Below are 83,882 nucleotides of genomic sequence, written 5' to 3'. Positions count from 1 at the left end.
CTCGGGCGCCCTCGCCGGTTTCACTGTGCGCTTCGCGGAGTACGCCGTCAGCCCCTACTGCTTCGGCCAGCAGGAGGTCTTCATCCCGCTGGAGCTCCTTCGCCCCTGACTGGTGTGAGTTCCTGATCCGGCAATCCACTGTAGAGGCTCTTCCCGAGCTCACTGTCCGATCTATAGATGGATGATCAGAGCCGCTGTAGCCACTTACGACAGGTTCTGTCCCGTATGGTACCCCCGACGGGACTCGAATTCCGAAGCGGAATGACACTGTCAATCACTTCCAGGATTGAGTTCTTTATCGACCTCTGATCGCCTGGTCTTGCTGATCGAAGGCCGAGAGTTCATTCGGGAGATTAACCAGAGTCTCCTAGTTGGCTATTTACCCGATCATCGGATCAATGTTGAGGTTGTCGATCAAGGCTAGAGAGACTTGCGAAACCTCAGCATGGCGAGCGAGCCGAGGGCCGCGCCGATGGCGGCGAGGGCGGCGAACTGCGGCCAGAGCACGTCGAGCCCAACGCCCTTCAGGAAAATCCCGCGCACGATGACCAGCATGTGGCGCACGGGGTTCGCCAGGGTGGCCACCCGGAGGAATCCCGGCATGTTCTCAACCGGGAAGACGAAGCCCGAGAGAAGCACCGCGGGCATGATCACGAAGAAGACCGACAGCATGGCCTGCTGCTGGGTCCTGCTCATCGTGGAGATGAGCACACCGGCGCCGAGCGTGCTGACTATGTAGACGCACCCGCCGGCCAGCAGGAGGAGCACGCTGCCCCTCATCGGGATCCCGAACCAGGTGGCGGCGACGGCGGTGACCACGATTATGTCGGCAAGGCCGATCATTCCGAATGGCAGGGTCTTGCCGAGGATGAACTCCCACTTCCGCAGAGGCGTCACCAGAACCTGCTCCAGAGTGCCCGTCTCCTTCTCGCGCGAGATGGCCATGCTCGACAGCATCAGGGTGATGATCATCACTATCATCGCGATCACCCCGGGCACGAAGAAGAACCTGCTCTCGAGGCCCGGGTTGAACCACGCGACTGTCTGCAGGTCGACGGCTGGCGGGACGGGGACAAAGCCCGACGCGGCCGCTTCCTCCTCCAGCCTGCGCGAGGCGAACATGCCTGTCGCGACAGTCAGGTAACCGGCCACCACGCGGGAGGTCACCGCCTCCGAACCATCCGTGATTATCTGGATAGAGGTCCGCCTTCCCAGGACGAAGTCGCCGAACCCGTCGGGGATGACCAGGGCGGCGTCGACCTCCCCCCGGTCGAGAAGGTCGGCGAGGCCCTCTTCGCGGCCGGTGCCGACCAGGTCGAAAACGCCGCTGCCCTCGAGGGCCTCGGTCAGCATCCGGCTCTCGGCGGACATGTCCCTGTCCAGGACGGCCACAGTGGCGCCAGACACGTCCGTCGTCACCGCGTACCCGAACACGAGGGTCTGCAGTACCGGGACCACGAAGATCACCGTGCGCATCCGGGGGTCGCGGAAGGCCTGTATGAGCTCCTTCCGGACGATCGCGCGGAGCCGCGGGGACGCCATCAGTCGAGCCTCAGCCTGAGCCGGCGCCGTGCCACGGCCAGCATCAGGATGGTGAATGCGACGAGGGCGGCGGCATCCGCCGCCACCATGGCGAAGCCTCCGCCCTTGAGGAAGACGGCCTTCAGGCCTGCGACGATGTACCTGGAAGGCAGCAGCCTGCTGACGAGCCTGATGAACACGGGCATCCCGGAGATGTCGTAGACGAATCCCGACAGCAGGAATGACGGCAGGAACGATGTGACGATGGCGATCTGGCTCGCGAGGAGCTGGTTCCGTGCCGCGATGCTTATCGCGAGGCCCATGGCCTGAGCTCCCACGATGAACAGCAGCATGACGGCGGCCAGTGCCATGAGGTTGCCGCGCAGGGGCACGCCGAAGACGAGGGTCGCCATGCCCACGGTCATGGCAGCGTCGAGCATCCCCAGAGCGATATAGGGCAGCAGCTTGCCCAGGATCAGCTCCCCCGGCCTCAGGGGGCTCGCGGCAAGCTGCTCCATCGTCCCGTTCTCCCACTCGCGGGCGACGGTGAGGGACGTGAGCATCGCGGCCACGACCATCAGGATGACCGCCGAGAGGCCGGGGATGATGGCGTTGCGCGTCTCGCGCGAGGAGTTGTACCAGTTGCCCGTGCGCACCTCGACGATCGGCGGGGCCGGCGTGCGGCCGGGGACGGCGAACGAGGAGGCGATGCTCCGGGCATACATCATCGCCGCCATGGCCGTTCGGGAGTCACTCCCGTCGAGGATGAGCTGGACCCTTCCGGAACGCCCGGCCGCGATGCTGTCGGTGAATCCCGCATCGATCACGAGGGCGGACGAGATCTCGCGCCTGTCGATGGCATCGGAAAGGTCGTCGTAGTTCGCGAGTGGCCTGACCAGCCCGAAACCTGCCGATGCGTCGAAGGCCTGAACCAGAGCCCTGCTCTCCGGGGTGCGGCCCTGGTCCAGCACTCCCAGGGGCACCTCCTCGACGTCGAGCGACAGCGCCCAGCCGAACAGGATCATCAGCAGAAGCGGCATCGCCAGGCCCATGCCCATGCTGCGCGGGTCGCGGAGGATGTGGACGGCCTCCTTGCGGGCCACGGCGGCGACACGGCCCGGGTTCACTCCGCGTCCCCCGTTCTGCCGGATCATGCAGTACCCCGCACGAGCCTCACGAAGACATCCTCCAGGGTGGGTTCGATGACCCTCGCGGCACTCACGCCGGGGATGGCCGACAGGACAGCCGCCGAGGCGGCGGGACCGGCCGAATAGGCGTGGACTGCATCCCCGAAGAGGAAGGCCTCCTCGACGCCGGCCGCCTTCGACAGAGCGTCGAGCATGCCCGACGGGTCCGCGCAGCGGACTTCGACCACTCCCGGGCCGTATCCGCGCCGGAGGTCGCCCGGGGTCCCGGAGGCGACGAGCCTTCCTGCGTGGATCATCGCAAGCCTGCTGCAGAAGTCGGCCTCCTGCATGTAGTGCGTGGTGACGAACACCGTGACGCCGCTCCCGGCGAGGCCGTAGATGATGTCCCAGAACTCGCCTCGGGTGCGCGGATCGACCCCCGAGGTCGGCTCGTCGAGGAAGAGGATGCGCGGGTGGTGCATCAGCGAGCACCCGAGCGCCAGCCTCTGCCTCCTGCCGGGGTCGAGGGATGAGACCGCCAGCGGCTCGGACCCGGCCAGCCCCACTTCCGCGAGCACCTCTCCGATCCTCGCCGAAGCCTCCCTGCCGTCCAGGCCGTACACGCCCGCGAAGAACGCGGCGTTCTCGACCACCGTCAGGTCCCTGTAGAGCGAGAACCGCTGACTCATGTAGCCGATACCGGCCCTCACCTCCTCGGGCCGCCTGGCCACATCGATCCCGTCTATCACGGCCGTGCCGGAGGTGGGCCTCAGGAGCCCGCACATGATCCTGATGGTGGTCGACTTGCCTGCGCCGTTCGGGCCGAGGAAGCCGAAGACCTCTCCCCGCTCGACCGAGAGCGAGATCGAGTCGACCGCTGTGAACCGTCCGAAGCGCTTCACGAGCCTGTCGAGGAGCACGGCCGTCTCAGCCATGCGGATCCTCCCTCACCAGCCCGGCCAGGATGTCCTCCAGCGTGGGTTCGACGGCCTCGGGCGGGGAGAACGGGATGCCGGCCGCTTTCAGAGCACCGGAAGGATCATGGATTCCCTCGCTCTTCGCGATCAACCTCACCCTGTCGCCCCTGGGCTCGGCCCGGCATCCGGCACCGATCGTCTCCGAAAGGAGCTTCGCCGCCTTCCAGGGCTCGGGGGTGCGGATCTCGCTGACCGCGAGCCCGGAGGAGGAGCGCAGATCGGCCGGGCTGCCCCCGGCCTTCACCCTGCCGCGGTCGAGCAGGATCACCCTCGCGCACCTCTCTGCCTCGTCGAGGTAGCTGGTGGAGATGACCACGGTCACCCCGCCGCCGACGAGGTCGTGCAGGATGGCCCAGAAATCGCGCCTCGAAACCGGGTCGACGCCGTTCGTGGGCTCGTCCAGGAGCAGGACGCCGGGCGTGTGGATCAGCGCGCACATGAGTGCGAGCTTCTGCTTCATGCCGCCCGAGAGCCTTCCGGCCCTGCGCTTCATGAACGGGCCCATGCCGCTGAACTCGAGCAGCCGGACGGACCGCCTGCGCCGCTCGTCCGGCGCGACCCGGTAGATGCCGGCGAAGAAGGAGAGGTTCTCCTCGACGGTGAGGTCGTCGTAGAGGCCGAACTGCTGACTCATGTACCCGGTGCGGTCCTTGACCTCCCAGGGCGACTCGACCGTGTCGAATCCCATCACCCGCGCCCTGCCCGCGGAGGGCGTGAGAACCGTCGAAAGCAGCCGGAGGCATGTGGTCTTCCCCGAGCCGTCCGGACCCACGATACCGAAGATGGCGCCGGGATCGACCCTGAACGTGGCGCCCGCCAGGGCGTCGACATCACCGAATCTCCTGCCGAGGTCCTCCGCCTCGACGGCCGGAACGGTCATTCCGGCCGCTCCTCCAGCGGGATCGAGATGTCCACGGGCATGCCCGCCTTCAGGATGCCTTCGGGATTGGCCACCCTGAAGGTGAGCCTGTAGACGAGGCTCACCCTCTCCTCGCGCGTCTCCACAGTGGAGGGGGTGAACTCGGCCTCGTCGGAGATCGTTGCAAGGTGCGCCATGAGCGCACCTTCACCGAGGCCGTCGCAGGAGACGAAGGCCTCCTGCCCCAGCCTGAGTGACGCCATATCGGGCTCCGGCGCCCAGGCCACCACGTCCACCGTATCCATCAGGCCGAGGATGATCGAAGTGCCGCCGGCCGCTGCCATCTCGCCCGGCTCCACTGCGACAGTCAGCACGGAGGCGTTGCGCGGGCTCACCAGCACCGCGTCAGCGAGGCGCTCGAGGGCAAGGGCGTGGGCGGCCTCGGCGGCCTCGACCCGGGCTGCCGCGGCCTCGATGTCGCTCGTCCTGTAGCCTTCGGAGGCGAGGGAGTAGCCCTGGTCGGCAGCGGCCAGCGCCGCCTCGGCGAGCAGAAGGGCTGTGTGCGCGTTCTCCCATTCCCGCATCGACACCGCGTCGGCTTCGTAGAGAGCGTCGATGCGCGCATACTCGGAGCGGGCCAGGTCGACCGCGGCTTCGGCGCTCTCGCGCGAGGCGTACGCCTGTCCCACCTCCTGCGGGCGGAGGCCGCCCTCGAGACCGGCCTGGACTGCCCTGAGGGCTTCGAGCTCGGCAGCCCTCATGTCCGCCTCCAGGGCGAGCCGGACGGGGTCGAGCACGGCCAGCGTGTCGCCTGCGGCGACCCGGCCACCCTCCTCCGCCAGTACCGATTCGACCGTGCCGGAGACTCCGAACGCCAGACGGATGCTCGTGACCTCGACAGAGCCCGGGAGCTCGAGGTCTCCGGCACCTCGCCCGCAGCTGGCGGCCGCCGCGAGCATGACCGCAAGCGATGCTGATGCAATTTCCGCGTGCCTCATCTCATGCACCCTCCACAGAGAGGCCGTTCAACAGCAGATCGCAGAGCTTCTCGGTCATCTCGCCGGATTCCAGAGGCCCGGAGGGGTCTCCCCTCTCGGCGAGCCGCCGCCTGAACGGGATCCCGGCCGCGAGGAACATCACTGTCCCTGCCAGGAGGAACTGGGCGAATGCCGGGTCGACGGGCCTCAGCACGCCGGATTCGACGCCGCGCTCGACTATCGTGCGGACGAGAGAGAGAAGGTTCTCGAGCCTCTCCACCGATCCCTCGCCCATGTTCGCCCCGCCGCCGGCGACCTCGCGCAGGATGATCGCCGGAGCAACCGGATTGCTGAAGGTCATCGAGACGAAGCCCCCGACCGCTTTCCGGAGCATGTCGCGGGGATCGCCGCCTTCCTCGATGATCTTCTCGAGCATGGCCCTGCCCCGGGCCTGTATCGACCCTACGACGGAGTCGTACAGGGTCTTCTTGTCGCCGACGTGATAGTAGAGCATGGCCTTGTTGACGCGGGCCCTGCGGGCGATCTCCTCTACGCGGGCGCCGTCGAAGCCCTTTTCGGCGAAGACTTCGGCGGCGGCCTCGAGGATGGCCTCCCGGGAGGCAGTCTTCTGCATGGCTCTCCTCCGTTCAACCCTTTGGTTTAACCGAACATTTATATAACAGGTGTTCGTGACGGTCAATCCTCGTCCGGCAAGGATCCCGGCAGGTCAGTCGCCCAGGATGACCAGTTTCGAGGGCGGGCAGTCCAGTGTGGGGAGCCTGACGATGTAGACTCCGGCGGGGAGATGCCGCGCCGATCCCGGCGAGACGACTCCCGTAGCCCCCGGGGGGCCCTGCGGGGTGTCGACGGAGGCGACCAGGCGCCCGGCGGCGTCGTAGATCTCGAGAGGCAGCGGGCTCCCATCGTGTCCGGGGATGGAAATCGAGAACGACCCGTGCGCGGGATTGGGGGTCATCGCGAAGGCCTGCATCGAAGGCGAGCCTTCCTCGTCCCCGATGCCCGTCTCCGGGCAGAACCCGTCCGGATCGGTCTTGACCAGCCAGAAGTCCTCGTCCGTCGAGTCCGCCAACCCTCCGCAGAGGGCGAATCCGCCGTCGGGGGCCTGAACCACGCCCAGCCCGCGATTCATGAGACCCGGCGTCTCGTAGGTCCTCGTCCATAGGGTGTCGCCCGAGGCGTCGAGGTTCAGGAGCCAGGCCTCGTGGCCCCCCACGTTCCTCATCCCCGTGACGACGAGCCCGTCGCCGGCCGGCGAGCAGTTGTAGCACCAGTCGTCGTCCTTGTATCCGTAGGCCTCCGCCCACTGGAGGCCGAGGTCGGAACCGAGCCTCGTGATCCAGAAGTCGTAGGAACCGGCGCCGTATGACCTGCTGGTGCTGGAGACCGCGTATCCGCCAGAAGGCATCGCGATGATGCACCAGGGGTAGTCGAACGAGGCACCGCCGATGATCTCCGAGGCCAGGCTGTCGCCGTCCCAGTCGAAGCCGATCAGCCAGAGGTCGCCGTCTCCCGCCCCGTACGACAGCGTCTGGCCTGCCACGACGAAACCGTCGGGACCCGGTGCGATCCCGTATCCGCAGTCGTCGGCCGAGCCGCCGAGGATGGTCTGCCAGAGGAAACCGCCCGCGGAATCCACCCCAAGCACCCAGAGGTCGAATCCCGTGCCTGCCATGAGCCCCGTGCTGATGAAGCCCCCGTCCGGAGACTCGATGCTGCTGAAGAACGTCTGCGAGCCCGTCCCGCCATAGCTCCTCGACCACAGCGTGTCGCCCTGGGCGTCGATCCGGATGAGCCAGCCGTCGAGATCGCCCGAGGTCGTCGAACCGTAGCGGCCCGTGACGAGGTACCCGCCCGTCGAGACGGGGATGATCGAGTAGGCCCAGTCGGGACCGTACCCGCCGTATCTCCTCGACCAGAGCGTATCTCCGCCGGCGTCGACACTGACGAGCCAGGCGTCCGAACTGCTCCCGGCCCAGGAATCGGTTCTCCCCGCGAGGAGGAACCCTGTCGGAGTCGTCGTGAGATCGTAGGCGAAGTCGTTCTGTGATCCGCCCCATACACCCTGGAACGTGGATGAGGAGACCGCGAGGATGAGCAGGATGTGAGGCATCGCGTCCTTTCTTCGGGAAATACGGCGTGCGGGGACCGGGTCGAATCTAAGGCAGCACCGGCCGCCCGAGGAGATGCCCGGCGCCCTCGATCCAGCGTGTGAATGCCTCCCTGGCGCGTGCGGCGTAGGCGGCATTCCGCATCCTGGCAGGGGTACGGCCGGGGAGCGCGGGGAACAAGCCGTAATTTACGTTGCTGGGCTGGAAGTGTCTGAGCGGAGAGACCGTGGCATGCCTGAGGAGGCTCCCGAGCGCCGTCTCCGGCGGAGGCGGGGGGAGTTCCGACCCGAGGGCCTCGGATGCGGCGAAGAGGCCCGCCAGGATCCCGCACGCAGCCGATTCCACATAACCCTCGACTCCCGTGATCTGGCCCGCGAACGAGATCGACGGGTCGCGCACGAGGCGCAGGCTCCCGTCGAGCACGGCAGGGCTGTTGATGAAAGTATTCCGGTGCATCGACCCGAACCTCAGGAACTCGGCATCCCCCAGCCCCGGGACCATGCGGAGGACCCTGGCCTGCTCGGGATAGGTGAGCTTCGTCTGGCATCCCACGAGGTTCCAGGCTGTGCCGGAAGCGTTCTCGCGCCTGAGCTGGACGACGGCATACGGTCTTGCGCCGGTGGCCGGATCGGTGAGACCGACGGGCTTGAGCGGCCCGTGCGCGAGTGCTTCGGGGCCGGAGGCGGCGATGGCCTCGACGGGCATGCAGCCAGGGAAGTGCAGCTCCTTCTCGAAGGCCCTGGCCGGAACCTTTTCCGCTTCGAGCAGGGCATCCACGAAACGGTGGTAGGTGTCCGCGTCCATCGGGCAGTTGAGGTAGTCTCCGCCGTCGCCCTTGTCGTAGCGGGACTGGGGGAAGGCAACGGACCTGTCGATGGAGCAGTCGGAGATCACGGGCGCGATGGCGTCGTAGAAGTAGAGGTGTTCCGAGCCCGTCAGCTCGGCGATCCTGCGCGATAGGGCCGGACTCGTGAGAGGGCCGGTGGCAACGATCACCCTGCGGGAAGGCGGGAGATCGGTCACCTCGGCCCTCGTCACGGTGATCGCCCCGTGGTTCTCCACGAGGCTCTCGACCGCCTCCGAGAAGAGGGTGCGGTCGACCGCGAAGGCGTCTCCGGCGGGGACGCGGCAGCCCGATGCGGCTTGCATGACGACTGATCCAAGCTGGGACATCTCCCATTTCAGGAGGCCGACGGCGTTGTCGGGGTTCGATGACCGAAGGGAGTTGGAACAGACGAGTTCGGCGAGGGTTCCGGTGACATGGGCCTCGGTCTTGACCGCCGGGCGCATCTCGACGAGCACGCATGCGACTCCGGCGCGCGCCATCGCCCATGCCGCCTCGCACCCCGCCAGCCCTCCCCCTATGACAACCGGGGTCAGACTACTCACAAAACCGCCCTTCTATGTCGATGATGGTGAACTGATTACAGCCAGGGTCGATTTACAGGTTATCCTGTGAGATTTCGCGACAAGTGGGAGTTCCGTGCGAAAACGGCTCTGCCTGTCGACTCCTCGATTCTATGGCAAGTCTCCAGGGAGCAACAGGGCCGGCCGGTCTTCGTCTTTTCCCTGAGCATCGAGAAGTCGTCACAGTAGCCGTCGTTCAGGTAGTCGTGCCAGCTGCCGATGCACCCCGAAAGGGCCTCGTCGTCGCTCAGGGCGATTGGAGGCATCTTTCCGAGGAGATGGGCGCGCGCCGAGGACCACCTGTAGTTCGAGGCCCTCTCGACCATTCCGGCACGCACGGGGTTCAGCTCGACGTACCGGACGGCGTTGTAGAGATGCATCGCGTCGAGTGCGCAGGAGTAGAACCGCCCCTGCCAGAGATGACCGGTGTTCTGCCAGGCCTGGTTGGAGTAGAGGGCGTAGGCGGTGTGCATCCTGTGGATGGCCCTGGCGAGCGAATCGGCATCGTGAGGCACGAGTATGAAGTGGACATGGTTCGGCATGAGGCAGAAGGCCAGCACGTCGACTCCGGTCTGGGTCAGGTAGTGGTCGGCCATCGAGCAGTACTTCTGCAGGTCGAAGACGGTCCTGAACACCATCTGTCCACGGTTGCCCCGCTGAGTGACGTGATGGGGCAGATCCGGCACTACGAGCCTCGGATATCTTGCCATATCTTCAGTGTAGACCATCCGGACCGGGCATGTCAACAACCCTGCAGGGCGGTTTGTTAACGCAAAAGTAGCCTGACCCCATTGGCATTGGTCGAGCGGGCGGATATTATCGAATCCGTTGCATGCACCCCTGCCAGAGAGGTGAACGATACCGATGGCTTCACCGCGATCCGCCAGCCCCGCCAGGAAGAGGGTCATCCCAGGAGGTCCGCTGCACGAGGTCCCCGAGTACAGGAGCATCCCCGCGATGCTCCAGGCTTCGGCGTCCATCTACGGAGCCAAGAACTTCCTCTACGAGAAATCGCCCGATGGTGTATGGATCCCCACGACCTACGAAGCCTTCGCCCGCAACGTCGACATCCTGGCCCGCGCGCTGACCGACATCGAGAAGCGCCCCGTCGTGGGCCTCACCGGTGCCAACAGCGTCGCATGGGCCACCGTGATGCTCGCTACGATAAGGGCCGGCGGCGTCATAGTCCCCATCGACAAGGAGCTGCCGGCGCCCGAGATCCATACTATCCTGCACTACAGCGGCGCCACGATGCTCTTCCACGACGCCACGATGCCGCAGGACCTGCAGTCGTCCAGCCCCGGCAGGCAGATGCCCGTATTCCAGATGCGCTCGCCTGTCAGGACCGACACCAGCCTCGAGGCCCTCATGGAGGCGGGTGCCGCCTCGACGACAGCGCTGCCCATCGTCAACGGCGGCGACGACGTGGCGCTCATCTCCTACACCTCAGGCACGATGGGCGCAGCCAAGGGCGTGGTGCTCTCACACAGGAACATCCTCTCCGACCTCAGGCAGATGCTGCAGGCTGTCGGCCTCGTGCACGAAGAGGTCTTCCTGTCCGTCCTCCCGATGCACCATATGTACGAGTGCGTCTGCGGCTTCATGTGCCCACTCTGCCACGGCTGCACGGTCTACTTCTGCCGCGGCCTCCGCTACGTCGCGGAGGACCTGGCCGACGCCCACGCGACGCTCGTTCTCGGCGTCCCCCTGCTCTGGGAGAACATGTACCGCAAGATCCAGGACGGCATTGCAGCGAAGAAGGCGGGGCGCCTCAAGTTCCGTGTCGGCCTCTTCGCAGCGTCGATCGTCGAGAAGCTGGGCGACAGGGACATAAGGAAGAAGATCTTCTCGCCGGTTCACGAGAAGCTGGGCGGCCGCGCGCGGTTCCTGATCTCCGGAGGCGCCGGTATAGACGCCGCGGTCGTGGCCGGATTCAGGAAGATGGGCATGGAGATGCTCCAGGGCTACGGCCTCACGGAATGCTCGCCGATCGTGGCGGTCAATCGCGACACTGCCAACCGCACGGGCTCCGTGGGTCCACCGCTCCCCGAGATCGATGTAAGGATCGACGACCCCGACGAGCAGGGGATCGGCGAGATAGTCGTGAAGGGCCCGAACGTGATGATAGGCTACCACAACGCCCCCGAGATCACGGCCGAGGTCCTCTCGCGCGACGGCTGGTTCCGTACCGGCGACTACGGCTACCTCGACAGGGACGGGTTCCTGTTCGTCACCGGCCGCAAGAAGAACGTCATCGTTGCAAAGAACGGCAAGAACGTCTACCCCGAGGAGCTCGAGTCCAAGCTCTGCAGATCGGGGCTCGTGGCCGAGTGCATGGTCTTCGGCAAGGCTTCCGAACTCAAGGGCGAGGAGATCTGGGCGATCGTCTTCCCCAACCGCGACAGGCTGATCGCCATGGCCGAGGAGCAGGGCCAGCCGCTCACCGAGGAGTTCGCGGTCGATGTCGTCAGGCGTGAGATCAACGCGTTGAACGCCTCGCAGGCGATCTACAAGCGGATATCCAATTTCATACTCAGGGAATCCGAACTGCCCAAGACGACGACCAAGAAGATCAAGAGGGCCTCGACTCTCAGGGAGGCAGGACTCGGGCCTGTCAGGACCCACGGCGTGGCCGGCAGGTGATCTGCCGGGCGCATAGGGTGTTGACTTGACCGGGGGTGCCTCCTACCGTCTTTCAGTCTGGTTCAGATAGTCTTGTTCTGGGTCCGGCAGTACAGCCTCGTCAGAGTGCATGAGTCCTCCCAGCAGCAATGAGCCCTGAGTCCAGAACCACACGGTCCGGCGGAACGGTTCCGCCGTGCCGTGGAAGCGGGCGCGAGCCCGAAACCGGGGCGATGCCCTGGAAGGAGCCCAAGTGAGCAATAAGCTGTTTATCGGAGGACTCTCCTGGTCGACTACCGATGAATCTCTCGGCAAGGCCTTCTCCGCGCACGGAGAGGTCACCGAGGCCCGCGTCGTCATGGACAGGACGACCGGCAGGTCCCGCGGCTTCGGCTTCGTGACCTTCGCCTCGGAAGAGGCCGCCCGCGCCGCCAAGGCCGCCATGGACAACGCGACGATTGACGGCCGCAACGTCCGTGTCGACTTCGCGACCGAGAAGCCGGCCAGGTAGACCAGTCCATCCCTGTGGAGGGGGCGGTTCCGGCCGCCCCCTCTTCGTTACTCTTCCCGCCGCGGCTCCGCCGGAGTACATTCCACAGGAAGGTCACTTCATACGGAGGTCGCATCCTGGTCCCGGGCTCCAGAAGGCGCTTCGCGGTCATGTTCACCGACATCGTCGGCTTCACCACGATCATGGAGAGGTCGGAGACGGAGGCGCTCTCCGCCCTCGACCGCCATCGCCGCGCACTGGAAGGAGCGATCGCCAGGAACGGCGGGATCCTGATCAAGGAGATAGGCGACGGCACGCTCAGCATCTACGACTCCCCGGGCGGCGCCCTGAGAAGCGCCAGACACCTCCAGCAACGTCTCTCCGGCCTGCCGTTCAAGGTGAGGGTAGGGATCCACTGGGGAGAAGTCCTGGTCGGGGACGGCGACGTTCTCGGCGACACGGTAAACGTGGCCTCCCGCCTCGAAGCCCTTTCCCCGCCCGGCGGCGTCTGCGTCTCGGCCGAGCTCCTCGAGCGCTGCGCGGGCAGGAGGCCCTCCGCCCAGTCGCTCGGGATGAGGAAGCTCAGAGGACTCGGCAGGCTGATCGAGATCTACGCCCTCAGGGGCGACTCGAGACACTCGCTGCCGGTTTCGACGGACATCGACGGCGAGGTGGTCGGACCCGACATCTCCGAAGGCCATCCCTCGATCCTCATCACGACCCTCGACAATGCCGGTCCGAAGGAGGACGACTTCTACTGCTTCGGCCTCACGGCCGACCTCATCTCGGACATCGCCAGGGCGGGATCCATCAGGGTGGTCCCGATGACGACCATGCTCCAGAGCCTGGCCTCGGGAGGCTCGCCCGAGGCGGCCGCCGCCCGTACCGGGGTCCGATTCCTGCTCAAGGGCTCGCTCAGTAGCAGGGACGGCTCGTTCCATCTCTCGGTCGACCTCTTCGACACCGGATCGGGGGCCCTGGTCTGGATGGACTCCTGGGAGGACTCCCGCGAGGAGCTGAACTCCATCAAGGGGAAGCTTGCGGACGGGATCCTGAAGGTCCTGGGGGTGCAGCCGGGATCCTTCCCCGGCATCACATCCCCGGTCGGATCGACCTCGTCCGCCTACGAGAAATACCTCAGGGCGCGCTACATCTGGCGCACGCGCCACAGCACGGCGGACACCGCTGCTGCGAGAGATCTCCTGAAGGAGGTGCTCGCCGCCGACCCCGGCTTCACCCGCGCTCATCTCCTCCTCGGGGAGACCTACAGGGACAGCGGCTCGCCGGAGGAGGGGGTTCGCATCTTCGAGGAGGCCCTGGCTGTAGCGATCGAGGCCGGCGACGAGGCCGGCGAACTGCACTGCAGGAACGCACTCGCCATCTCGATGTGGCAGGCCTCGGAGACACCGGGGGCCAGGGAGGCATTCGCCCGTGTCGTCAGGATGGCGAGGCGCATCGGCGACAGGGAGGGCGAGGCCAAGGCCCTCAACAACCTCGGGCTCATGGACTGCGACATGGCGAGATACGGCAGCGCCATGGCGAACCTCGAGAGATCGCGCGCCATCTCCGTCGAGCTGGGCTACAGGGAGAACGAGGCCAACGCGACCTGCAACATCGGCCTCGTCCACCTGAAGAAGGGGCGCGACGCCCGGGCGATGGCCCGCTTCGAGGAGTCCTACGCGCTCATGGTGCAGCTCGAGAATGTCGCGGGGCAGTCGAACCTCCTGCGCAACATGGGGGTCATACTCGGCAGGACCGGCTCGTTCGACAGGGCCCTCGGGATCGCGGAGACGAGCATCGAGCTCTCGCGCAGCGTGGCCGACAGGATCGGCGAGGGCAGGGCCCTCGTCAGCGCAGGGAACTCGCTCTTCGAGATCGGCAGGTACGCGGAGGCCAGGGAACGCTACGTGCAGGCGCAGGAGATCCTCGCGGACCTCGGGGCCAGGGATGTGGAGGGAGTCGTCCTCACCAACCTGGCCGTGCTGGCGCTGGAGAGGAAGGACCGCGCCGGGGCCCTCCCGCTTCTCGAGAAGGCGCTGGACATCGCCAGGGAGTCGGGTGACGAGGAGGGGGAGACCGAGATACTCGGCCTGATCTGGAGCCCTCTCCTCCATCTCGGGAGGCTGGACGAGGCCATCGCATCCGCCCGGAGGGGCATCGAACTGTCGTCACGCATAGGCGTAGGCAGGTACAGGTCGGGAACCCGCCTCGGGATCGCCAGGGTGCTCCTTTCGAGCAATCCTTCCGCAGGTGTTCGCGCGGAGATAGAGGAACAGCTCTCGGCGGCGGTCCGCGAGATCCCGGGTTACGGGCGCGACAGGGCGAGGATATTCTGGAACCTCTCCCTGGCATATGACGATCTGGCTCACGCCACCCCTGACGAGGATGTCCGTGCCCGCATCGGCTCGATCGCGGCGGGTCTGCTCTCGAGGGCGGGCCGGAGCCTGGCCGATTCGGCAGGCAGGATCGCCGATCCCGAGGCCAGGTGCAGCTTCCTGGAGAACATCGGCGACCATTCGGATCTTGCCGATGCTAGACGGATGCTCCGCGGGCGCTCGCGCTCCCCCGAGGCCGTCCTGGAGGTGCTCCGGGGCTTCAGCTTCCGTTCAGGAACGCGATCTCGGTGAACCCGCCGGCGTACTCGTAGCCGATCCTCCGGTAGATGCTGTTCGAGACGGGGTTCGCGATGTCGGTGAAGAGGGTGCAGTAGGCGAGCCCCGAGTCCAGTTGCCGGCGGGACAGCGCGGAGACGATGCTCGAGGCGAATCCCCTCCCTCTCAGGGCAGGGGGCGTGTAGACGAGGTTCACAATCGCACCCCGTTTGGTGTTGCGGCCGGAGGCGGCCATGGAGACCCGATCGCCGTCGACCGTCCAGAAGTGCACCTCGCCCGATGCGAGAAGGCGCTCCGATGCCTCGCGGGTCACGTGCGGCTGCAGTTCGCCGAAGCAGTCGATGCAGAACGATCTCTCCCACTCCCAGAAGAAGTCGGAATCGCCGGGCAGGGCCTTCTCCAGGGAACCCGGGCCCGGTTCGAGCCTGACCTCGGTCAGGCCGTAGAGCCCCAGTTCCATCTTTATGGCCGGAGCGGTCTGCCTGCGGTCGCACCAGGCAGCCGCGAACGCCCTCGCAAGGCTGGCAGGACCCATCACACCCGGCAGGTCGACGCCCGACGAGATCAGCGCATCGCAGAGCATCAACAGATCGTCCCGGTCCCACCGCGGGCCCGAGAGCGGCACGATGTTCCGCCCCGGGGTCCTCACCGCTGCCCCCGCGAGGACATCGCCGTCCCGGGCCGCGTAGAGCAGGGTCTGCCTGTCGTCTCCGCCTGCATCCGCTAGCCGGCGGCAGATCGACAGGGGCAGGCAGTTCCGGATCTCCAGATCCATGTCCATCGGTCCGATGTCTGCGACGAGGGCCGCCGGATCATCGAAGAAGCGCCAGGCAGCCCGGGTCACTCAGTTCTCGATTCCTGCACGGAGCCGTCCAGGCCGATCCTGGTCAGCCTGACGGGGAAGGAGGCCCCTGCCTCGCCGCGCGCCGCGAGCACGAGCCTCGTGAGTGCCGAGCAGCAAGGAACCTGCATGTAGGCCACCTCGACCGACCTGATCCCGCGCGTGCGGAATATCTCCGTGAGCTTCTCGTAGTAGGGGCCGGTGTCGTCGAGTTTCGGGCATCCGACCAGCGTGACGCGGCCCTTCATGAAGCGCCTGTGGAAGTCGGGGAAGGCGAAGGGCGTGCAGTCGGCCGCTATGAGCAGGTCGGCCCCCTCGAGGAATGGTGCGGAAGGCGGGACCAGCGCGATCTGAACAGGCCACGCAGCAAGCTGGGAAGGGATCTCGACCCCGGAACCCAGCGGTGCGGAAGGAGCGAGGGCCCTGGCCGCGGCCGACGGGCATCCGCATGCCGGAGCCGCCTGTGCCTGGGCCTTCGCCCTGGCTGCAGCCTCGCGCTTCGCCATCTCCTCGGCCACGGCCTTCTCATCGAAGCCGTCGGCCTCGCGGGTCTCGATCGTGAGGGCTCCCCTGGGGCAGTCACCGATGCAGGCTCCGAGCCCGTCGCAGTACGACTCCTTCACGAGCCTGGCCTTGCCGTCGACTATCTCGATGGCGCCCTCGTGGCACGCCCTGGCACACTGCCCGCAGCCGTCGCACTTCTCCCGGTCGATCCTGATGATCTTGCGCGCCGCCCTGTCCATTCAACCCTCCCGCGTTGCCGAAGACCGATCTGCCGGAATATGGCGAGGGTCGGGCTCCCCCGCCCTTCTGGAACAGTCCGTGCCGCATCTCGACAGTTCCTGACAGAGGCAGACCGGCTGGCCCGTCTGCATAGCGCGTCTCATACCGCCATTGACATGCCGTCACAGCGCAAGAATGCTCGGGACGGAGTTCGAGCGCGGGGATGGGATCGTGCTTCCGGCGTATCGGACGGGTTTTGCAGCTGGAGGTTTGGCTTCGCACATGCTGATCCGGCAGTGCAGATCAGACCCGCAGGATGTGATCATCCTCACGGACGGAGGAGTACGATGAAGAGCACGCTCCTCGCTGCGACAGCCTTCATTGCATCGGGATGCATCGCGATCGGGTGCGTCGATTCGAGCGGTCCGGTTTCATTTCCGGTGCCGCCATCTGACATCGATCATCGTGGTGACAACGCATCCATCCCCATGATCACGAGCGACTCCTGCTTCCACAATGTGGCCATCCTGTGCGCACTGCAGTCCATGTACTACGGCACCTACAACTGCTATGCCGGCAGTATCCTGGATCTGTATGAGCTATATGGAGACACTCTCCGCTGCCCGTGGACTCTCGGTGTCTATGAGGTTGCATTCTGCTCGCCCGACAGTTACTTCGTACAGTGTCAGGAGTACCCAGTCCATCCCGGCGGCGGGCCTGGCACCTGCTGGAATCCCGACCAGAGAGCCGTCGTACACTGCAGGAGCCACATGATGTCCATCGCAACGATGGAAGCGATGTTTTATGGACAGTTCGACAGATATGGCACGATGGACGAAATGATAGAAGCTGGAATAGGCCCATATATGGCCTGCCCGGGATGCCACCTCGACTACATCATAGATCTCGGTCAGGAGACATATACACTGATCTGCCCGCTGCCTTCCTACCCCAACCACGGCAGCGTGGTAACCGGCGATCTCAGCTGGGACTGAATACTGATCACATATCATGACCATTGCGTCTTTGCGACTTCCATTTACCGGAGCTGCTATATGTGCGGATTCAATGATAGGCAGATGGCAAATGTCCGCAAACACAAGATTATTTGTGGTTCACAGTACGCATTCTTAGACATGTGATCGCATCAGCATTTTTGTTTGTTGGTTGTGTTGCAATGAGTTACTGCTGCATCTGAAGCATCTGAAACCAGGAATCGACCGAGGGGGATGCCCATCATGAGGAACGCGTTCTTGTCGCTTGCTGCATTGCTGATCCTGACTCTTTCCGCCTCCGCGGCTTCGCTCTATGCGGTCCAGGGCGACGTTCTCTACAGGGTCAGCACTGCGGACGGCTCCTGGCAGCCTCTGACAGAGAGCTGGAACGGCACCGGGCTGATGGTTTCGATGAACGGCATGCTCTACGCCATCCAGGGCGACGCACTGTACGAGGTGGATCCTGCGACCGGCTCCTGGCAAGCTCTCAGTGACAGCTGGAACGGGACTTTCGCGCTGGCGGCCGGCGGAGGGCACCTATTCGCGGCGCAGGGCTCCTCCGTCTACATGATCGATCCGGCCGACGGCTCGTGGACCTCGATCCCGGGTGACTATACCGGAGTCCAGCACCTCGCATGGGCGGGCAATGCCCTGATGGTAATCCAGAACGACGTCCTGTACAGGACTGATCCCTACTCGGGCGACTACGAAGCGCTTCCATCGACCTATGCAGGCACCACGGCGGCCACGGGCGATGGCGACTGCCTCTACGTCATACAGGAGGACGTGCTCTACTCGGTGAACGCATACAATGGCAGCTACTCGAGTCTCGGCGGAGGGTATTCCGGATCGACCGAGATCGCGGCCTGCGGCGGCTACGTCTACTGCGTATGGGAGGGCAGCCTGTGGAAGACGAGCACTGCTGACGGCTCCTATGAGCGGCTCGACAGCACATGGGAGGGGACCACGGCCCTCTGCATCCTCTGACGCGTCACACCGGGCTGCCGGCCTGCGAGGGGATCGCTCCCGGCCGGCTAGTCCACGAGGACAACCCGGGATGTCCGCTCCAGCGGGCCCGAACAGGCCCGGATCAGGGATGGGGCCCCAGTAGTCCCTCGCCCGTGCCCGTTAGTCGAACAGGTACGGGCTCAGGTGCAGCAGGGCTATGAAGCCGGTGAACCGGGCTTTTCGAGGATGCAGGGATCAGGTGGGACTCGAGGAGACCCGGTGGCTCTTCCGGCCAGAATGCCGGCAAGGATGAGCAGGCTCCCGGCTGCGAGCTTCCACAGCGACGGCCTCTCGTCGAAGAAGACCACCGACGCGGCCACCGACAGCGGGATCTTCGCGTTGTTGAACGCCGCGAGGACGCCGGGTGCCACCTTCGTTGCGGCCTGGTTCCAGACCATGAAGCAGATCCCGCTCGCCACGACCCCCAGATAGACGATCGATGCAAGCTGCGAACCGGACAGCGAAGGGACCGTGCCGGCCGCGGGGATGGCCCCGGGCAGCGTGGCCAGGAGCCCGCCCAGATACATCAGCCCGATCACCGAGACTGTCCGCGGGATAGGGAAGACCGAGGCGATCCTTCGGAACGCGACCTGCCCGGCCGCGAAGAAGACGTTCGAGAGCTGCACCAGGAGCAGACCGTCCAGGAATCCCGGGGATGACGGCCTGTTCCAGAGAAGGATGGCTCCGCCGGCTACTGCGGCAAGCGCTGCTGCCATCACGGGGATGCCGCCCCGGCGGCCGGCCAGCCGGTCGAACGCCACCACGAACAGGGGCGTGGTGACGGTGAGCATCGCGACCTCCCATGCCTCGAGGCTCCGGAAGGACTCGATGTAGACCGTGTACATGAGGCCGAACTGAACGGCCCCGGTGGCCAGGAGCAGCACGACGGCCCGGACGGGGAGCCTGCCGGTGCGGAGGAACGGCAGCATGACCAGACAAGCAAGCAGCATCCGCAGGCAGGCAACCAGCGACGGATCCACCCCTGCGAGCGATGACCGGATGATCCCGAAGGAGAAGGCCCAGACGAGCGAGACGGCGGACAGCTCGGTGATGCCCGAGCAGCCGCAGGTCACGCCGGATCCCCGCCCGGCGTCCCCGGTCATCTCCGCTCAGCCTCGGGTGCCGTTCGGGTCACGGCACGAAGCCTACCATCCGCCTGGCGGACGAGTACCTGCGCGCGTAGTTGGCCTGGGCGAGCTCGGTGACCACCACTCCCCTGTCCTGGTAGGACGACGAGTGGATGAAGAGCCCGTCGCCGAGATACATGCCGACATGCTTGGGGGATTCGAAGATCAGGAGGTCGCCCGGGAGAAGCGAATCGCGGGCCACCGTAACGCCCATCGATTCCATGGCGGTGACCGTCCTGGGGAGCTCGATGCCGTTCTCGGAGAAGACGCGGCAGATCAGGCCGCTGCAGTCGAACCCGTCGGGCCCGGTTCCTCCGTAGACGTACGGGGTGCCGACATACGACATCGCGTCGGCGATCAGGCTGTCGACCAGGACCGCGGCGGAATCAGCGGGCGCAGCGGCTGCAGGGCCGTCCAGTCCGCTGTCGGGGTCGAGGGTCATCGCGACGATCGTTCTCAGCGCGATCAGCGCGGCAACGAGCAATCCCGCCGTACCGTCTCCTTCGTGTCGATCATGCCGGGTACGAAAAAAGCCCCCGGGGCGCTATACCCCGGGGGCTCGATTTAGATCCGGCGACGTCCTACTCTCCCAGACGGTCTCCCGACTAGTACCATCGGCGCTGGAGGGCTTAACTTCCGTGTTCGGAATGGGAACGGGTGTGGCCCCTCCGCCATGGTCACCGGAAACTCCGGCGCAGTTCCTTCACAGCTATACAGGGCGGACGGACTTCACTGGAACCTGAGTATAAGTGATGAAGCCGCACGGCCGATTAGTACCGCTCGGCTGAACACATTACTGTGCTTACACCTGCGGCCTATCAAACTCGTAGTCTCCGAGTGGCCTTTAGGACCTTGCGGTCGGGAAGCCTATTCTTGGGGCCGGTTTCGCACTTAGATGCTTTCAGCGCTTATCCTGGTCCGCACATAGCTACCCAGCGGTGCCCCTGGCGGGACAACTGGTACACTAGAGGTGCGTCCGTCTCGGTCCTCTCGTACTAAAGACAGATCCCCTCAAGCTTCCTACGCCCGTGGAGGATAGGGACCGAACTGTCTCACGACGTTCTAAACCCAGCTCGCGTAACGCTTTAATCGGCGAACAGCCGAACCCTTGGGACCTTGTTCAGCCCCAGGATGCGTTGAGCCGACATCGAGGTGCCAAACCGCCACGTCGATGTGAACTCTCGGTGGCGATCAGCCTGTTATCCCCGGGGTACCTTTTATCCGTTGAGCCACGGCCCTTCCACTCGGGACCGCAGGATCACTAAGCCCTACTTTCGTACCTGCTCGACCTGTCCGTCTCGCAGTCAAGCTCCCTTGTGCCTTTGCACTCGACGCGCGATTACCGACCGCGCTGAGGGAACCTTTGGGCGCCTCCGTTACTTTTTGGGAGGCGACCACCCCAGTCAAACTGCCCACCAGACACTGTCCACGATCCGGATCACGGACCCGTGTTAGAGTTCCAACGAAACGAGGACGGTATTTCAACGTTGACTCCACCCGATCTGGCGACCGGGCTTCAAAGTCTCCCGCCTATCCTACACACGCCACGGCGGAACCCAATATCAAGCTGCAGTGAAGGTCCACGGGGTCTTTCTGTCCTTCCACGGGAAAACGGTATCTTCACCGCTACTGCAATTTCGCCGAGCCCCGGGTTGAGTCAGTGCCCAAATCGTTACACCATTCGTGCGGGTCGGAACTTACCCGACAAGGAATTTCGCTACCTTAGGACCGTTATAGTTACGGCCGCCGTTTACTGGGGCTTCGGTTCAAAGCTTCGAACGCACGGTTAGGCGCGTTCTGACCTCTCCCCTTAACGCTCCAGCACCGGGCAGGTGTCAGTCCCTATACGTCGTCTTACGACTTGGCAGAGACGTGTGTTTTTAGTAAACAGTCGCCCAGGCCTTTTCACTGCGGCCCAGCCCGGCTCAAGCTGTACAGCCATCACCAGACCAGGCGTCCCTTATCCCTAAGTTACGGGACCATTTTGCCTAGTTCCTTAACCCGGGTTAGCTCGAACACCTGAGGATCCTCTCCTCGCCCACCTGTGTCGGTTTACGGTACGGACATTATGTGTACTCGCTTAGAGGTTTTTCTCGGCGGCATGGACCCGGCCACTTTATGAGCCGAAGCTCTCGTCACACCCCTCAGGGTTGGAGCAGTGGATTTGCCTGCCGCTCCCCCCTACAGGTGCAAACCGGGACATCCATCACCCGGATGGCCCTACCTTCCGCGTCACCCCATCGCTCGAACGCACACACAATGGTGCAGGAATATTAACCTGCTTCCCATCGCTTACGCCTTTCGGCCTGTGCTTAGGACCCGACTTACCCTGGGAGGATCAGCCTTGCCCAGGAAACCTTAGGCTTTCGGTGTGCAGGTTTCTCACCCGCATTATCGCTACTCATGCCGGGATGATCACTTCCGTACGCTCCAGCATTCCTTGCAGAACACCTTCGACGCATACGGAACGCTCCTCTACCACTGTCGCTCGAGGCGACAGTCCGCGGCTTCGGTGATACGTTTGAGCCCCGATTATTATCGGCGCAGAATCGCTTGACTGGTGAGCTGTTACGCACTCTTTAAATGAATGGCTGCTTCTGAGCCAACATCCCAGTTGTCTGTGCGACTCCACTTCCTTAGATACACTTAACGTATGCTTTGGGACCTTAGCCGGCGGTCTGGGTTGTTTCCCTCTCGGCCGTGGAGCTTAGCCCCCGCGGCCTGACTGCCGTAGACCATGTTCCGGCATTCGGAGTTTGGTTGGGGTCAGTAAGCTTGTAGGCCCCTTAACCCATCCAGTGCTCTACCTCCGGAACACTGCATCGACGCTAGCCCTAGAGCTATTTCGAGGAGAACCAGCTATCTCCAGGTTTGTTTGGCCTTTCACCCCTATCCACAGCTCATCCCCTAACTTTTCAATGTTAGTGGGTTCGGCCCTCCGCTTGGTTTTACCCAAGTTTCAGCCTGGCCATGGATAGATCACCTGGCTTCGGGTCTGCCGTACGCAACTGAATCGCCCTGTTCAGACTCGGTTTCCCTGCGGCTCCGGCCTCGCGGCCTTAACCTTGCTACGTACGAGCAACTCCCCGGCTCATTATGCAAAAGGCACGCCGTCACAGAACAAGTCTGCTCCGACTGCTTGTAGGCACACGGTTTCAGGTACTATTTCACTCCCCGCCAGGGGTACTTTTCACCTTTCCCTCACGGTACTAGTTCACTATCGGTCACAGGCGAGTGTTTAGTCTTAGGCGGTGGTCCGCCCGGATTCACACGGGATTCCACGTGCCCCGTGCTACTTGGGAGAGTATCCCAGATCCAGTCCATGCTTTCGCGTACGGGCCTTTCACCCTCTTTGGGACAGCTTTCCAGAAGCTTCTGCTAGCATGGTTTTCGATCCGAGGTGACGCATCCTCCGGACACTTCCCTATCGCAACCCCGACGGTGCTACGCTTGCGCAGCAATCACGCACCGCTCGGTTTGGACTCTTCCCGTTTCGATCGCCTCTACTCAGGGAATCGCATTCGCTTTCTTTTCCACCGGGTACTAAGATGTTTCAGTTCCCCGGGTTAGCCTCTCCAAACCTATGTGTTCAGTAAGGAGATACCTGGGCTTTTAATCCAGGTGGGTTTCCCCATTCGGAGATCTCCGGGTCAAAGGTTGTTTGCACCTCACCGGAGCTTATCGCAGCTTACCACGTCCTTCATCGCCTGCCTGTGCCAAGGCATCCACCGTATGCCCTTAGTAGCTTCATCACAAATCCTCAGGTACTAGTGAAGAATCGTTCGCCCTGTATAGATGTCAAAGAACTGCGCGATTACCACGCTCTTCTGGTGGAGATGGCCGGGCTCGAACCGGCGACCTACGGCTTGCAAAGCCGTCGCTCTGCCAACTGAGCTACACCCCCTTCTACCGGCAAGCCGCCAGGCCCTGGTGGGCCTGACTAGACTCGAACTAGTGACCTCGCGCTTATCAGGCGCGCGCTCTAACCACCTGAGCTACAGGCCCGCACAGGGCGGGAGGTCACTTAGCCCCCCGGCAAAAGTATGGATCGAGAGAAAGCAGATACCGCTCGCACACTGTGCTCAACCTGGAGTGCCGGACAGCCTTTCGGCCATCCGGTTACACACCTTAGAAAGGAGGTGATCCAGCCACACCTTCCGGTACGGCTACCTTGTTACGACTTAGCCCCAGTCATCGGCTTCACTTTCGGCGCCTCCCTCCTTGCGGTTGGGCCAGCGACTTCGAGTGCTGCCGATTCCCATGGCTTGACGGGCGGTGTGTACAAGGCCCGGGAACGTATTCACCGCGGCATTCTGATCCGCGATTACTAGCGATTCCGGCTTCATGGAGTCGAGTTGCAGACTCCAATCCGTACTGAGGTCGGCTTTGGGGATTTGCTCCACCTCGCGGTATCGCAGCCCATTGTACCGACCATTGTAGCACGTGTGTAGCCCGGGGCGTAAGGGCCATGATGACTTGACATCATCCCCACCTTCCTCCGGTTTATCACCGGCAGTCCCGATAGAGTCCCCGGCTTGACCCGTTGGTAACTATCGGCGAGGGTTGCGCTCGTTGCGGGACTTAACCCAACATCTCACGACACGAGCTGACGACAGCCATGCAGCACCTGTGTGGACGCACCCTACTTTCATAGGGCTAACCTCACCCGAAGGCGAGGCTCCCATGTCAAACCCCGGTAAGGTTCTTCGCGTTGCATCGAATTAAACCACATGCTCCACCGCTTGTGCGGGCCCCCGTCAATTCCTTTGAGTTTCAGCCTTGCGACCGTACTCCCCAGGCGGGGCACTTAACGCGTTAGCTACGGCACTGAAGGGGTTGAGACCTCCAATACCTAGTGCCCAAAGTTTACAGCGTGGACTACCGGGGTATCTAATCCCGTTCGCTCCCCACGCTTTCGCGCCTCAGCGTCAGTGCTGGGCCAGTGTGCCGCCTTCGCCACCGGTGTTCTTCCTGATATCTACGCATTCCACCGCTACACCAGGAATTCCGCACACCTCTCCCGCACTCAAGCAAGGCAGTTTCGAACGCAGTTCCACGGTTGAGCCGTGGGATTTCACATTCGACTTGCCGAACCGCCTACACGCCCTTTACGCCCAATGATTCCGGACAACGCTTGCTCCCCCCGTATTACCGCGGCTGCTGGCACGGAGTTGGCCGGAGCTTTCTCTGGGGGTAACGTCAGGCAATGGACATATTGCTTCCACTGCTGTTCTTTCCCCCTAACAGAGGTTTACAACCCAAAGGGCCTTCATCCCTCACGCGGCGTCGCTCCCTCAGGCTTTCGCCCATTGGGGAAGATTCTCGACTGCTGCCTCCCGAAGGAGTCTGGGCCGTATCTCAATCCCAGTGTGGCCGGACACCCTCTCAGGCCGGCTACCCATCGTCGCCTTGGTGGGCCGTTACCCCGCCAACAAGCTAATGGGCCGCGGGCCAATCTCCCGGCGGCAGGTCCCGAAGGATCCCCACCTTTGATCAGTCTGCCATGAGCAGTCCGACCGTATGCGGTATTAGCCCAGGTTTCCCTGGGTTATCCCCCACCCGGAGGTATGTTACCCACGTGTTACTCACCCGTTCGCCACTCTCAGGGGACACAATTGCTTGAATCCCCATCCCGTTCGACTTGCATGCCTTATCCACGCCGCCAGCGTTCGTCCTGAGCCAGGATCAAACTCTCCGCAAAAAGCAAAAAGTCGATTCCTGTTGGAATCTGATTTCCGGTACCTAAAGCTTTCGCTTCGGGTCCCGCACAGTGCGTCTGCAGTATCTGCCTTCTCTGCGATTTCAAAGATCGGTCGCCAACCGGCGAGGCACTATTCTAGACAGGTCATCCCTGGGTGTCAAGCCCCCGGAAGGGAGCTATCTGCGTCCCGAAGGGGTGCCCGGTTTGCACCGGGCGGAGCGGTATATGCACGCCCGGAAAAGGGGTGTCAATGGCCCCGTGCAAGCTCCTTTTCCTCAATGGATTGGGCTTCCCGTGCGGCGGGGCTTCCCCGGGGCCCTGCCTATGGCTATCTTGCGCGGCGAAGGAGGCAAGGATGGAGATCGTTCCCGTGCTCCTCAGATCCGTTGTCCGCGACGGAGCGGTTTCCACGGTCTCGTCGGACCCGGTCTTCGAGCCGCCTCCCTTCTCCGAGCTCGAGCTCCGCGACCTTTCGAAGCGCATCCCCCAGAACGGCAGATACGCCCTCCTGCAGATCACCACGGCATCGGGCGTCGCCACCGCTGCCGCCAGGATACAGGGTGAGGAGTTCTTCTTCTTTCTACTAAAGGGCGAGGGAGCCGAGAGGCTGGCATCCATCCCGGCATTCTGCCTCTCCAGGGGCGACAGGCTCCCGCTGGCCACTCCGGCCGCCGTGGCGATGCTCGGCTACACGCCCTGGGAGCTGGCGGGCGGCGACTTCCTCAAGGGCTTCACCGGCTCGCCCACCGGGCAGTCCAGCCTCGTCCCCGTACTGGATCGGTGGGGCCGCAGGCACGAACTCATCCACATGCCGGTGAGGCAGTCCGACGGATCGGTCTGGATCACGGTCACGCCGGTTCCGGATACGCTCGCCTCTGGTTGGGAGAGCATCCTGGCATCCTGGGTGTCCAGGCCGGCGAGCAGCGCGGTATCGGAGCTCGAATCGGCCCTCGAGGCCATCGGCGCGAACGGCGGAGCCCTGTTCGAGCGGCAGGGCGACTCGTACGCCCTCGTCGCATCGCGCAACAGCCCCGTATCGCAGGAGGATCTCGCGCCCGGAGGGCTCCTGTCGTCCGCGGGAGCCGAGTCGTCCGAGTGGCTCGACACTGGCGGCGAGGGAGCGGGAGGGCATCTCTACATCAAGGCCTTCGGGAGGTCGGACGGCTTCCTGGGGGTGTTCGGAGGGGCGGCGAGCCCTGTCACGGTGGAGAGCAGGGCTTCCGTCGTCCTGCCCGTACTCGCCATGCGGCTCGATCTCTCCGCTGCGCTCCGCGCCGACATGGAGACGGAGAGCAGGAAGGCCGTCCTCGAATCCATAGAGAAGATGCTCCAGGAGAGAGGTACTTCGTCATGGCTCGAGCTCGGCGCCATGCTCGACGACATAGCCTCCCGCACCGGCGCCGCGAGGATGGATGTGATCTCCCAGCCTGCGGAGACATCCGGCCCCGTCCCTGTCGCCGCCCAGCCCGCGGAGTCTCAGGACTCGACGACGGTGGACGTGAGGATGCGCGGCGGCAGGATACTCAGAGTGGGCTTCGACTCCCCCTCTCATGCCGACATGAGGATGGCGAGAGCCGTTGCGCGCATCTTCGAGAGATTCTGCCACCGCGACGCCCCGGCCGCAGCGCGGGACGTCCACCCCGGAGGCTGGCGCACCGTCCAGATCGAGGGTTTCCGCGTGGTCTGGCAGCCGGAGGGCTCCTCGCTCCCGGCATGCTTCTCGTTCTACGGGCGCGAGGCCCCGTGCGACGACTGCCCGGTGACGAGGGGGAATGCCGGGCGGCAGGGCGTTCCGTCGAGCCACCTGAGGGACGGATGGATAGAGGAGATCATGCCAGTGGGAACCGGGCACTCCGTCAGATGGACGAGATGGATGGCGGACCCGTCCGACCCCGGCACGGAGAAGCTCCCCGGCGGTGCCGCGGTCTACGGCCGGAGCGGCGAGGTCGTCTCCTGGAACGGCTGGATGGAGACGGTTTCGGGGGTCGGCCCTTCGTCGGCCAGGGGGCAGGGCGCATCCCGTCTCCTCGACCGCATGGCCGGGCCCAGGGTGGTGAGGCAGCTCGAGCTCGCCATGGGCGGCGTGTTCCTGCCGGACAGCGTCGAGGTCACTCTTCCCGGGGGCAGGAGATGCTTCAGCAAGATGATCCCCGGCGCCGGGAAGGACATGATCGCCCACTTCGTCATCGACGCCAGATCGGCCGGCATCGAGGAGGTTCAGATCCTGGCCGGACCGGGCGCCGCAGGCGCCGAGGGGGAGCCTTCCTCCCTCAGGACCGCGATGGAGGGTGTGTGCGAGATCTACGGCTGGGAGCTGATCGCTTCCGACGACTCGTCTCCGGACTCGACGGAGGTCTGGCTGTCCGCCCCGGCGCTTTCGGAATACCTCCTCGACCTGCTGAAGCAGATGGCTCCCACGATGCCGGAGAGGAAGGCATCGCTGAGCACGGCCTTCGTGCCGGAAGGGCGGCCTCTCGCCGGGCGGCCGGTGCTGCCTGCCATCTACGGGATGGTCGGGTTCAGGACATATCCCGTGCTCCTGCCCGGACACCAGCAGATGCTCGCCGGCCTGGAGCGGGAGATCGCGGGGCTCGGGGGCTGGATGGCCAGGAGCGGGGAACAGGGCCGTGACGAGGTGGTCGTCGCACTGCCCATCGTGGGCAGGGACCTGGGCGAGCGGAGGCGGATCACCCTCTACTCCGCCGACGACTGGTTCACGGGCGAGATAGAGGCCGTGACATCAGGCCTGCCCGACCGTTTCTGCGTAGCCTCCAACCTCACCGATCTTGCCGAGATGCAGCTCTCGAGCCGGGCCCTCGTCCTGAGACCGAGACCCGGCGAGGCCGGGCTCGTCTCCTGCCTCGCGGCGCGCGTTCCCGGACAGCCGATGATACTCGCCACGGGCGTGAGGCCGCGCATCCCCGTCACAGTCAGCTCGGTGATGCACCTGCAGACCCCGGCTACGAGAGACGAGCTGCTCATGGCCCTGAGGAGGATGATTGTCGCCTAGCACTGCAATTCTGCTGATCGCATGGGTTTCTGCGGCCCCGCTCTCGCCGGAGGAGTTCCTCCAGACCCTGGCCGACAGCTCCTCGGGATACGATGGAGCGGCCTACTGGATCGAGAGCGCGTCGGACCGGGCGTCCCTCGAAGGCATCGGCGCCGACAGCCTGGCTTCCGTCCTCGACGGCATGTCGGGCATCTCGGTAGTGCCCGGCCCTCCCTCGCTCGTCGAGGTCGACGAAGCGGCGGGATCCTACGTCGTAGAATATCCGGACGCCGAGTGGAGCTGGATCGACGACCGGGGAAGGGTGATCAGGGCCTTCGGCGGGACCAGCGTGGAGATGTCGGGCGGAAGGTACGGCTGGGTCGACCTGCCGGTGTTCGAGGGCGGTGTGTACGTCAGCATGCGGCACAGGCTGCTCGCGGGCTTCCTGGGGACCGTTGCGGTCCTGGTGCTGGCCGTCTTCGTTCTGTGGTGGGTGCGCAGGAAGTACCTGGGGAAGTGACTGTCAGAAGCCTTCCCACTCCGACGAGAAGTCGAGGATCTGGAAGGGAGCCTCCTGCATCGTGGTCTCGAGGGCCATGGCCCTGTCGATGAAGTCGTCGAGTTCGCGCTGGAGGAGCACGAGCCTGGCCATCAGGGCCTGGTAGGCCTCGTAGTCCGAGTCGCTCGAGACCGGCAGATGGTCGGACTCGGCGAACTCGCTGTTCATGTCCCTGAGGACCGAGGCGAAGGCCATCGCCAGTTCGCCCGACTCCTTGAAGCCCTTCATCTCGCCTTCCCGCTTCTGGATATGCCCTTCCTTAGTCGCGGAACATTGCGGAAACTGCACTCTTCGTCAATGAAGAGGGTCCCCTCCACGGTCATGTTCCCGTCCATCCAGTCCATCGCCAGCCCGAGCGCCTTCTCGAGCTGCCACGAGTTCTGGAGTTCGGGATGCTCCCACCTGGGATGGCCCGCACCGCCGAGCGCCATGAAGAGCCCCCTGGCCGAGGCATCGGCCAGCGCGGAGCCCATCTCGGGCGGGCAGACCGAATCGCGCGTCCCGCTCAGGAACACCATGGGCGTCCGGCCGGGGCAGGCCCTGGCGTAGTCGGCCGGCCTGAAATCCTCGAGGCTCCTGCGGGGAGCGGAGGGTAGCAGGGTCTTCAGCATCCGGGTCCGGAACGGGCCCAGCTTCTGCCTGGCGGCTCCGAAGAAGTCCGTGTAGCAGGCATGCGCGATCACACCGCCCAGGGGGGTCTGCGAGAAGATGCAGGCGGTCTTCACGGCCACCGCGGCCCCCATCGAGGAACCGTAGACGAGGATGCCGCCCGGGGGGTACCCGGCTTCGATGGCGGCATCCACGACTGCCGCAGCGTCGAAGGCCTCCTCGGGCCCTCCGGTGGTCTTCTCGCAGGGATGCCCGTCATGACCCCGCACCGGGGCCAGGATGGCCGAGATGCCTTTCCTGGCGAACATCTCCGAGAGCGCGACCATCCTGGCGAGGTCGCCGTGCAGGCCGTGGATGAGGATCGCGACCCTGTCGCCCCTCCGGATGTGCGGAGCCGTGAATCTCCAGCCGTCCAGAGTCCTGCAGGAGAGCCTCTCCCAGGGTTCGCCGGGGTCTGCGCAGGTTCTCGCGGGCCTCTTCCTGAACCGCCGCGCATAGGCCGGCAGCCCGGCGACCGAGTATCTCCTCCGGATGTCTTCGAGGATCGCTGAAGGATCGATCACCATGCACCCCCGCCCGTCATGTCCGATTATGCCTTTCGTCGCGCCCTCCAGGAAGCCTGCGTTGTCCCGGCCGATCCCACGGCCTAGATTCCGGGGTCTGCGGGGTCGGGCGGGGAGGCGTGCACGGTTGCCGGCCTCGCGACTGATGCAGGAACGCTCACGGGAGCCTCGCCGGGAGGAGGATCCAGCCCCTCCCGGCCGGTTCCGATGTCGGAATGGAATATGAGCCGGAGTCCCCGACCCTGCGCTGACTACCTGGTGGTCTCACCCCCCGTGTGCTCCCCTTCGGAGCCGCCGTCGGGGGCCTTCCTCCTCGCGGCGGCGCTTCAGGCGAGGGGGCGCAGCGTCTTCCTCCTCGATCTCTCCCTCGAGTTCTACTTGCGGATCTTCGACAGGGCCGGGGACGGCCAGGTCCGCAGGGCGCTGGACTATCTCCGGGGAGGGAGTGGCCGCCTCACCCCGCAGGGGCACAGGACGGCATGCGGCTTCCTGCACTCGGAGCTCTCCAGGGAAAGCGAGAAGACGGGCTGGAAGACCACTCTCATGGATCTCGAGCCCCCCTGCGGCTGCCATTCGCCCTCGCGGATACTCGAACTGTGCGAGCAGGGCCCGACCCCCTTCGCCGGCCTGTTCGAGGAGGTGCTGGACCCCGTTCTGGACGATCTCCGGCCCGGGACCGTCCTCGTCTCGGCCTCCTACCTCTCGCAGCTCGCCGGAGCCGTATCCACTGTCAGACACGTAACCTCCCGCGGCTTCGGGACGATCACGGGAGGGTCCCTTCTGAACAGCCTGCGCGAGACTGGAGAGGGTTCGATCCACCTCGAGAGGGTTCTGGGGCGGGTGGAGTACGGTGACGGTTCGATCCTCACCGGGGCGGGAGGAGAGGAACCGTTCCTCGGGAGCCTCTCGTGGCCCGGGACCGCAGGGAGGACGGACTATGTCTCGCCGCTCCGGGTCATCCCCTTCGCCCTCAGTACGGGATGCTTCTGGAACCGGTGCCTCTTCTGCCCCGACCGGACCCAGCCCTTCCGCAGGATCGGGCCCGGGTCCCTGGCGTCTCTCCTCGAGAGCGCCCCCTCCGCCGAGGAGAGGACGATGGTCCACCTCCTCGATTCCGCCGTTCCCCCGCAATTCCTGTCGGAGGCTCTCCCCGTCCTGGAGGAGCGGAACGCTTCGTTCTACGGTTTCGCAAGACCCTCGGCCGATCTCCTCGGGGGCGATCTGCTCGAGAGAGCGGCGCAGTCCGGCTGCGCGATGCTGCAGTACGGGGTCGAGTCGGCCGACGGGCGCATCCTCGGGAGGTTCTGCAAGGGCATCGATCCCGACACCGCCGCGGCCGTCCTGGAGAGGACCGCCGGACTGGGGATCAGGACCTATGCGTACTTCCTCTTCGGACTGCCCGGAGAGGACCGGGAGTCGAGGGAGAAGACGGCGGCATTCGTGGAGAACAACCTGGACAGCATCGACTTCGCCAACTTCTCGGTCTTCAACCTTCCGGTCAGGTGCGAACTGGCGGACCGTGCGGCGGATTTCGGGATCGAGCCGGACGGCTCGCACGCGGATGAAGGCATCGTCAGATTCTACCTGCCGTTCTCCATGTCGGGCGGCTCGCCGAGGTTCGAGGTGAGGAGGTTCCTGTCCGGGGCCAGCACGGCGGGATCCGGGGTGAGAGCGGTGCTGAACCGCACTCCGAAATGGTTCAGGGCCTCACACATGGCCATGATGGACATGGATGGCAGGACTCCATGCCAGAATCGCGGGCTCTCCTCCGAAAATGCCCGGTGAATCGGCTTTCCAGTCTGGTACTTGTCGGAGATGCCAGTTATAGTCGTGCCGTTCACCCGGCGATACCCCATTCGAGTAAGGATCACCCGATGCTGGAGAAACCTCGCATCTCCTTCTTCTGCCCGGCCTACAACGACGAGGGTAACATCGCGAGAACCGTCTCCAACGTTGTTGCCGCCCTGGAGAGTTTCGCAGGAGCCTTCGACATCACGATCGTAGAGGACGGCTCCCCCGACGGGACCGCGGAGGTGGCCGACGGGCTCGCCGCGGCAGATCCGAGGATAAGGGTCATCCACCACGAGAGCAATCGCGGATATGGTGGCGCCCTCAGGACTGGATTCAGGGAGGCCTGCGCCGGTGACTTCGTGGCCTATACCGACGGCGACGGCCAGTACGACTTCGGAGAGATCGGGCGCCTGCTCGATGCGGCGGACGGGACGAACGTGGTCGCAGGGTTCCGGCTGAACAGGGCCGACAGCATCACACGCAGACTGCAGACCCTGGTCTACGGGTTCCTGCTCAGGATGCTCTTCGGGCTGTCCGTGAAGGACGTCAACTGCAGCATGAAGCTCTTTCCGAGGGCTTCGCTGGACAGGATCTCCATCGATTCCGACAGCGCGTTCATCGATGCGGAGATACTCATCAAGCTCTCCCGGCTCGGCGTGAGGATAGACCAGGTCGGGGTGCACCACTATCCGAGGCTCACGGGAAGGGCTTCCGGCGCCAGGTGGCGGGTCGTCAGGATGACCATAGCGGACATGCTGAGGATGAAGAGATCCCTTCGATCGGAGGCGGTCGGATGAAGACCGTCGTCTTCGGCGCGGGAGGGATGCTGGGTGCGGACCTTTGCGAGGAATGGAGGGGGAAGGCTGTCCTGACGCCTCTGTCCCGCAGTCAGTGCGACGTGTGCGAGAAGGGCAGGGTCCGCGACATCCTTGGCTCGGAGAGGCCTGACGTCGCCGTGCTCCTGGCGGGCGCGACCAACGTGGACAGGTGCGAGACCGATCCTCTCTACGCATTCAGAGCCAACTCACTCGGCCCGAGCGTGGTCTCACAGGTCTGCAGATCGCTGGGGATCCCCATCCTGTATGTTTCGACGATCGCCGTATTCGACGGGAACAAGACATCTCCCTACACCGAATTCGACGATCCCTCGCCCTGCAGCATCTACGGCCGGTCGAAACTCCAGGGGGAGGAGGCCGTCAGATCTTTCTCGCCTGAGCACTGGATCGTCAGGACAGGCTGGCTCTTCGGCGGCGGCGAGAAGGACAGCAAGTTCGTGCCCAACCTCCTCAGAAAGGCCGGACAGGGCGGCAGCATCCGCGTCGTCCGCGACTGCGTGGGCTCGCCGACCTATACCCTCGACCTGGCGGCGGCCATCCTGAAGCTGATCGAAACCTGCCCGTACGGCCTGTATCACGTCGTCGGATCGGGGCCTGCCGCAAGCAGGTACGAGCTCGCCAGAGAGGTCCTCGAAGCGGCAGGGCATGATCCCGAGAGCGCCATCCCCTGCCAGTCGGCGGAGTATCCCCTTCCTGCTCCCAGGCCCCGCATGGAGGCAGCCGAGTCGCTCGTCCTCGAGCTTCTGAATGTCGATCTCGGCATCCCCCTGTGGCGGGACAGCCTGGCCTCCTATGTCAGAACCCGGCTCCAGTCCCTTCTCCACTGACTCCGGCAATGCCCGGGACTGACGGTCTGTTCCGGTTCCTCCGCAGACTGCCGCCATGGCTTCCCGCCGTTGCGGCTGCAGCCGCTGCCCGTCTCCACGACCTCGGCGCCAGGAGCCTCTGGGTCGACGAGGCGTTCGCCGCGGGGCTCGTCGGAAGAAGCTTCGGGGACATAGCATCCATGTCGCTCTCGGGATCGCCCCATCCACCCCTTGCCTTCTTCTCCATAAAGCTCTCGTCGATGCTCTTCGGTACGACCGAGGCGGGCCTGAGAGCGGTACCCCTGATCCTGTCGGTCCTTGCGGTCATTCCGCTTTTCTCTCTCGTATCGAGATGGGTGGGCGGGAGAGGGGCCTTCTGGGCCGCGATGATCTGGGCGCTGGCCCCCTTCGCCGTCTCGCTGGGGCAGGAGGCATGGCTCTATTCCCAGATGGCCTTTCTCTGCTTCCTGCTCGTGGATCTCTGCGACAGGGCCTGGCGGGGCAGCCGCCGTGCGCTTGTCCCGGCGGTCCTGACCGCGGTCGCGGGCATGGCCACGAACGCGCTCTTCGCGATAGCCGTTCTCGTGGCTTGGCTCCTCCGGATCCCTGCTGCAGGCTTCCGAAAGCCGGCCGGGCCGCTCCTGGCGCTTCTCGCCGTAGTGGTGCTCACCCTTCCGGTCACGATCTCGACGGCCGGGCAGGCTTCCCTCAGGCGGCAGAGGATGGAGGCTGCCGGATTCTACGAGGAGACGCCCCGCAGGATCCTCATGGGCAGCATCGAGGTCCTCTCCTCGCTCATCCCGGACGGCATGGCTCCGCCCATCTCGCGGGACTCCCTCGAGCGCCCCCGGAATGCGGTGTTCGTCGCCGGGTTCCTGCTCCTCCAGGCCGGATGCCTGGCGGTCCTCCTCACCAGGAGGGAGATCCGTCCCGGATTCAGGATCTGGGCCCTGGCCTGCACGATCCTGCCCCTGTGCGCATTCATCTTCGAGTGGCCCACCGTGCGTCACCTGTCCATCCTCTGGGTTCCGCTGGCCCTTTCGCTCGGCGCGGCAGCGGCGCGGTGGAGGCCCGCCGGGCCCCTTCTCGCAGCGGCGGCGATGCTGACGCTCCTGTTCTACATGAGCACCACCACCTATCCCTACCACGGGAGCGACTGGAGAGAGGCCGTCCGCACGGTCGAGGAGGGACTGGAGGAGGGCGATGCAGTCCTGATCGCGGCAGGCCAGTCGGGAGGCCTTGCGTATGAGTTCTACCGGACGAACGATGCCCCCTACGTTTCCGCATGTGCTGCAGATCCGTACGATGTGCAGCCCATCCGGGCCACTGTAGACACAGCGGGCATGCTGGACAGCCTGCTTGCCGGGCATCCCCGGGTATGGATAATCGGCGATTTCTGGGGGGGGAGTACGGCGCTCGACATCGCCGCCGGGAGGACGATAGTGATGCATCGCTGGGTCAGCCCCGCTTCCGAGGTCGCTCTGGTCACGGCATCACGGTAGGCACATCCGGGCTGCGGCCGCTCACGGGAGGCGGGTGATGCCCCCGCTCCGTTCCGGATCAGCTGGTTCTACGCCTGATCGCCCTTCGTGGGGACTCCCCGGGGATCAGAGGATGTTGCTCGCCAGTTCGGCGAGAACGCTCCTTTCGCCCTTGAGGAGGTTCACCTGCCCGTAGATGTTCTGCCCGCGCATCCTGTCGACCAGATAGGTCAGCCCGTTCGACTGGCTGTCGAGATAGGGAGTGTCGATCTGGTAGATGTCGCCGGTGAAGACCATCCTCGAGCCCTCGCCCGCGCGCGTGATGATCGTCTTCACCTCGTGCGGGGTGAGGTTCTGCGCCTCGTCGACGATGAAGAACACCCTGTCGAGGCTGCGGCCCCTGATGTAGGCCAGCGGGGCTATGAAGAGCTTCTCGTGCTCCAGCATCTCGGCGATCTGCTTCTGCTCGTGCCCGTCGGCCGGGAACCTGTTCCTGATGACCGCCAGGTTGTCCCAGAGAGGCTGCATGTAGGGATCGAGCTTGCTCTTCACGTCTCCCGGCAGATAGCCGAGATCGCGGTTGCCCAGGGGCACCACCGGCCTTGCGAGATAGATCTGCCTGTAGTTGCGCCTCTGCTCCAGCGCGGCGGCCAGCGCCAGAAGGGTCTTGCCCGTGCCCGCCTTCCCGGTGAGAGTGACCAGCTGGAGATCCGGCCGCATCAGCGCGTCGATGGCGAATGCCTGCTCGGCGTTCCTGGGTTCGATCCCGAAGACGCGCTGCTTCGACACCCTCTCCAGACTGGACTCCTGCGGGTTGTACCTCACGAGCGCGCTGCTGCTGCCGTTGCGAAGGACGAAGTACTGGTTGGCCCTGGGGGTCTGATCCAGCCCGGCCTCGGCCAGCGGAACGCTGAAGGGCTCGGAATAGAACCTCGAGATGAGGGCGGGGTCGACCCCCTCCGAAATGCTGCTGCCGGTGTAGAGCTCGTCGATGTTCTCGATCTTGCCGGTCTCGTAGTCCTCTGCGTTGAGCCCGAGTGACTTGGCCTTCATGCGCAGGTTGATGTCCTTGCTGATGAGCACCACGGGGCGGTTGGGGATGGAGTGCCTGAGCTGCTCGGTGAGAGCGAGGATCCTGTGATCGGCCTTGTCGTGGATGAAGGCCTGGTCGACGACTGAGGAGCGAGGCTCGGCCGTCATCACGAACAGCCTTCCGCGCCCCTTCCCCAGAGGCAGCCCGTCACCGAACAGGCCGTCGCCGGAGAGCCTGTCCAGCTTCCTGATGAACTCCCTCGCGTGGAAGTTGATCAGGTCGCTGCCCTTCTTGAACTCGTCGAGCTCCTCGAGCACGGTGATGGGGATCACGACGTCGTGCTCCTCGAAGTTGTCGATGCAGTTGAAATCGTAGAGGAGCACGTTGGTGTCGAGGACGAAGACCTTGCCTCCTGCACGGGTCTTCCTTGACGTCGATCCCGCCTTCTGGACAGCCATGTGGTTCCTCCGTCGGTTCCGGGAGAGGGGCTCCCGGGGACTCACCTGCTCCGGACGGGCGAAAGCTCTCCGCTGTCCAGAAAAATCATCCCCTGGCCCGTCGAAAGCAACAGCCTGCCCTGCCCGTCGATCCCCTTCACTATCCCCGTGTCCAGCCTGTCGCCGCGGACAATCCGGACTTCGCGCCCCGACATCCACAGCCTCCCGGTGATCCCTTCCGCGCGGTCGGAGATTGGGTCTAGAGTCCTGTCGGGCCAGGCTTCGTCGAGTTCGAGGAGCAGCCTGTCGAGCAGGGCATCGGGATCGGGGGGGGGCGCGAAGCGGGCCCAGGCGACGGGAGGCGGCCCGCTCCGCCCGGGGATGGAGGGAGCCGCCGCGAGATTGACGCCCAGGCCCGTCACGAACCACGGGATGGGGAAGGTGCCGTATTCGGGAAGGATCCCGGCTATCTTGCCTTCACCTGCGATGACGTCGTTGGGCCATTTCACGCAGGCCCCGATCCCGGCCCGGAGGAGCTCGCCGCAGATGATGTCGGCAAGGAGGAGAGCCACTCGCGAGGCATATTCCGGAGATGGAGGCGGGACGAGCAGGAAGCTCGCGTAGAGGCCGCCCGGGGGCGACTCCCATGTCCTGCCCAGGCGTCCCTTCCCTGAGGTCTGTCTCACGGCCCTGACGACTGTCCTGTCGGAGAGGCCCCGGAGCCCCTCCTTCAGGAAGTCGTTCGTCGAACCGGTGCTTTCGAGCAGTATCCTCCGCCAGGTTCCCGGCACGTCAGGCAGCGGTATCCGGCTCGCACTTCCTCCTGCAGCCGAAGATCGCGTAGAGGCAGGGAAGCACGAACAGGGTCAGGAAGGTGGCCACCGTGAGTCCGCCCATGACGGCCCTGGCCATGGGGGCCCAGGTCTCGCCGCTGTCGCCGATGCCGAGCGCCAGGGGGATCATCCCGAAGATGGTGGTGAGGGCGGTCATCATGATGGGGCGCATCCTCACCCTGCCGGCTTCGGCGACCGCCTCGAGGACGCCCAGCCCCTTTCCGCGCAGCTGGTTGGCATAGTCGACCAGCACGATCCCGTTGTTCACGACGATCCCCGCGAGCATCAGTATCCCGATCATCGCAGTAACCGAAAGTGCCGTGCCCGTGATCAGGAGCGTGAACATCACGCCTATGAAGGCCATGGGGACCGTGAAGATGATGATGAAGGGCTCGAGGAACGACTCGAACTGGCTGGCCATGACCATGTAGACGAGGAGCGCGGCCGCGAAGATCGCTATCGTGAGGTAGAAGAAGGTTTCGCGCTGGTCGTCGACCTGTCCGGCGAGTTCGTACCTCAGGCCTCCGGTGTCCAGTGTGTCCAGCATCTTCTCGACGTCGTTCGCGATGCTTCCTAGGTCCCTGTTGTGGTTGGAGCACGAGACGGTAGCGACGCGCGACTGGTCGACGTGGGAGATGGTCTGCGGGATCAGGCCGGTCTCCATCATGCCGTAGGCCGCCAGGGGCCTGCCCGCGACCGGGGTGGCCATGATCTCCTCGACGTTGTCGCGATACTGCTCCGGATACCTCAGGAAGATGTCGTACTCGCTGCCGCCCTCCCTGTAGAAGCCGGATGCCTCGCCCATCACCCCGGTCGAGACCTCGGAGCCGATGGCCGCCCTGGAGACGCCGAACCGGGCCAGTGCCGATGCGTCGGGGATGAAGGTCCTCTGCACCCTCTGTATGTCCATCGACGTCTCCACGTCGCGGGTGCCGGGGATGGTCTCGAGCACGTCGGCGCAGCGTTCGGTGACATCCCGCAGCGCATCGAGATCCTCGCTGTAGAAGCGTATCTCGATGGGAGAGCTGCTCGACATCGGGCCGCCCTCGGAGAAGGTCGCCTCCAGGTCGGGTATCTCCGCCAGCATGGCGCGGATGCTGTCCTGGTACTCCTGCTGGCTGACGGATCTCTGATCCCTGGGAACCAGCGTGAGGAAGAAGTTGAGGTTGTTGGCGCTGTTGCTCCCGAACGCCGCGGCGAATCCCTCGAGCTGCCCGACCTCCATGTAGAACTCCTCGTAGTCGGTTGAGTCGACTATCCCGAGGATGCCTTCCCGGATCACCGTTGCTGTCGAATCGGTCGATTCGAGAACGGTTCCCGGGGACCTGAAGGTGTTTGCGGAGATGTACCCCATGTCGTTCTCCGAGAAGAACTCGATCGGGACCACGGCCAGGAGGCCGAGGGATGCTGCGAACATGGCGACAGACGAGAGGATGACCGCCTTGCGGTGGTGGAGCGCCCACTCGATGCCGCGCTTGTAGGAGTTCTCGATCCTCTCCATCCGTATGCGCAACCATGTCTGCAGCCTGTTCTCGGTGCCGTCACCGGCGATGCCCTTCACTCGCGAGGTGAATATGGGGATGAAGGTGAGGGCGACGAAGAGCGACACGACCAGGCTGAAGCTGATCGTCAGGGACATGTCGCGGAAGATCTGGCCCGCGAGCCCCGGTACGAACAGGATCGGGATGAAGACGGCGACCGTCGTCAGGGTCGATGCCGTGATCGCCATGCCGACCTCGGTGGCTCCGTTGATGGAGGCGGGGATCGGGGCTTCGCCGCTCTCGCGCCTCCTTACGATCACCTCGAGCACGACGATCGAGTTGTCGACGAGCATCCCCACGGCCAGCGCGAGACCGGCGAGGGAGATGATGTTGAGATTGACGTCGGCGAAGTACATCACGGCGAACGTGGCGATCATCGACATCGGGATCGAGATGGCGACGGCCGAGCTGCTCTTCCAGGAACGGAGGAAGACGAGCAGCACGATCACGGTGAGGACGAGCGCCTGCAGGGCCGACGTCCAGAGGTTGCCGATGGAGCCCTCGATGAAGCTCGCCTGGGTGTAGAGCAGGTTCACGTCGACCCTGTCGCTGTACATCTCGCGGATCTGGTCGAGCTGGATCTCCAGCTTGTCGCTCACGTTCACGGTGTTGGCGTCCGAGCGTCTGAACACCACGGAGACGACCGCCGGTTCGCCGTTCAGGCTGACATATCCCGTCTCCTCGACGATGCCGTCCTCGATGGTCGCTATCTGTTCGAGGAGCACCGGCGAACCGTCGGGTCTGTAGCCGACGACGAGCTGGGCGAGGTCATCGAGCGAATCGAACGATCCGGCTATCTTCACGGAGGAGTTAAGCCCGCCGACGTTGATCTCGCCCGCCGGGGTGTCCTGCCGCACCGAAGCGACCGCGCCCGACACCTGGCCGAGGGACAGGCCCGCCTGCTCCATGACCACCGGGTTCACGATCACGTTGATCTGCCTGCGGCTGCCGCCCATGACGCTGACGGATCCGACGCCCTCGACCCTCCGCAGCAGAGGCTCGATCTCGTCCTCGACTATCCTCCTCAGCTCGAAACCGTCGAGCCTGGAGCTCGAGAAGGCGATCATCATCGTGGGGGCGAGGCTCGCGTCGAGAACCATCACCATCGGGTCGGAGGCATCGTCGGGGAGATAGCTCTTGTACATGTCGATGTAGCGGCGCAGGTCGGTCTCCGCCTGGTCCATGTCCGTGCCCCACGAGAATTCGGCTGTCACGAGGCTGAGGCTGGGGCTCGAGGAGGACGTCACGCGCGTGACGTTCTTGGTCGAGGCGGCCGCCTTCTCGATGTACTCGGTGACCAGGTTCTCGATCTCCTCGGGTCCGGCGCCGTTGAGCTGGCTGAAGATCATTATCTGCGGGAACACGAGCTTGGGATACAGGTCGAGGCCGAGCTGGGTGAGACCGAAGATGCCCACGCCCAGCATGAAGGCGAAGAGCATCATGAAGGTCACGCGCTTGCGTACCGAAATCGCCGAGATGTTCAAGAAGGAACCTCCTGGAGCCTATTCCGCTGGAGTGAGCCTGCCCGGGTGCGGCCCGGCGAGGCTCTCCCCTGCGCCGAGTCCGTTGTAGATGAGATTGATGCACTTCTCCAGCCGTTCGATCTGCGTGTCTATGTCGACGTCGCCGCAGAGCGAATACTGGAAGAGCAAATCGATGCAGAGGCCGAAAAGGATGAAGGAGATGGAATCCTCCTGGGCGGACTCCGGCAGCGATCCTCTCTGTTTGAGCTTGCGCGTGATCTCGCGGAGCTGCGAGAAGGCATGGAGCTGGAAGTCGGGTCTCGACCTGCCTTCGAGCTGATTCTCTATGGCAATGCGGATGATGAAGTTGATCAGAGCGCGATCCAGGCTTGCGAATCCCCTCAGGTACACGGAAAGGAGTTCGCCATACGCCCTCTCGGCCGAGTCGGGGGGCGATTCCACCAGCCTTCGCGCAGCCTCGAAGGATTCGGACATCTGGTCGTGGCAGAAGGCTATCGTCAGCGCCTCCTTGCCTCCGAAGTAGTTGTAGAGCGTGCCCACGCTAAGCCGAGAGGCCGAGGCGATCCTGTCCATCGTCAGGTCCTCGAAGCTGTTCCTGGCGAGGAATGCCTTCATCGAAGCCATCACCTTCGCCCGGCGCTTCCTCTTCTGCTCTTCCCTGAGACTCAATCCAGCACCTTTCGTCTCTGAACCTGTTTCAGGTTTATAACTGGTTCAACATATTCCGGCAAGCCCGCGAACCCGGCTGGACGGGTTCCCCGAACTCGCGCCATTGCGCAGGAAGGCCTGTTTCTGCATGTTGCGCATGGTCGGGCCGCTAGCTCAGTTGGTAGAGCATCGGACTTTTAATCCGGTGGTCGGGGGTTCGATTCCCCCGCGGCCCACCACGGTTATTTCCGCGTCCGCGGAAATAGCCAGGCCTGGCAGCTGCCCGCCATCAACCAATCGATTTGCCGGGCGGGCAGCGAGAAGGCCCGGAGCGCACTTCCTCAGACGGGAGTCCGGATTCGCCAACGCGAATCCGGGCACGCCCTTTCGCAGATTCGCTCCGCGAATTATGCTGACGGGCTACCCGGCGATTTCGCAGAGCGAAATCGCTGATTTGACTTTCCTTTGCCTCGGAAGCGATAATTGCGAGCTTCGGCGACCCCATCGTCCAGCGGTTAGGACACCGGCCTTTCACGCCGGCGACACGGGTTCGAGTCCCGTTGGGGTCGCCAGCCCAGCCGTTCAGCCCCTCCAGAGTGGTTCTTCACCGTGGATCTTCACCGTTAAGTGGGACACTGGTCCAGTTAGCAGCACAGTACTCGATCCCTCCTCGTCCTGGAGGGCGCTGGCAAGCTCCTGCTCACGCCGGTAGGGAGCGACCCGCCCTCGTGCCTGAACACATAGGTGCAGGATTGCTGTCTTGACGCACCTTCACACAAACCCCATCTATTTGTAGCACAAAGAAGTGCAACAAGGGAGGGGTGCGATGTCCATCCATCACCTTCCATCCTCTATTCTTCTCGTCTCTCTCTCTCTCCTCATCTCTATTCCCGCTTCATCCCAGTGGCTCGAGTTCAATGCGGGTGCTTCAGAGAACAGCTACCCCCTGGTCGTGTTCAACGGGTGTTGGGATGAGCTTCTGACGTTCGACGTAGAGCTGCGCGGGCTGCTCGCGGAGACGGTCACAGTCGATTCACATTCCTACCTGCGCTTCCCTTCCTCCCCCGGCACCGTGCCGTCCGACGAGATCGGCTTCCCCGAGCTGCCGGTGGTGCGCAGGATGGTGTGGTTGCCGGACAGCAGCGACATCACTCTCGAGTACTCAGCCGACTGCTTTGACGGTATCGAGTGCCTGCCGATTTATCCAGCGCCGCTTGACAGCTTCCTCACGGACAGCACGGGAGCGGGCTGGATCGCCGAGTGCTTCCGGAAGGATTCTTCAGCCTACACCTCGATAGAATGGTATCCCGACACCCTTGCGAGGCTTGTGGGGGAGTTCCGGCTGAGGGATCTGCGGGTGGGGATCGTGGATGTGTACCCGGTGCAGTTCCTCGCCTCCGAGGACAGCTTGAGGGTATGGAGCGATATCGAGATAGCGTTGAGTTACGATACGACAGCCGACTGGCCGGCATGCGACCTGGGCTGTTACGAGGGACTGATCGAGGACAGACTGCTTGGGTACAGTCCAGAGCCGCAACCCTGGGCCCCGGTTCCCGGCGTCGTGATGCGGCCTCCGGATCTGGTCGCCGGCCCGGTGCGGGTTCCCGACTATGTGATCCTGGTTGCCTCGGGGCTCGACGGCTGGTGGGTGGACACCCTTGCACATCACCGTGCCGACTTGAACGGCTTCGACGTGGCGATAGCGCGGACCGATAGCGTGCTCAGCCAGTTCGGGGGCTCGTCGACTGCGATAACGCCCGACATCATCCGTGACTTCACCGAGGCCATGTGGGACTGGGGTTCGGCCGGGACCAAGCGGTCGTCCTACCTTCTCCTGATCGGCGACCACGAGGATCCCGGCTATTCAAGCGAAGACTGGTTCCTGCCGACGAACGTCAAGCTGGTCGGAACATGGCCCGAACAGGGCTCCGACGGCTGGTTCGCAGGATTCGGAGAACCCCCGGAGCAGTACGGTGTCTTCCCGGACATGATCATCGGTCGAATCCCGGCAAGGACGACCGCTCAACTGAGGGATGCGATCGATCTGATCCTCGAGTTCGAGAGCGAAGTGTCGATCTGGCCCCCGCCATCGAGCCTCGCCTGGCGGAGGAATCTATGTCTCCTCGACGGCCTTGCTCCAGTATCCGTATCGACCGGAGCCTGGGGCGTGGAGATGTCAACATGGCTGGGATACTCGCTCGACTTCGCAGCCTGCGGAGACGGCGATCCTTCCACCGGCGACGACGGCAGCAACATGTCGAGCAGACAGTGGTGCGACAGCTGCCTCTCCTTCATCGAGGATGGTGCGCAGGTCCTTCGATATCACGACCATGGTGCAGTCCACTTCTTCGAGTGCGCGATGGACGGTGCAGGCGGCATGCCAGACTCGACCTTCGACACAACTGATGCATGGGATCTCTGTGAAGGCAACGAGAACCATGGCTGGCCCTTCGTCCTTCTGGGAAGCTGCTCACAGGGAACGTTCAACTGGACGGACAGCCTTCAGTATCATCTTTGCTATCCATCCTGGATGTACCATGACCCTGACGGGACCGACTATGACTTCGAGGTGCAGTGCTTCGGTGAAGCTCTTCTTATGAACACGAGAGGAGGTGCAATCGGGGTTTTCGGACACAGCTGGGCGGCTGGGGCGGTTCATCTAGGGCTTTGTCGATCTGTAGCAGAGGATGTGCTCGAGAGAGGCATCGGCCGGATAGGAGACGCAATATCCAGCGCGAGAATGGAGATGTCCTCATCTCTCTGGGAATCCTGCGGCTGGGGAGACGATCTGGCAGGCGGAAACATTCTTGGCGACCCAGCGGTCGACATAGGCGACCGGGTGAAGTTCAGAAACCGATGCGATCTGATCATCTCTCCCGAGGACATCGGAACGAGCAGGTATCCTACAGCGCCTGTCTCTTCATCCCCGCGGGCGACCATTCTCCAATCGACCGTTCGTAATGCTGGAGCTGTAGAGTCGGGAAGCTTTTCTGCAACGATGGAGGTCGAGTGCGGCCAGTACGATACAACTCTCACCACGACCTGCGCCGGGCTGGATCCAGGTGAGAAGTCTATCCTGTCTTTCGGATGGATGGCCGGGAGCGTGAGCTGCCCGGCGACTCTGTCCCTCCAGGTGTCGGCTGACCCCCAGGGTCGCTGCCCTGACAGTTGGACTGCGAACAACGATGCGACTGCCGAGATCGAGATCATCGACTCCTACCCCAATGAAGATGGATGGCCGGTCCGGGTGCCTGGGTCGGTGGCATCACCTCCGGCCCTGGGTGACGTAGACGGCGACGGCGAGCTGGAGATAGTCATCCAGGCAGGGCAGCACTGGCTTGTCTGCGCGGAGCCCGATGGACAGATAAGGTGGGTGGCTGGGCCGTATGAGCTGTCAGTTGGCAGCAGCGGCTCGATCGATGGTTATTGCGTTCCTTCGCTCGGCAGTGTCGGCGGAGACGAAACCCCCGAGCTCGTCGTCTATACACCAGACGAACTCATCGTACTGGATGGAGGTGACGGGGATCTGCTCTATTCGAGGGCACATGGATGCGGCTCGTCTCTTCCGTGGGGATGGTATCCCAGGACCGCGGTGCTTGCCGACCTCGTCAGCGAGCAGGGGCAGCTGTACCGTCGAGACGAGATTGCCTATATGCTAAGAGATACTCTCTATGTGCTCCGGGTGCAGGGCGATAGCCTTGCGGCGCTTGATCGGGAGTACGTTCCTGGAGCAGTCACACTGGGCTCAACCAACATCCACTCATGGGTGTGTGCCTGCGATCTCGACGGGCAGTATCCTGCCGAGCTGATCATCAACTGCAGCACAAGCGAGATCCTGGGTGAGAACAAGGAAAGCCGGCTGCATCAGTACAGTTATACCGCCGGGAGCATCTATGCGAGCCGGACCTTCAGTGGTGTCTTCTACAGGGCGATCCCGGCGGTAGGAACCCTTGCAGGCTCAAGCATGAAGATCGCACTGCCCCGCGGCAGGGCTGCCTCGGACTTCTATCCGGCATATATCCTCGATGCCGACAGCCTCCAGAACACACCGATCGACTGCGCCTCGAGCGACACGACGAGCGAATGGGTTCTATCGTGTATGATCGCAAACTGGGACGCGCTTCAGGCTGGTACGGACCGTGTCACCGCTCCATCGGCAAACCGCGCATTCTCGTGGGAACCGGATGGAGATCAGCACTGGTTCAGCCAGACGGAGCAGTACCAGCACAGGCCACCGTTCGCGGCACTTGGAGATATGGACGATGACGGCTGGGCCGATCTGATCATCTCCGATCGAAAAGGATTAGTCAGGGGATTCGACCGAACTGGTACTCGTCTCACGAATCTCGGCTTCCCCTACACTCTCCCTTCCGAACTCCATGGTGGATTCGCGATTGCCGACATCGACGACGACGGGAGGATCGAGGTCGTGTTCGGCACTGCTGACAACTACCTTCATGTCTGGGAATTGGGCGAGTGCGAAGAGGGATACGCTCCCTGGCCGCAGTGCCAGCATGACGCTGCAAGGACAGGGGCTCTCGAGTGATCCCAGCGCTTGTCTCATCCTGCCTGATATCGGTGACGCACGCCCCGGGCTGGAGTGACCCGGTGATAAGCATCCAGACTCCTGGAGACGACTATCAGAGGAAAGATCTTGTGGTCGCTGCAGGGGAGTTGGTGCACCAGGGCTGGGACCTAGAGACGACTACCAGAATTGCACGCAACATCGTGCTCGTGGATGGCTCGTTCATCCTCCCCGACACTCTTGTGTCACGCGAGGTCTGGTCTGGGTATCCCAGTATGACGGCGGTAGGGGATCAGGTAGCATATTTCTGGCGCGAATCGGACGATCACATCTGGTACGCGCTGACCGATCAGGATGGCAATCTCACTCTTCCCCCCACCCAGTTCAGTTACCTGGGCTGCGTCTGGCCGGAGATCTCAGCCTCCAGTGACAGCCTCGGGCGGATACATCTGACCTGGGATGCTCCCGGGGGCATCTACTACTCGGTGTTCTATCCGGGAGGCTCCGAGGTTTTCAGGGATACTATCCCGGAGAGTGCGGAGAACTCGCTCGTGCTGGTCGACCATGAACGGGTCCACATCCTGGTGCTGGGCTTCACCGGTGGGAGCACTCAACTTCCCAGATATCTGGAGTACGATCTCGACTGCAACATGATCATCGCGCCGTTCGAGTTCGCAGATCCGGACTCCGATGCCGGGCACTCATGGAGTATGTCGTGTGATTCTGAGGGAAATGCCTGCATTCTCTACAGGGAATCGATTCTCTCGACATATGATGAGCATCTCAGCTTCTTCAGGATCGACCGAGATACAGGTTCCCTTCTGACAGACGGCAAGCTTATCTACACCGAGCCCTGGGGAGCTAACTGCCTCTGGCCAGTGCTCCTCCATAACACCTTGGAAGAATGCTTCTATGCCCTGTGGATAGAGAACACCCCGCCCTCAGGCAACCTCAATCTGATTCGGTTCTGCGTCATCGACTCGGATGGTGAATTGATTGAAACACCGTACTCGGCTTACGACTACACCGACGAGAATCCCGAAGACCTCTACTATTTCAGGGCTTGCACTGACGATGCGGGCGATGTTTTCGCGACCTGGACCGAGATCGATCCCGAGATACAGAAAGGATGGATCCGCCTGGGATGGTTCGACCATAACTGGCTGGGAGTCTGGGATGATACCACTTCGACTGCAGGGCCATTACTCCTCCTCAGTGCCTCATGCAACCCTTTTTTAACGTCGGTGACGTTCGTCTGCGAGGGCTACGTTCTTCCCGGCCAGCTTATGATCTACGACATCACGGGAAGGTTGATCCGGAGTCTCAGCGACCGGCAGGGTTCATCCTTCCTCTGGGACGGGCACGATGGCTCCGGGAGCGAAGTGCCACCCGGCACATATCTTGTCCGGGGCGCAATCGATGGGTTGGTGTCTTCTCTCAGGATCGTCAGACTCTGATAGCTCTAGGGCGCCTGTCGGCGCATCCTTCCAGCCCCTCCTAATCCAGTATGGGAAGAGAGGATGCCCGGGCCTCAGGGCCTTCATCGCAGTCCACGGTGTCAGGCTCCCCGTCCTCCATCCCCGGCGATGCGGAATCCAATCTCTACAGGCGCGTCTGAGGATGTACGTTCCGGCCCTTTCGCGGTTCGCCTGGCTCTCGTCTGAGGAAGTACTCCGAGGTCCTCTCGCGGCTTGCCGATCCGGTCTATCGGATCATGACAAGCCACTGCCGGACCAGCTTGTTCCTGCGGACGCAGGAACAAGCGAACTGCCGGGCCTCTTCATTTCCACAGACGCGGCAATGAAGGGGTCGCCAGCCCCGCGTGTTCCAGCTTCCATGATGACAGTGACCAGCACCATCCACCTTTCGAATCACTCAGCGCGGAGCAGGCAGGTGACTGCCCGTCCTCTGCTGTGCATAATGAAGCCGAGGAGGGAAGCATGATCGGGGTTCCACGCTCGAAACTCATCACCCTGCGAGCCTTCTGCAGGCGCAACGGGGTGCGGTCGCTCTCGGTGTTCGGCTCCAGGGCACGGGGCGATGCAGCCGAGGGCAGCGACATCGACCTCCTCGTCGAGTTCGAGGATGGATCCGGCATCAGCTATCTCGACCTGATGAACATGCGCCTCGAGCTGGAGGAGATGCTGGGGCTCCAGGTCGACCTCGTTGAGAAGGCCGCCATCTCGAATCCGATACGCAGGGAACGTATCCTCTCCGAGAGGAAATCCCTCTATGGCTCCTGAAGAAAGGGATGCAGCCCTTCTGTTCGATCTGACTACGGCTGCGAAAGAGATAGGTGCCTTCGTCTCGGACATCGACTTCGAGCGCTTCCAGTCCGAAAAGCTCGTCAGGTATGCCGTGGAGAGGCAACTGATCGTGATAAGCGAAGCTGCCAGGCATCTCTCGGAGAGTATCCGACTGCTCACGCCCGAAGTCCCATGGAAAGCCATAGTCGGCCTTCGCAACATCCTGGCTCACGAATACGGCGAAATACTGGCCGAGAGGGTCTGGCTCGTAGCCACCCGGGACATTCCAGCACTGATCGGGGCTCTGGAGCCTCACCTGCCCGAGGGTTTCCGCTCCCCCTGATCCCCTCGTCCCATCCCCTGGCATCGCCGCGAGGCGCGAGCATTCACAGAGGAAGGCGAGCAGCTGATTCGAACAGGTTGTTCGGGGAGCGCCCCGGAGTTGATTCAGCACTGATCAGAGCATTGGAGCCTGACTCTCTGGCCCTGAGTCCGTCCGGGTCCGTTCCGCCGCATATAGCACGATCATCCCGTCGAACTGGAAAAGGAGCCGCATCAGGCCGTGCGCCTCCTCGACCACCGAGTGATAGTCATACTGCCGCCGCGCCATCTCCCCGACCTGGCTGTCCGCCGGGAGGCTATCCTCGATCACCGCACGCCTCGCGTTCGGCAGGAACATCTGCTGCAGCCACCATTCGAACGACGGGGCGTCCAGATAGCTACGTATGGCGTGCCGATCGTCCACCTCGGCGAAACCCGGCGCCGTCTCGTCCCAGAAACCGATGCGCCTCATCTCGGCTTCGATCTCGCCGAGCTTCGCCGTCAGTTCCTCTCTGCGCCGGTCCATGTTCCTCCGCCATTCCTGCCATATACCAGCCTGGCAGAACGATGCCAGGACAGCTTCACGAGAGCAGCGGTTCTCGCTGAATTCACGATCGGCAACGGGAGGACCGATCCTGCGATCCGGGCGCCAGCTCCCGGCAGACCGGTTCTGAACACCCTCGGACGGCGGCGGGACGAGGAAGCCCTGGGCTCTCGACCTGCTTCAGTCGCTCCCCAGGAGGACCTTGATGCACCCGAAGGTCGCGGAGGGGAGCGCGGCAGTACCCTCGAGCATCAGCTCCGACATCAGGCTCGACAGGAACCCGGTCGGGCCGTCCGGGGTCGGGGCCTTGAGCGAGCGGGGCACCCCGGGGCTGTTCCACAGGTAGGTGTGGAAGCTGCCTACGGCACCGTCCCATGAGAGTTCGATCAGCAGGTTGTGCTGGCCGTCGTACCAGAACGGAGTCTGGAGGTCGATCGTGTACCATTCCCCGGGCGATCCGGACACAGAAAGGGGATCGCCCTCGAAGACGAGTGTCCTGGTTCCAGGAATGTAGTTCTGGTCGAATTCCGTCCCGAGGAAGTCCTCCCCGCAAAGGCCCATGTATAGCTGGAAGTCCGGAAATGTTGCCGTCGAGTCGCCGGTGCCGGACGAGACCCTCTGCCAGGAGACGTTCTCGATCGTCATCGCGCCGCCGATCTCCGAGTCGAGCGCTATCACCTGATAGCGCAGGCCGCCGCTTCAATTGCCGCAGAAGGGATCCATGCCCGTCGACTCGGGGAAGCCGATAACCACCGACCCGGATGCCAGAGACGCGAGTAATGAGGCTGTCGCCAGGTATTTCATCCTCCACCTCCGAGGCGAGTATACGGCCGGACCGGATCCTCCGGGAGATCGGCGGGGTACGGCTTCCGGACTTGTCCTTTCCTTTGCGATCCGTCATCGTCAGCGGTTATGAAGAGAGGGGCAGGATGGTGACCGGCCGGCAGGGAGATGACGGGATGGCCGAGCAGGCCCCGGGAAGAGCGACAGACCGCCGGAACCGCCGAGGCCGTGCGAGGATGGCGGGCGTCTACGCGCTGATGATAGCGGCAGGCATCGCCGCCTTTCTGCTGATACGTGACCGGGGCGAGAGGCTTACTGCGCTGCCCGACATCGGCCTCCCGGCTTCTACCGTCCTTGTGCCCCCGGATGCGGACATGCTCTTCCACGTGCTCCTCGCCCTGACCGTCATCATCATCACGGCCCGCGTCACGGGATTCCTCTTCAACCTGATGAAGCAGCCGACCGTCATCGGAGAGATCGTTGGCGGCATAATCCTCGGGCCATCCCTCCTCGGCAGGATCGCTCCCGGTGTTTCCGCCGCACTCTTCCCGGGGGAAGTCACGCCCTTCATCAACGTCATCGCACAGCTAGGCGTGATCCTCTACATGTTCATGGTGGGACTCGAGCTCGACCTGCGGCACGTTTCGGACAACGGGCATCCGACTCTGATGATCTCGCACGCGAGCATACTGGTGCCCTTCGTTCTGGGTTCGGCGCTGTCGCTGGCGATCTACCCCCTGCTGTCACCCGGTGACGTGCCGTTCACCGTGTTCGCTCTGTTCCTGGGCGTGTCGATGTCGGTGACGGCCTTCCCGGTGCTCGCCCGCATACTCACCGATCTCGACCTGTGCCGGACCCGCATGGGGGCGCTGTCGCTCACTTGTGCCGCCATAGACGACGCTACTGCATGGTGCCTCCTCGCCTTCGTGGTCAGCGTGGCCCAGGCGCAGGCGATGTCGGCGGTCCGCACCCTGGCGTTCACCATCTCGTTCGTGGTCATCGTCATGGCGGTGATTGCCCCCCTGGTGAGGCGCCGGCTCCTGCCCTATCTCGAGCGATCCGGAAGACTCACACGCAGCGGCCTTGCGATCATCTTCGCCGCGATGCTGCTCTCGGCCATCTCCACAGAGCTGATCGGGATACATGCCCTGTTCGGGGCGTTCCTGCTGGGGGCCGTCATCCCCTGCGATTCGAAGGCCGCACGCGAGCTCAAGGGGAACATCGAGGGGATAGTGTCGGTGCTCTTCCTGCCGGCCTTCTTCGCCTACACCGGGCTCCGCACGCAGATCGGGCTCGTGAGCGGAGGCACGGCCTGGATGATATGCGCGGCCATCATCGCCGTGGCGTGCCTCGGGAAGTTCGGGGGATCGATGCTGGCGGCGAGGTTTTCCGGGCTGGGCTGGCGCGATTCCTCGGCGCTAGGCATCCTGATGAACACCCGCGGGCTGGTCGAGCTGATCGTGCTCAACATCGGGCTCGACCTGAGGGTCATCACTCCGCAGCTCTTCGCGATGCTTGTGATCATGGCCCTGTTCACGACTTTCCTGACCACACCGGTGCTCCAGCTCCTGACGCGGCACCACCCCTGGGACAGGCCGGGCGTCAGCCCCGGTGCGGCCTCCCGCGGCCTCCCGAGGCCAGCCCCGCCGCATCCCTGATCATCTTCGAGAAGCCGGCCAGCACGATGAAGATCTCCAGCCTGCCCAGGAACATCCCTGCGGTCATGGTCCAGAGCACGCCTTCCGGCAGACCCGGCGACGTCAGCCCAATCGACGCCCCGACCGTGCCCAGCGAGGATGCGAACTCGAAGAGGGACTCCCTGAAGCCGAAACCCTGAGCCATGATGACCGCCGAACCCGTGAAGAAGAGAACCAGGTACAGGAACACGAATGTCCCGATCTGCCTCAGCCTCTCGTCGGATATGTGGACCTCCGCACCGGTTTCGAGTAGAGCCCGCTTCTGGACGGCGCGGGAAGGCATGAGAGCTCTCCTCAGATCCCAGAGGACCGACCTCCACAGGGCATAGATCCTGAACTGCTTGATGCCGCCTGCAGTGGAGCAGGTGCCTCCGCCCACGAGCATGAGGACGATCAGGACGAGGACCCCGAAACCGTTCCAGTCCGCGTAGCTCACGGTAGAGAAGCCTGTGGTCGTGAGGGCCGTAACGGTCTCGAAAACTGCCACTCTCAACGACTTGCCGAGGCTCGGGTACACCCCGGCGCAGGTGAACACGAACAGGAGGACCGCACAGAGAGGGATAAGGAGGGCCGAGAGCCTGATCTCGCCGCTGCGCCAGAAGCTCCTGGCGTCCGCCCGCGCGAGTGCCCAGGCCGTTACGAAGTTGAGGTTCCCGAGGATCATCAGCGCTATCGCGACCGCCTCGACGGCAGGCGAGTCGAAGTAGCCGATGTTCTCGACGTGCGTTGAGAATCCGCCGGTGGAGATTGCGGCGAAGGTGTGGATCACCGAATCGAAGGGATCCATTCCCGCCAGGCGGAAGGCGGCGATCCCGGCGACCGCGTAGCCCGAGTAGAGAGTCATCACCAGGCGCGCAGACCTCTTCACATGGGGGACGAGCAGGTCTCTGCCCTCGGCGGCCGTCACCGAAGCCCCCATCGGACCCGACATCGCCGAGAGGAGGATCACCGCCAGACCCGCTCCCCCGGCGAACTGCATGATCCCGCGCCAGAGATGGACAGTGTGGGTCGCCGCCGGGAGATCCACCACGGTCAGCCCGGTGGTCGTCCAGCCGCTGACGCTCTCGAAGACGGCCTGGGTGAAATCGAGTCCGGCAGCGGACATCAGCGGAAGGGCCGAGACCGTGCAGACGGCCGCCCAGCTCGTCACGACGACTACGCTGCCCTCGGAGACGGTCAGGGTCATCATCTCCCTGCTGCGGAGAAGCCTCCAGCATGTGAAACCCGCCACGGCGAGTGAGAGCCCGGGAACGAGGAAAGCCCCTGCGGTCCAGGACTCCCCGGGCCAGAAGAGCAGGGCAGCCAGAGGGGTGGTCATCAGGAGCCCGGCGACGTAGCAGACGAAACCGGCCGAAGCCAGCATCGCCCCGTACCGGCGGAGCAGATGACTTCTGTCGATCACTCCGCCGGACCTCCGGCATCCGGCCCGGACAGCTTCCCGATGGCGGGACCGTAGGAAGTGGAGGTCGCGAGCAAGATCACGCGGTCGCCAGGGAGCATGAAGCTGTCACCGGAGGGGATGATCGCCTCGTCGCTCCTCAGCAATGCGGCGACGAGGCTTCCGGCCGGCATCCCCAGGTCTCTGAGCGGAACACCCACGCATGGCCAGCCCGACTGGATGCGGAGTTCGGCGATCTGCACCCTGCCGTCGGCCAGGGCCCCGATGCCCGTTATCTCCTCCAGGTCGGCCATCTGCTGGATCAGCGTCGCGATGGCCGCATTCGAGGAGAAGGACCTTATCCCGAGCTTCTCGAAGACCTCCTCGTTGCCGGGGGTGTTGACGAGAGCGAGCGTGTTGCGGACTCCGAACTCCGACGCCCCGATCTGACAGACCGCGAGGTTGTCGCTGTCGCTGGCCGTAGCCGCCACAAGGGCGTCGCAGTCGCGCACCCCGGCATCCTCGAGGACCTCCGGCGACGAGGGGTCGCCGCAGACGACGAGAGCCCTCGAATCCCTGGACAGCCTCTCACACTGCCCGGGGTCGGCATGGACGGCGATCACGTGCCATCCCTTGGACATGAACGACTGGCAGAGCGGTCTGAGCGAAGCCGTCGCGCCGGCGATGAGGACCTTCATGCTTCGGGCCTGCTATCCGATACGGAGTGTATCAGGCAGGACATCCTGTCGGCGGCGGCTGCCGTAGGGCAGACCGTCTCGACCCCGAGACGCCTGAACACGGCCTCCCTCGCCGGGTCGTGCACCCTCGCGACCGTCCTGGGCACGGAGTGGACGTATCGCGCAGCCTGCGCGAAGAAGAGGTTCGCATTGTCGTCGTCGGTAGCAGCCACTGCGAGATCGGCACGGGACAGCTTCACTCTCGACAGAGTGGCAGCGTCGGAGGCGTCCCCCTCCACCGTGAATCCTCCGAACTCCGGCGACAGGGCTGCGAGCGCCTTCTGGTCGCGGTCGAGGACCACCACTTCGTCCCCTCTGCCGCTGAGTTCCTCGGCGAGGCGGCGCCCGAGGGTACCGCATCCTGCGATCACCACGTACATGACATCTCCAGTCCTGGATCGTGCGGAAACGCAGCCGGCTAGATCCCCTCGTAGCCGGCCCTGGCCGGTCCGTAGCCGGGATCCATGTCCAGGGCGGCCCGGTACATCTTCATGGCCCTCTGCCGGTCGCCCCGCACCTCTATGATCGATCCAAGCAATGCATAGGCCTCCGGTCTGGACGCATCGACCGAAATGGCCCTGGATGCGAACATCTCGGCCGAGTCGAAGTCCCTCCGCGTTATCGCCTTCCTTGCGAGGCCGAGGAGACTCGAATAGTCCGTTGACCCTTCCTCGAGATCGTCTCGGGCCAGCACCTCTTCGACGACAGACCTCACCTCCTCCAGACTGAAGGGTTTCTGGAGGAAGTCCGCGGCGCCGAACCTCATCGCCGCGACAGCCGAATCGAGCGTGCCGTGGGCGGAGATGATCACGACAGGGGGATGTGCTTCGAGGGTCATGATCCTCTCGAGGACCTCGAGTCCCTCAATGCCAGGGAGTTTCAGATCGAGGAAGGCGATCGCGAAGAGTCGGTCGCGCACCTTTTCCAGACCTTCCTCGCCGGTAGCGGCATGATGCACTTCGAGACCCATGTCCTCGAGCGCCCTTCCCAGCGAGATCCTGATCGACTTCTCGTCGTCGATCACGAGGGCGGACCGCCTGCTCATGCATGTCCTCCTTTCCCCGGGGATGCCGGGAGGGTGAAAGAGAATACCGCGCCCTCCCCGGGCTCCGATTCGACCCAGATGGTGCCTCCCGAAGCCCTGACGACCTCCCTGCAGATCGCGAGACCGAGGCCGGACCCCCCCGCCTTGTCCTGTACCTCGAAATGCACGAATTTCTGGAAGATCCCTGTCTGGCGCTCGAGCGGTATCCCCGGGCCGTTGTCCGACACAGAGAGGATGACGTCATCCCCCGCCCTCTTCGCGTCGATGCTTATGCGCCCCGAACCCTCCGGGATGTACCTGAGCGCATTGGAAACCAGATTCGAGAGCACCCAGGAGATCTTGCCGGGATCGGCGCTCACGGCCAGACCGGGCTCGGTCACGCCAGTCGAGATCGTCGAGCCCTTCCTGTCGAGCTGCCCCTCGTAGATCCCCCTGATCCTCTCGAACAGGAGCTGCACCGGCACCGTCTCGATCTCGAGATCTATCCGGCCTGCCTCCATGCGGGACAGGTCGAGGAGGTCTCCGATCAGGGCCTTCAACCTGTGGGCCTCGTCGTGTGCGGCTTCCAGGAGCTCCCTCTCCCTCGGCCCCAGATCAGCCCTGCAATGGTCGCCGAGGAGATCGATGCTCATCCCGATGCTCGTGACAGGCGTGCGCAGCTCGTGCGCGGCCGCCATCACGAACTCGCTCTTCATCCTGTCGATCTCCCGGGCCCGGGTGACATCCCGGAGCACGACCACGCATCCCGGGATCGAACTCCCGGAATGCTCGAGCGGGATGGCCGACACAAGGAGGAACAGCTTCACACCGTTCCTGTCGATCCCGATGATCCGCTCATCCTCTGTCAGAACGCCTGGTTCTGAACCGTCCAGGACTCTTGCCGCCTCGGAGAGCAGGCTCTCGTCGTGTATGAGTTCGGAGAGGTGCGGCCTCCTCGAGTGTTCCGTCCATGTGGCTCCGAGCATCGACGAGGCTGCCGGATTCATGTCCTGCACGCGGAGGTCGGGATCGACCAGGATTATCCCGTCGTCTATCCCGTTCAGGATGGCTTCGGTCTTGGACTTCTCCGAGAGCATCCTGTCCACGTGCATCGACTCGAACTTCTCTAGCGCCCCGGCCATCGTGTTGAACTCGGCCGCGAGAGAGCCCAGTTCGTCTGATCCTCCTCCGGGAACCCTGCTCTCGTAGTCTCCCGCGGCCAGTCTGCGGGCGGCGGCGATGGTCTGGTAGAGGGGCCTGAGTATCCTGCCCGAAAGCAGGATGCTGAACGCGATCCCGAATGCCAGCCCGAACCCTCCGATGATCATCGTGGACCTGGATCCGCTGCCCGCCATAGCCGAAGCCCGTATGCTCGCTTCATACATCGCCTGCTGGTTGAGCGAGAGCAGCGCGCCCAGCGTCGAATCGAGCCCGGCCGACACCGGGGCGACCGTGCCGGCGAACCGCGCAGGAAGCCCCTGGCCGGCGGGCATCCGTCCGAAGGACTCGCAGGAGTCGAGATAAACCGGGTACAGGACCGAGATCCGTGCGACCACCGAGTCCTCGCCGGGAACGGTGATATTGTCGCGGGCCCTTCCGAGCCAGAACAGGAAGTCGGCCTCCGCCAGGGTGAAGCAGGCTTCCCGCCCCGGGAACCCCGATTTGTTCGAGAGAAGGGCCTCGTCCTGCCTGTGCAGGGCTTCCCGCATCCTCCAGGAGGCGTCGATGCTCCTGTAGTTCTGCTGCAGTATGCTGTCGGAAGCCCTGCCGAGCGCCGAGAGACGCTCGACGGACCATCCCATCACCAGGGCGAGCATTGCGAAGGCGAAGCCGTATCCGAGCAGCATCTTCCGTCTGAGATTCATGACTGCCTCCCGGTCTTCGATAAGCAGGAAGCGTGCCATCCCCTTGGAATTCAGTACTGGAGAGGCTCGGCATCGAGCGGAGCGAAGGCCGGCCATTGCGGGATGAAATGGAGGGATGTCGGGATCATTGCAGATTGCAGGGGCTGCTAGATGTTGTAGTTCTTCCTGCGCCGCCAGAGCGTGGTCTCGTCGATCCCGAGGATCTTCGCAGCTTCGGAGAGCGTGCGGGTCGAGGCCAGGACGCGCCTGATGTGCTCCTCCTCGATGTCGGCGATCGGGAGATGGTCGCCTAGCCTCGTCTCCCTGGGGTGCCCGCCCGAGAGGCCATGCAGGTGTTCGGTTCCGATCACGCCCCCCTTGGAAAGGATCACCGCCCTCTCGACGACATTTCTCAGTTCCCTCAGGTTGCCGGGCCAGCTGTGGGCTTGGAGAGCGCACGTCGCCTCGTCCGAGAAGCCGGACACCCGCCTGTGGTTCAGGGAGCCGAAATGCCCCAGCATGATCCCGGCCAGCGGGACGATGTCCTCGACCCTGTCCCTGAGGGACGGCATCCGGATCTCGATGACATTCAGGCGGTAGTAGAGGTCCTGCCTGAACGTTCCCGCCGCGGCGGCCGCCCCGAGGTCGGAGTTCGTGGCGGAGATGATCCTGATATCCGCCCGACGGGTGCGCGAGTCGCCGACCCTCTCGTACTCACGGTCCTGAAGGAATCTCAGGAGCTTTGGCTGGAGGGGGGGCGGAAGGTCGCCGATCTCGTCCAGGAACAGGGTACCCCTCTCGGCGGAGGCTATCCTGCCCGGGCTGTCGCCCACGGCTCCTGTGAAGGCTCCCTTCGAGTGCCCGAACAGCTCGCTCTCCAGCAGTTCGGGCGGTATGGACGGGCAGGATACGGGGACGAACGGCCCGGAGGACCTCAGGCTCCAGAGATGGATCGCCTTGGCGAGGATGGATTTCCCGGTTCCGCTCTCGCCTGTCAGGAGCACGGAGGCATCCGACGAGGCCACCTGGTGAGCGGTTTCCAGGCATCTCCTCATAGCGGGGTTCGATGTGGAGAAGGACACCTCCGGAGCCAGCCGGGAGAGCTCTTCGGAGAGGTCGCGGATCCTTCCCTCGAGATCTTTCATCTCCGAGACCCTGCGGATGGCCATCCTCACCTGATCGGGTCCGAACGGCTTGGGGATGTAGTCGGCAGCACCCAGCCTCATCGCCTGGACCGCCGTCTCTATCGATGCGTAGGCGGTGATGACGATGATCTTCATCCCCGGCGTCTCATCGAGCAGGGCCGGGATCAGGTCGAGGCCGCTCCCGGTGCCGAGCCTGATATCGACGAAGGCGCCGTCGAAGGGGCGCCTGGCCGCCTCAGTCAGAGCCTGGGGGATGGAGGAGACGGCCACCACGGAATGGCCGTCCTCTTCGAGGCAGTATGTCAGGGTCTTCCTGATCCCTGGCTCGTCGTCCACTACGAGCAGGTGCAGTCCCGGAAGGCCTCGCTTTATGGTTTCACTCGCCATGCCGTGATATTCACCAATGAAGGCCGCAGGGACAACGCCGCACGCTAGTCCAGGTCCCTGAGCTCCCCGGTGGCCGTGAAGGCGATGCGTTCGCAGATGTTGACGATCCTGTCGCCGGCGCGCTCGATGTTGTGGACGAGCCCGCGACCAGCCCCTTCATCGCATCCTCGAGCATCGAGCATACCTTCGCGGCCGCGATGGGTATCATGACGAGCGGATGAGAGAGGGGCTTCTCGCCGATCGCCAGGCTGATCCTCGCTATGCCCTCGGGATAGTCCGCGGAATGGTTCGAACCGCTCGCTCCCGGTCCCCGCCGCGGAGTTGCCTGTGCACGTGAACAGGATCCAGGGCTTCCTCCGATCCATCGCGCCCCTTCCGGTCCGAGGATGGAGCGGGATCGTAAGGGAACGATCAAGGAACGCCTTAGATCCATGAAGTACCGGCAACCGCAGGGCCGGTCATCCGCCGGCCCGGGCACTTGTTGACATTTCTGAAATTTCAGCATATACTGATTTAGTTGATCGTTCACGGAAGATGCAGTGGCGCACAGCTTTCAGGGGAGTGGAAATGGCCGCGGATAAGGACAAGCCTGGATGCTCTGTTCCCGAGGAACCCTGCTGCCGGGTCGAGGCACTGGTCTCGGTGGACGACCGGGGACAGATGGTCCTGCCGAAGGACATCAGGGAGAAGGCCGGCATCGGCCCAGGAGACAAGCTGGCAATCGTCAGCCTCAGAGGCTGCGGGGATTCGTGCTGCCTCGCGCTGGTTCGGGCCGAGGCGATCACATCCATGGTAAGGGAACTGCTCGGACCTCTGATGTCGGAGCTATCGGGAGGACGGGATCGATGAAGAAGGCAAGTGAAGAGATCAGGAAGGCTGTCTCGGAAGATTACGCGCGCGCCGTGGCTGCAGGGACGGGCTGCGGGTGCGGATGCGGGGCGCCGGTGCAGAAGGGTGTCGCGGCGAAGCTGGCCGGCTACTCAGACAGGGAGCTGGCCTCGCTGCCACGGGAGGCGGTCGAGAACTCGTTCGGCTGCGGCAATCCCCTGGCCTTTTCAGCGGTCGAGCAGGGGCAGGTGGTCCTCGACCTGGGATCCGGGGCGGGGATAGATCTCCTGCTCGCGGCCGGCAGGGTGGGATCGACGGGAAGAGTCATCGGCGTGGACATGACGGACGAGATGATCGCCAGGGCCCGCGGGAACATCGAAGCCTCCGGGTTCTCCAACATCGAGGTAAGGAAGGGCCTGATCGAGGATCTCCCGGTCGAGAGCGGATCGGTCGACTGGGTGATCTCGAACTGCGTGATCAACCTCTCGCCGGAGAAGCCGAGAGTCTTTGCGGAGATAGCCCGGGTGCTGAAGAAGGGCGGCACCATGGTCGTCTCCGACATGGTCGCCGAGGGGCTGCCTCGTGAAGTCCTGGAGAACGCCGCCCTGTACTCCTCCTGCATCTCCGGGGCGATATCGGAGAAGGAATACCTGGCCGGGCTTGCGGAGGCCGGTTTGACCGACATCGAGGTCCTGGGCCGGATGGTCTTCGATGGCGCGCAGATGAGGGACATGGTCGAATCGGAGCTGAAGCTCGCAGGCGATACCGGACCGGGCTGCTGCGGGTCCGGAAGCCGCGGGATGGTGGAGGGTCTGGCTGGAAAGCTCGAAGGCAAGGTCTGGAGCATGAAGGTCAGGGCCAGGAAGCTCTGACCTGTTCCTTCAGCCGGGCCGGCCGCCTTGACCGGCCCGGCACCCCGGGATATCCTCGAAACCCGATGGAGAATGTTCCCGACGCGGTCCAGGGCCGCAGTCGCGTCTGTTGCGGCGGATTCCGCCGGTATCAAAGGAGAGAGGATACCCTTGAGGCGAGACACCCGGTTCGACACCATGCTGGTCCATGCTGGACAGAAGCCCGATGCCCTCATGTCCGTGAACACTCCCATCTACCAGACCTCGACCTTCGCGTTCAGGGACGCACAGGACGGGGCGGACTGCTTCGCCGGCGAGAGCGACGGCTACATCTATACCCGCCTGGGGAATCCGACGATAAGGGTCCTGGAGGACGCAGTCGCGGCCCTCGAGGGTGGAACAGGCGGTATCGCGGTCGCGAGCGGCATGGCAGCCGTGACCACCGTCTACATGGCCTTCCTCGAGGCCGGGGCTCATGTTGTGTCGACCGACGCCGTGTACGGTGCATCGCGCGGGGTTCTCGAGAAGCACTTCTCGAGGTTCGGCGTGGAAGCCACCTTCGTCGACACAAGCCGGCTGGAGCTGATCGAAGCGGCGATCCGCCCGTCCACGAAGCTGCTGTATGTCGAGACCCCGGCCAACCCCACCATATCCATCACCGACATAGCGGCCTGTGCGGAGATCGCCCGCAGGCACGGCATACGTCTCGTGGTCGACAACACCTTCTGCTCCCCATACCTGCAGAAGCCGCTGGAGCTCGGCGCCGACATAGTCCTCCACTCCGTCACCAAGTTCATAAACGGCCACGCCGACGTCGTGGGGGGCGTGATAGTCGCGAAGACCGCCGGGGACCACGCCCGGATGTACGGCGTGATGACCAGCATGGGGCCGAACATGGACCCGCATCAGGCATTCCTCGTCATCCGCGGCCTGAAGACGCTCGCGATCAGGATGGAGCGCGCGCAGGCCAACGCGATGGAGATCGCGCGCCATCTCGAGAACCATCCCGCCGTCGCCTGGGTCAGGTACCCGGGTCTTCCCTCCCACCCCCAGCACGAGCTGGCGAAACGCCAGCAGAAGGGGCCGGGAGCCATGATCTCCTTCGGGCTGAAGGGCGGCCTCGAAGCCGGCAGGATACTCATGGACAACGTCGAGCTGGCAGTCCTCGCCGTTTCGCTCGGGGGCGTCGAGACCCTTATCCAGCACCCGGCCTCGATGACCCACGCGAAGGTCAGTGCCGAAGCGAAGCTCGCGGCGGGGATCACGGACGACCTGGTCCGCTACTCCGTCGGGATCGAGGACGTCAGCGACCTCATCGCCGACCTCGACCAGGCGCTCGCCCGCATCCCCTGACCCCTTGCGCACGTCGGTGCCTGTATCAGGCCTGGTCGACAAGGTGACAGAGGCCGGCTGATGGTGTATATGAGCCTGAGTATCGAGTTGTCATGCCTTCCGGGGATCCGGATCTCATATCGACAACCCTGCGGAACCCCCGAAGGATCGACGATCGGAGGGGGAGATGCGCTGTATTGCTCTCGCGATGATCCTCACGGGTTCGGTCGTCGCCGATCAGGTCCTGATGGATTTCGACTTCACCCAACAGCCCCCCGGGTGGACGATGACCGGTACCAGTCCCTGGACATTTCCCGGGCACGCGCACTGCGACCTTGCATCGTGGGGTGGGTCTGACTGGGCCGAGCTGTTCTCCGACAGCATCACCGTGCCTGATGGCGTCGAACACCTCCTCATAGAGATCCCGATGACCATCGAGATGCTCACCATGAATGGCTATACGACAGCATGGATCCGCTGCTATGTGAATGGGAGCAGTCAGTCGCTCCTGAGCATTTCCAGCAGCGCTCCGTCCTATTCCTATTCGGATACGCTTGTTGCAGATGTTTACGTATCTCCCGGAGACATGGTGTCTTTCTGGTTCCGGGGGGCTGGGATGGGAGATCCTGTGGAGTATGGCTACGGATCCACGGTATGGGACATGTACCATTTCACGGTGACAGCCTTCACGAGCGATCTCGAGCCTTCCACCTGGGCCCGGATGAAGGCCTGCATCTTCTGATATTTTAAGTCACATTCCTCCCCGACACCGTCCGGGTAGCTCCTGACGGGGGAATTCCCTATATTGCCGCCTCTCGCCTCGAGGATTCCATTCCAGTCCCGCATGCGGAGGAAGACGTGAAGAGGGAGTTCCCGCTGGGAAACCTGCGGAACATCGGGATAATGGCCCATATCGACGCCGGAAAGACGACGGTGTCCGAGCGCATGCTGTTCTACACGGGCAAGACGCATCGCCTCGGCGAGGTCCACGACGGCAGGGCCGTGATGGACTGGATGGACCAGGAGCAGGAGCGCGGGATCACCATCACCAGCGCCGCGACGACATTCGAGTGGCGCGGCCACATGGTGAACCTGATCGACACTCCGGGACACGTCGATTTCACAGTAGAGGTGGAGCGGAGCCTCCGGATCCTCGACGGTGCCGTGGCTCTCTTCTGCGCCGCGGGAGGGGTCCAGCCCCAGTCCGAGACGGTCTGGCGCCAGGCAGAGAAGTACTCCGTCCCCAGGATCGCTTTCGTGAACAAGATGGACCGCCTGGGGGCGGACTTCTTCGGCGTGGTCCGCGCCGTGCGCGAGGAACTGGGCGCCAATGCCGTCCCCGTGGTGCTCCCGATCGGTTCCGAGGACTCCTTCAGGGGCATCGTCGACCTGGTGAAGGGCTGCGCCGTCTACTACGGGCGCGACGATTCCGGCACGACATGGCGCGAGGATTCCATACCCGGCGACATGGCCGACGAGGCCGCCCGCTGGCGCGACAGCCTGGTCGAGCATGCCAGCGAGGTGGACGAGCACCTATTCGACAAGTACTTCGCCGGAGAGGCCGTCTCCTCCGATGAGCTCACGGCGGCCCTGAGGCGCGGCACCCGCACGGGTGCGATATGCCCGGTGCTGTGCGGCAGTGCGTACCGGAACATCGGAGTGCAGAGACTTCTCGACGCGGTGGTGGACTATCTTCCCGGCCCCCTCGACCTCCCCCCGACCATCGGAACCACCCCCGGGGGCGGCGAAACCGAGCGGGTGCCGGACGATTCCGGCAGACTCTCCGCCCTGGCCTTCAAGGTCGTCACGGACAAGCACGTCGGTAAACTCGTCTACGTACGGGTGTACTCCGGAACGCTCACGGCCGGTTCGCACGTCTACAACTCCTCGCGGGACTGCATGCAGCGTGCGGGCAGGATCCTCAGGATGCACGCCGACAAGCGGGAGAGCATCGACGCCCTCTTCACCGGCGAGATCGGCGCCCTGATCGGCCTCTCCGAGACGAGCACGGGCGACACGATCTGCACCCGGGAGGATCCGATCGTCCTCGACTCGATGGAGTTCTCGGCCCCGGTGCTCAGCATGGCCGTGGCACCCGGGCGGACGTCGGAGCGCGAGCGCCTATCCGACGCACTCGCGAAGCTCGCCGACGAGGATCCGACCTTCACCGTGGCGATGGATCGCGACACTTCGGAGACGATCATCTCGGGAATGGGAGAGCTGCACCTGGAGATCCTCGTCGAGCGGCTGAAGAGGGAGTTCGGGCTCGAGGTGGCCACCTCGGCCCCCAGGGTCGCCTACCGGGAGACGATCACGACCCCGGCCGAGGTGGACGAGAGGCTGGTCAAGCAGACCGGGGGCCGCGGGCAGTTCGCCCATGTCGTCATGAGGCTCGAGCCCCTGCCCTCGGTGCGGGGCTTCGAATTCGAGAACCGCGTACAGGGCGGGAGCATCCCGAGGGAGTACATCCCCTCGGTCGAGAGGGGCATCGCCGACGCGATGGAGCGCGGCGTAATGGCCGACCACCCGGTGGTGGGAGTCAGGGCCATCCTCCTCGACGGCTCCTTCCACGAGGTGGACTCGTCGGACATGGCCTTCCGCAGATGTGCCTCGGAGGGCTTCAAGCGTGCGTTCATGAACGGCGCCCCCCAGCTCCTCGAACCTCTCATGGACGTCACGGTGACAACTCCCGAGGAGTATTCCGGGCCGGTGGCGGGAACCGTGTACAGCAAGCGCGGCAGCATCACCTCCATGGGGAGGCAGGGCAACGCGCAGGTGCTGAAGGCGCACATCCCGCTGGCGGAGATGTTCGGATACGCCACCGAGCTGCGCAACACCAGCCAGGGCCGCGCCTCCTTCACCATGCGCTTCGAGCGCTACGAGGCGGTACCCTCGCAGGTATCCGAGGAGATACTGAAGGAGCTCAGGAGCAGGCGGCGCGCCAGGGCCTGATGCCGGAACGCGCCGACGCCGGGAAGGGGGAGCAGTGGCAAGGGACTTCGAAGCCGAGCGGGTGAACCTCAGGCACTGGGACGAAGTGGCCCCCGTGCACGGGCGGGCCTACGACACCTCCGCCCTCCTCTCGGGGGGGCACCGCCTCGATCCGGTCCAGGTCGCCGAGCTCGGCGACATCCGCGGAAAGCGCCTGCTCCATCTCCAGTGCCACATCGGGACGGACACGCTGGCCCTCGCAAGGCTCGGCGCATCGGTCACCGGAGTGGATTTCTCCGGAAAGTCGCTCGAGATCGCGCGCGACCTGTCGGTGCGCACCGGCCTGCCGGCGCGCTTCATCGAGTCCCCCCTGTTCGACCTGCCGGGCGTCCTCGACGAGACCTTCGACATCGTCTACACGTCCATCGGCGTGCTCTGCTGGATCTCGGACATCGACATGTGGGGCCGGCTGGTGGCGCGATACCTCGAGCCGGGCGGGACCTTCTACATCATGGAGTCGCACCCGTTCATGAACGTCTTCGACGACGAGGCCGACGGCCTCGTGGTCAGGAACGCCTACTTCCCTTCCGGTCCGGTCGAGTGGCCGGCCGACTTCCCCGACTACGCGGACGGCAGCTATCTCACGAAGAACCCGACGCTGGAGTTCCAGTGGCCGCTTTCACGCGTCGCCGGCGCACTCGTCGACTCGGGTCTCACCATCCGCTTCCTGCACGAGTTCGACTTCATCCACTGGAAGGCCCTGCCTGCCATGATGTGCGGGGAGGACGGCATGTGGAGGCTTCCGGAGACCCTCGCCGGGATCCCGCTCATCTTCAGCCTCAGGGCCGATAAGCCCTGAGCGGCCGGGAGCGTCGGGCAGAGACCGTCTACAGGGAGAATGCGGACCCGGTCCGGAGCGTCACCGATTCGACCGTCGGGGTCGCGTTCCTGCTCGTCGATGCCAGTTCGATCCTGTATTGCAGGAAGACGGCGCCGTCGGAGAGGAGATGCGAGATGTCCGCATCCCTGCCGGAGACCTCCGTCCAGGATCCCATCCGCGTCCTGTCCGCGGAGATCCTGACCGACAGCCGGACCGAGGTCCCGGGCGGCGCGTCCCCCTCCCATGACAGGCTGGCGAATGCGGGATCGGGGCCGAGATGGACGATCGACGAGGTGAGGCTCCCTGTTTCCCCGTACTCGCCCAGGGTCGCCCAGATCAGCGATCCGTCGTCGATCGAACCCGCTGCTGCATCAGGCAGACCGTCGCCGTCGAGGTCGCCGGCCGACACGCAGGAACAGCCCGCGATCTGCGCGGCGTAGTGAGGGGCGAAGCGGCTTCCATCCCCGCAGTTCGCGAACCAGGCGACCTCCCCCGCCGATTCGGAAGAAACGACCGCATCGGTGTCCCCGTCGCCGTCGACGTCGGCCGCGGCGAGCCCGCCGGGGGCCATCGTCAGGGTCGAGATCACGGTGGAGGCGCCGCCTTCGGCGAGCGGCTTCCAGAAGACGGTGTCTTCCCAGGCGGAGCAGAAAACCAGGTCCCTCCCGCCGTCTCCGTCCATGTCGGCCGGGATCGCGCAGAGAGGTCCGCGGGCGCGGGCGACTGCCGTCCGGTCCCATCCGTCCCCGTCCATCGAGTAGAGATAGACCGTGGAATCGGAGAAGGAAGAGGCGAGCAGGCCTCCATCAGGCAGGATCTCGACCCACTGGGGCGCCGGGAGGTCTCCGTCGACCTCGATGGCTGTCCATCCAGCATCTGCGGCGTCACGATCCATAATCACGAGGCGCCCCGGCATCTCGAGGCCTGCGAGGATCTCGTCCGAGCCGTCCCCGTCGATGTCACCCGCGTCGAGAGGGAAGGGCGTGCCCGCCCCGGGATCGAGATCGTGCCTGATCCACGGCAGGCCCCCTGCGTTCTCCCACCAGGCGAGCGTCCCGTCTCCCCGGGAAGTGCCTGCGATGTCCGTGTCGCCGTCGCGGTCGATGTCGGAGGCGACGATCCGCTCGGGTCCGAAGGCTTCGGGGGTGTAGAGGGGATGGACTACGAAGGTCAGACCGCCTCCGGTGTTCTCGTAGAGGACGATCCGTCCCCGGAAGGCGCACGCGGCCAGATCGCAGTCGCCGTCCCCGTCCATGTCTGCCGCCGCGAGGGAGGAGATGCCTCCCTGGATCACATCCACGCCGTGGACCAGAGGATCACGGTCGAGGGTCAGGGCCCCCGGCGACCCCAGCCAGTCGACGCCTTCAGCGGATGCGAACCCGGAGCCGAACTCCCTGGCCGGACCCGGGACGCCGGAGCCGGTCCACTCCGTCTGTGCGAGAGTCGCACCCGGGGCCGCCGCAGCGGCCAGGAGCGTGAAAGCGAGAGACGAGAGCCTGCCCATCGAGCCTCCGATCGAACCGGTATGCCGGAAAGGACGATCCGACCGGATTCTGCAGAATGCACCCCCGGGATGCAACCCGGGCGGGAGGGGCCGATCGCCCGGCCCCTCTCCACGGCTGTTCAGATCCCCGTCGATCCCTTCACGAACTCCCTGAAGTCGTCGACAGGCCGGGCGCTCACGGCATCGAGCCTCTCCTGCGGAGGCCGCTTCGTCAGGAGGCTCACCAGGACGATGAGTATCACCGAGATCACCACGCCCGAGGCGACGTAGATGTAGCCGTACGCCCCGGCCAGCCATGCCGGCAGCACGTCGGTGTAGTAGTGCGGGAGGGCTGGATCCGCGAACTGCAGGTACTTGTACTCGTACCAGTACATCCCGACTGTGCCGACGAGACCCGCCAGAGCGGCCGTGACGACCGCAGGCAGGGTGGTCCTCCTCCAGAAGATGAAGAAGGCCGGCACCGCGATGCATGCCGAGAGCACTCCGGATGAGATGTAGTAGACGTCGCCGAGGGAGGTGCTGATCAGGGCGCAGGCCAGCGCCGCGAGGACGGACAGCACCGAGATCACCCTGGTGGTCGAGAGCCTCCTGTCGGAAGGCACTCCGCGCCTGACCTGTCCGGGCTCGACCAGGTCGTAGGCCACCGGCATGGCCGTGACCTGCGCGAACGTGTCCACGGTGGACATCTGGCAGGCCATTATCCCGACCATCATGAAGACCGCCAGGCCAATCGGCATGGTGTTTATCAGTGCCGGGATGATGCCGAGCGCGCTGCCGCCTATGGCTTCGGGAGGGACCCCGTCCACAGGCGGGAAGGCGACCAGCGAGCAGAAAGCAGAGATGCTCGGCAGGACGAGCACGAACGTCGTGATGAGGAACAGGGCGACTATCGCCCCCCTGCGGGCCTCCCTGGTGGACCTCATGGCCTGGACACGCTGGATGAGATCCTGCTCTATCAGCCATCCCGGCAGGTAGCCGATCAGGAGCAGTACGGGGAATGCCACTCCCAGGAACCACGGGTTCAGGGCATTGCCCTGCCCGGACCAGGGAGGTGCAGCCTGGCGCAGGGCGCCGATGATGTCGCCGCCGCTGGCAGACGAGGCTGCGGTCAGGGCGGTCGCGGCCAGGATGACCATGAATGCCGCGGCCAGGGCGAACTGCAGCACATCCGTCGTCACTATCGCCCTGAAGCCGCCCATGCAGGTGTAGATGGCTATCGGGACGGCGAGCAGGATCATGCAGGCCCAGGCCGGGATGCCCAGGAAGGGTGCCATCAGCGTCCCGCCCATGAAGAGCTCGGCCTGCGTCCACGCCAGGAACACGCCCGCGGAAAGAACCGCGAGCAGGGTCCTGGCGCCGGGGCCGAATCGCATCTGGATGGCCTGGGGGAGACTCACAGCGGGCAGCCTCCTCACGAAGGGCACCATCGCTATGACGATGAAGCACAGGATGAACCACGGGACGGGAAGTATCCACAGACCAGTAGTTCCGTAGAGGTAGACCTGCGACATCCCGAATCCGACCCAGCCCAGCATGAGCCAGCCGGCTGTCAGGGACATCGCGAGCCGCCACGAAGGCAGTTCCCTCTTGGCAAGCCAGTACTCGACAGTCGACAGGGGGTCGGTCTTGCTTCGGATGTGCCTCTTCACGCGGGTGAGGATCCCGACGAGGAGCATGCCGAGGATGTAGAGGACGGTTGCGATCCAGAACGGGGTGGTGCTCATGTGTATCCTCCTCCGGGCGCCGTCAGAAGTACCAGGTCGCCGACACGCCGCCCCAGGCCTGCGAGTCGTCCTCGAAGAGATCCTTGATGTCGCCGTCGAGCAGCATCGCGTAGTGTGCGGCGGGGGTCACGTACAGTGCTGATCCGACCGAGACCGGCAGGGAGGCGTTCAGGGTAAGATCGCAAGGCGCGGCTTCGGGGTACCCGTAATAGAAACCGTTGTGAAGCGAGTTGCCGTATCCCGCCGATGCCGAGAGGACGGGAGCGGAGACGCAGACGGCCCCTGAGGCCTGCCATGCTCCGGGCAGGGCCTGGGTTATGCCGACGGATGTGTAGAGTCCGTCAGCCTCCCTGATGTCTCTGTAGAGACTGATGGTCGGAGTCAGCGGGACGCCGAGAGATGTGACCAGGGACAGCTCGGCAGTCGAGTTCGAGCCGGTGTTGGGATAGGCATAGTCGCCTATTCCTGCGGAAACGCATGCAGGCCCGCACTGCCGGGTATAGCTCAGGTAGAAGTCCACCTCGGTGAACTTCATCTCCCTTTCGTCACCGCCGGGAACCTCGTTGACGTCAGTCAGCTCCATGCTACCCCAGATCCCTCCGGTGAATCCGCAACATGTCAGCCAGACCGAGGGCTGGAGCACGGACTCGTCTACGCAGTCGAGCGCTCTCCATACGTACTTGCTGTTCCAGGTGACATCGGCATAGCCCGTGATGCAGCCGGAAAAGGCCGTCGATGCGAGCACGGCTACGGTCATCATCGTAAGGTTCAGCCTCATGTGCACTCCTCTTATGGATAGGGATCTGCGACTGCGGGATGTCCGCCGTCGATCGGATTCAAGAACGGAAAAGGCCCGGGCGACCGGGCCTCCTCTACCGGGGTGCGATCCCGCCTGCGCCCGGCAGGCGGACGGAGGAGGCCGTTCATGCCTTGATGAACAGGAGTCTCACCCGCGGCCTCCTTCGAATGGTGGATGCACCTGTGGATCGGTCGAAGTTATGCGCCTTCAGCGACTGGGTCAAGCATTCCGGGGGGATGCGGGTCGGCTCGATCCGGAGGAGCGAATGAGCACTGCCGCCCCCCATGAGACGGAGAGAGTCATGACCGCGGCTCCCGCCACGCCGGCCGCCCGCGCGAAGAGCAGGTCCTTCTCGAGGCTGCCGGTTTCCGACAGGATGAAGTTCCAGTCATGGAAGCCGTATGGTGCGGTTGCGCCGGTGTTCCCTCCCAGCAGCGGAAGGGCGAGTGCCCGTGCATCGGCGATGTAGGGGGCGAGGTCGATCATGCTCTCTCCCAGCCACCACAGCGCAATGGCGGCTCCGAACGGATCCCTCGTCTTCAGGAGCAGCACCGCTGCACATGTCAGCGGGATCAGGAGCTGCATCAGGCTGCCGCCCAGCGAAGCGAGCAGGCGCGATCCACCGAGGCCGAAGAATACGTGCCCGGCTTCGTGGAAGGGGAGGTCGACCAGGTGCATGAAGGACCGCATGGCATATCCGTAACGGACTTCAACCGGTCCCAGCGTAAAGCTGCAGCCCCACACAAGCAGGATCAGCAGGAGGATTCCGCGGACATAGAGCCCCGCGGTCCCCGGAGGCTTCGCTGGTTCGAGCAGGATACGGACCATTCGAACGATGAACGACCGGCCTGCCGGACCCGGGCGCCCGTCTCCCGGTCCCGACCGGCCGCAGCCCGGGCAGGAGTCCTGGGTTTCGTCGAACTGCCCGCCGCAACCGGGACAGGTCCTCGAGGACATGGCCACCTCCATCGAAATAGTGGCCATGCGAAGGCCCGGGGTCAACCCGCCAACCGGGACGGTGTGGCCTGCGGGGCATGGCCCCCCACTCCGGCTTGTCCATATTACGGCGATGGCCCGCACGCGGCTGCGGCGGACCGCGCAACTCTCTCGCCGGAGCGGAACCTGTGCTGGGAAGGCCCGGAAGACCACCTGCGCTAAAGAGTGTGCTCCTCGTCGACGACAACGACAGGTATGCCTCGGCCATCACCCGGGATCTCGAATCCAGGGGTGCCGAAGTGGTGAGGGTAAGATCCGCCGGCGAAGGCGTTGCGGTTCTCGCCGGGCGCGGCGGTGAGTTCGACGGGATCGTCACGGACATCACGATGGAGACGCAGATATCCGGATTGAGGGTGCTGTCCGCGGCGAAGCGGATGCGCTTCGACGGGATTACCGCGACGGCATCCACGGGGCTGGATACGGGCATCGGGTTCGTCTTCAACAGGTTCATCCTCGGTACGATCTACGGTTGCCGCTATCTGATACCCAAGAGGCTCATCAAGAAGCGGAAGAAGGTCGCCTGGATAAGGATTGGCGGTTCAGGGAGGGATGAGGATGCCCGCTGAGAAGGAGTCCCCGCGCGACCCCCTGACCGGGCTTCCCGGCCGCGGGTTGCTGGACGTTCTCGATCCGCCCTTCAGGGTTCGCGGAGCAGGCGAAACGTGGTCCGTCATGCTCCTCGAGCTCCTCGACCTCGACTCGGTCAGGAGCGGGCACGGGAAGCTCATGGCCGACCAGATGCTCCAGCAGACTGCGTACATGCTGGCGCGCAACACGAAGAAGACTGACGAGCTGATGCTCCTCGAGAAGGGGTTGTTTGCCCTCGTCCTCCCATCCACGAACAGGACGCAGGCGATCAACCTGGCGCTGCGCCTGGCCGGAGGCCTGAAGCAGGAGGCCTTTCCCGGGGGCCTCACGGTCGCCTTCAACCTCGGGATAGCCGAGAGCGCGGGAGCCGACAGGGATCTGTCCGCGGTGATGGAGAAGGCCGGGAAGTCGCTGGAGATGTCGAGATCGCTCGGCTCCGGCCGCATTGCCGCATGCTCCGGAGACGATCCTGCGGCATCCGGCGGAGGGCCTTCATTCGATCATTTCGTGAACAGGGCCGAGCAGCTCTCGATGCTCAGAAACGCTCTGGATTCGTCCATCTCCGACGGTCTGGCGGTAGTGGCGGTCACCGGTCCCGCTGGCATCGGCAAGACCAGGCTCGCCGCAGAGCTGTCGCATTATGCAGGCTTCAGGGGCTGCAGGTACGCCTCCGCGAGCCTGACGACCTCGAGGTTCCACACGGGGGCCGGCATCCTGGATCTGCTCCTGCCCAGACTCCGGGGAGAGGAGGATGGGGCGCCCCTCCCCCAGACCGGCGATCCGGTGGACAGGCTTGCCGAACTCTCCTCCACGGCGCCGCTGGTCGCCATCATCGACGATCTGCAGTCGGCCGGGCCGGAGGATCTCGAACAGATAGCGTCCCTGGTCAGGCGGGCCGCCGGTTCGAGGATACTGCTGGTCCTCCTCGCGCGGACCCCCCTGCCGGGTCCTCTCGCGGGATGGCTCGAAACCCTCGGGTTGTTCATCCATGTCGGCAGGATCGATATGCCGAGGCTCTCGGACGAGAGTGCCACCGACCTCATCTGCCTCGCCATAGGCACGGCCGGAGCCGACGCCGGCGACAGGGAGCACCTGACATCCATCAGCGGAGGCAATCCGCAGAATCTCGAGGAGCTGCTCAGGAACCTCGACCTGTCGCCTTCGAATCCGGGACAGACCGACGGGGGTCACGACTTCCAGCGCATGGCGGATTACGCGGCCCGGAAGGCGGAATCAGCGGGCCCGCGCCTCGGAGGGGTCCTTTCAGCCGCATCCGTCGTCCCCTGGCACTTCACTCCCGCCGAGGCCGCCTTCATGTCGGGCATGGAACCCGGAGCGGCGGAAACCCTGTTCGGCGAAGCCGTGGACGCCGGATTCCTGACCGTTGCTCCCGCCGGATCGGACATGCCTGAAGGTGCGTACCGCTTCGCATGCGATGCGGTGAGAACGGCACTCGAGCCCTCCGGGCACGAGCGCCGGGCTCTCCTGACCCGGCTCGGCGACTTCCATTCGGCCGCGGCTCCCTCTGCCCCGCGCAACAGGCGTGCTGCCTGGGCCTACTCCCTGGGCATAGAACCGGTGATGGCCCTCGACTTCCTCCTCGACTGCGCAGATGACGCAGCCGGACGCTCGGCCGGTCTGGAGCGCGAGGAATGGCTGGGGATGTACAGGGCGGCCGCGGTCGAAATGGCCGAACCCCCTGAGGGATTCGCGCAGAAATGCCTGGAACTGGGCGGGCTCGCAAGGCGCAATGGGAGGCGGAATGCGGCGATGGAGCACTTCAGGACCGCCATCGCCCTCGTCTCGAAGCCGGAGGAGACCTGCCAGGCGCTGCACCTGCTCGGGAAGTGCCTGCTGGAGGCGGGCGACTTCGTCTCCGCCGGAGGCTGTTTCGACAGGATGAAGGACCTCCCCTCCCCCAGCCCCGAGCTCGCGATGACGAACAGGGTCGCCCTGGCCCAGCTGAAGCATTCCATGGGCTACACCGGCGAAGCCGTGGGCCTGCTCTCGGATGTGGAGGGATGGCTCGAAGGCGGCATGGAGGGTCTTGGCGGCAACCACCTCCGTTCCGAATTCCTGCGGGTCTACGGCACGATCCTTGCCGCGGACGGCGATCCGTCGAGCGGCTTCGGCATGTGCTGCGAGGCCTCGGAGATCGCGGAGAAGGCCGGCGACGCCCGCGAACAGACCAGGGCCCTCGTGGCGCTCGCGGGCATACTGTCATCGAACGGCTCCTGGGAGGAGAGATACAGGATCCTCAGGCGCGCCGACTCCATAGCAAGGACGTCGGGGGACATGGAGGGGCTCGCCGGCGTCTGGGCCGGCCTGGGCGCGGTTCACATGTCGCTCAACCAGGTCGAGATAGCCGAGGGCTTCACGGAGAAGGCGGCCAAGCTCGCCGAGATGGTCGGCTGTCCGGCTCTCGGCGTCGACTCCGAGATCATCACCGGCCTGGCGGAGCTCCACAGGGGCGAGATGGAGCCCGCTCTCAGACGCTTCAGCACGGCACTCGAGAGCGCCCACAGGCTCGGTGACGCCAGGAGCTCGCTGATCTGCAGCATGAGCGCAGCGCGGATACTCGGTGCCATGGGCAGCCATGCCCAGGCCAGGACGCTGCTGGGTTCGCTGTCGAAACTTGCCGGGCCGGCCAGGGCGGGCAGGCGCCTCCATGCCGACCTGCTCTTCTGCAGGGGCGTCGTGGAGTTCCAGGCCGGGGAGGACGAGGGGCCGGGAGCCATCGAGAAGGCTCTGTCACTGCTTTCGGAGGCCAGGTCGCTCTACACGGCCCACGACACGCTGGCGGACCTCGAGGCTGCCTGGTACGAGGCAAGGTGCATGAGGGACCTCGGCAGGGCAGCCGATTCCATGTCCCTCGCGGCGGACTCGTGCCGGCGGATCAGCAAGCTGATGGAGAGCATGGACAGTTCCTTCGTCAGAGAGGACTTCGGGCAGACCGACTTCATAATCGGCCTGCTGGTCATGTCCAGTGATTCGGGGGCCGCCGGCTAGCGGCCCCCTCCTCCATCCGGCTCAGACCCTGTCCACGGGTTCGTAGAGGTCGGTCAGGAACTCGCTCTCGTCGCTCGTGCACTCGTGCCCCTTCACGTAGATCTCGTAGCAGGGCGCGCACCTGGGCTTCAATCCGTTCGAGGGTATCCAGGAGCCCACGAGGGTGCCCCACGATGCATGCAGACCGTCGTAGGAGCCGACGTGCCGGGTGGTGGCGTGGAGCCCCCCGGGGATATCGAACGCCTTCATGTCCGAGCCTTCCTGAAGCGCGGGGAACTCCCTCACCGTCACGCATGCCTCGGATGTCAGCTCGGCGGCGGGCACCTGATCCGGATCGTCGTTGTAGATCGCGAGCCACTGGGAGTCGCGGGTGTCGACCCCGGCCGCCTTCACCGCCCTGTCGAGCCTCTCGAACGCCTCCCCGATCATGTGGTACGGCCCCACGTGCCGCACGCTGAGAACCTTCATGTCCCGGGTCGTGACCGTCTTCGCGTCCATGACGCCTGTTCCTCCCTCCACGGTGTTGAACGAAACCACTCCCTCACCCGAGTGATAGTGGTAGCCCGACGGGGAGGAGATCAGGGGTATGCTGGACCGGAGGCGTCTGAACTTCGAGGGCGGTTCGCCGAAGGACGCGAGGAACGCTCTCGTGAACGCCTGGTTGGAGTAGTAGCCCGCCCGCAGGGCGATCACCATCACGGGCTCGTCCCCCTCGAGGAGGCGGCCCGCAGCCCTCTCCAGCCTCAGCCTGCGGATGAAGCCCGAGATGGACTCTCCGACGGTCCCTGTGAACACCCTGTGGAAGTGGTACGGAGAGAAGTCGGCGACCGAGGCGATCTCGGCCAGGGTCAGGTTCCTGTCCAGCCCGGCCTCTATGTAGACCAGAACCGACAGCATCCTGTCCCTGTAGCTCGTCCTGGTGCTCTCCTTCATCCGCCTCTCCCCCCGTCGCAGGTGCTGCCGGAGCATAAGTGCTCCGGGACGGGGAGCGGTTCACATTTTTTGCTGGAGCGGCGGTCAGGCCTTGAGCCAGCCCCGGGGGAGCGGGATGGAGCCATCTGAAACGCCCTTGCGGAGGAGGAGATCCCTCAGATCCTTCAGGGCTTCCGCGGCGGAGGAGGCGATCTTCATCTCCTCGGTCAGGTCGAGAGCGGCCCTGTAGTGGCTGACGGCGGTCTCGACGGCACCCGCCTCGGCCTCCACCATCCCGAGCGAAGCGCGGGAGCTGATGCGCCCGTACGGGAACCCGACGGATTCGAACAGCCTGAGAGAGTCCTCGAGATGGAGGCGCGCCCTGTTGAGATCGCCGTCGCGCAGGAAGATGCAGCCGAGGTTCTCGAGCGAGTTGGCCTCGTTGATCTGGTTGCCGGTCTCGCGGTGGATGAGGAGGGCCTGCCTGAGCACGCGCTTGGCTCCGTCGTAGTCGCCCATCTCCATCAGGCATTTGCCGACGTTGTTCAGGATGACTCCCTGCTCACGCCTGTCGCCTGCCGCCTCCTGTATCTCGAGAGCGGCCTTGAACTTGGCGACAGCGTCCTCGAAACGTCCCTTCATCCCCTCGATTATCCCGAGCTTCACCAGGGCCTGGGCCTCGGCGCCCCTGAACCTGGTGCCCCTCACTATATCGAGCGCTCTCAGCAGGTAGGGCTGCGCCCCGGCGATGTCCCCCCCGCTGATCATGAGGCTGCCTATGTTGTTCATGATCTGGGACATGGCGTCTACGCGGCCCGCCTTCTCGAACAGGATGTACGCGCGTTCCAGGAGCGGGCGGGCCTCGGCCCGGTTCCGCGTCCACTGCAGGGCCTTCTCGGTGAGGAGGGCGCCCTCCAACTCTCCGTCACCCGCCACTGAAGCCGCGGCCAGGCCCTCCTCGCAGAGTGCCTCGGCCTCTCCGGCCCTGCCATGGAAAGCCTTGATCCTGCTCAGGATCTGGAGAGCCATCCCCGTACGCCCGGGCATCTCCAGCTCCCTGGAAAGGCTGATCTCCTCCAGGAGCGCCTCCTCGATACCCTCGAAACGCCCGGTCGAGATGAAGGATTCGCGCATGACGCGCAGCGCATCAAGCTTCAGATGGGTCTTCTCGTCGCCCTCGGGAAGCCCCTCGAGCCATTTCAGCGCACTCGAGGCCCAGGAGGACGCCACCCTGCCCTGCGACGAGGCCGAAGCCTCGAGGGCGGCGCGCACGGCCCACTTCGAGGCCTCCACGTATTCGCCCGCCCTGGACAGGTGCCTGGCGATCATGCCGGCCTCTCCGGGGCGGAGCTCCCGGGAGGACACGAGGGATTCGGCCGCGCATCGGTGGATGAGCGTCCTGTTCTGGAACAGGAGCCCGTCATAGGCTGCCTTCATCGCGAGTTCGTCGCTGGCCGTGACGGTCTCGACCCCTTCCGCCCTGTGCTGCGAGAAGATACCGAGGGAGACCAGGTCGCGAAGGTCCTCATCTGGATGTGCCTGACCCAGCCTGGAGGCGGTGCGCTCGTAGAGCCCGACGGAGAACTCGAACCCCAGGACGGCGGATATCTGCAGAGCCTTTCTCAGTCTAGAAGGGAGCCTGTCCACCCTGGACCTCACCGCCCCCGACAGCGAGGAAGGTATCCTTCCCTCCTCGGGAGAGGACCGCAGGAGCCACCCGCCTCCGGTCTCCTCCATCACTCCGGTCTCTATGAGGTCGAGGAGGATCTCCCGGGCGAAGCGGGGGTTGCCGCCGGCGCGCCTCACGACGAACCGCCTGAGATCCGGCGAGAGCTCTTCACAGGTGTCGTATTCGAGCATGGAGGCAAGGATGGCGCACAGGTCCCTCTCGGGCATCGACCCGATCTCCATCCTGCACGGCGCAGCATAGTTCTCGTGCACCGACGGGCGGGATCCGTCCGACTCGTCGGCCGTCCGTCCCGCCAGCAGCACCGTCATGGGCGCCGGGGTGTCGCAGTTCGCCAGGGTGAACTCGAGGGCGTCCAGCGATGAGTGGTCGATCCACTGGCAGTCGTCGACCACGAGCAGCACTTCGCCCGAAGCGCGCGCCACCGCCTGGATGTAGTCCCTGACGGCCTGGTTCATCTCCTTCTGCGTCATCGACCGGTCAGCCCCGCCCGAGGGCCTGCCGCGCATCCGGGCAGCGAGTTCCGACGGATCCGGGGCGCCCCCGGGCTGGGAGGAGACCTGGCCGGCGAGAAGCGAGATCCAGTAGGAGAACGGCCTGGCCCCGAACGGGAACACCCTGCCTTCGAGGACGGCGATCCCGGGCCTCTCCCTGACCAGGATGGAGGTGAACTCGCGCAGGAGGCGGCTCTTGCCCGAGCCGGCATCGCCCGAGAGCCTGCAGATCCTGTGGCGGGGACCTCCCCTGGGATTCAGGGGGGGATCGAGGGGCGAGGCGAGAAACTCAGTAAATGCGGATATTTCACGGGCCCTGCCCGAGATCGAGGGTTCGGGGAGGCGCGAGGCCTTCCGCATGCGGGCGGCCTGAAGCCTGCCGGGGCCTGCGATCCGGAATGTCCTGACCGGCTTCACCCTCCCGCGGATCATCATCTCCCCGAGGTCCTCCCACTCGAACAGGTCGCCGCATTCCTCGCGGACCCGCGCCGTGGCCAGCGCGGTTCCGGTCTCGGCCGCCTGTTCGAGGCGGGAGGCTACGTTGACCTCGTCGCCGAGGGCGGTGAGATGCCCGGACGGGTCGGGAGCCACGGTCACCGGCCCGAAGTTCAGGCCGACCCTTCCGGAGATGCTGAAGCCGTGCTTCTCCATCACGGAGTTGATCTCCTTGAGGGTCTCTATGAGCCTGAGCGAGCAGGCGACGGCTCTCGCGCAGTCGTTGTCGCGGCAGACCGTTGCGCCGAAGAGAGCCATCATCCTGTCGCCCTCGAACTTGTCGACCACGCCTCCGCTGGACTCGACTTCGAAGGAGAGGGCGCGCATGACGCCGTTCGATATCCTGTGGAGCGCCTCGTGGTCCATGTTCTCGGAGAGGGCCGTGAAACCGGTGAGGTCGAGGAAGAGCACCGCCACCTCGCGCCTCTCGCCCGGAACGAGCTGGAGAGCGGGCTCACGGCCGGCCTCGTGAGTACCGAACTTCTCGAGGTCGCGGCCGAGCATGTCCACCCAGTTCTCTGCCATTCCCCTCCAGCGGGCAGGTCACGCGGTGGCGGAAGATAGACGATAGATACTAATCGAGCGGATTGCCGGGGTCTAGCCCGTAAAGCGGCCGTCGAGCGCCCCCGGGACCGTGCTCATTTCGAGACCCAGAAGCCGCCCATCGCGAGGTTGTCTATGCCGCTCGCCATGAAGGTCCTTATGGCGTCGGAGGGGCTGCTCACGATAGGTTCGCCGCGCAGGTTGAAGCTGGTGTTCACGATCACCCTCGCTCCGGTCGCCTCGCCGAACCGCCGGATGACCTCGCTGTAGCGGGGATTCCACTCCCGCCGAACGGTCTGCAGCCTCCCGGTGCCCATGTGGTTGACTGCAGGGGCGAGGTCGGCGTGCTCCTCCCTCCAAGGGTGGACAGTGAGCATGAACCGCGCCGGGTAGTTCAGCTTCGACCCGTCGAAACCCTCGAAGTACAGCGGGGCGTCCTCCTCGGCCAGGACGGGCGCGAACGGGCGGAACGGCTCCCTGAACTTGATCTTGCGGTTGATCGTATCCTTCATTGCCGCATCGCGCGGGTCGGCGAGGATCGAGCGGTTGCCGAGGGCCCTGGGGCCCCACTCGAACCTCCCCTGGTGGAAGCCGACCACCGCTCCGCCCAGCATCGCGTCCACCGTACGGTCGACGAGCGCATCCTCCTCCAGGGCCTCGAAGGGCAGCCCGGACTCCCTCAGGGCAAGGTTCGTCTCTGCATCGGAATAGTCTGCCCCCCAGTAGGCGTTCTCCATCACGAAGGCCCCGTGCCTGCCGAAGATCACCTGCCAGGCATAGAGCGCCGCGCCCAGCGCACCCCCCGCATCGCCGGCGGCGGGCTGGATGAACACCTCGTCGAAACCGGCCTCCCTCTGCACCAGCCCGTTCGCCACGGAGTTGAGCGCCACGCCCCCGGCCATGCACAGAGTCCTCGCGCCGGTGTCCTCCCTGAGCTTCCTTGCGAGCCCGAGGATCAGCTCCTCGGTCACCTTCTGGATGCTCGCCGCTATGTCGGCGTACTTCTGGCTCGACTTCACGGCCGGATCGGAGGGGCTCGCCCTGCCCGGGTCGGTCATCGTGGTGACGAAGGGCGCCTCCGGGCTGCGCGGTTCCCCGAGGAGGCCCTCGAGCTTCCGCGAGAAGCTCCTCTCGGCCGACCTGTGGTACTCGAAGTAGTCCATGTCCAGGGTGAAGCTGCCGTCGCCGTGGACCTTCACGATCCTGTCGAGGATGGCGTCGCGGTACCTGGGCTCCCCGTACGGGGCCATGCCCATGACCTTGTACTCGCCTTCGTTGACCTGGAAGCCGAGGAACGCGGTGAACGCGGAGTAGAGGAGGCCTATGGAATGGGGGAACCTGTGCTCCCTGTCGAGCCTGATCCAGCTCCCGCACCCCGCCGAGCGCGAGTTCCTGCCGATGCCCGATGCCGTCGTGGTCCACTCCCCCACGCCGTCCAGGGTCAGCAGGGCGGAGTCCTCGTCGTGGAACGGGCTCGAGAAGAGGGCGCTGGCGGCATGGGCGACGTGGTGGTCGACGAACATGATGCGGGACGGGTCGACGCCCAACTCCCGCTGGATGTGGGACTTCACCCACAGCTTCTGGTCGAACCAGTTGACCATGGCTTCTGAGAAGCTGGTCCTCGACCCCGGGAAGGTGGCGAGGGACGTCGTGAGGATCCTCTCGAACTTCACCAGCGGCTTCTCGTAGAAGACCACGCAGTCGAGGTCGCGGGCCTCGATCCCCGCGCGGGAGAGGCAGAAGGAGATGGCCCGTCGCGGGAATCCCTCGTCGTTCTTCATCCTGCTGAAGCGCTCCTCCTGGGCGGCGGCGACGAGCCTCCCGTCGGACAGGAGGGCCGCGGCGGAGTCGTGGTAGTAGCAGCTGATCCCCAGGATGTTCACGGTTCGCCCCTCATCTCAGTACTGCCGCAGGCATTCGTCACCCGTGCGGCTCGACTGCGGCCTTGCGACCCAGCCGGTATCGGTCGCGGTTCGTCTTCCGAGCGGATCGCCGCCGAGGCGGAGCAGGACGGCGAAGGGGGCGAATACCGTGAAGTAGAAGAACCCGAGGAGCACGCGGCCCTGGAAGCCGCCCATCCTGCGGGCGAACCGCTTCCAGGCCGGCCATGCCATTCGGGCTGGACCGGCAGCCTCCGCAGCCTCCCTCCTTGCAGCCGGGTATTTCGATCTGTGGAGCAGGCAGGAGGCGCTTCCGCACAGGAAGCCCGACAGGAACGAGACGCCGGCTGCGGCGAGGCGGCCGGGGTCGTAGCCGGGGGCGAAGAGCAGGGCGCACCAGAGGATGGGGATGCCGGCGAGGTCCGCGGCATGAGGCACCGGAAGCCTCCTGCCTGCCCACGCGGCGGCACCCGCCGACCAGCCCGCGAGCCCCAGGAGAACCGACAACAGTGCGATCACGGAATCCGCCCGGCTAGAACAGGGTGTAGATGAAGGGCGCCACGGCGGAGCCCTGGGCGAATATGAGGAGCCCCGCGACCAGCAGCAGCACGATCACCATCGGTATCATCCAGTAGAGCTTCCTGCTCCATAGGAATGCCAGGAGCTCGCCGACGATCCCCAGGCGCGACATCAACCCGCCACCGGCCAAAAGAACCTCCAAGAAAGACAGGCTTAGCTAAGACCTCGCGGGGCTTCCTGTCAAGATGTGCAGGGCTGAAGCTAGCCCTCAGTGTGTGGCCGGTTCCCCGGCGGGCTCGCGGAAGAGCGAGTCAGGGATGGTGCCATCGGACACCAGCGAGGCGATCATCGCCTCGACCACGATTCTGTTCCCTTCGGCGTTGATGTGGCAGAAGTCGCCGAATTCGAAGAGCTCGTCCGGGGAACCATCGAGGCACCCGGAGATGTCCGTGAAGCCGGGGATGGAGTCCTCGAGCGCCGAAGCTTTCGAATAGGTCGATTCGAGAAGGGAGGAAAGGTCTCCGGTCTCCATCTCTTCTGCGACGTTACGTTCAGTGGAGGAAAGGATCCTTGTTCCCTCTCCGCTTCCGAGGTAGGGCTGCCAGAAGAAGGCGCTCGCAAAACCGTAATCATCTCCCAGGGCTCTGACGATCCCGCAGTTTGCGGAATAGACCGAGACGATCTCATCGGAGAGCCAGTCGATATCCGCTCCTGCATCTCCTCCGCTCCAGGCCGGGATGGTGTCGGATTCCGCTCCGTGGAGAAGAGTCTCCCGTGCGAGACTCAGAAGGTTGCTCCTGCTCGAGAGTGATTCCCAGAACGAGACTGTTTCTACGATCCCGGCATATCTGCGCGCAATGTCGTCCAGGTTCTGATGAACTCCCGGAATCCCCGACTGAAGTGCTGCAAAGGTGTCGTTGATGCCGTCGTAGAAGACGACGAGGTCGGGTCTCCGTCCATCCTGAAGCTGCAGCATGAGTTCGATGAGTTCCTGCGTGCTGACGTACGCCTGCTGGCCGAAGTTGACGACACGGACAGGCACCGACATCGAAGAAGAGAGTCGCTTCTGCATTATGGACGGGATCGTGAGGCTGTCCGGCACGCCCCATCCGATCATCGTAGAACCACCGAACATGAAGACCTCGTAGGCACCGGGATCCTCCGATGCGCCGGTGACCACTCTCCTACACTCGGAATCTATCGTGAAGTCGACCTGCGAGTGAGGGACTTCCCGCCATGTCACATACGGTGCGTAGTTCGCGCTGAGCAGATCGAGCATCTTCGCGTGAGGATCGCTCCTATCACCGGACCGGTCAGCCGATGACCTCGCTCTAAACATATAGAAGCCTGTCGCAGCAAACTCGAGCATGACAAGGAGAATGAGGGTATTCAACAGGACGACTGCGGCGGCCCTGTAAACGCGGCCAGGGTTTCTTAGTATGGAACAAGCGATGAGCAGGAGTCCAAAGAGAGCGATGATGATCTGCCCGCGACCAATGCCGGGGCTGCTGAAACCGGCAGCATCCGCGTAAAAAGCGACTGCTACTGACAGAGATCCCACTACAGCAGCAGCCGTTCTGGCCGTTCTCGATCCAGTGGATCCGCCCATCGAGAGTTCCCCTGTCGTTGAACGGGTGTGCTGATGACGGCTTGATCGTATGAATCAACGATCCCCTAGAGGGCCCGTCAATGGTCGGGGTCTCGGGCATAAGTGACGGGTTTCTTGCTCCAGGAGCATACCGTCCCCCCGACTACCCGGACGGGTGAACCAGACTTGCCGAACACCCTGTCACGGTCTTGCAGCGGAATCGGCCGATACGTAGAATGATCTGCCAGACACGGGAGATGCGAAGGCGTGATACCTTTGGGATATTTCAAGTACACCGGCGGAACGGAATGATCGGAGCAATTCTTCTCACATCCGTTCTCATTTCGGGCGGCGGGAATATCGCAACCCGGTCCGATCCCGCGGGGATGACCGTGGTCCAGGATGCGGGCGGCGGGATGATCCTTCTCACGACCGGCACCGGAAGGGGCCTGGCGGTGTGGGACGGCTCGTCCTTCGAGGTCCTCTCGACGGAACCCGGGGCGGGCCGGAACGCCTTCCTGCTGCGGGACGCAGTCCTGTTCAAGGAGTGCGCCGAAGGATCGCAGCGGATAGTCGCAATCTCGGACGGTAGGCGGGAAGTTCTCGTCGAACGGGACATCGCATGCGGCCCGTTCCCCGCCCCGTCCGGGTTCCTCTATTCCGACGCCGATGGGCTCCACGTCATCGGTTCCGACTTCGTGGAGACCGGCCTCCTTCCGGATGCCGCGCTCTGTCCCTCGGCCTGCCTCGATGATGCCGGTTCCCTCTGGTTCGTGGACCCCGAGGGCGGGCTCCTCGCCGCCAGACCCGGCTGCAGTCAGGAGATCGTCCTGGAAGGCGCCGCCGGCGTGCAGTCGTGTCCGGGGGTGGTCCTCGCGAGGATGATCGACGGATCCGCGAGACTGCTGGACCCGGCAACCCGCAGGGTCGCCGCGACCATCGAGGACGCTCTGCTGCCGCGTCTCCTGCCCGACGGGTCGGTCCTCTACACCAGACTCCTCCCCGACGGAGCCTCGGAGTGCCGCGCCTTCACTGCAGGCGGCGGAGACGTCGCGATCTCGCTCCGGGGCGTCCCGGCGTCCAGGCCGGCGATGGTCCCGGGGCTGGGGCCGGTCTGGACCGACACGCAGTCGGGCCTGCCGGCCGGGCCCGGCATGGAGCGTCCGATACCGGCCTTCCCGGCGATGGACGATGCCGCGCCTGAAGGGAGCTCCGCCCCCGAGGCCGAGATCGACGTGCCGTGGATGCACCAGCGCTGGGACACTCCCGATTCGTTCAACGGCTCGTGGTCGTGCGGCCCCTCCTCGTGCATGATGGCCTCGCAGTACTACGACAGGCTGACTCCCGACTCCATCTGGTGCTCCTCCCCGTCGCCCGGCCACTGGAGTTCCTGGGGGCGCTACATCCCCGAGGAGTACACCTTCCTCGGATACACCTACGACATTCCCGGCCTCTCGCCCGGCGACATCTGGGTCGAAGGAGCCCACGGGTTCATCTGCCGTGACGCCGGGGGAGCCTACTGGTCCTACATGAGGCTGTTCCTCGAGCAGACCGGGCTCTATTCCGAGTGGGCCGGCACCTCCTGGGGCACGCTGACTTCCGAGCTGGAGTCGTCGTGGCCTGTGGTCTGCTCGAGCACCATCGACTACTCCGGCGGCTCCTACGGGCACATCATCCTGTTCACCGGCTACTACGCCGACCGCACCGTCGTGGTCAACGACCCCTACGGAGACGCGAACCTGACGGGATGGGGGCAGAGCTGGCGGTATCCGAACGGCAAGGCCTGCCTCTACGACTGGCCGGGATACAACAACGGGCACCTCGAGATAGGGGCCGTGAACCAGCTCATCCTGGCCAGGCACGACGTCAGGGTCGAGCCCGACACCCTGGTGGACGACAACTCGCTCGGCTTCGGCAAGCGGGGCCCGTGCCGGTTCTGGCACGAGGAGGACTCGGGCTGGGACGGGGGCTTCTGGTGGACCTGGGCCACGGCCTCGCCGCCCGACACCTGCTTCGCGAAATGGAAGCCAGTGCTGCCCTGGCCGGGCGAGTACGAGGTCTGCGTCTACATCCCGGCCTATTATGCCTCGGCTACCGGCATCTACAGGCTGTCGACACCCTCCGGAACAGTGACGGTGCCTCTGGATCAGGGCTCGTACTCAGGCGAGTGGGCTTCCCTGGGCACCTTCCCGCTGCAGCCAGGCGATTCCCTCTACCTGGGCGACTGGAACGGCCAGGGCGGGGAGAGGCTGGCCTTCGATGCGGCCCGTTTCCATCCCCTCGGACTCTCCTCCGGTCCGGGGGCCGGGGCGGACGGTGTCCTCCGGATCGCGAACCCCTGCACAGGGTCGATCGGGTTCACGCTGCTTCACCCGTCGCTCCCCTCGAGCCCCTCGGTCGTGGTGCTGGCGGACATCTCGGGAAGGACCGTGGGCTCGTGCACGGTGCCTCCCGGGTCGAGCGCGGGCTCTCTGGGCGGGGACATGCCGGCGGGCATCTACTTCGCGGTGATAGTGGAGGGAGCCGGGCAGGGCGCCTCGGCTCCGGCGGTCTTCCTCGGAGGAGGCTACTGATGGCGGATTCCGGAGTCGGCACGACGGTGGATCAGCGCGACGGACCCCTCTCGACGGCCGAGTTCTTCACGATGATCCTGCTCCTGGGCGTGCCGGTCCTGAATCTGGTCCTGCTGGTGATCTGGTCGTTCGGGTCGGGCACGAACCTCAACAGGCGCAACCTGTCGAGGGCCATGCTGATCCTCACCGTGATCCTGGCCGTGGTCTGGGTGATCTCGTTCGCGCTGGGGCTGACCCTGATCGGGAGCAACCCGGAGATGGAGCGGCTGCTGGAGGATTTCCTGGCGGGGATCTGACGGATTGAGCCGGAAGCGGGAGGGGGGGCCGGCCCGCCCCCCCCCCTCAAAATACCGGCACGCACATCCCTGTTGTTTTTATATTAGGTGGAAACC

63 protein-coding genes, 4 tRNA genes, 3 rRNA genes and 1 pseudogene are annotated in these 83,882 nt (G+C 64.5%); 28 read left to right on the top strand and 43 right to left on the bottom strand.

Annotated features, from left to right (window positions below; all coding sequences use genetic code 11):
• Positions 1 to 420: 420 nt before the first annotated feature.
• The 9 genes from QUS11_09950 to QUS11_09910 all read right to left on the bottom strand — a co-directional run bounded on the left by QUS11_09950 (position 421) and on the right by QUS11_09910 (position 9,707).
• On the bottom strand, positions 421 to 1,542 hold the full coding sequence (locus QUS11_09950; protein MDM7993619.1) for an ABC transporter permease: 1,122 nt from the start codon (positions 1,540 to 1,542) through the stop codon (positions 421 to 423).
• Positions 1,542 to 2,648 (bottom strand): ABC transporter permease, encoded by a 1,107-nt coding sequence (locus tag QUS11_09945; protein MDM7993618.1) that lies wholly within the window; start codon positions 2,646 to 2,648, stop codon positions 1,542 to 1,544. Before QUS11_09945 ends, QUS11_09950 begins: the two co-directional genes overlap by 1 nt.
• Before the next feature lie 23 nt (positions 2,649 to 2,671).
• Positions 2,672 to 3,583, bottom strand: a complete 912-nt coding sequence (locus tag QUS11_09940) for an ABC transporter ATP-binding protein (GenBank protein ID MDM7993617.1) — start codon at positions 3,581 to 3,583, stop codon at positions 2,672 to 2,674.
• Positions 3,576 to 4,505: an ABC transporter ATP-binding protein gene (locus tag QUS11_09935; protein MDM7993616.1), complete on the bottom strand. Its 930-nt coding sequence runs from the start codon at positions 4,503 to 4,505 to the stop codon at positions 3,576 to 3,578. Before QUS11_09935 ends, QUS11_09940 begins: the two co-directional genes overlap by 8 nt.
• On the bottom strand, positions 4,502 to 5,482 hold the full coding sequence (locus tag QUS11_09930; GenBank protein ID MDM7993615.1) for a biotin/lipoyl-binding protein: 981 nt from the start codon (positions 5,480 to 5,482) through the stop codon (positions 4,502 to 4,504). The genes QUS11_09935 and QUS11_09930 overlap by 4 nt, the downstream gene beginning before the upstream one ends.
• Position 5,483: 1 nt before the next feature.
• Positions 5,484 to 6,095, bottom strand: a complete 612-nt coding sequence (locus tag QUS11_09925) for a TetR/AcrR family transcriptional regulator (GenBank protein ID MDM7993614.1) — start codon at positions 6,093 to 6,095, stop codon at positions 5,484 to 5,486.
• Between the two features lie 93 nt (positions 6,096 to 6,188).
• Complete coding sequence (locus QUS11_09920; GenBank protein ID MDM7993613.1) at positions 6,189 to 7,592, bottom strand: T9SS type A sorting domain-containing protein; 1,404 nt, start codon at positions 7,590 to 7,592, stop codon at positions 6,189 to 6,191.
• A gap of 46 nt (positions 7,593 to 7,638) precedes the next feature.
• The gene (gene trmFO, locus QUS11_09915) at positions 7,639 to 8,979 is read right to left on the bottom strand and encodes a methylenetetrahydrofolate--tRNA-(uracil(54)-C(5))-methyltransferase (FADH(2)-oxidizing) TrmFO (GenBank protein ID MDM7993612.1); all 1,341 of its coding nucleotides are present in this window, start codon (positions 8,977 to 8,979) and stop codon (positions 7,639 to 7,641) included.
• A gap of 59 nt (positions 8,980 to 9,038) precedes the next feature.
• Complete coding sequence (locus QUS11_09910; GenBank protein ID MDM7993611.1) at positions 9,039 to 9,707, bottom strand: transposase; 669 nt, start codon at positions 9,705 to 9,707, stop codon at positions 9,039 to 9,041.
• A 154-nt stretch (positions 9,708 to 9,861) separates the two neighbouring features.
• Here QUS11_09910 and QUS11_09905 point away from each other — a divergent pair, with 154 nt between their 5' ends.
• The 3 genes from QUS11_09905 to QUS11_09895 all read left to right on the top strand — a co-directional run bounded on the left by QUS11_09905 (position 9,862) and on the right by QUS11_09895 (position 14,736).
• Positions 9,862 to 11,640, top strand: coding sequence for an AMP-binding protein (locus QUS11_09905; GenBank protein ID MDM7993610.1), 1,779 nt, complete (start codon positions 9,862 to 9,864; stop codon positions 11,638 to 11,640).
• A gap of 232 nt (positions 11,641 to 11,872) precedes the next feature.
• Positions 11,873 to 12,130, top strand: a complete 258-nt coding sequence (locus tag QUS11_09900) for a hypothetical protein (protein MDM7993609.1) — start codon at positions 11,873 to 11,875, stop codon at positions 12,128 to 12,130.
• Between the two features lie 149 nt (positions 12,131 to 12,279).
• Positions 12,280 to 14,736: a tetratricopeptide repeat protein gene (locus tag QUS11_09895; GenBank protein ID MDM7993608.1), complete on the top strand. Its 2,457-nt coding sequence runs from the start codon at positions 12,280 to 12,282 to the stop codon at positions 14,734 to 14,736.
• Here QUS11_09895 and QUS11_09890 read toward each other — a convergent pair.
• Positions 14,705 to 15,565 (bottom strand): GNAT family N-acetyltransferase, encoded by an 861-nt coding sequence (locus QUS11_09890; GenBank protein ID MDM7993607.1) that lies wholly within the window; start codon positions 15,563 to 15,565, stop codon positions 14,705 to 14,707. The two genes, QUS11_09895 and QUS11_09890, sit on opposite strands and share 32 nt — an antisense overlap.
• Positions 15,562 to 16,305 (bottom strand): 4Fe-4S binding protein, encoded by a 744-nt coding sequence (locus QUS11_09885; protein ID MDM7993606.1) that lies wholly within the window; start codon positions 16,303 to 16,305, stop codon positions 15,562 to 15,564. Before QUS11_09885 ends, QUS11_09890 begins: the two co-directional genes overlap by 4 nt.
• 327 nt (positions 16,306 to 16,632) lie before the next feature.
• On the opposite strand from QUS11_09885, the gene QUS11_09880 reads away from it, so the two are divergent.
• Both QUS11_09880 and QUS11_09875 read left to right on the top strand, forming a co-directional pair.
• Positions 16,633 to 17,280, top strand: coding sequence for a hypothetical protein (locus QUS11_09880; GenBank protein MDM7993605.1), 648 nt, complete (start codon positions 16,633 to 16,635; stop codon positions 17,278 to 17,280).
• Between the two features lie 243 nt (positions 17,281 to 17,523).
• A complete protein-coding gene (locus QUS11_09875; protein ID MDM7993604.1) occupies positions 17,524 to 18,267 on the top strand; it encodes a hypothetical protein in 744 nt (247 codons plus the stop codon).
• A gap of 176 nt (positions 18,268 to 18,443) precedes the next feature.
• Here QUS11_09875 and QUS11_09870 read toward each other — a convergent pair whose 3' ends face one another.
• The 7 genes from QUS11_09870 to QUS11_09840 form a co-directional block, all read right to left on the bottom strand.
• The gene (locus tag QUS11_09870) at positions 18,444 to 19,391 is read right to left on the bottom strand and encodes a DMT family transporter (GenBank protein MDM7993603.1); all 948 of its coding nucleotides are present in this window, start codon (positions 19,389 to 19,391) and stop codon (positions 18,444 to 18,446) included.
• A 28-nt stretch (positions 19,392 to 19,419) separates the two neighbouring features.
• Complete coding sequence (locus tag QUS11_09865; protein ID MDM7993602.1) at positions 19,420 to 19,899, bottom strand: C40 family peptidase; 480 nt, start codon at positions 19,897 to 19,899, stop codon at positions 19,420 to 19,422.
• Positions 19,900 to 19,983: 84 nt separating this feature from the next.
• Positions 19,984 to 20,100, bottom strand: a 5S ribosomal RNA gene (gene rrf / locus QUS11_09860).
• A 64-nt stretch (positions 20,101 to 20,164) separates the two neighbouring features.
• Positions 20,165 to 23,167, bottom strand: a 23S ribosomal RNA gene (locus tag QUS11_09855).
• Between the two features lie 76 nt (positions 23,168 to 23,243).
• Positions 23,244 to 23,319: transfer RNA gene (locus tag QUS11_09850), tRNA-Ala, on the bottom strand.
• Positions 23,320 to 23,343: 24 nt separating this feature from the next.
• Positions 23,344 to 23,420 (bottom strand) — tRNA-Ile (locus tag QUS11_09845).
• 127 nt (positions 23,421 to 23,547) lie between these two features.
• Positions 23,548 to 25,116 (bottom strand): 16S ribosomal RNA (locus QUS11_09840).
• The 16S, 23S and 5S rRNA genes sit together here with 2 tRNA genes alongside, the layout of an rRNA operon.
• Positions 25,117 to 25,471: 355 nt before the next feature.
• Between QUS11_09840 and QUS11_09835 the strand changes: the two genes are divergently transcribed.
• Together QUS11_09835 and QUS11_09830 are read left to right on the top strand one after the other, a co-directional pair.
• Complete coding sequence (locus QUS11_09835) at positions 25,472 to 28,126, top strand: hypothetical protein (GenBank protein ID MDM7993601.1); 2,655 nt, start codon at positions 25,472 to 25,474, stop codon at positions 28,124 to 28,126.
• A complete protein-coding gene (locus tag QUS11_09830; GenBank protein MDM7993600.1) occupies positions 28,116 to 28,625 on the top strand; it encodes a hypothetical protein in 510 nt (169 codons plus the stop codon). Before QUS11_09835 ends, QUS11_09830 begins: the two co-directional genes overlap by 11 nt.
• A gap of 3 nt (positions 28,626 to 28,628) precedes the next feature.
• On the opposite strand, the gene QUS11_09825 is transcribed toward QUS11_09830, so the two are convergent.
• Positions 28,629 to 28,892, bottom strand: coding sequence for a hypothetical protein (locus QUS11_09825; protein ID MDM7993599.1), 264 nt, complete (start codon positions 28,890 to 28,892; stop codon positions 28,629 to 28,631).
• Complete coding sequence (locus QUS11_09820; protein ID MDM7993598.1) at positions 28,889 to 29,836, bottom strand: hypothetical protein; 948 nt, start codon at positions 29,834 to 29,836, stop codon at positions 28,889 to 28,891. Before QUS11_09820 ends, QUS11_09825 begins: the two co-directional genes overlap by 4 nt.
• 222 nt (positions 29,837 to 30,058) lie before the next feature.
• Between QUS11_09820 and QUS11_09815 the strand changes: the two genes are divergently transcribed.
• The 4 genes from QUS11_09815 to QUS11_09800 all read left to right on the top strand — a co-directional run bounded on the left by QUS11_09815 (position 30,059) and on the right by QUS11_09800 (position 34,771).
• A complete protein-coding gene (locus QUS11_09815; protein MDM7993597.1) occupies positions 30,059 to 31,621 on the top strand; it encodes a hypothetical protein in 1,563 nt (520 codons plus the stop codon).
• Between the two features lie 89 nt (positions 31,622 to 31,710).
• Positions 31,711 to 32,424, top strand: a complete 714-nt coding sequence (locus QUS11_09810; protein MDM7993596.1) for a glycosyltransferase family 2 protein — start codon at positions 31,711 to 31,713, stop codon at positions 32,422 to 32,424.
• Positions 32,421 to 33,290, top strand: coding sequence for a dTDP-4-dehydrorhamnose reductase (gene rfbD / locus QUS11_09805; GenBank protein ID MDM7993595.1), 870 nt, complete (start codon positions 32,421 to 32,423; stop codon positions 33,288 to 33,290). Before QUS11_09810 ends, rfbD begins: the two co-directional genes overlap by 4 nt.
• An 8-nt stretch (positions 33,291 to 33,298) precedes the next feature.
• Positions 33,299 to 34,771, top strand: coding sequence for a glycosyltransferase family 39 protein (locus tag QUS11_09800; protein MDM7993594.1), 1,473 nt, complete (start codon positions 33,299 to 33,301; stop codon positions 34,769 to 34,771).
• Between the two features lie 105 nt (positions 34,772 to 34,876).
• Here the strand turns inward: QUS11_09800 and QUS11_09795 are convergent, their stop codons facing one another.
• From QUS11_09795 to QUS11_09780, 4 genes are read right to left on the bottom strand one after another with little or no spacing between them, the layout of a single operon-like run.
• A complete protein-coding gene (locus QUS11_09795) occupies positions 34,877 to 36,241 on the bottom strand; it encodes a PhoH family protein (protein ID MDM7993593.1) in 1,365 nt (454 codons plus the stop codon).
• Between the two features lie 41 nt (positions 36,242 to 36,282).
• Positions 36,283 to 37,011, bottom strand: a complete 729-nt coding sequence (locus QUS11_09790) for a biotin--[acetyl-CoA-carboxylase] ligase (protein ID MDM7993592.1) — start codon at positions 37,009 to 37,011, stop codon at positions 36,283 to 36,285.
• Position 37,012: 1 nt separating this feature from the next.
• A complete protein-coding gene (locus QUS11_09785) occupies positions 37,013 to 40,078 on the bottom strand; it encodes an efflux RND transporter permease subunit (GenBank protein ID MDM7993591.1) in 3,066 nt (1,021 codons plus the stop codon).
• Between the two features lie 18 nt (positions 40,079 to 40,096).
• Complete coding sequence (locus QUS11_09780; protein MDM7993590.1) at positions 40,097 to 40,747, bottom strand: TetR/AcrR family transcriptional regulator; 651 nt, start codon at positions 40,745 to 40,747, stop codon at positions 40,097 to 40,099.
• A gap of 142 nt (positions 40,748 to 40,889) precedes the next feature.
• Between QUS11_09780 and QUS11_09775 the strand changes: the two genes are divergently transcribed.
• The 6 genes from QUS11_09775 (at position 40,890) to QUS11_09750 (ending at position 47,840) form a co-directional block, all read left to right on the top strand.
• Positions 40,890 to 40,965, top strand: a tRNA-Lys gene (locus QUS11_09775).
• 258 nt (positions 40,966 to 41,223) lie between these two features.
• A tRNA-Glu gene (locus tag QUS11_09770) sits at positions 41,224 to 41,298 on the top strand.
• Between the two features lie 254 nt (positions 41,299 to 41,552).
• A complete protein-coding gene (locus QUS11_09765) occupies positions 41,553 to 45,272 on the top strand; it encodes a C25 family cysteine peptidase (GenBank protein MDM7993589.1) in 3,720 nt (1,239 codons plus the stop codon).
• A 62-nt stretch (positions 45,273 to 45,334) separates the two neighbouring features.
• Positions 45,335 to 46,708 carry a hypothetical protein gene (locus tag QUS11_09760; protein ID MDM7993588.1) on the top strand — a complete coding sequence of 458 codons (1,374 nt, stop codon included), beginning with the start codon at positions 45,335 to 45,337 and terminating at the stop codon, positions 46,706 to 46,708.
• A 483-nt stretch (positions 46,709 to 47,191) separates the two neighbouring features.
• Entirely contained in the window at positions 47,192 to 47,494 is a 303-nt protein-coding gene (locus tag QUS11_09755) for a nucleotidyltransferase family protein (GenBank protein MDM7993587.1), read from the top strand.
• Positions 47,484 to 47,840 carry a DUF86 domain-containing protein gene (locus QUS11_09750; protein MDM7993586.1) on the top strand — a complete coding sequence of 119 codons (357 nt, stop codon included), beginning with the start codon at positions 47,484 to 47,486 and terminating at the stop codon, positions 47,838 to 47,840. Before QUS11_09755 ends, QUS11_09750 begins: the two co-directional genes overlap by 11 nt.
• Before the next feature lie 114 nt (positions 47,841 to 47,954).
• On the opposite strand, the gene QUS11_09745 is transcribed toward QUS11_09750, so the two are convergent.
• Positions 47,955 to 48,344 (bottom strand): YqcC family protein, encoded by a 390-nt coding sequence (locus QUS11_09745; GenBank protein ID MDM7993585.1) that lies wholly within the window; start codon positions 48,342 to 48,344, stop codon positions 47,955 to 47,957.
• Positions 48,345 to 48,542: 198 nt separating this feature from the next.
• The gene (locus QUS11_09740) at positions 48,543 to 49,040 is read right to left on the bottom strand and encodes a hypothetical protein (GenBank protein ID MDM7993584.1); all 498 of its coding nucleotides are present in this window, start codon (positions 49,038 to 49,040) and stop codon (positions 48,543 to 48,545) included.
• A 341-nt stretch (positions 49,041 to 49,381) separates the two neighbouring features.
• Here QUS11_09740 and QUS11_09735 point away from each other — a divergent pair, with 341 nt between their 5' ends.
• The gene (locus QUS11_09735) at positions 49,382 to 50,803 is read left to right on the top strand and encodes a cation:proton antiporter (protein ID MDM7993583.1); all 1,422 of its coding nucleotides are present in this window, start codon (positions 49,382 to 49,384) and stop codon (positions 50,801 to 50,803) included.
• Here the strand turns inward: QUS11_09735 and QUS11_09730 are convergent.
• The 7 genes from QUS11_09730 to QUS11_09700 all read right to left on the bottom strand — a co-directional run bounded on the left by QUS11_09730 (position 50,748) and on the right by QUS11_09700 (position 57,539).
• A complete protein-coding gene (locus tag QUS11_09730) occupies positions 50,748 to 52,244 on the bottom strand; it encodes a TrkH family potassium uptake protein (protein ID MDM7993582.1) in 1,497 nt (498 codons plus the stop codon). The genes QUS11_09735 and QUS11_09730 overlap by 56 nt on opposite strands.
• Positions 52,241 to 52,918 carry a TrkA family potassium uptake protein gene (locus QUS11_09725; protein ID MDM7993581.1) on the bottom strand — a complete coding sequence of 226 codons (678 nt, stop codon included), beginning with the start codon at positions 52,916 to 52,918 and terminating at the stop codon, positions 52,241 to 52,243. The genes QUS11_09730 and QUS11_09725 overlap by 4 nt, the downstream gene beginning before the upstream one ends.
• Entirely contained in the window at positions 52,915 to 53,337 is a 423-nt protein-coding gene (locus tag QUS11_09720) for a TrkA family potassium uptake protein (GenBank protein MDM7993580.1), read from the bottom strand. The genes QUS11_09725 and QUS11_09720 overlap by 4 nt, the downstream gene beginning before the upstream one ends.
• Before the next feature lie 38 nt (positions 53,338 to 53,375).
• Complete coding sequence (locus QUS11_09715; protein MDM7993579.1) at positions 53,376 to 54,002, bottom strand: response regulator; 627 nt, start codon at positions 54,000 to 54,002, stop codon at positions 53,376 to 53,378.
• Positions 53,999 to 55,846, bottom strand: a complete 1,848-nt coding sequence (locus QUS11_09710; GenBank protein MDM7993578.1) for an ATP-binding protein — start codon at positions 55,844 to 55,846, stop codon at positions 53,999 to 54,001. The genes QUS11_09715 and QUS11_09710 overlap by 4 nt, the downstream gene beginning before the upstream one ends.
• A gap of 146 nt (positions 55,847 to 55,992) precedes the next feature.
• Entirely contained in the window at positions 55,993 to 57,357 is a 1,365-nt protein-coding gene (locus QUS11_09705) for a sigma-54 dependent transcriptional regulator (GenBank protein ID MDM7993577.1), read from the bottom strand.
• A gap of 44 nt (positions 57,358 to 57,401) precedes the next feature.
• A complete protein-coding gene (locus tag QUS11_09700) occupies positions 57,402 to 57,539 on the bottom strand; it encodes a hypothetical protein (protein MDM7993576.1) in 138 nt (45 codons plus the stop codon).
• 385 nt (positions 57,540 to 57,924) lie between these two features.
• Here QUS11_09700 and QUS11_09695 point away from each other — a divergent pair, with 385 nt between their 5' ends.
• From QUS11_09695 to QUS11_09670, 6 genes and pseudogenes are all read left to right on the top strand, one after another.
• Positions 57,925 to 58,206, top strand: coding sequence for an HgcAB-associated protein (locus QUS11_09695; protein ID MDM7993575.1), 282 nt, complete (start codon positions 57,925 to 57,927; stop codon positions 58,204 to 58,206).
• Positions 58,203 to 59,057 carry an arsenite methyltransferase gene (gene arsM, locus QUS11_09690; GenBank protein ID MDM7993574.1) on the top strand — a complete coding sequence of 285 codons (855 nt, stop codon included), beginning with the start codon at positions 58,203 to 58,205 and terminating at the stop codon, positions 59,055 to 59,057. Before QUS11_09695 ends, arsM begins: the two co-directional genes overlap by 4 nt.
• Positions 59,058 to 59,207: 150 nt before the next feature.
• Complete coding sequence (locus tag QUS11_09685) at positions 59,208 to 60,389, top strand: PLP-dependent aspartate aminotransferase family protein (protein ID MDM7993573.1); 1,182 nt, start codon at positions 59,208 to 59,210, stop codon at positions 60,387 to 60,389.
• 166 nt (positions 60,390 to 60,555) lie between these two features.
• Positions 60,556 to 61,110: a hypothetical protein gene (locus QUS11_09680; GenBank protein ID MDM7993572.1), complete on the top strand. Its 555-nt coding sequence runs from the start codon at positions 60,556 to 60,558 to the stop codon at positions 61,108 to 61,110.
• 116 nt (positions 61,111 to 61,226) lie between these two features.
• Positions 61,227 to 63,306 (top strand): annotated as a pseudogene (gene fusA / locus QUS11_09675) (elongation factor G).
• A 48-nt stretch (positions 63,307 to 63,354) separates the two neighbouring features.
• Positions 63,355 to 64,158 (top strand): class I SAM-dependent methyltransferase, encoded by an 804-nt coding sequence (locus QUS11_09670; GenBank protein MDM7993571.1) that lies wholly within the window; start codon positions 63,355 to 63,357, stop codon positions 64,156 to 64,158.
• A gap of 28 nt (positions 64,159 to 64,186) precedes the next feature.
• Here QUS11_09670 and QUS11_09665 read toward each other — a convergent pair whose 3' ends face one another.
• From QUS11_09665 to QUS11_09650, 4 genes are all read right to left on the bottom strand, one after another.
• Positions 64,187 to 65,683 (bottom strand): VCBS repeat-containing protein, encoded by a 1,497-nt coding sequence (locus QUS11_09665; GenBank protein MDM7993570.1) that lies wholly within the window; start codon positions 65,681 to 65,683, stop codon positions 64,187 to 64,189.
• Between the two features lie 119 nt (positions 65,684 to 65,802).
• On the bottom strand, positions 65,803 to 67,407 hold the full coding sequence (locus tag QUS11_09660; GenBank protein MDM7993569.1) for a sodium:solute symporter family protein: 1,605 nt from the start codon (positions 67,405 to 67,407) through the stop codon (positions 65,803 to 65,805).
• Between the two features lie 22 nt (positions 67,408 to 67,429).
• Positions 67,430 to 68,185: a hypothetical protein gene (locus tag QUS11_09655; GenBank protein ID MDM7993568.1), complete on the bottom strand. Its 756-nt coding sequence runs from the start codon at positions 68,183 to 68,185 to the stop codon at positions 67,430 to 67,432.
• 240 nt (positions 68,186 to 68,425) lie between these two features.
• Positions 68,426 to 69,190, bottom strand: a complete 765-nt coding sequence (locus QUS11_09650; protein ID MDM7993567.1) for a hypothetical protein — start codon at positions 69,188 to 69,190, stop codon at positions 68,426 to 68,428.
• Positions 69,191 to 69,369: 179 nt separating this feature from the next.
• Here QUS11_09650 and QUS11_09645 point away from each other — a divergent pair, with 179 nt between their 5' ends.
• Both QUS11_09645 and QUS11_09640 read left to right on the top strand, forming a co-directional pair.
• The gene (locus QUS11_09645; protein MDM7993566.1) at positions 69,370 to 69,768 is read left to right on the top strand and encodes a response regulator; all 399 of its coding nucleotides are present in this window, start codon (positions 69,370 to 69,372) and stop codon (positions 69,766 to 69,768) included.
• Positions 69,758 to 72,799, top strand: coding sequence for an AAA family ATPase (locus QUS11_09640; protein ID MDM7993565.1), 3,042 nt, complete (start codon positions 69,758 to 69,760; stop codon positions 72,797 to 72,799). Before QUS11_09645 ends, QUS11_09640 begins: the two co-directional genes overlap by 11 nt.
• Positions 72,800 to 72,820: 21 nt before the next feature.
• Here QUS11_09640 and QUS11_09635 read toward each other — a convergent pair whose 3' ends face one another.
• The 6 genes from QUS11_09635 to QUS11_09610 form a co-directional block, all read right to left on the bottom strand.
• On the bottom strand, positions 72,821 to 73,732 hold the full coding sequence (locus QUS11_09635; GenBank protein ID MDM7993564.1) for a GyrI-like domain-containing protein: 912 nt from the start codon (positions 73,730 to 73,732) through the stop codon (positions 72,821 to 72,823).
• Between the two features lie 84 nt (positions 73,733 to 73,816).
• Positions 73,817 to 76,912: a tetratricopeptide repeat protein gene (locus tag QUS11_09630; GenBank protein MDM7993563.1), complete on the bottom strand. Its 3,096-nt coding sequence runs from the start codon at positions 76,910 to 76,912 to the stop codon at positions 73,817 to 73,819.
• 113 nt (positions 76,913 to 77,025) lie between these two features.
• Entirely contained in the window at positions 77,026 to 78,813 is a 1,788-nt protein-coding gene (locus QUS11_09625) for a carbamoyltransferase N-terminal domain-containing protein (GenBank protein ID MDM7993562.1), read from the bottom strand.
• Positions 78,814 to 78,828: 15 nt separating this feature from the next.
• Entirely contained in the window at positions 78,829 to 79,329 is a 501-nt protein-coding gene (locus QUS11_09620) for a hypothetical protein (protein MDM7993561.1), read from the bottom strand.
• Positions 79,330 to 79,342: 13 nt separating this feature from the next.
• Positions 79,343 to 79,501: a DUF5989 family protein gene (locus QUS11_09615; protein ID MDM7993560.1), complete on the bottom strand. Its 159-nt coding sequence runs from the start codon at positions 79,499 to 79,501 to the stop codon at positions 79,343 to 79,345.
• Between the two features lie 96 nt (positions 79,502 to 79,597).
• A complete protein-coding gene (locus tag QUS11_09610) occupies positions 79,598 to 80,608 on the bottom strand; it encodes an SGNH/GDSL hydrolase family protein (protein ID MDM7993559.1) in 1,011 nt (336 codons plus the stop codon).
• Positions 80,609 to 81,303: 695 nt separating this feature from the next.
• Between QUS11_09610 and QUS11_09605 the strand changes: the two genes are divergently transcribed.
• Both QUS11_09605 and QUS11_09600 read left to right on the top strand, forming a co-directional pair.
• On the top strand, positions 81,304 to 83,490 hold the full coding sequence (locus QUS11_09605; GenBank protein ID MDM7993558.1) for a C39 family peptidase: 2,187 nt from the start codon (positions 81,304 to 81,306) through the stop codon (positions 83,488 to 83,490).
• Complete coding sequence (locus tag QUS11_09600) at positions 83,490 to 83,786, top strand: hypothetical protein (protein MDM7993557.1); 297 nt, start codon at positions 83,490 to 83,492, stop codon at positions 83,784 to 83,786. The genes QUS11_09605 and QUS11_09600 overlap by 1 nt, the downstream gene beginning before the upstream one ends.
• Positions 83,787 to 83,882: the final 96 nt, after the last annotated feature.

The organism is Candidatus Fermentibacter sp. (genome assembly GCA_030373045.1).
Lineage (GTDB): Bacteria > Fermentibacterota > Fermentibacteria > Fermentibacterales > Fermentibacteraceae > Fermentibacter.
The sequence above is the reverse complement of the archived record's forward strand: the minus strand, read 5'-3'. Positions and strand labels throughout refer to the sequence as shown.

Coding starts and splice junctions, on each gene's coding strand:
- QUS11_09950 (MDM7993619.1), bottom strand. CDS start 1,542: ATGGCGTCCCCGCGGCTCCGCGCGATCGTCCGGAAGGAGCTCATACAG.
- QUS11_09940 (MDM7993617.1), bottom strand. CDS start 3,583: ATGGCTGAGACGGCCGTGCTCCTCGACAGGCTCGTGAAGCGCTTCGGA.
- QUS11_09935 (MDM7993616.1), bottom strand. CDS start 4,505: ATGACCGTTCCGGCCGTCGAGGCGGAGGACCTCGGCAGGAGATTCGGT.
- QUS11_09930 (MDM7993615.1), bottom strand. CDS start 5,482: ATGAGGCACGCGGAAATTGCATCAGCATCGCTTGCGGTCATGCTCGCG.
- QUS11_09925 (MDM7993614.1), bottom strand. CDS start 6,095: ATGCAGAAGACTGCCTCCCGGGAGGCCATCCTCGAGGCCGCCGCCGAA.
- QUS11_09920 (MDM7993613.1), bottom strand. CDS start 7,592: ATGCCTCACATCCTGCTCATCCTCGCGGTCTCCTCATCCACGTTCCAG.
- QUS11_09910 (MDM7993611.1), bottom strand. CDS start 9,707: ATGGCAAGATATCCGAGGCTCGTAGTGCCGGATCTGCCCCATCACGTC.
- QUS11_09905 (MDM7993610.1), top strand. CDS start 9,862: ATGGCTTCACCGCGATCCGCCAGCCCCGCCAGGAAGAGGGTCATCCCA.
- QUS11_09895 (MDM7993608.1), top strand. CDS start 12,280: ATGTTCACCGACATCGTCGGCTTCACCACGATCATGGAGAGGTCGGAG.
- QUS11_09885 (MDM7993606.1), bottom strand. CDS start 16,305: ATGGACAGGGCGGCGCGCAAGATCATCAGGATCGACCGGGAGAAGTGC.
- QUS11_09880 (MDM7993605.1), top strand. CDS start 16,633: ATGAAGAGCACGCTCCTCGCTGCGACAGCCTTCATTGCATCGGGATGC.
- QUS11_09875 (MDM7993604.1), top strand. CDS start 17,524: ATGAGGAACGCGTTCTTGTCGCTTGCTGCATTGCTGATCCTGACTCTT.
- QUS11_09870 (MDM7993603.1), bottom strand. CDS start 19,391: ATGACCGGGGACGCCGGGCGGGGATCCGGCGTGACCTGCGGCTGCTCG.
- QUS11_09835 (MDM7993601.1), top strand. CDS start 25,472: ATGGAGATCGTTCCCGTGCTCCTCAGATCCGTTGTCCGCGACGGAGCG.
- QUS11_09825 (MDM7993599.1), bottom strand. CDS start 28,892: ATGAAGGGCTTCAAGGAGTCGGGCGAACTGGCGATGGCCTTCGCCTCG.
- QUS11_09815 (MDM7993597.1), top strand. CDS start 30,059: ATGAGCCGGAGTCCCCGACCCTGCGCTGACTACCTGGTGGTCTCACCC.
- QUS11_09810 (MDM7993596.1), top strand. CDS start 31,711: ATGCTGGAGAAACCTCGCATCTCCTTCTTCTGCCCGGCCTACAACGAC.
- rfbD (MDM7993595.1), top strand. CDS start 32,421: ATGAAGACCGTCGTCTTCGGCGCGGGAGGGATGCTGGGTGCGGACCTT.
- QUS11_09800 (MDM7993594.1), top strand. CDS start 33,299: ATGCCCGGGACTGACGGTCTGTTCCGGTTCCTCCGCAGACTGCCGCCA.
- QUS11_09795 (MDM7993593.1), bottom strand. CDS start 36,241: ATGGCTGTCCAGAAGGCGGGATCGACGTCAAGGAAGACCCGTGCAGGA.
- QUS11_09765 (MDM7993589.1), top strand. CDS start 41,553: ATGTCCATCCATCACCTTCCATCCTCTATTCTTCTCGTCTCTCTCTCT.
- QUS11_09755 (MDM7993587.1), top strand. CDS start 47,192: ATGATCGGGGTTCCACGCTCGAAACTCATCACCCTGCGAGCCTTCTGC.
- QUS11_09750 (MDM7993586.1), top strand. CDS start 47,484: ATGGCTCCTGAAGAAAGGGATGCAGCCCTTCTGTTCGATCTGACTACG.
- QUS11_09745 (MDM7993585.1), bottom strand. CDS start 48,344: ATGGACCGGCGCAGAGAGGAACTGACGGCGAAGCTCGGCGAGATCGAA.
- QUS11_09735 (MDM7993583.1), top strand. CDS start 49,382: ATGGCGGGCGTCTACGCGCTGATGATAGCGGCAGGCATCGCCGCCTTT.
- QUS11_09725 (MDM7993581.1), bottom strand. CDS start 52,918: ATGAAGGTCCTCATCGCCGGCGCGACGGCTTCGCTCAGACCGCTCTGC.
- QUS11_09720 (MDM7993580.1), bottom strand. CDS start 53,337: ATGTACGTGGTGATCGCAGGATGCGGTACCCTCGGGCGCCGCCTCGCC.
- QUS11_09715 (MDM7993579.1), bottom strand. CDS start 54,002: ATGAGCAGGCGGTCCGCCCTCGTGATCGACGACGAGAAGTCGATCAGG.
- QUS11_09710 (MDM7993578.1), bottom strand. CDS start 55,846: ATGAATCTCAGACGGAAGATGCTGCTCGGATACGGCTTCGCCTTCGCA.
- QUS11_09705 (MDM7993577.1), bottom strand. CDS start 57,357: ATGGCGAGTGAAACCATAAAGCGAGGCCTTCCGGGACTGCACCTGCTC.
- QUS11_09700 (MDM7993576.1), bottom strand. CDS start 57,539: ATGCTCGATGCTCGAGGATGCGATGAAGGGGCTGGTCGCGGGCTCGTC.
- QUS11_09695 (MDM7993575.1), top strand. CDS start 57,925: ATGGCCGCGGATAAGGACAAGCCTGGATGCTCTGTTCCCGAGGAACCC.
- arsM (MDM7993574.1), top strand. CDS start 58,203: ATGAAGAAGGCAAGTGAAGAGATCAGGAAGGCTGTCTCGGAAGATTAC.
- QUS11_09680 (MDM7993572.1), top strand. CDS start 60,556: ATGCGCTGTATTGCTCTCGCGATGATCCTCACGGGTTCGGTCGTCGCC.
- QUS11_09665 (MDM7993570.1), bottom strand. CDS start 65,683: ATGGGCAGGCTCTCGTCTCTCGCTTTCACGCTCCTGGCCGCTGCGGCG.
- QUS11_09660 (MDM7993569.1), bottom strand. CDS start 67,407: ATGAGCACCACCCCGTTCTGGATCGCAACCGTCCTCTACATCCTCGGC.
- QUS11_09655 (MDM7993568.1), bottom strand. CDS start 68,185: ATGAGGCTGAACCTTACGATGATGACCGTAGCCGTGCTCGCATCGACG.
- QUS11_09650 (MDM7993567.1), bottom strand. CDS start 69,190: ATGGCCACTATTTCGATGGAGGTGGCCATGTCCTCGAGGACCTGTCCC.
- QUS11_09640 (MDM7993565.1), top strand. CDS start 69,758: ATGCCCGCTGAGAAGGAGTCCCCGCGCGACCCCCTGACCGGGCTTCCC.
- QUS11_09635 (MDM7993564.1), bottom strand. CDS start 73,732: ATGAAGGAGAGCACCAGGACGAGCTACAGGGACAGGATGCTGTCGGTT.
- QUS11_09630 (MDM7993563.1), bottom strand. CDS start 76,912: ATGGCAGAGAACTGGGTGGACATGCTCGGCCGCGACCTCGAGAAGTTC.
- QUS11_09615 (MDM7993560.1), bottom strand. CDS start 79,501: ATGTCGCGCCTGGGGATCGTCGGCGAGCTCCTGGCATTCCTATGGAGC.
- QUS11_09610 (MDM7993559.1), bottom strand. CDS start 80,608: ATGCTCGATCTGCTCAGCGCGAACTACGCACCGTATGTGACATGGCGG.
- QUS11_09605 (MDM7993558.1), top strand. CDS start 81,304: ATGACCGTGGTCCAGGATGCGGGCGGCGGGATGATCCTTCTCACGACC.
- QUS11_09600 (MDM7993557.1), top strand. CDS start 83,490: ATGGCGGATTCCGGAGTCGGCACGACGGTGGATCAGCGCGACGGACCC.